Here is a 111,998-nt window from a genome sequence, read left to right on the forward strand (position 1 = left end):
GGTTTTTTGTTTTTTTTTTTTTTATTTGGGTCTTGGGGGGGGGGGGGGGGGGGCCCCCGGGGGGGGGGGGGGGGGGGGGGGGGGCCCCCCCCCCCCCCCCCCCCCCCCCCCACGGCCCGGAGTGACCTATCTCATGTCGGATATAACCGTCAAGCGCTACCAGGACTGACCCCTCGACCGTAACGCGATTGTGACTTTCTGGCCGACTCGGGTTACGGTCGGTCCCGCTCGCGGGGAATTCCGTGGGCACTCGTGGTGGACGCCGAGCCCTGTCACCGCCGCGAGATCTGCTCGAGAACAGATGACAGGGACGGGGGAACCACGAAGACGGGCACCGACGGTGCCCTTGGGGTGAAGCCGCACCAGCACGACGCGGCCGGGTCATTCTCCGATCCGAATCCGACAGCTCACCTCGCAGGCGCCGGGAGAAATCGTTGTGAACACACGCACGCCCGGGCGGCATCGTGCTGCCCACCCGCCCATCACACCGCTGACACCGTTCTCACGCGCCGCCGCACGCGGCCTGTCCGCGACCGCCCGCCGTGGCGCGGTCGTCGCCGCCGGCTCGGGACTCCTCGTCTCCCTGCTCGGCGCGCCCGCCCACGCCGCCCCCGCGAGCGACCCGGGCACCAGCACGGCCGAGCTCAAGACCGTGAAGGACGCCGTCAAGGACGCCGCCCGCAAGGACGCCGCCCGCACGGAGGCGGCCGCCGCCGAGGTGACCACCGCCGCGCTCACGACGGCGCAGGCCGACACCGCTCCCGCGGTCCGGGTCGCCGCCGACAGCGAGTTCACGCTCGAGACCGGCACCATCAAGGTCACCCCGGCCCCCGAGCCGGAGCCCGAGCCCGAGCCCGTCGTCGAGCCCGAGCCGGAGCCCGTCGTGGAGCAGGCCGTCGCCGAGGCGGAGCCGGTCGCGGAGACCGTCCAGGAGCCCGTCGAGGAGGCCGCCCCGGCGTCCGCCTCGGGGTCCGCCATCGTCGACATCGCCATGCAGTACCTCGGCGTGCCGTACCTGTGGGCGGGCTCCACCCCTGCCGGGTTCGACTGCTCCGGCTTCACCTCGTACGTGTACGCGCAGGTCGGCATCGACCTGCCGCGCACGTCCTCGGAGCAGCGCTACGCCGGCACCGTGGTCTCCGCGGACGCCGCACAGCCCGGTGACCTGATCTGGTCCCCTGGCCACATCGCCATCTACGCGGGCGACGGCATGCAGATCGAGGCCCCGGTGCCCGGCGAGACCGTCCGCTACACGTCGATCTGGCAGGACGCCCCGGTCTTCATCCACGTCGGCTGACCGCCGTCGTCCGACCGAGGTACCCCGAAGGGCCCGCACCACCCGGTGCGGGCCTTTCGCGTCCCAGGGGTGGCCGCACGCTCGCCGCAGGGGCGGTGGCGGTGGCAGGATCACCGGCATGAGCTCACCCACGAGCGTCGAGACCAACGCCCTGAACACCATCGACGAGTCCGAGCGGCGCGGCTCGCCGCGGAACCTGTTCTGGCCGTGGTTCGGCGCCAACGTCTCCGTGCTGGGCCTCGGCTACGGCTCCTACCTGCTCGGGTTCGCCGTGTCGTTCTGGCAGGCCGTGGTGGTGGGCGTGGTCGGCATCGTGGTGTCGTTCCTGTTCTGCGGGTTCATCTCGCTGGCCGGACGGCGCGGGTCGGCGCCCACCATGGTGCTGTCCCGGGCCGCGTTCGGTGTCCGTGGCAACGCGCTGCCGTCGCTCCTGTCCTGGATCCTCACCGTCGGCTGGGAGACCGTCCTGGTCGCCCTGGCCACGCTCGCGACCTCCACCGTGCTCGGCGCTCTGGGCTGGGGCGGCGGCACGGTCACCAAGGTCGTGGCCCTCGTGGTGGTGGCGGGCATCGTCGTGGTCGCCGGCGTCTTCGGCTTCGACCTGGTCATGCGGCTGCAGGTCGTGATCACCGTGCTGACCGCCGTGCTCACCGTCGTCTACGTGGTCCTGGTGCTCGACCACGTCGACTGGGCCACGGTCGCCGCGATCCCCGCGGGCGGCAGCCCGCAGGTGATCGGCGGGCTCGTGTTCATGATGACGGGCTTCGGCCTGGGCTGGGTCAACATGGCCGCCGACTACTCGCGCTACCTCCCGCGCTCCGCGTCCGGCCCGGGCATCGTCGGCTGGACCACGTTCGGCGCCTCGCTCGCCCCCGCCGCCCTGCTCGTGTTCGGCCTGCTGCTCGCCGGTTCCGACCCCGTGCTCAACGAGGCGATCGGCGCCGACCCCATCGGCGCCCTGTCGACCCTCCTGCCCACCTGGTTCCTCGTCCCGTTCGCCGTGGTGGCGCTGGCCGGGCTGATCGGCGGCGCCGCCCTGGACATCTACTCCTCCGGGCTGGCCCTGCTGTCCCTCGGGCTGCCCGCGCCGCGCTGGGTCGCCGCCGCCATCGACGGCGCCCTGATGGTGCTCGGCGCCGTCTACGTCGTGTTCGTCGCCGACTCCTTCATCGGCCCCTTCCAGGGCTTCCTCATCACGCTCGGCGTGCCCGTCGCCGCCTGGTGCGGCGTGCTGCTCGCCGACATCCTGCTGCGCCGCCGCGACTACGCCGACGCCGACCTGTACGACCCGGCCGGCCGCTACGGCTCCGTGAACTGGGCCGCCGTGCTGCTGGTCGTGGGCGGCACCGCCGTCGGCTGGGGCCTGGTGACCAACACCTACGCGCCGTGGCTCGCATGGCAGGGCTACCTCCTGGGCCCCCTCGGCGGCATCGAGGGGAGCTGGGCGTTCGCCAACCTGGGCGTGCTCGTCGCCCTGGTGGTCGGGTTCGCCGGGACGCTCGTGCTGAGCGCCCGCCGGGTGCGCCGTCAGGAGGGGCGATGACGAGCGGGGGCGGTGCCGGCGGGGCGCTCGACGTCGGGCCCGGTGGTGCCGGGGCCGGTGCGGGCGGTGCGGGCGGGCCGGATGCCGCGCTGGTCGTGATCGACATGCAGGACGTGTTCGCCCGGCCGCCCAGCCCGTGGGCCTCCCCCGACTACCCGCGCGCGCTCGCCGGCACCCGCCGCCTGCTCCCCGCGTTCGCGGGCCGCACGGTGCTCACGCGGTACGTCGCACCCGCCGTGCCCGACGGCGCCTGGCGCGCCTACTTCGACCAGTGGCCGTTCGCGCTGGTCGCACCCGACGACCCGCTGTACGAGATCACCGACCTGGGCGACGTCGCGGCAGCGGGTGCGCCCGTGGTCACCGCCACCACGTTCGGCAAGTGGGGCCCCGACCTGGCGGCCGCCACCCGCGACGCCGGCGAGCTGGTGCTGGCGGGCGTGGCCACCGACTGCTGCGTGATCTCGACGGCGCTCGCCGCCGCCGACGCCGGCCGCCACGTGCTCGTCGTCGAGGACGCCTGCGCGGGCTCGACGCCGGAGAACCACGAGCGCGCCCTGGCGATCATGCGCCTGTACGCCCCGCTGATCGAGGTGACGACCACCGAGGCCGTCCTGGCGACAACCCACACTTGACCATGCGGTTGCTGCCAGGAACGGGTCCGTACCGGCAGCAACCGCATGGTCACCATGCACGAAGGAGGTAGGTGTGACCGGCAACAGGATCCGTGCCCGGTGGGAACGTCACGACGAGCGGTTCGCGCCCGTCCACGGCGACACGTACGCGACGGTGCACTACGACGAGGGCAGCTGGCTGGAGGGCCCCGCCTGGTCGGCCGCCTGGCGGACGGTGCTGTTCAGCGACATCCCGAACGACCAGGTGCTCTCCTGGGACGAGGCGACGGGCGCCGTCGGCGTCTGGCGGAGCCCGGGTGGGTACGCGAACGGCCGCACCGTCGACCGGGCCGGCCGCATGCTCCAGTGCGAGCACGGCAGCCGCTCCGTCACGCGCACCGAGCCGGACGGGACGGTGACCACGCTCGCCGACCGGTGGCAGGGCAGGCGGTTCAACAGCCCCAACGACCTGGTCGAACGCAGTGACGGGAGCATCTGGTTCACCGACCCGTCCTACGGCATCCAGAGCGACTACGAGGGTTTCGCAGCGACACCCGAGATCGACGGCTGCCACGTCTACCGCCGCGACCCCGATGGGACCGTCGCCCGGGTCGCCGACGACTTCACGGGGCCCAACGGCCTCGCCTTCTCCGCCGACGAACGCACCCTCTACGTCACCGACAGCGAGCGCAAGCACCTGCGGCGCTTCGACGTCGCCCCCGACCTCACGCTCTCCGGCGGCGACGTGCTGGCCACGTGCGACGCGGGCACGTTCGACGGCATCCGGGTGGACGACGCCGGGCGGATCTGGGCGGCCGCGCACGACGGCCTGCACTGCATCGACCCGGACGGCACCCTGCTCGGCAAGCTGCTGCTGCCCGAGGTCTGCTCGAACCTGACCTTCGGCGGCGCCAAGCGCAACGTGCTGTTCGTGACGGCGACGAACCTGCTGCTGTCGATCCGGGTGACGGCGACCGGGATCCGCTGAGGCGCTCGGCCGGACGACCGCGCGTCCACGCGAGCGCGCCGAGGCCATGCCGGACGCCGCCGGATGTCGATCGGCCCCACGCCGAACGACGGGCCGAACGACGGGCCGGGCGACGGCAGGCGAGGGCCGAGCGACGGGCCGGGCGAGGGCCGGGCGACGGGCCAGGCGCGGGCCAGGCGACGGACCGGGCGACGGACCGGGCGACGGGCCAGGCGCGGGCCGGGCGCGGGCCGAGCGACCGGCCGGGCGAGGGCCGAGCGACGGGCCGGGCGACGGGCCAGGCGAGGGCCGGGCGAGGGCCGAGCGACGGGCCGGGCGACGGGCCAGGCGAGGGCCGGGTGAAGGCCGAGAGACCAGCCCGAGCGACCGGACATGAAGCGACCGGACGTCGAGCACCATTGCCGAGCGGCCGGGGAAGGTGCCCCGCGCAGGTCGGTCACTCTGCGTCGACATTGTCTACACGGAGTGACCGACCTGCGCGGGGCACCTTCCCCGGGCGGCAGCGGCACACACCACGGACACCGCACGGCTACGGGCCAGGTCCGTTTGCCCGCTCCACCCTCCGGCACGCCCAGACCCGATGCTCGAGCACTCTCAGACCGCCTCCACGCTCGACGCTCCGACACACCAAGCCCGCCTCCACACCCAATGCTCCGGCACACCATGCGCGCCTCCACACTCAAGGCTCCGGCACGCTCCGCCGGCTTCCACACTCGACCGTTCGGAGGCTCAGTTCTCGGGTGTGACCGGTGTCGGCGTGCCGCCCGTGATGCGGACGAGCTCGGCGAACGTCGTCGGGAAGACGGTCTTGGCGTGGCCCGCGGCAGCCCACACCTCGACGTGCTCGGCGAGCGCCGTGTCGACGTAGGTCGGCACCGGTGCCGGGTGGCCCACCGGCGCGACGCCGCCGATGACCTGGCCCGTTGCTTCCTTGACCTGGTCCTTCGAGGCGCGGGTGATGGTCGCCCCGACCTGCTCACCCAACCACGCCGTGTCCACGCGGTGGGCGCCGGAGGTGAGCACGAGCGTCGGCGTCCCGTCGAACAGGAAGACCAGAGAGTTCGCGATCTGCCCCACCGCGATACCGAGGTGCGCGGCGGCGAGCGCGGCGGTGGTCGCGGCGTCGTCGAGCCAACGGACCTCGCCGGTGGCGCCGGCCTCCGCGAGCGCAGCAGTGACCTTCTCGACGGCGGGATGACGGGGCGACGGGTTCGACATGCGCCAGATGGTAGACACCGCCCACCACGACGAGCCCGCTGTTTTGGTCCCCCAGTCCACAAGGTGCGCTTCTACCCAGCGATTGTGCCCAGATTCGAGGGGCCATCCGGGCGCAATCGCTGGGTAGAAGCGCACTTTCTGGGTGGGCGGACGCTCCCGGGGAACGGTGCCGCGGCGGGGAGCAGGCGGGTGCGGGGAGTGCGCGGCACGGCCGCCGGGAGCTCGGTCACGGGTTGTCGAAGCTCGAACCACCGCGGAAGGTCGGGGTCGGCGGGGCCGAGAACTCGGTCGTGTAGTAGTCGTCGGGCGCCTCGAAGTCCTTGGCCCGGCACTGGGGCGCCGGCGACGTCGTCTGCTTGTTGCCGTCCACGTCGGTCACCTCGAAGGACGACTCCGAGAGGGTGCGGTTCTCGTCGACCGAGGTGAAGTCGACCTTGAACAGGTCCAGGCCCTCCCACTTGAGGCCGTACCCGCCGCCCTCGGTCACCTTGTCCATGTCGTACTTGAGCTCGCGCACGTTGGCGTAGTCCTGGGCGGCGTCGTACAGCTCGCCGCCCTCGGAGTCCTCGCCGTTGATCTCGACGTCACCCTTCTTCAGGGTGCCGTCGTCGTTGCGGGGGAAGATCTCGTCGATCTTCGGGCCGAGCTTCTCGCGCAGCTCCGGGTACTGGTTGAAGTCGATGATCAGCTCGGTCTTCGAGAGCGTGCCCTCCTCCTCCTGCTTGCTGTAGCCACCGGTCGCCTTGAAGCCGTAGGGCAGCACCACGTCGATGTCGATGCCGGCCTTGTAGAGCGTCTTCATCACCTGGTCGTCCATCGCGATCGTGAGCTTGGACAGCTTGCCGTCCTTGTCCCAGATCACCGACGTGCTCGTGGTGCCCTTCCACTCCATGCCGACCTGGCCCTTGCCCTTGCCCTTCCCGGAGCTCGTCTCCTTGTCGTTCTTCTTGGTGAAGGGCTGCTTGCCGGACAGCTCCGCCCCGATGAGGAAGCCGCCGATGTCGGAGGACGTGTACGTGGCGGTCATCGAGCCGTCCGACCACTGCCGGTCCTCGACCTGGATCTCGCCCTCGTAGCCGCCGTCGACCATGCCCTTGAGCTCGACGGGGCCCACGCCCTTGCCCCACTTGAGCCCACCCTTGAGCTTGACCTTCTTGATGTCGCTCGTGGACGTCGCGACGAGGTGGTGGTCGGGCTCCTCGTCCTGCAGGTCCATCACGTCGCCGACGTCGGGCATGTGGTCCGGCGGCGGCGGGCAGTAGGTGCTCAGGTGGGGTGGCGGGCAGTGCGTCGGCGGAGAGCTCACGATCTCCGCCGACAGGGAGTACTTCTTGTACCAGTCGATCCAGTCCTGGGCCTTGCGCATGTCCGTGAACTCGTAGGTGTAGTCCTCGGCGTATCCGGTGATGCCCGCGATGTCGAAGGCGATGGGCGTACCGCCCACGTCGCTGCCGCTGGCGCCCACGCCGAACTCCACGCCCTTGAGGATGTGGATGCGGATGCGCCCGTCGCCGAGCTTCTCGATGAGCGTGCCGTTGCTGTCACCCCAGCGGAAGAACAGGAACTGGATGTTCGTGCTGTCCACGTGCCCCGTAGCCTCCACCACGCACGGCAGCTCCATCGACGCGTACTTCTCGGAGATGCAGTTGGCGAGGTCCCCCGACCGGGCGGCGCGCTCCTTGCCGGCCACGGCGTCCTCGTAAGCGGCCCACTCGGCCTCGCAGCCCTTGGGCACCGGCAGCTCGCGGCAGCTCACCTGCACCTTCGGGGGTGCGTCCTCGTCGATGTCGCCGCTGGTGGGCATCGCGTTCGCGCAGCTCTTGTCGTTGGGGTCGTCCTTCGGGCCGCCCCTGCCGTCGAGCACGCAGTCCACGAAGTCCTGGATCTCGCCCTCCTGGTACACCCGGTCCTCGCGCGCCCGGTCCAGGTGCCCCTCGGGCATGTTCGCCGAGAAGCAGATGGTCGGCCCCGGGTACCAGACGCAGTCGATCTGGACCACCGCCGTGTCCCACTGCGACTCGGGCTTGTCCACGAAGTCGAAGGTGACGTCGTCCTCGCACCGCCCCGTCGGCGGGCTGTAGTCGTCGCCCGGGGCGTCGTCGCCGTCGCCGTCCTCGTCGCCGGTGCCGGCCGCGACGTCGGTGCACGCCTCGGCCCCGGTTGCGTCGCCCACGGAGCTGACCGCGCACAGCAGCTTCTCCTGCACGGTCGCCCCGACCGGCGTGGCCGCGCCGATCACCAGCGCGACCACGAGCAGGACCACGCCGGTCACGGCGACGTACTCCGTCAGGGCCTGGCCCGCCTCGCGGTGTCGACTGGTCACACGCGGAAACTAGGTCCGGGCGGTGAACCGGAGGCGACGGGCGGATGTCTTTTGTACCTTTGGTACCATTTTTGGGCCCTGGGACCCAGGCTCACGCGCCGGGAGCCGCCTCCGCAAGCTCCAGCTCACTGCCCACCTCGAGGCCCCACCGGTCGAAGCTGCCGACCGGCGCCTCCAGCACCTGCGTGACGCCGCGGCGCGGCGCCGTCATGCCCCAGGGCCGCAGCACACGGACCCCGAGCACGCGCATGTCGCGCGAGACCAGAGCGACGTCCAGCGGTACGCGCATCCAGGCGCCGTGCACCGACGAGCAGGGCCGCAGCAGGAGCGCCTCGGGGAGCTCCCGCCGGAACAGCAGCCCCCTCGCCCTGGTCAGAGCGGTGTCGGCGACGACGGCCTGGGCGACGGCCCGCCCGTCGACCACGAGTCGAACTTGCGTCATGCCACGTTCCTCTCGACGAAACTTCGGCACGACATACTCCACCGGACGCATGCGAGACGCGCTCATCTGAGCGGCCACATACGGGGAAACGCTCAGAAGATTATGAAACGACCGGTAACTATGTACGTTCTGTGCCGGGATCTGTACAGTCCGTGAAGCGTACGGCCGCCAACCTGCACATGGCGGCCGGCGCAGGTGGGCAGGCATCTGCGGTGGTGTCGGAGCGTGGACAGGGGAGGGCGACATGCTGGTCGTCGCGATCGGTGCGCCGGACGGTGTCCACGCGGCAGTCCGCCGGGCAGATGCAACGTTGGACGCCGTGGTCGCCGCCGTGGCCGGTCTGCCCGACGGCGACGTCGTGCTCGCCACCCGTGACGACGCCGGGCGCAAGGTCGCCCGGTCGGCCCGCCTGGTGCTCGGTCCCGAGCGGCTCGGTCTCCTCCACGTCGATACGCCGGTCACGGCCTGGGCGGTGATGCTCGCGGGTCTCGTCACCGGGGGCCTGACGGCCTCGTCCGCCCGCGCCGTGGCCGACGTCGTCCTGGCCCGCGTCACCACCAGAGCGATCGTGTCCAGCGTGGCCTCGCTCGAGAGCCCCGCGCCGACGTTCCGGCAGCACGCGGGCAGCCTGCTGCCCCGCACGGCGTTCGTGGTGGACCCCGGCCGGGGCACCGTCGGACGGTTCCGGGAGAGCCTGGGCGTCCCGAGCGGGGGCGACCTGCTCGTCGTCGCCCGCTCCCCCCGGCCCGTGGTCCCCGACGCCATGGACCTGCTCCCCCGCCCCGCCGACGCCGAGCTGGTGAACGCGAGCGCCGGGTGGCCGGCGGCGCGCTGGTTCGAGGCGTCGACCATCGACGGGCCGCTGAGCTGGGCCGTCGCGAGCGCGGCCTCCGCGTCCCACCGCTGGTCGGCCTGCGAGGTCTGCGGTCGGGCCGCGACCGAGACCTGCATCTTCTGCGACATCGCCGCACGTCCCGCCCGCACCGGTCGCACCCCACGTGCGGAGCTCCCCGACCACCCCGAGCACCAGCACCCAGAGCACCAGCACCCAGAGCACCAGCACCCAGAGCACCAGCACCCAGAGCACCAGGGAGTCATCAGTTGAACCCACGTCAGCGCCGAGGAGTCTTCCTGCTCGTCGTCACCTCGGTCCTCGCCGTCGCCGTCTTCGTCGGGGTCCTCTACTACGTGCGCACGGTGAGCACCCAGGTCGGTCCCATGACCACCGTGCTCCAGCTCAACCGCTCGGTCACCGCCCTGGAGCCGATCGAGCCGGAGATGCTGGACGAGGTGCAGGTCCCGGAGCGATGGGCGTCGGCCACCGCCGTGCACGACGCGCGATCCGTGCGGAACCTGGTCGCCGCCACCGACTACGACGAGGGCACGGTGCTGCAGTCCGGGATGCTGATCGGGCGGCCGGGCGTGCAGCCCGGGTTCCGCGAGGTCGCCATCCTCGTGGACTCCGAGACCGGCGTGGCGGGCAAGGTGGAGCCGGGTGACCACGTGGACATCATCGCGACCATGGCCGGCACCGAGACCACGAAGCCCGTGTCGCGGGTGTGGGTCTCCAACGCCCTGGTCCTGGAGGTCGGCCTCCCCCGGACGCTGGAGAACCCCGACGACCTCTCCGAGACCACCCAGGGCCTCCCGGTGACGTTCGCGCTGACCACGGACGACGCGCTGACGCTCGCGTACGTCGAGTCGTTCTCGGTCAAGATGCGCCTCGCCCTGCGCGGCGCGGGCGACGAGGAGAACCTCTCCCCCGAGGAGCGCGTCTACGACGGCACGGCTCCGAAGCCTCCGGCGAAGGCGCAGGGCTGACGATGGTGACCAAGGTTCTGCTCGCGACGGCGTCCCCCGAGGTCCGGGACCACCTGGGGCACGTGTTCGCCGAGTCCGACCAGTTCGAGCTGGCCGCGTCCGTGCCCGACGGCGCCGGGACGCTCACCGCCCTCGACCGGCACCCCGACGTCGGCATCGTGGTCATCGACGAGGCCGCCGACGACGGCCACGGCCACGCGCTGGCCCGCTCCGTCGGCCTGGCCGCTCCGCTCATCGGCATCGTGATGGTCGTGGACGCGCGCAACCCCTCCGAGATGAACACGGCGATGGCCGCGGCGATGGAGGTCGGCGCCCGCTCGGTGATCGCCCGGAACGCCGGGCTCGAGGAGGTGCTGACGCGCTTCGAGGCCGTGGCCTCGTGGTCGACGGTGGCACGGGCCGCGATCGCCGCGGAACGCAACGGAGGCCGTGGCGGGCAGGTGGTGGCGGTGGCCGGCGCGAAGGGTGGCGTGGGCACCTCCGTGCTCGCCCTGCTGCTCGCGCGCGCGGACCGCAGCGGTGACACCACCCTCGTGGACTTCGACCTGGGGGCCGGCGACCTGGCCGCGTACACGGGCGTGCGCACGCGGCGATCGGTGGTCGACCTCGCGGGTGTCGAGGGCGAGGTCACGGCACGCATGCTCCGCGAGACCACGTACGAGGTGGGCGGCGGCCTGCGGCTGCTGCCCGCGCCCCACGACGGCGAGCGCGGCGAGGACATGACGCCCGCGGCCGCCCGGTCCATCGTGAGCGCCCTGCGCTTCGAGTCGAACCTCGCGGTGCTCGACGTGGGCGCCCACCTGGACGAGCAGCGGGCCACCGTCATCGAGTTCGCCGACCGGGTGCTGCTCGTCACCACGCCGGACCTGCCCGCCCTGCGCGGCGCCCGCCGGGTGATCGCGCAGTGGGACCGGCTGGCGATCCGGCGTCCGGCGGCGGTGGAGCTCGTGCTCAACCGGCGCAGCTCACGGGACGAGGTGACGCCCCAGCTCGCCGAGCGCATCGTCGAACGGCCGATCGCGTTCACGGTGCCCGACGGTGGCACGGCGTTCGCCGGGGCCGTCAACACCGCGACCCTGCTGGAGACGCCCACGCCCGTGCACACCGCCGTGGCCGAGGTCGGGATCGCCGCGATCAGCGCAGCCGCCGCCCCCGCGCAGGCGGACGACGAACAGGCCGAGGTCGCCGCTCTGGTCGCCGGGACCGCCCACCGCAACGGGCGGCCCGCCCGCCGGTCCCCACGTGCGAGGCGGTCCGACCCGGAGTCCGGTCAGTCCACCGTCGAGCTGCCGGTCGTCATCCTGATCACGCTGCTGGTGCTCCTGCTGTGCGTCCAGGGCATCGGGTGGGCCACGAGCCTGCTGGCAGCCCGGGCCGCAGCCCAGGAGGGTGCGCGGACGGTGGGCGTGGCGGGCTACTACGACCGGTTCGGCAACCCGCGGGACGACGTCATCGAGCAGGCCCGGGAGGACGTCCGCGACCGGCTGCCGGACGGGTGGGGCCAGGTCGACGACGCGGACATCGAGGTGCTGGCCGACGAGGTGAGCGTCCGGGTCACCGTGTCCACGCTCGTGCCCGGCCTGGACCTGTCCGCGTCGTCGTCGGCACCGGTCTACACGGAGCGCTGAGATGCGTCGGCAGCAGGATCCGGGCGAGCGGGGCCAGGCGGCCGTCGAGCTCGTCGGCGTGGTGTTCGTCGTCGTGCTGGTGGCCCTCCTGGCGGTCCAGGGCATCGCCGTGGCCCAGACGGCGTCGATCACGCAGGAGGCCGCGCGGAACGGGGCCCGCGCGCTGAGCCAGGGCCGGGACTGGGAGGCCGTGGTGCGTCGGCAGGTGCCGGACGGGCTCGACCTGCGGACCGTTCGAGGGGAGGTCGACCGCGGCAGCGCGAGCGTGCGGGTGACCGTCTCGGCGCCGCTCGGGCTGGCCGGCCTGGAGCTCACCCACGTCTCGGTCACCCGGACGGCCGCGTTTCCCGTACAGCAACCACGACGGACTGGGGACTGACATGGGCCTGCGTGACCGGCTCGCCGTCGACGAACGGCACGACGACGACAGCGACCTTGCCCGGACCTACCGCGAGCGGCTGCTCGAGGAGGTCGACGTCGACGAGCTCGCCCGGCTCTCACCGTCCCAGCGGCGGATCCGGCTGGAACGGGTGCTGTCCCGGATCCTGTCCAGCGACGGCCCCGTCCTGTCGGCGCGCGAGCGCAGCGCGCTGGTCCAGCGGATCGCCGACGAGGCCCTCGGGCTGGGCGTGCTGGAGCCGCTGCTGGCGGACGAGTCCGTCACCGAGATCATGGTGAACGGGCCGAGGGACGTGTTCGTGGAGCGGTACGGCAGGGTGGAGCGGGTACCGACCCGGTTCGCGTCGACGGAACAGCTCTACCAGACGATCGACCGCATCGTCTCGCAGGTCAACCGCCGGGTGGACGAGTCGTCGCCCATGGTCGACGCACGGCTGCCCAGCGGCGAGCGCGTGAACGTCATCATCCCGCCCCTGGCGCTGGACGGTCCGACGCTGACCATCCGTCGGTTCCCCACGCCGTTCCGGATGGGTGAGCTCGTGGCGCGGGGGACGCTCGACCCGGGCACGGCGAGCCTGCTGGGCGCCTGCGTGCGGGCGCGGCTGAACATCGTGGTGTCAGGGGGCACCGGCTCGGGCAAGACCACGTTCCTGAACGCGCTGTCCGGCATGATCCCGGAGCACGAGCGGATCGTCACCATCGAGGACGCCGCGGAGCTCTCGCTCCAGCAGGGCCACGTGGTGCGGCTGGAGTCCCGCCCGGCGAACGTGGAGGGGCGGGGCGCCGTGGCGATCCGCGACCTGGTGCGCAACGCGCTCCGGATGCGGCCCGACCGGATCATCGTCGGTGAGGTGCGTGGCGGCGAGACCCTGGACATGCTCCAGGCGATGAACACCGGTCACGACGGGTCGATCGCCACCGTGCACGCCAACACGGCACGGGACGCGCTGGGCCGGCTGGAGACCCTGGCCTCGATGAGCGAGATCGAGCTGCCGGCCGCGACCCTGCGGGACCAGATCAACTCGGCCATCGACCTGGTGGTGCACCTGGAACGGGCGGAGGACGGGTCGCGCCGGGTCGTCGAGGTGCAGGCGGTGACCTCGCACCGCCGCGAGGAGTTCGCGCTGACACCGCTGGTGCACTTCGCCAAGGACCCGACCGGGCCGGACCGGACGGTGACCGGGCGGTTCGTCCCCTCGCCCGTCCCGGCCGTGCTGCGGGAACGGCTGCAGCGCGCCGGGGAGACGGTGCCGGTGCTCGAACCCGCCGAGGCGCGGGGCGGTGAGGGCGCATGATCGTCCTGCTCATCGCCGCCGGCCTGTTCGTGACCCTGCTGCTGGCCGCCGCCACGGTGGCGACGCTGGCGGACAACGCCGAGATCGAGCGACGGATGGTGGAGTCCGCGGACCTCGACTCGTCGTCCGGCAGCCGCCTGTTCGACCGCCTCGACGAGCGGCTGCAGAACACCCGCCGGGGGCAGCGCCTGACCGCCCTGCTCGCCGGGTCCGGTCTGCCCACCTGGTCGCCGTCGATGCTCCTGGCCGGGTCGGCGGCCGGGGCGCTCGCCATGGGCGTGATCGTCCTGCCGCTCTACGGCTGGGCCACCGCGGTGCTCGCGACCGTGCTCGTCGTCGTCGGGGTGCGCAGCTGGCTGGACCGGCGGCGCAAGCAACGGGTGGAACGGTTCGTGGCGCAGCTCCCGGAGCTGGCCCGGCTCCTGGCGAACGGTGCGTCGGCCGGGCTCGCGGTGCACCGGTCGCTGGAGCTCGCGGCCGACGAGATCGCGGAGCCGGCGGCGTCGGAGATGGCACAGGTCACCGCCGAGATGGCACTCGGCAGGTCGCTGCGCGACGCCCTGTCGGCGCTGAGCGAGCGGCTCCCGTCGCGCGAGCTCTCGGTGCTGGTGCAGACGCTGACCATCCAGGGCCGGACCGGCGGGGCCCTCGTCACCGCGCTGTCCGGGATCGGAGCCACGCTGGAGGAGCGGCGCAGGCTGCGGCGCGAGGTGGTGACCGCGACGGTCGGGGCGCAGTTCTCCGGGTACACGGTGATCTTTCTCGGGTTCGCCGCGGTGCTCCTGATGAACGCGTTCAGCCCCGGCGTGCTGGACGTGATGATCACGAACCTCGCCGGCCAGGCGGTGCTCGTGGTGGCGACCGGCCTGTTCGCCGTCGGGTACGTGGTGGTGCGCCGCGTCGCGAAGGTGGAGGTGTGACGTGCTCGACCTGTTGATCGCAGCCTGCGCGGCCGGGCTCGTCGTGCTGGGCATGGCCGGGTACCGGCTCGTGACCAGCACCGGCCTGGAGGACGTCGAGGCCGAGTACCTGCCGAGCGCGGAGCCCCGGCCCCGCGGGTTCGTCGCCCTGCTGGACCTCATCGGGGCGCCGCTGCTGCCCCTCGCGGTCCGGCTGCACGGGCGGGCCCGGCTGCAGCGGCTGGACACGATGATCCGCCGGGCCGGCCGGCCGGACGGCGTGACGCTGACGATGTTCGTGCGCCGGGAGGCCGCCTTCCTGCTGATCGCGGTGCTGTTCGGGCTCCTGCTCACGCTCCAGGGACTGTGGATGTTCGGCGTGCCGCTGGCGCTGGTGCTGATCGCCTGGATGCGGCTGTGGCTCTTCCTCGCGGGGAACGCGCGACAGCAGCAGGTCGACAGCGAGCTGCCCGACTTCCTCGACGTGCTCAGCGTGACGGTGACGGCCGGCCTGGGCTTCCGTCAGGCCCTGGAGCGCGTGTGCGAGCTGCACGACGGCGCGCTGGCCGCCGAGATGCGTACCGCGCTGCAGGAGATGAACGTGGGCACGTCCCGGCGTCAGGCGTTCGTGGCCCTGCGCGAGCGCAACCGGTCCGCGGCCGTGGGCACCTTCGTGACCGCCCTGCTCCAGGCCGAGGAGCTGGGCGTGCCGCTGGCGCAGGCACTCACGGACATCGCGTCGGACGTGCGCCGCGAGCACGCCGAGAACGTGCGCCGGAACGCGTCGCGCGCGGCACCGCTGGTGTCGCTCGTCGTGACCCTGACGATCCTGCCCGGGGCCCTGATCCTGATCGTGTCCTCGGTGCTCATCGCGAACGCGGGGGTGCTCGGTGGGATTTTCTGAGCGACTGGCTCCCGGGCACGCCATGGACCCGACGACCCAGCGGGCGATCGGCTCCACGGTCCGCGTGCTGTGCCAGGTGCGGCTGGTGGTCCTGGCGTTCGCGCTCGTGCTCGACCTGCTCGACGGCGAGGGCTGGCTCGGCCTGATCCTCGTGATGCTGGCCGCCCCGTTCTCCTTCGTGCCCGCGCTGAACTGGGACACCCGCGGCCGGGTCTACGCGCGCAACGGGATCCTGCTGGCCGGGGACGTCGTGGTCACCGTCGTGACGCTCCTGCCGGTCGCCGGGTCCCCGCTGATGGCCATCTACGCCGCGGCCACCGCGGCGCTGTGGGGCCTCCTCGCCGGCGCGCGGCTCGGCCTGATCATGGCGGTGCCGCTGGCCCTCCACCAGCTCACGGTCTACGGCGAGGACGTGCGTGGCGTGGTCACCGGGACCGCCGGCTCGGCCCTCGTCGTGGTGATGACGTGGACGGGGACGGTGCTGGGCCGGCGGCTGCGCCGGCAGGCGCTCACGTCGATGGAGCTGGTGACCACGCGCGAGCACGAGGCCGCGCTCGCGGAACGGCTGCGCCTCGCCCGGGACCTGCACGACACCGTGGCGGGCGATCTCGCGGGCCTCGCGCTGGCGTCCCGCGGGCTGGCCGACCGCCTGGAGCGGGAGGGGTCGCCGCCCGGCACCGTGCGGCTCGCGCGGGAGCTCAGCGATGCCGTGGGCACGGCGCACCAGCACACCAGGACGACGCTGGGCGAGCTGCGGGACGACGCCTCCGGCGTGGCCGGGCCGGTGGCGGACCTCGCCCGGCGCTGGACGGAACGCACCGGGATCCCCGTCCAGGTGTCCGCGAGCCCGCACGTCGACGACGTGGCGGGCCCCGGACGCGCCCACCACGTCCGCGCCCTGGTGGCCGAGCTGCTGGAGAACGTCCGCAAGCATGCGCACGCGTCCCGGGTCGAGCTTGCCGTGTCCGTGCCGGGCGGGACGGTCCAGGTGCTGCTGTCCGACGACGGCACCGGGTTCCCGGCCGGCCTGACCGGCGGATACGGGGTGCGCGGGGTACAGGAGCGGGCCGCGCTGTGCGGCGGCGACGCCTCGTGGACCGCGGGGCGCCAGGGCGGGACCACCGTGCGGGTGGTGCTGCCGCACGAGCCCGCCGACCGACCGGCGGCGGAGCCGGAGACCCGACGGGACGACACGAGCGGCGCCGGCCCGGACCGCGCCGTGGCCTCCCGCACAGCGACCCCGAAGGTGGCCTGATGCGAATTCTCACCGTGGACGACAACCCGATCATCCGGCTGGGCCTGCGCAGCCTGCTGGAGGGGACCGACGGCGTGACGTCGGTGCACGACACCGGCGACCCCGAGGAGGCGGTGGCCCGCGTGGCCGCCGGGCAGGTCGACGTCGTGCTGCTGGACGTGCGGATGCCCCGGGTGAGCGGGCTGGAGCTCCTGCCCCGGCTGTCCGGAGCGACGGTGGTGATGCTCACGCACACCGACGACCCGGCCTCGGTCGCCGAGGCGATCGCGGCCGGCGCTGCGGGCTATCTCGTGCACGGCGCGCTGGAGCCGGCCGCGATGCTGGACGCGATCCGGCTGTGCCGGAACGGGAGCCAGGTGGTCTCCGGGGTCTCGACGGCACCGGCACCTGCCGCCGCTCCCGTGGCGCCGCCGGCCGTACGGGGCCTGCTGTCCCCGCGGGAGGCCGAGGTGATGGACCTGGTGGCCGACGGCCTCTCGAACCGTGAGGTGGCAGCGCGTCTGTTCGTCTCCGAGAAGACGGTGAAGAACCACGTGAACAGCCTGTTCGCGAAGCTGGGTGTCACCACGCGGAGCCAGGCCATCGTGCGCTGGATCCAGCGGGACCCGGCCCGCGATAGGGCCAGGGGCCCAGCGGAAATGGGTCCGCCGGTGGGACCGGACGCCCTGGGCGGCCGGAGCAGCCGTCCCTAGGTTGACCGGTATGGCCACGGAGCCCTGGAGCCCGTTGCCGGCAACCGGACGACAACTGGTGGAGGACCTCATGAACGCACTGATCGAGAAGGCAGTGGCCGCGCAGGTGGCACTGAAGCACTACGCGGGGCGCGCGACGAGCCGGTTCCACGACGACGAGCGCGGGCAGGGCTCGGTCGAGTACGTCGGCATCATCCTGGTGGTCGTGGCGATCGTCGCCGCCGTCGTCGCGGGCGCCACGCCCGTCGGCACCGCGATCCTGACCGAGCTCAAGGAAGCCGTCGGCAAGGTCGGCAACCCGGCCGGCGGCGGTAACGGCTGATCCATCCGAGAACAACGACGGAGGTGCCGATGCGTCGGGCCGTGCTCACCGCTCTCGCAGTCGGTCTGGTGACCGTGTCGGCAGGCTGCGGTCTCGTCCGACCCGACGCGCCCGGCCCGACGGCCGAGCCCTCGGCCGGCGCGTCGGCGTCGCCCACCTCGCCCGGAGGCTCACCGCCTCCGGGCGAGGTCGTGTCCGTGGACCGGGCCTGGCACGGTGCACAGGTGGGCTTCGACGTGCATCCCGTCGAGGTGGACGGTGACCTGGCCGTCCTGCGGTACGAGTTCGACGCGACCTCGGCCGACCCGACGGAGCTCTCGACCGTCGTCCTGACCCTCGGCGGGCTCGGTGACACGGTCACCGACGGCCGGGGCGTCCGGCTGTTCGACACCGAGCAGGGTGTCGTCCATCCCGTGGCGCAGACCTCGGGCGAGCAGCCCGCCGCGGCGATCGACTGGACCGCGGACGACGTGCTGCGGGGCTCGGCCGTCGCCGTCTTCGCCGCACCCGCGAACGACGCGGTGGATGTGCTGTTCCCCGGCTTCGGCACCGTGACGGTGCCGGTCGTGGCGGCGGGTGCCGACTTCGAGGACGCCGTCGCCCGGGTCGGCGGCGTCGACCACGCCGGGACGAGGAAGCTGCGCGCCTTCACCCGCGGCTACGACGCCGGCTCCGCGACGTCCGCCGAGGACGACGACGTCACGGTCACCCTGGCCTCCGACGTCCTCTTCGCCTCCGACGAGCACACGCTGTCGAGGAAGGCGCGGGGCGTGGTGGACAGGGCGGCGGCGTCGATCCGGAAGCAGGCGGACTCCGGCGAGGTACAGGTGGTGGGGCACACCGACGACGTCGACACCGACTCCTACAACCAGGCGCTGTCCGAGCGCCGCGCCCGGTCCGTCGCCGTGCGGCTGCGCGCCGGCCTCGGCGACGACTTCACCGTGTCCGAGGAGGGCCGCGGCGAGAGCGAACCGATCGCCGAGGGCACGAGCCCGGAGGCACGGGCAGCGAACCGGCGCGTCGAGATCCACTTCCAGGGCAGCCTGGTCGTCGAGGCCGACGTGGAGAGCGACCTCCCCGGCACCGACGCCCCGACCGCCGAGGACGGCCCCGTGACCATCACCACCGAGGGCGGCAGCTACAGGATCGCCGTGGAGTCGATGGTGCGCCGCCCGGGAGCGATCGTGGGCACGCTGGAGGCCGAACGGACCAGCGGTGACTCGATCGATCCCGCCTGGTTCCTGCCCGCCTTCCTGGAGCAGGTCGGCGACCGCCGGTTCGGGGCGCTGGGCGAGCTGGCCGGCGCGCACAACCTCTCGCTCCTCGGCGCGCAGGAGCGGGTCCTGCCGTTCGACTACGTGGCGGGGAAGAACTCGACCGGGTTCGTCGTACGGCGGATGCTCGGCGACGAGGAGGTCGAGCCCCTGGGCCAGGGGCAGACGACGCTGATCACCGTCGTGTGGCCCGACACCGGGCAGGACACCGTGACCGTGGACGCCCCGGACCGGTTCCGGATCACCGGCGTACCCGTGACCGACGCCCCGGCAGGAGACTGAACCATGGCTGGCATGCGGCCGCGCCGAGGGGCGTGGCGGGCGCTCCTCGCCCGGAGACAGCGCGACGACGACCGCGAGCGCGGGTCGATGCACGTCATGGCCCTCCCGATCACCGTCGGTCTGCTGAGCGCCGCGATCCTGGTGATCGCGATGGTGGGCTCGGCGACGGACGACCGGCGAGAGGCCGGCACGGCGGCCGACGCCGCGGCGCTGGCCGCCGCCCAGACGTGGGACGAGCGCCTGGGCGCGCTGCACGGGCTGCACCTGCTGCCCGGCGGCTTCGCGGACTTCTGGGGAATCATCGAGGAGGTGCTGCTCGACGCCGTCGTCGCGGACGAGATGCGGACGGCCGCCGAGGCGTACGCCGAGGCCAACGGCGCGGACCTGGTCCGCTTCGACTACGACGCCGAGCATCTCGAGGTGTTCGTCGAGGTGCGCCACCAGGACCAGGTTCCCGTCGCGAGGATCCGTTCGACGGCGCAGGCCACCGCGCAGATCAGGCTCGACGGCGGGCTGTGCCGGGACGGCACGAGCCTGGGCTGGATGATCGACGGCGAGTGCGTCACCGAACCCGACGAGGACGAGGGTTCTGACGAGGGCCCTGGTGGGCCGGACGGTGACGACGAGCAGGGCGACGAGGAACCCGGCGACGACGCGGGCGACGACGAGGAACCGGCCTGGGAGGCGCCCGAGGTGGACGCCTACTCCAGCCGCATCGTGCTGGTCGACTAGCCGGGCCGAGGCGGCAGCACCTCGCAGGTCATTCCCGATCCGGACGGCGGTAGCATCCCATAATGGCTGAAATGTCCCTCTCGTCCCACCGGCTGTCCAGGGCGCTCGCCAGGGCACGGGACACCGCCGTGCGCGACCAGCGCGGCCAGGGCACCGTCGAGTACGTCGGCGTGGTCGCCGTGGTCGTGCTGGTCGTGGCGGTCCTGGTCGCGACGGTGACACCGGTGGGCGACACGATCCAGGACAGCATGGCGTGCGCGGTCCAGGACGTCGGGACCACCCAGGACGGCGACCCGGCCTGCGACCCTGCCGAGGCCGGTGCCGGCGACGGCGAGGACACCGGCGGCCTGGTCGACGACGAGGACGAGCCGGTGATCGACCTGCCCGGCGGCGGCGTCCCCTACACCGGCCTGCGGTGCCTCCCCGAGTGGGACTTCTGCCAGCCCGAGGAGCCCGCGGACGGCACGGTGCCCGTCTGCGTGTTCCCCCTGGGGACGCTGGGCTGCGGCGTGCAGGAGATCAGCGAGGACGATCTTCCCCCCTACGACCCCGAGGACGACTGCACCACGGACGACAGCTGCGAGGACGTGTGGGAGGGCGCCCTGGAGCCCGACGAGGCCGAGGGCGACATCGAGCAGGTCCCGTGGCTCGAGTGCAACTTCAACATTCTCGGCTGGTACCCGAACGACCACGTCAGGTTCTCCTGGGAGGCCAACTCCCTCAGCGGCGCGGGGGCGGCCAACCCCAGCGTGTGCGTCGACGGGACCGGCACGATCAACATCGACCAGGAGGGGGTCGAGCGGTTCGACGCCGGCGGACACACGGGGTGGTTCATCTACAAGGGCGACGACGGGTACGAGTACAAGCACTACTTCGAGGAGAACGAGACGTCGTACTTCGACCCGTCGAGCACCATCTACGAGGTCCACATCGACTGAGGCCCTCACCGGCGCGGGCCGCACCTCAGCAGTGTCCGTTCTTGGACCCGCCGCCCTTGCTACCACCGGAGGAGGAGGTGGCCGCCATGACCAGTGGCGGATCGCCCACCCGGTCGCCGTCGAACAGCCCGACCTGGGCGTTGTCGACGGTGCAGAGGCCACCACCGCCCGGCTGCGGGCTGAAGTGCACCGTCTTGTCGCCCTCGCGCTCGTACTCGCCGGTGAACCCCCAGTTCGTCCAGCCGCCGTCACCCTTGTTCTTGACCGTGCCCTTGTCGATGGCGATCACGTCCACCCCGTCGACGGTGGCCAGGTGCTCGAGGCCCTCGACGTGCTCGAACGAGAAGTTCTCGAAGTCCTTGACCACGAGGATGTTCGTGTCGGGGAACGCCTCGGAGTACTCGTCGACCAGGGAGTGCACCAGGTCGTCCTTGTCGCCCGGTACGTCGCCGTCGTAGTCGGTACCCGGGTAGGGACCGTCCTCGGTGTACCGGGGCGACTCGTTGTCGAAGTACTCCGCGCCCAGGTCGTGCTCAGGGTTCTTGTTCCTCGTCGGCGGGTCCGAGAAGTCGTCGGCGTAGTAGCCCTCGTCCGGCTCGAAGTCGACCGCCTTGCACGCGGGTGCGGGCGAGACCTTCTGCTTCTTGCCGTTCACGTCGGTCACCTCGAACGTGGAGTCCTTGAGGTCACGCTTCTCGTCGACCGACGTCCACTCGGCCTCGAACAGGTTCAGGCCCATGAGGTCCACGCCCAGGTGCCCGTCGTCGGAGCTCCGCTCGACGTCGTACCTCAGCTCGCGCACGTTGGCGTGGTCGTCGATCTCCTCGTAGAGAGACCCGCCCTCGGCGTAGTCGCCGGCGTCGATCTCGACGTCGTCCTTCTTGAGGCGGCCCTCGTCATCCAGGGGGAACAGCTCGTCGATCTTCGGGCCGAGCGTGTCCTCCAGCTCAGGGAACTGGCCGAAGTCGAGGATCATCTCCCGCACGGAGGCCTTGCCGTCCTGGTTGGTCCGCTCCCAGCCGCCGCCCACGGAGAAGCCACGGGGAAGCGTCGCCTCGATGTCGATCCCGGCGTTGGCGAGGGTGGTCAGCACCTGGTCGTCCATGCGCAGGATGACGTTGAGCAGCGACCCGTCCGGGTTCCGGTTGACCTCGACCTGCGTGGTGCCCGTCCACTCCATCCCGCCCGAGCCGGCGCCGGCCCCGCCGAGGCCGCACTTCGACTCGTCGGAGTCCTTCTTCTTGCACTCCTTCTTGTCACCGGCGAACGGCTTGCCGCCGCCGATCGACGCGCCGATCAGGAAGCCGCCGATGTCCGTCGAGGTGTAGGAGACGGTGGTCGCCCCGTCCGAGTAGAGCGTCTCGTCGACCGACACCTCGCCCTCGTAGCCGCCCTCGACGCTGCCCTCGATCTCGGCGGGCCCGAACTCGGTGGACGCGCTCAGCCCGCCCGAGAACCGGACCTTCTTGGAGGAGCCTTCACCCTCGCTGAGCTCATGGTGCTCGGGCTCCTCCAGCGCGAGCTCGTCACCCTCGCCGCTCGGGGTGCACATCTTGCCCCAGTGCTCGCTGGACGGTGTGCAGTCGTTGTTCATCTTGCCGGCGACCTTGTCGTACTCCTTGTACCAGTCGATCCACTCCTGGGCCTTCTTCATGTCGGTGAACTCGTAGGTCTTGTCCATCGAGTACCCGGTCATGCCCGCCACGTCGAAGCTGATGGCCGAGTCGAACGTGACCCCGCCGCCCTGCTCACCGCCCTTGAGGATGTGGACCCGGATCCGGCCGTCGCCGAGCTGCTCGATCAGCATGCCGTTGCTGGAGCCCCAGCGGACGAAGAGGAACGAGATGTTCTCGCTGTCGACGTGGGAGCTGGACGAGACGACGCACTCCGGCTCGATCGCTCCGTACACCTTCGAGATGCAGTTGGCCAGGTCTCCTGACTTCCCGGCGCGCTCCTTGCCCGCCGGCGCGTCCTTGTACGCCTCCCACTGGGCCTCGCACCCCTTGGGCACCGGAAGCTCCTTGCACCCCACCTGCACCTTCGGCGGGCCGTCCTCGTCGAACTCCTCGCTCGTCGGCAGGGAGTTGACGCAGCTCTCGTCCTCCGGGTCGTCCTTGGGATCGCCGTGGCCGTCGGTCACGCAGTCGACGAACTCGACGATCTCGTCCTCGAGGTAGACGCGATCGTCCTCGTCCCGGTCGAACCAGCCGTCCGGCAGCTCCGACGAGGCGCAGATGGTCTTGACGGGATACCAGACGCAGTCGATCTGGACCACGTGGCTCTGGTACTCCTCGTCGAGGTTGACCTTGCCGAACGTGACGTCGTCCTCGCAGTCGCCCGTCGGCGGGCTGTACCTGTCGTCACCGCCCTCGTCGTCGGACCCGGTGCCCTCGACCTCGGTCACGCACTCCTCGGGGGCGCCCGGCTCACCGACCTGCTCGACCGCGCAGACCAGCTCCGCCCCGATGTCCGTCCCCACCGGCCTGACCGCCACGATCACGACGGCGATCACCAGCAGGAGCAGGCCGACCACCGCCACGTACTCGGCCAGCGCCTGGCCGGACTCCGCTCCCGCACCGCGCCGGCCGCCCCGCCACGTCGCGGAACGATCGCTGGGGACTCGGGGGCGGGGTCTGGTCATCCGGTCAACGTAGGTCGCGACGGCGCGGACCACGACGGCCCTACGGCCCAACCGTGCACCCAGGCCCGCCTGGGCCCCCGGGCCCAGACCGGGGACACCGCGGCGCACGATCGGGACGCCTCGCTCCTGCCATTACCGGTGAACGGCACACACGTCGAGATGACCACCGACAATAGGCCGCACACACGATGCGACAATTCGGTTCGCATCGTTCATTGCGGCACAAGACGCCCCGGCGACCAGTCATGGGAGCGGCACAGCGCCGCGGGTACCAGCACCCCCGTCGCGGCGCGCGCACTTCACCCTCGACCGGCCCGCCCGGACCAATTCCGTATGCTGTGTCATCGAAACCCCTGGCATTTCGGGGTGCCCATTTTGGACATAAATCCTATCTGGCTTTAAAGGGTCGTCAATCGGCGTGGCGGGGAGGAGGAGGCGTGAGCGTGCTGGAGCCGGGCGTGCACGACTGGGTCGTGCATCGTCGTAACGTCGTGCGTTCGGTAGCAGCCCGGGTACCCGGGATCGATGCCGAGGAGGCCACCAGCCGCGCCCTGGAGAAGATGATCCGCATCGTCTCGACCGGCGGCACCATCACCGACCCCGCCCCCTACTGGCGACGCGCCGCGGTCAACGAAGCCATCTCCATGACCCGCGAGCAGGGCCGCACCACCCTCGTGGAGGACGACACCCTCGACGGCCTGACCCCACCCGCCGAAGGCGCCGAGCTCGACGCCGAACGCCAGGCCGACGCCGGCATGCTCCGCACCGCCCTGGCCGACCTGGCCGACGACGACCGCCAGATCCTGTTCGACCGCCACGTGCACGACAAAGCCGTCACCGACATCGCCACCGGCCTGGGCGTACGCCCCCACGCGGTGACCATGCGGCTACGCCGCGCCGAGGAACGCCTCGCCGGAGCGTTCGCCGCCGCCCACGCCCAGGCCGTGACCGAACCCGAGTGCCGCACCACCCGCGCCGGCATGCACGACTACCTCAAAGGCCGCATGCTGCCCCGCCGCCAGCACCGCCTCGAGGTCCACATGGACGGCTGCGCCGACTGCACCCGCGCCTTCATCGACGTCCGCGAAGTCTCCTGGATGCTCCGCGACCTCGGACAACACCTGGTCGCGGGCGCGGTGGCCACGGGCACGCTGGGCGCCGCGCTCGCCACCGCAGGGGTCGGCACCGTGGGCGGCGCCGCGACCCGACCGCGCCTGCCCCGGGCACAGCAGGGTGCGGTGGCGGCAGGTGTCGCGGCCGTGCTCGTCCTGGGCGGGATCGCCTGGGCCTCGCTCGGCGGCCAGGGTGACCAGCCACCCGCCCAGACCATCGCGGGGCCGGACACCGGCACCGCACCGGCCCGCCCGACGGCGCCGGAGGCTCCGCCGCCCGGCCGCTCCGCGCCGGACACCCCCGCGCCGGACGGCGCGGAGCCGACCTCCGCGGCGGCCCCACGCTCCGAGGACGTCCCCGAGCCGGCCGAACCGGTGATCGAGCAGGTCGCGGCGCCCGAGCCGCCGGCCGGACCCGAGCCCGAGCCGGAGGCGGCGGAGCCGCTGTCCGACCCGCCGCCCGCCGACGCCGCGCCGGACGCCGGTAGCGACGCGCCCGGGTCCGCCGCTCCCCCGGTCGAGCCCGCCCCGGAGGAGCCCGCGGCACCCGCACCGGAACCCGAGGCACCGCCCGCACCCGAGCCACCCACCGCGCCGGAACCTCCGCCCGCACCCGAGCCGCCGACCGAGCCCGAGCCGCCGGCGGGCGGGCCTCCCGGCAACCCCGGCAACCCGAACGGCAAGGGCCCGACCCAGGACAACGACCAGGGACCGGGCAACGGCAACGGTGCCGGTCCGAGCAACGGGCCCGGCAAGGGGCCCGGCACCGGACCGGGCAAGGGACCCGGGCACGGCAACGGTGGCGGTCAGGGCAACGGCAACGGCCGGGGCAACGGTTCCGCGCGCACCCTCGACGGGACCGCGGTGCCCGCCACGTTCGTCGTCGACCTCCTGCCGGTGCACGCGCGGCAGGCCCACGTCACGGACTGAGCACGACCCCGGCGGTGCGCTCCCCGCTCCCCCGGTCGACGGGTCGGACGCAGACAGCGGCCGGGCCGCCAGGTGATGGTTCTTATCATCCGGTTGACCGGGTCACCGCCCTGGCCCGACATTCGACACCTAGTGGCCCGGCGTGATCCGCCGTCGCGCACCGGAGCGCGGCAGCCGCACGGGCCGGAGCGGAGTCGCCATGACGTTCGACGACAGGTTCGACCCGGGATCCACCGACGGCGCACCGGGCGCCGGTCCCGACGCCGCCGGCACACCACCGCTGCTCGGCCGGCGGAGCCTGCTGGTCGGCGCCGCGGTGCTCGGTTCGGCCGCCGCCCTCGGCGTCGGCGTGACGGCCGGTGCCCCGCCGGCCGCCGCCGCGGTGCCGGGCTTTCCCACCTTCACCCGGCTGGGCGCCGCCATGGACAGGTCCCAGCTCGCCTACGCCCCGGCGCGCAAGGAGATCATCTTCCCCTCGGTGCGCCACGTGGCGGGGAAGGTCCGCAACCCCCTGGGCGCCTGGTACATGTACTACGCGCCGCACGACGCCCCGGGCGGGATCTGCCTGGCGTACGCCGACTCGCTGGCCGGCCCGTGGCGCGAGTACCCGAACAACCCGATCATCTCCCGCACCTGGTCGCCGCACTACTCGGTGAGCCACGTCTCCAGCCCGCACGCGGTCTGGAACGCCGACGACGGCCGCATCTACCTGTTCTTCCACGGGGAGAACACGACCACCCGGGTCGCGACGTCGGACGACGGCGTGAACTTCACCTACGGCGCCACCGTGCTGCACACGGGGATGCTGCCCTCGGACGTCACCGAGACGTCGTACGCCCGGGTGTTCCCGCACCCGACGCAGTCCGGCACGCACATCATGCTCTTCATGGGCGCCCAGGCCGGGACGCGCAAGATCTTCATCGGCTGGTCCGACCGGCTCGCCTCGGGCTGGCAGTTCAAGCACCAGCCCCTGATCTCGCCGCGCTCGGGCGAGGGCGGCCAGCTCTCGGGAGCGCACTACTGGTCCCGCAACGGCGGTGGCCACGTGGTCTACCACAGCGGGTCCGGCACCATCCACGTGGCCGACGTCGGCACGAGCTTCGACCGGGAGAACCACCTGGGCGTGCTCTACACGGAGCCGGTCGCGACCCGGGCCGCGGCACCGAGCTTCGCCGAGGAGGGCGGGCGGCTGTACATGTTCTACGAGGCCGGGGCGCGCAGCAACACCAACATCGCGATCGCGCGGACGGCCTGACCACCGGCGGCCGTCGTCCGGTCCCCCGGACGGCGGCCGCCGCCGGCACGATCGCCCGGGACGGCGCCGCCCCCGACCCCTGCCGGTGGAACCCGGAGCACCCCCTGCGAGAGGATGGCCTGGGACGACGCCGGCCCGCGCGCCGGCGACAGGGCGACGACGGGGGCCGTATGACCGACGAACCACGCACCGGACCGGTGAGCCTCGCGGGCCGGGGGCGCCTGCTGCGGCTCGGGGCACCACGGGACACCTCCGCGGTCCGGCACCTGGTGACGTTCCTCGTCGCGAGCGTGGTGACGGTGCTCGCCACCCGGGCCTACCTCGCCGCGACGGGCTACCCGCAGATCGGCGGCGGTGGCCTGCACGTCGCCCACGTGCTGTGGGGAGGCCTCCTCATGGCCCTGGCGATCATGCTGCTGCTCTCGTACGTGGGCCCGGTGCCCCGCTCGCTCGGCGCGATCCTCGGCGGTGTCGGCTTCGGGCTGTTCATCGACGAGGTGGGCAAGTTCGTCACCTCCGACAACGACTACTTCTACGCGCCCACCGCCGCGATCATCTACGTCGTCACGGTGCTGCTCGTGCTCGTCGTCGAGGGACTGCACGGCCGCCGGCCGCACCACCCGGCGGAGTACCTGGCGGTCGCCGCCGACCGGCTCGCCACCGGCCTGGCCGGTGGGTTCACGCCGGACGCCCGCGAGGAGGCGCGCACCCTCGCGAGGCGCGGCGCCGGCGAGCCGGGCGCCGACCTCGTCACCCGCCTCGTCGAGGCCGTCCCCGACGACGACGCCGACGTGCCCGACCTGGTCCGTTCCGGCGTGGACCGGGTGGTGCGCGGGCTGGACGCGCTCGTGGACCGCGCCTGGGTGGCGTGGCTGGTGATCTCGCTGCTCCTGGCCACGAGCGCCGCGGAGGCCACGGTCGGCGTGCGCATCGTCCAGGGTCTGGTGCCCGGGCTGCCCACGTGGACCGGTGTCGCGATCCTCGTGGCGGTCACGGCGTCGGTGGTGCTCCTCGCCGTGGGCGTCGTGGTCGGCCGCCGGGACCGCCTGCACGGTGCCGCCTGGGTGCGCCGGGCCGTGCTGGTCAGCCTGCTGTTCACGCAGGTCCTGGTGTTCCGTGCGGTGCGGTGGACGGCGGCCTTCGGACTGCTGCTGGACGTGCTGGCGTTCCTGGCGCTGGAGGTCGCGCTCCGCGAGGAGCGGACGGCGGGCCGGTCGCGCCGTCCCGTGTGACGCGCACCCCAGGACGCACCCGTTGACCCTGTTCCTGGGACACGGTTTCTACTGGCTTACGCCGGCGGACAGCCGGCCGTAGAAACCCGGCGCCCGTCTCGGGCGCCCCGTCGGAAGAGACGCCCATGGCAGGCTTCAACCCCTACGAGGACCTTCAGGACCTGGTGGCGCAGGTGCCTGAGCTGGTGCAGCCCCTGATCGTCGCGTTCGCCGGCGCGATCCCGTACATCGAGGGCGAGGGATCGGCGGCGCTGGGCGTCCTCGCGGGCATCAACCCGGTGGTCGCCGGCGTCTCCGGCGCGGCGGGCAACATCATCGCCGTCGTGCTGGTGGTGCTGCTCAGCTCGCGGGCCCGAGGCGCGGTCCAGGCCCGCCGCGCCCGGAAGGTCGCGGCTGACGCCGGTGCACCCGTGGCGGCCCGGGCGGTCCCGGCAGGCGCCGGCACCACCGTCGCGGCCGGCCCTGGTACGGGCGCGGGGCCACGCCCCGAGGCGGAGCCGGACGCCACGGCAGGCCCGGGGGCCGAGCCGCAGCCCGACGGCGACGGCGACGGCGAGCCCACCACCCGCAAGGCCAAGGGCCAGAAGCGTCTGCGCTGCTGGCTGGTGCGGTTCGGCGTCCCCGGGGCGAGCCTGCTCGGCCCGCTGGCGCTGCCCACCCACCTGACGGCCGCGACCCTGGTCGCCTCCGGCGTGAGCAAGAACTGGGTCATCCTCTGGCAGGTCATCGCCATCGTCGCCTGGACCACCGTCCTGACCCTGGCAGCTGCCGGCTTCATCACGGCGATCACGGCCGCCTGACCTCCGTTCAGCAGACCGCTGGGGACCGTCATGCATGGCATGACGGTCCCCAGCGGCCTGGCGGACAACCGTCCACCTCCGGGGACACCCGGAGACGTCGTGGCGTCAGGCGTGCGACGCCGCCGTCGTGGTCGAGCGGGCCGGCCACAGGGCGATGGCCAGGCCGGCCAGCGCGCTCAGGACGTGCAGCACGTTGTCCGCAGCGTTGATGTTGATGATGTTGATGCCGGGGTTGTTCACCGCGAACAGGCCGAACACGAACGTCACGCCGTACCCGACGGCGAGCAGCCAGCCGAAGGTCCGGGCCCGGCCCGGCGTGGACCACAGTGCGAGGCCGAGCAGGCCGATCACGATGTGCACGATGTTGTGCAGCGGGTTCACGGCGAAACCGAGCAGCGTCTGGCCGTGGTCGTGCTCGGCGAAACCGCTGAAGCCGGTCACGAAGAACCCCGCGATGCCGACCACGAGGTAGACCGCGCCGATCGTCACGGCGAGCCACTGGTGCGGTGCCCTGGTACGTGTCGAGGGCGTGTACTGCGTCATCGCTGATCTCCATCCTGGGTGGGTGTCCGTGCGCACCCCTGGGCCGTCGTACCGGACGGCCGGCGGGGCTCGACAAGGGTTCGGAACCACGCCCGGATCGGATGGGTCAGTGCGCGGCGGGATCTCCGGTGAGCGACCAGCTCGCCAGCAGGTCCAGCGCCCGGGCCGACGGCGAGCCCGGCTCCGTCGAGTAGACGTACAGCGTGGTGTCGGCGTCGCCGGGCAGGGTGAGCGTCTCGTACCCGACCGTGAGGTCCCCGACCACCGGGTGCCGCAGCCGCTTGGCGCCGTGCGTGCGCCGGTTGACGCGGTGCTCGTCCCACCACCTGCCGAACTCGGGCGCGGACTGGCGCAGCTCCGCGACCAGCTCGGCCGTCGCCCGGTCCTCGGGATCGTTGCCCGCCTCCAGCCGGAGGCTCTCGACGGCCACGCGCGCCTGCTCCTCCCAGTCGACGAACAGCGACCGCGCCTCGTCGTCGAGCAGCATCCACCGCGCGTAGTTGCGCCGCGGGGCGGGGAACCGCTCGAAGTCGGTGAACAGCGCCCGGCCCATGCGGTTCTGCGCCAGCACGTCCGACCGGCGGCCGAGCACCAGCACCGGCACGTCGTCCAGCGCGTCGAGGAGCTGGTACAGGCCGGGGCGCACGCGCTGGACGGGACGGGACCGCTGCTGCGGCCTCGCGGTGCCCAGGCCGATCAGGTCGGCGAGGTGGGCTCGCCCCGCCGCATCGAGGTCGAGCGCGCGGCCGATGGCGTCCACGACCGACGGCGACGGCACGATCCGCCGCCCCTGCTCCAGACGCGCGTAGTAGTCGGTGGACACGCCCGCCAGGAAGGCGACCTCCTCCCGGCGCAGGCCGGGCACGCGGCGCACCCGGCCGTCGGCCGGCAGCCCGGCCCGCGAGGCGTCGCACTGGCTGCGGGCGCGCCGCAGGAAGTCGGCCAGCTCGGTGTTCTTCTCGGGCATGTCCTCATTCTGCGCGGCCGGGTCCGTGCGGCGCAGCCGCCTGGGTGGACCTCCGCGTCCTGGTCAGGCGCGACCGAGGTTCCGCCGGGCCCGGTATGCGCCCCCGGAGCGCCCTTTCCGGCGGAAGGCTGGTGGACGTCGGCAGGCAGTGCCGGCACCCACCGCACCACGAAGGAGAACTCCCATGGCCTACCCCACCGACCGCCCCGCCACCTGGTTCGTCACCGGCGCCTCGCGCGGCCTCGGCCTCGAGCTGGTCCGTCAGCTCCTCGACCGCGGCGACCAGGTCGCCGCCACCACCCGCTCGACCGAACGCCTCACGGCGGCCCTGGCCGGGAGCGACACCACGCGCCTGCTGCCCCTGACCGTCGACCTGGCCGACCAGGAGCAGGTCACCCGGGCCGTCACGGAGACGATCGACCGCTTCGGCACCCTCGACGTCGTGGTCAACAACGCGGGCTACGGCTACCTCGCCGCGGTCGAGGAGGTCTCGGACGCCGACGCGCGCGCCATGTTCGACGTGCAGGTCTTCGGCGTCTGGAACGTGCTGCGCGCCGTGCTGCCCCACTTCCGGGCGCACCGCAGCGGCCACGTCATCAACGTCTCCTCCGTGCTCGGGCTGCTCTCCTTCCCGGGCTGGAGCCTCTACACCGCCGGCAAGTTCGCGCTGGAGGCGGTCACCGAGTCCCTGGCCGCCGAGGTCGCCGACCACGGCATCCGGGTCAACAGCGTCGAGCCCGGCTACATGCGCACCGACTTCCTGCGCCCGGTCTCGGTCGGCCTGCCCGCCGCCACCAGCGACGCGTACCCCGCGATCCGCGAGATGGTCGACCAGCACCTGCACCAGATCCCCGGCACCCAGCCGGGCGACCCCGCCCGGGCCGCCGCGGCGATCATCACCGTGGCGACCGGCGGGGACGCGCCGCTCCACCAGCTCCTGGGCTCGGACTCCCTCGCCCTCGCGGGCGGCCGCGTCCAGGCCCTGGCCGACGACGTCGCGGCGTCGCGGGCGCTCGCCGTCACGACCGACTACCCCGCCGAGAGCTGAGCACCTCCAGCGCCGCGCCCACGCGCTCGCGGGCTGCCGGGGCCAGCCGTGTCAGCTCCTCCTCCAGGGTGCGCTGGTCGGTCCACTCCCGCAGCGAGCGCAGGGCGCTGGTCCGCCGGCCCGCGAGCTCCTCGACGGTGGCCTGGACCAGCGCGTAGGCCTCGGCGTCGTCGGCGACCTCGCCGAGCGTCGAGCCCAGGGTGACGGGGGCGGGCGCAGGGCGCGTGCGGGGATCGGGGACGGTCCACTCGTGCGGGCCGGCTCCCACCTCCAGCCGCTCTCCCCCGGGCAGCAGCACCTCCGCACGGGTGTTCGGCGGCACCACCGCGTGGACCACGACCTGCCCGTCGCGGGCCGCCCACCCGGCCTCCGCCGTCCCGTAGGGGCTCTCGAACCGGGTCGTGGCGTGGTCGAGCCCGACGATCGGCACGGGGGCGACCCGCAGCCGCCGGTACCCGGGCGTGCCGGGCGCCAGCCCGGCGACGGTGCGGTGCAGCCAGTCCGCGACGGCGCCGAACGCGTAGTGGTTGAACGACGTCATCTCGCCGGGGTTGATGCTGCCGTCGGGCAGCATGCTGTCCCAGCGCTCCCAGACCGTGGTGGCGCCCATGGTCACGGCGTACAGCCAGGAGGGGACGCCGGTCTGCAGGAGCAGACGGGCGGCGACGTCGGCGTGACCCGTCGAGGTCAGGGCGTCCTGGACGATCGGGGTGCCCACGAAGCCGGTGCCGATCCGGTAGCCGGCGCGGCGCACGAGCCACGCGAGCCGGTCGCCCATGCGGGCGCGCGTCGCGTCGTCGACCAGGTCGAAGGCGATGGCGAGCGCGTAGGCGGTCTGGGCGTCCGACACGACGCGGCCCGACGGCGTCGTGTACTCGCGGACCCAGGCCTGCCGGGCCCGCTCGGTGAGGTCGCCGTACCGGGCGGCCGCCTCGTCGTCACCCACCTCGCGCGCCGCCGCGGTGACGAGCTGCAGCGACCGCACCACGTACGCGCTCGCGACGATGTCGGGGTCGGTCTTGGCACCGGCGGGGTCGTCCGGCGGCGCGTCGGGGTCGAGCCAGTCGCCGAACTGGAACATCCCCTCCCACAGCAGCCGCTCGCCCGACAGGCCGACCAGCACGTCGGCCCAGGCCCGCATGCTCGGGTACTGCTCCGCGAGCGCCCGCCGGTCGGCGAAGCGCTCCAGGAGCGTGGTGGGTACCACGGTCGCGGCGTCGCCCCAGGCGGCCGCGGGCTGGGAGCCGAAAGGCAGCACGAACGGCACCACGACGGGGCAGACGCCGTCGCGTGCGGCCTGCTCGGCGGCGACGTCGCGCAGCCAGGAGGCCAGGAAGGCGTCGCTGTCGTAGAGGTAGCTCGCGGTGGGGCCGAAGACCTGGATGTCGCCGGTCCAGCCGAGGCGCTCGTCGCGCTGGGGGCAGTCGGTGGGCAGGGAGACGAAGTTGCCGCGCATGCCCCACACGACGTTCTCGTGCAGCCGGTCGACGCGCTCGTCGGAGCACTCGAACCACCCGGTGCGGCGCATGTCGCTGCTGATCACCACGGCCGTGACGGCCTCCCGGGCCGTCGCGAGGTCGAGCCGTCCGGGCCAGCCGTCCACCTCGGCGTACCGGAACCCGTGGAACGTGAACTCGGGCTCGAACACGTCCTGCCCGCCGGACAGCACGAGGCGGTCGGTGGCCTCGGCGTGCCGCAGCGGGCGGACGCCGAGCTCGCCGTGCTCCAGCACCTCGGCGTGCCGCAGGGTGATCACCTGGCCGGCCTCGCCCGACACGCGCACCCGGAGCCGGCCGACGAGGTTCTGGCCGAAGTCGAGCACGGTGCGCCCCGACGGCGTGGTGATGACGTCCTGGACGCCGAGCTCGTCGATGCGGCGCACGGGTTCGGCCAGGGCGGGCTCGGGCACGACGGCGTCGTCGTCGGCCCGGACGGGCGACCAGGCCGAGTCGTCGAACCCGGGCAGGCTCCAGCCGGGCAGCGCGCGGCGGGCGTCGATCCGTTCGCCGGCGTAGATGCCGCTCGCCGTGACCGGGCCCGCGACCGCGCCGCGCCAGTCCGGGCCCGTGGTCAGCACGCGGGTGGTGCCGTCGGTGAGCACGACGTGGAGCTGCACGGCCACGGCCGGCTGCTCGCCGTAGAAGGGCCGGGCCTCGCCGTGGAACCCGTAGCTCTCGGTCCACCAGCCGCCGGCCAGCCGCACGCCGACGGCGTTCGCGCCGGGACGCAGCAGGGCCGTCACGTCGGTCGCCTCGTGCACCAGGCGGTGCTGGTAGGCGGTCCAGCCGGGCTTGAGCACGGCGTCGTCGACGTCCTGCCCGTTGATCTCCACCTGGTAGACGCCGTGGGCCGACGCGTACAGGGTCGCGCTCGCCACCTCGCCGCCCAGGTCGAGCTCGGTGCGCAGCAGGCCCGGGGTCGCGGGCGCGGGTGGTTCGGCGAGCCCCACGAACGGGGCGGTCCACTCGCCGTCGGCCAGGAAGGTGCTGCGCAGGGCGACGGGGGCGCTCCAGGGCGAGGTGCCACCGTCGGTGCCCGTGACGCGCACCTCCAGGGTGTGCCGGGCGTGCGGGGCCAGGGCGTCGAACGGCCAGGGCACGAAGTGCGACTCGTCGGTGTCGAGTCGGGCGACGTGCTCGCCGTCGAGCCGTACCTCGGCGCCGGCCTGCCACCAGCCGGGCACGTCGCTCTCGACGGTCCAGCTCAGCCGGGGCGTGGGGGTGTCGGCGTACGCGCCGTCGGTGCGGCGCTCGACGCGCAGCTCGCGGACTCGGGTGTTGTTGCTCATGCGATGCGAACCTCTCAGCCCTTGACGGCGCCGGACGTCATGCCGGCCACGATCTGGCGGTTGAAGAAGATGTACATGACCAGCGGCGGCACCGTGATCAGCAGGATGTCCATGAACAGCAGGTTGAACTGGCTGACCATCTGGCTCTGGAAGTTGTAGAGCGTGAGCTGGACGGTCGCGTTCTCGTCGCCGGGCAGGAAGTACAGCGGGTTCGTGAAGTCGTTGAACACGTTGACCGCCTGCACCACGACGATCGTGATGATCACGGGCCGCAGCAGCGGCAGCACCACGGTGAAGAAGAGCCGCAGCGGCCCGGCGCCGTCGATGATCGCCGCCTCGTCCAGCTCGCGCGGGATGGTGGCCACGAACGCACGGAACAGCAGGATGCAGAACGACAGACCGAACGTGGCCTCGACGAGGATGAGGCCGGGCATGGTCTTGAACAGGCCGGTCTGCTGCAGCACCCAGATGGTCGGCACCACGGCCGGCGGCACGATGAGGCCCGCCAGCACGAGGAAGTTGACGACCGGGTTGAGCCGGGTGCGGCGCCGTTGCAGCAGGTAGCCGACCATCGCCGCGAGCACCACCATGATCGCGACGCTCACCACGGTCAGCACCGTGCTGTTGACGAACGCCCGCACCACGATGCCGTCCCGCGTGGTGAGCACCTCGGTGAGGTTGTCGAAGAACGCCCACTCCTGCGGCCAGGAGAACTCCAGCCGCGACGCCGACGACGCGTCCTTCGACGCCGTGAGGAAGATGAACGCGAACGGCACGAGGAAGACCACCACGGAGAGCGCGATGGCCACGATGCCGACCACCCAGGAACCGGTGCGCCTCATCGCTCGACCTCCTTGCGGTTGAGCAGCATCGAGACCGGCACCATCACCGCGGTGACCACCAGGAAGAGGATCACGTTGCCCGCGGTGGACAGCCCGTAGAAGCCGGCCTGGTACTGCTTGTAGATGACGGACCCGATCACGTCGCTGGTGAATCCCGGCCCCCCGCCCGTGGTGGCCCAGATCAGGTCGAACGACCGCAGGCCACCGATGAGCGACAGGATGATCACCGTGGCGGTGGCGGGCTGGACCAGCGGCAGCGTGATGGAGCGGAACTGCTGCCACCGGCCGGCGCCGTCGACCCGGGCGGCCTCGTAGTACTCCTGCGGGATGGCGACGATCCCCGCGATGTAGATGAGCGTCGCGATGCCGAGCCCCTTCCAGACGTCGACCGCCGCGATGGTCAGCAACGCCTGGTTCGGGTCGGTGAACCACCCCGGCCCGTCGATCCCGAACGCGGCGAGCATGGTGTTCACGACGCCGTCGAACGGGTCGAGCAACGCCTTGAACGTGATGCCGACGCCGATGGTGGAGACCAGCACCGGGAAGAACACCACAGACCGCAGGTAGCCGCGGCCCACGAGCTGGGAGGTGAGCAGCACCGCGAGCGCCAGCCCGAGCACCACCTTGGCGCCCGAGGTCACGAACCCGTAGACCAGCGTGTTCACGAAGCCGCGGGAGAGCTGCGGCTCGCTGAAGAACTGGACGAAGTTCTCCAGGCCGATGAACTCGGTGTCGAACAGGGTCCAGCGGGTGAGGCTGAACCAGAACGACGCGAACGTCGGCACCGCGAAGAACACGAGGTAGAGCGCCGCGGCCGGCAGGTAGAACCACGACGGGTAGATGCTGCGCTGGGTGGCCGAGGTGGACCCCGCCGTCCGGCGGCGCCTGCCGGTCCGCACCTCGGCGGCCGCCGCTACCATCCCTCGAGGCCGAGCTGGCGGGCCTGGTTCTCGACGTCCTGGTCGTAGAACTCGGCGGCCTCCTGCGCGGTCTTGATGCCGGATCCCACCTCGACGGTCACCTTCTCCAGGTTGGGGCCCTTGACCGGGGAGCTGAACTCCAGGGCGTTGGCGGCCTTGCCGGCGTCGAAGTAGGCCTGGATGTCGTCCAGGAGCGGCGGGGCGGAGTCGAGCACCTCGCACGTGCCCGCGTACGGGCCGGCGGGCGGGAGCAGCTCGTTCTGCACCTCGCACCCGGCCTCGCTGTTCGCGAACGCCACGAACTCCTTGGCGGCCTCCAGCTCGGGGCCCTCGGTGGACCGCGGGATGTAGAGCGCGTTCGGCTGCCAGATGGTCGCCTGCGTGTTCTCCGCGTCCTCGGCAGGCAGCGCGAAGAAGCCGATGTCGTCCACGGCGTCCGGGGTGTTCTGGAGGATCGTCTGGATCACGTTCGAGAGCATCGGGTAGTGCGCGCCCTCGCCCTCGGCGACCATGCGGGCGCCGTCGGGGAACGTGGCGGACGGGAAGTCCTCGTTGAAGAAGCCGGCCTCGGCCACCTCCTGCTGGTGCTCGAAGCCCAGCAGCGCGGGCTCGTCCGCGTAGAACCGCTGGTGGGCCGTGTACTGGTCGGCCCACTCGGGATCCACGGCGAGCACGTTGGCGAAGTCGCCCAGCACGAAGAGCTGGCTGGTCCAGGTCTCGCCGTAGGTCTGGATGACCGGTGCCGCGCCGTCGCCCTCCGCGGCGATGGTCTCGTTGTTCGCCATGAACTCGTCCCAGGTCTGCGGCACCTCCAGGCCGAGCTGCTCGTAGAGCGGCTTGTTGTAGACGATGCCGCCCGCGAACGCGGCGCCCAGCGGCGCGCCGTAGGTGCCGGCGTCGGTGCTCACCGTCGGGAGGAACTCCTCGGTGAGCGAGCCCACCCACTCCTGGTCGCTCAGGTCCACGAGCGTGGAGTCCGGGTTGAGCGCCTGGAGCAGGGAGCCGGAGTTGTAGAAGAACACGTCGGTCATCTCGCCGGTCGACAGCCGGGTCTTGATGAGGTTGTCGCCCTCGGTGCCGCCGGGGCGGATCTCGACGGTGACGTCGACGTCGGGGTGCTCCGCCTCGAACGCCTCGACCAGGGCGTCGGCGGTCTCGGGGTTGGGGGCGTCGTTGGTGGTGAGGAAGGTGATCTCGGTGGTGCCGCCGTCGCCCGAGCCGGACGACGAGCAGCCCGCGAGGACCGCCAGCGGGAGCGCCGCGACGGCCACGGCCGCACGACGACGAAGTGCACGGGGCATCTCTCTACCTCCTTGTAGAGCGAAAGGATCGTAGAGCGATCTACACTCCGACGAATGAATCCTTTCAGTCCGCTCACGCTAGCGAGGGGCCTGTAGGGTGTCAACCGATCTACAGAATCGGGAACAGAGCCGTGACCTCGCAGCCCCGGGCCGCACGGGAACCCGCCTCCGGGGCGGGTCCGCGCCCCTCCACCATCCAGGACGTCGCCCGCGAGGCGGGCGTCTCCCGGGCGGCCGTCTCCAAGGTGATCCGCAACGCCTACGGCGTCAGCGAGCACATGCGCACGCAGGTCGAGGCGGCGATCGACCGCCTCGGGTACCGGCCGCGGGTCGCCGCGCGGGCGATGCGCGGGGCCAGCTTCACGCTCGGCTTCGAGGTACCCCAGGTCGGCAACGACTTCCTGACGATGATCGTCGACGGCGCCACCGAGGCACTGTCCGCCACCCCGTACCAGATGATCATCGCCCCGCTCGGCCGGGACCAGAAGAGCGACGTGGCGATCAACAGCCTTGCGGACCGCCAGGTGGACGGCATCGTGGCCATCTCCCCCCGCGTCGACCCGGCCTGGCTCGACCGGATCGCCGAGCACACGCCCCTGGTGATGATCGGCCGGCACGACCGGTCCGACCGCTACGACACGATCACCGGCGACGACCGCTCGGGCGCCGACCAGGTGATGACGCACCTGCTGGAGCTCGGCCACCGCCGGATCACCCACCTGACCATCCACCCGTCCCGGCCGGAGCCGCCGTGGGCGGGTCAGGCGGGCGACGAGCCCCACGTCGCGCGCACCACCGTCTACCGGGAGCGGATGCTCGCCGCAGGCCTCGGACCGTCGGTGGTGCACACCCTGTTCGACGGCTCCGAGGCGCACGCCGCGACCCGTGCGCTGCTCGCCTCCCCCGAGCCGCCCACCGCGATCTTCGCGGGCAACGACACCCTGGCGATCGGTGTGCTCAGCGCCGTCGCGGAGGCGGGCCTCGACGCGCGCGACGTGTCGGTGGTGGGCTACGACGACGTCCCGATCGCCCGGCACCCCCTCGTCTCGCTGACCAGCGTGGACCAGAGCGGCACCACCCTGGGCCGCGAGGCGGTGCGGCTGCTGCTAGAACGGCTGGCGGGGCGCACCGAACCCGTGCGGTACGAGGCACCCGCCGTGCTGCACGTGCGACGTTCGAGCGCGGCGCCGCGCGAGCCCTGAACGGTGCCGGGCCGACCGCGGGACCGTGGCATTCGGTCACCTGCCCGGACCTCGCGTGAGAACTCGGTCGCTTGCCTCGAGATCGGTCGGTTGAGCGACCGATCTCGAGGCAGCGGACCGATCACGCACCAGCCCGGCGGGCAGGGGACCGACCACACACCAGCCCGGCAGGACAACCGACCGACCACACACCAGCCCGGCAGGACAACCGACCGACCACACACCGCGAACGCGGCCCGTGGCACGCCCAGGGCTCAGGCCGGGGCGTGCTCCGCCGACCAGGACGCGAGCAGGCGCAGCCCCTCCGCCGACGGCGAGCCTGGCTCGGCCGTGTAGACGAGCATGACCTGGCCCGGCTCGGCGGTCAGCGCGAACTCCTCGAAGACGAGGGTCAGCTCGCCCACCACCGGGTGCCGGAACCGCTTGGTGCCGCTGCCGTGGGTGCGGACGTCGTGCGCGGCCCAGAGCCTGCGGAACAGCTCGCTGCGCGTCGACAGCTCGCCCACGAGGTCCTGGATGCCCTTGTCGTGCGGGTCGCGCCCGGCCTCGGCCCGGATGATGGCCACGCACATCTGGGCGAACCGGTCCCACTCCGGGTAGAACTCGCGGGCCGCGGGGTCCAGGAACTGGAAGCGGGCGAAGTTCGGCGTGCGGCCGCCGTCACCGATCAGCGGTGAGTAGAAGGCGCGCCCCAGCGCGTTGGCCGCCACGAGGTCCTGGCGCTGGTCGCGTACCACGGCCACGGAGTCCGTCATGGAGTCGAGCGCCCACTGCAGGCTGGACCGCGGCGGTCCCGGACGGGCAGCCCGGCGGCGGCTGCGCCCCGACGACGGGATGCCGTCGGCGGCGCGCGCCAGGTCGAGCAGGTGGGCGTGCTCGGCGTCGTCGAGGTGCAGGGCGCGGGACAGCGCGTCCAGGACGGCCGCCGAGGCACCGCCGAGTGCGCCACGTTCCAGCTTCGCGTAGTACTCCACGCTGACGCCGGCGAGCGCGGCCACCTCGCTGCGGCGCAGGCCCGCGACCCGGCGGTGCGTGCCCGCGGGCAGCCCTGCCGCCTCCGGCGTGAGCCGGGCGCGGCGGGTCATGAGGAACTCGCGCACCTCTGCTCGGTTGTCCATGCCCCCAGGCTAGGTCGGATGCCCCGGCCCGGGGGTGCCCTGTCGGTACACCCCACGCCAGGGACTCCCTGTCCCGGCGACCGGGACGAACACTGAGGAGGTGCCGCCCACCAGGCGGCCTGGCGTCCCGGTGCGATCACCGGAGCAGATCATCGGAGCAGGTCTCCGGAGCAAGGAGCACCACCATGCGTGGAGTAGTCATGCACGCCCCCGGCGACGTCCGCGTCGAGGACCGCGCGGACGCGACGATCGTCGAGCCCACCGACGCGGTCATCCGGGTCACCGCGGCCTGCATCTGCGGGTCGGACCTGTGGCCCTACCGCGGGGTCGAGGCCCTGGACGGTCCGACGCCGATGGGCCACGAGTACGTCGGCGTGGTCGAGCAGATCGGGGACGAGGTGCGGGACATCAAGGTCGGCGACTTCGTCGTCGGCTCGTTCGTCGCCTCCGACAACACCTGTGAGATCTGCCAGGCGGGCTACCAGTCCCGCTGCATCCACCACGTGATGATGGGCTCGGTGGGCACCCAGGCCCAGCTCGCGCGCATCCCGCTGGCCGACGGCACCCTCGTGCCCACGCCAGGTGCGCCCGACGCCGACCTGGTTCCGTCGCTGCTCGCCGCCTCCGACGTGCTCGGCACCGGCTGGTTCGCGGCCGTGGCCGCCGAGGCGGGGCCGGGCAGGACCATCGCGGTGGTCGGCGACGGCGCCGTCGGCCTCTCCGCCGTGCTGGCCGCGAAGCAGCTCGGCGCGGAGCGGATCATCGTGTTCAGCCGCCACCCCGACCGGCAGGCGCTGGCCCGCGAGTTCGGGGCCACCGACGTCGTCGAGGAGCGCGGCCGCGAGGGCGCCGCGCGGGTCAAGGAGCTCACCGGCGGGTACGGCGCGCACGGCGTCGTCGAGGCCGTCGGCACCGAGGAGTCGATGTGGCAGGCCATCTGGTCGGCCCGGCCCGGCGGGTACGTCGGGTACGTCGGCGTCACGCACGGCGTCACGCTCGACGGCCTGAAGCTCTTCTTCACCGGCGTGCACCTGCACGGCGGCCCCGCGCCCGTGCGCCGGTTCCTGCCCGAGCTGATCCAGCTCATCTGGGACCGGAAGATCGACCCGGGCAAGGTCTTCGACCTCACCGTCCCCCTGGAGGACGCCGCCAAGGGCTACCAGGCCATGGACGAGCGGCGCGCCACCAAGGTGCTGCTCACCCTCTGACCTTCTCATCCTTCTGGAGGACCATCATGACCACCATCGCCATCGTCGGCGCGGGCCCGGGCCTGGGCGCCGCCGTCGCGCGGAAGTTCGGCGCCGAGGGCTTCGACATCGCGCTCGTCGCCCGGAACCAGGAGCGGCTCGACGCCCTGGCCGCCGGCCTGCGGGACGGCGGCGCCACCGCCCGCGGGTACGCGGCCGACGTCCGCGACCCGCGGTCCCTGGCCGCGGCCCTCGACCGGTCCGCGCAGGACCTGAGCCCGATCGAGGTGCTGGAGTACAGCCCGATCCCGCAGCGGGAGTTCCTGCGGCCCGTCCTGGAGACGACCGCCGACGACCTGACGGCCGCGGTGGAGTTCTCCGTGCTCGGCCCGGTCACCGCCGTCCGGCAGGTGCTGCCGGGCATGCGTGCGCTCGGGCGGGGCACCGTGCTGTTCGTCAACGGCGGCTCGGGAGCCCGCCCGAACCCGCGGGTCGCCGGGACCTCGATCGCCTTCGCCGGCGAGAGCGCCTACGCCTCGATGCTGCACGACGTGCTGGCGCCCGAGGGCATCCACGTCGCCCAGCTCATCATCCCGGGCGCGATCACGCCGGGGCACGCGACCAACGACCCGGCCACACTGGCGGGCACCCTGTGGGGCATGCACACCGGGCGGAGCGACTTCCGGGTGTTCTCGGAGGAGCTGCCGGCCTGAGTCCGGGCGTCCTGGGATCACCCGGCGGACCCGGCCGACTCCCGGCCCGCCCCTCGCCCGGCTTCGTCCAGGTGCTCGGCGACAGCGGCTCCGTGGAGCCGGGCCCAGTCCGTCAGTGCCCCGATCGGCTCCACGAGGGTCCGGCCGAGGTCGGTCAGCGTGTACTCGACCCGTGGTGGTGCCTCGCGGTAGGCCTCCCGCTCGACCAGGCCGTACCGCGCCAGCCGCCGGAGCGTCTGGGTGAGCACCTTGCGGGAGATCCCGCCGATCTGCTCGACCAGCTCGCCGTGCCGGTAGGTGCGCCGGCTGAGCGCGAAGAGCACGACGACCGACCACTTGTCGGCGATGATCTCGATCGCCAGCCGCGTCGGACAGTCTGCGAGGAAGACGTCGGCTTCGGGAGCACGCATGGTCGAGACGCTAGACCAGCCCCGTCAGGAGGTCGGTGAGCTCCGCGGGAACGGTGACCATGCAGTCGTGCCCGCTGCGGAGCTCCAGGACCCGCGCCGGCTCGCCGTTGGGCTGCACCGCGGGCACGGGGCGCCGTTCGATGCCCTCCACCTCGGACCCCACGCAGTGGATGTGCGCACGAGGGACGCGGGCCAGCGCCGGGTTGCTCTGGTCCACGCGCTCGACGAAGCAGGACACCGACTCGTCACCCAGGATGCCTCGGAGCCAGGCCACGTCCTGCGGGTCGGTCACACCGAACAGCCCGGCCGGCGCGGGGAGCTCCGGGAGCGGCGGGATGCGCCACGGCGTGGCGCTCCGGGCCGCCGCGTCGATCATCTGCTGGGCGGCCGGCATGACGTCGACGGCGCTCTCGCCGTGCTCGGGCACCATGGCGTCGACGTACACCAACCGCGCGATGCGCTCCGGGATGCGGTTGGCGACCGCCGAGATCACCATGCCCGCGTAGCTGTGGCCGACGAGCACGACCCGGGACAGGTCCTTGCCCAGGACGAGCCCGACGACGTCGTCCGCGTGCGTGGTGAGGTTCACCTCGGGCCCGAGCCGGTCGGCGGTCTCACCGTGCCCGGTGAGGGTGGGCGCGTGGACGACATGCCCACGCGCCTCCAGCAGCGGCACCACCCGGTCCCAGCAGGTGCCGTCGTGCCAGGCCCCGTGGACCAGGACGAAGGTGGTCGAGGACGCGTTGTTCTCCATGGCCAGGACCCTACGGACCCGACGGTTACCTGCCGGTACCCGTCGGGTGCGCTCGGCGCTTCGCGGGCCCGACGACGGCGGTGGCCCCACCTGCGATGCGGCCGGCCGATCAGGCTTCCAGCGGGTCCCCGCCCGGCGGCGTGTTCGCGCGGTTCGTCGCGCGGTCCAGGGTGCGGTCCGGGAGCCAGATGGTGAACGTGCTGCCCCCGGGTCCGTGGTCGCTGTGCCGCAGGTGGCCGTCGTGGCTCTCGGCGACCTGGCGCGCGATGGCCAGGCCGAGCCCGGAGCCGTCCGGCCGCTCCCCCGAGGCGTCGTCGGAACCGTTCGCGCCCCGGTAGAACCGGTCGAAGATCCGGTCCCGGGCCTCGGGCGGGACGCCCGGGCCCTCGTCGGCGACGGCGACCCACGCCCAGCCCTGGCGGCTGCCCACGCCGACCGTGATCACGCTCTCGCCGGGGGCCAGCCGCACCGCGTTGGACAGGAGGTTGTCCACGGCCCGGGCCAGGGCGTTCGCGTCGCCGTAGGCGACCGGCCCGGGATGGGTGCGCTCCGCGATGGTCACCCCGCGCCGGCCGGCCACCGCGCGGTTCTCGCGGACGGCGCCCACGGCGAGCGCCGCCAGGTCCACCTCCTGGTCGGTGAAGGCCTCCGACCGCAGCCGTGCGGTCGCGAGCAGGTCCTCCAGCAGCCGGGACATCCGGCCGGTCGCCGCGAGCACGACGGCGGACGCCTCGGCCCGCTGCGCCCGGTCGGCCTGGTCGTCGGCGAGCACGGCCTCGACGTTGGCCTGCACCACCGTCACGGGGTTGCGCAGCTCGTGGGAGACGTCCTCGATCAGCCGGCGTTCCGCGCTGAAGGCCCGGTCGAGGCGGTCGAGCATCCCGTCGATGGTGTCGGCCAGGGTGCGCAGCTCGTCGTGCGGCCCGGTCGCGCCGATCCGGCGGGACAGGTCGGTGGCGCCGATCTCCTGCGCGGTGCGCGTGATCGCCTCCACCGGCCGCAGCGCACGACCGGCCACCCACCAGCCCACGACGACGCTGAGCAGGAACATCACCGCGAGCGCCACGGCCGAGTAGTCGCGCAGGGTCTGCAGCGCCGTGTAGTTGACGGCGTGCTGCACGGTATCGAGGTCGGCGGCCTGGAACTGCTCGCCGGGCCGGTAGGCGATGCTGCCGTCGGGCTTCTTCTCGAACCGCTTGACGGTGACCGGGTCCAGCGGCGCGGCCACCATGGTCCGGGACAGGGCGAGGTAGACGCCCGCGAGGATGAGCGCGGTGATGCCGAAGAGCGTCGCGGAGTAGGTCACGGCGAGCCGCATCCGCACGGTCCGCGCCCATCCGGGCAGCCGCGGCCGTACGCGGCGGGCGGACGGCGCCGTGCCGGGCCCGGCCCCGCAGTCGTCGTCGTCGTGCCTCATGCCGGGACGCCCTCGACGGACGCGGGCAGCTCGCGCAGCCGGTACCCGCGTCCGATGAGGGTCTCCAGCGCGGGCTCCTCGCCGTCGAGGGTCAGCTTGCGGCGCAGCGTGCCGACGGTGACGCGCACCGTCTGGGTGAACGGGTCGGCGTTCTCGTCCCAGACGTGCTCCAGCAGCTCCTCGGCCGGCACCACGTACGCGGGGCGGCTCATCAGGTAGCGCAGCACCGCGAACTCCTTGCGGGTGAGCGCGAGCTCGCGGGTGCCGCGCCAGGCGAGCTGCCGGGCGGCGTCGAGCCGGATGGGGCCGTGCGTGAGCACCGCGGCGACCTCGCGTGCCTCGCGGCGCAGCAGCGCGCGGATCCGGGCGGAGAGCTCGATGATCGCGAAGGGCTTGACCAGGTAGTCGTCGGCGCCGACGTCGAGCCCCGTGACGCGGTCGGTCAGCCGACCGCGGGCGGTGAGCATGAGGATGCGCGGCGGGTCGCCCTCGGCGAGCGGCACCTGGCCGGCGCGGACGGCGCGGGTCAGGTCGAAGCCGGTGCCGTCGGGCAGCGTGACGTCCAGGAGCACGAGGTCGTACGGGTTGAGGGCGAGCTTGTCCCGCGCCTCCGCGACCGTCCGCGCGTGGTCGACGGCGTAGCCCTCCCGGCGCAGCGCCACCTCCAGGGCGCTCACCAGGCCCGCCTCGTCCTCCACGATCAGCAGCCGCACAGCAGCACCGTAACCGCCCGGCGCCGCGTCTGACAGGCCCTGCCGGTCCACCCTTTCGGTCGGCTTTCGCTCGGGTTTCCCGCAGTTTTCCCCGGCCTCGGGTGGAGTCGGTGCCATGGACGACCACAGACCCGCCACCCAGGACATCCCCGCCGTCGCCAAGCATCCGCCGCTGCGCCCGCCCGCCGCTCTGCTCGAACGCGCGCTGTTCGAGGTCAAACGGGTGATCGTGGGCCAGGACCACATGGTCGAGCGGATCATGATCGGCCTGCTCTCGCGCGGGCACGTGCTGCTGGAGGGCGTGCCCGGCGTCGCCAAGACGCTCGCGGTGCGCACCCTGGCGACCGTGGTCGGCGGATCGTTCGCCCGACTCCAGTTCACCCCCGACCTCATGCCGTCGGACATCGTCGGCACCCGGGTCTGGAAGCCGTCGCGGGAGGACTTCGACGTCGAGCTCGGCCCCGTGTTCGCCAACCTGGTACTCGCCGACGAGATCAACCGCGCGCCGGCGAAGGTGCAGTCGGCCCTGCTGGAGGCCATGGCCGAGCGACAGGTCAGCATCGGCGGCCGCACGTATGCCCTGCCCGACCCGTTCCTGGTGCTGGCCACGCAGAACCCGATCGAGAGCGACGGCGTCTACGCCCTGCCGGAGGCGCAGCGCGACCGGTTCCTCCTCAAGGTCGACGTCGACCACGCCGACGAGCTGGAGGAGCTCACGATCGTGCAGCGCATGAGCACGGCTCCCCCGCGCCCGGAACCGCTCCTCGACGCTCCCACGGTGCGCCAGCTCCAGCAGGAGGCCGACCAGGTCTTCGTGCACCACGCGGTCGCGCAGTACGCCGTGACGGTCGTGCTCGCCACCCGTCACCCGCACCGGTACGGCCTGCACCACCTCGACGGGGTGCTGGAGTACGGGGTCAGCGCGCGCGGCACCCTCGGCCTGATCGCGGCGGGCCGGGCGCTGGCCCTCGTCCGCGGGCGGGACTACGTGCTGCCGTCCGACCTGGCCGACCTGGCGCGCGACGTGCTGGCCCACCGGCTGGTGCTGACGTTCGACGCCGCGGCCGACGGCGTGGACCCGCGCACGGTGGTGGACGCCGTCCTGGCGGCCGTGGCCCAGCCGCGCGTGGCGCCCGCCGAGGAGGAGGTGATCGTGCGATGACCGACGCCGCGCGCCGGTTCCGCCGCCTGGACCTGACCGTACGGCGCCGGGTCGACGGCCTGCTGCAGGGCGACGTCGACGGCGACGCCCTGGGGCCCGGCACCGACCCCGAGGAGCTCACGCTCTACCGGCCCGGCGGGGACGTGCGGCGGATCGACTGGAACGTCACGGCCCGTACCGGTGCACCGCACCTGTGGCGGACCCGTGCCCAGCACGAGCTGGAGACGTGGCTGCTGCTGGACCGCAGCCCCAGCATGGCGTTCGGCACCGCGCTCACCGAGAAGGCCGACGTGGCCGAGGAGGTGGCGGCCGCCGTCGGCCTCCTCACCGCGGGCGCCGGCAACCGCGTCGGCGTCGGCCTGCTCGACGCCGCCGGGCTGCACTGGCTGGCGCCGCGGCCCGGGCACGCCGCCGCGGCCGCGCTGACCCGGCTCGCCGCCGCCCCGCGCGAGGGCGGCGTCCCGGTGCCGCTCGCGGACGCCCTGCGCGGGCTCGGGGCGCGGGCCCGGCGCCGCGGGCTGTGCGTCGTGGTCACCGACCTGGTGGTGCCGGACGGGCGCATCGAGCGCCCGTTCGAGTGGGAGGGGCCGCTGCGCCGGCTGACCGCGCGGCACGACGTCCTCGTGGTCGAGGTCGACGACCCGCGCGAGCGGGAGCTGCCGGACGTGGGCGAGGCCGTCCTCGTGGACCCCGAGACCGGCGCGCAGCGCGAGGTCTCCACCTCCGACCCGGAGCTGCGGCTCGCCTACGCCATGGTCGCGGCCCGGCACCGGGACCAGACCGCCGCGGCCGTGCGCGCCTGCCGGGCCGAGCACGTGCGGGTTGCCACCGACCAGGACTGGACGGTGGCGCTGGCCCGGTTCGTCCGGGACCGCGGCCGCACCCACCGACGACGCACCCGGAGGACCCGATGACCTTCACCAGCCCCCTGTTCCTGCTGGCCCTCGTGCCGGTGGCCGCCCTGGCCGTCGCGTACATGGTGCTGCGCCGACGGCGCACGCGCTACGCGGTGCGGTTCGCGACGCTGCCGATGCTCGACCGGGTCGCGCCCGTCCGGCCCCGCTGGCGCCGTCACCTGGCCACCGCCCTGGTGCTGCTCGCGCTGGCCGCCTTCGCCACGGCGGCCGCCGGACCGCAGATGCGCCTGCGGGTGCCGTACGAGCAGGCGACGGTGATCGTGGCCCTCGACGTGTCCGGGTCCATGGAGGCGCAGGACGTGCCGCCCGACCGGCTGACCGCGGCGAAGGCGGCCGCCGTCGAGTTCGTCCGCGACCTTCCGGAGACCGTCCAGGTGGGTGCCGTCGCGTTCGCCGGCGACGCCACCCTGGTCGCCCCCGTCACGGACGACCGCGCCCTGGTGGAGAACGCCATCGGCTCCCTGGAGGCCGACGGCGCCACGGCCATCGGCGAGGCGGTGTTCACCGCAGCCGGCGAGGTGCTCCGGCAGGCGGCGGCCAGCGCCCCGGCCGACCCGGCGGGCGGCACCCCTGGCGACACGACGCGCGGCGCGACGGGCGGCGCGACGGGCGGCGACCCGGCCGACGACGTCGGCGCGGTGCCGGCCGACCCGATCCCGGCCCGGCTCGTCCTGCTCTCCGACGGGTTCAACACCGCCGGCCGCAGCCCTGCCGACTCCGTGCGGGCGGCCCTGGAGGCGCAGATGCCCGTCTCCACGATCGCGTACGGCACGCCCGGCGGGGTGATCGGGAACGGGGTGCGCACCCAGTCGGCGCCCGCCGACGCCGACTCGCTGCGCCGCCTCGCAGAGGAGACCGGCGGGCACTTCTACAGCGCCGAGAGCGGGGCCGAGCTGGACCAGGTCTACGAGGACATCGGCTCGTCGATCGGCTGGCGCACCGAGACCACGCTCGTCACCACACCGCTGATCCTGCTCGGCCTCGGCCTCGCGGTCGTCGCCACGGCGCTGTCCCTGCGCTGGTTCTCCCGGCTGGTCTGAGCCGTTTTCTCCCGGCTGGTCTGACCCGTTCGACCTGGTCCCGTTCGAAGGAGCGCTCCCGTGCCGCACCCCGATTCCCCCGCCCCCGTCCCGCCCGCCGGCCTGGGCCGCCCGGCCGGACCACGCCACTTCGTGCTCGGCGCCCCGGCGGCACCACGTCCGGCGCCGGACGACGTCCCGGCCCGGCGGTCGCCCACGGCGTCCGCACCGTCCGCACCCGCCGCGCCCGCCGTGACCACCGGCCCGCCGCCGGACCGGCCGGCCTCGAACGCGCCCCGCCGTCAGCGTCCCCTGCTGGCACTGGCCACGGCCCTGGCCCTGGGCGCCCTGTTCGGGTCCGCGACGACCGGCGTGGTGACGGGCCTCGCCGTCGGCCCGGACGAGGCGCCGCCGCCCGCCGCGGACCAGGGCACCGGCCTGACCACGACAAGCGCCGCCCAGCGCGTGCTGCCCAGCGTGGTGCAGGTCCGGGCAGGGTCGCGTGGCGGTTCCGGCGTGGTCGTCGACGACAGCCACGTGGTGACCAACGGCCACGTGGTGGTCGGCAGCACCAGCGTCGAGCTGATGCTCGACGACGGCCGCACGGTCGCCGGGCGGGTGCTCGGGGCCGACGAACGCAACGACATCGCCGTCGTCGAGGCCGACCTCGGGCCCACGCCCGCCGCGGCGCTCGGCAGCAGCGCGGCGCTGCGCATCGGCGACCCGGTGATCGCCGTCGGCTCCCCGCTCGGGCTGACGGGCAGCGTGACGGCGGGCGTGGTGAGCGCCGTCGACCGTAGTGCGGGCGGCTTCCCCGGGCCGATGGTGCAGACCGACGCCTCCATCAACCAGGGCAACTCCGGCGGCCCGCTGGTCGACCTGCGCGGTCGTGTGGTGGGCATCAACACGGCCATCGCCACGATGGGCGGCTCGGGCAGCATCGGCATCGGGTTCGCCGTGCCCATCGACCGCGCGGCCGACGTCGCCGACCGCATCATCCGCGGGTCGTGACGCCTCCGGCCACGGGCTCGGACCCCGGCGCGGGCACAGGCAACCCCTGCGCCCGTGCCGACAGGTCCTGCCAGTCCGCCCACGTCCGGAGCCGGTCCGCGTAGACCTTCTGCAGCAGCCCGTGGAAGCCCTGGCCGAACAGCACCCGCAGGGGCGGGTGCTCGGCGTCGACGAGGGTGAGGAGTGCCTGCGCGGCGGCGGCCGGGTCGCCCGCCGGCTGGTCCCGGGTGAACTCGGCCAGGCGACGGCGCAGCCCGTCGTAGGCCGGGTCCGGCGCGGAGACGTGCCCGTTGTCGAGCGGGTCCGGGTTCTTGCCGCCCCGTGTGGCGTACCCACCGGGCTCGACGATGGTCACCTTGATCCCGAACTCGGCGACCTCCTGCGCGAGCGACTCGTTCAGGGCCTCCAGCGACCACTTGGACACGTGGTAGGCGGCCCCCAGCGGCATGGCCAGGAGACCGGCCGCCGACGACATCTGGACGATGTGCCCGCCGCGCTGCTCCCGCAGGTACGGCAGCGCGGCCTGGACCACCCAGAGCGCCCCGAACACGTTGGTCTCGAGCTGGTCGCGCACCTCCTGCTCCGTCAGCTCCTCGACGGCGCCGACCTGCGCGTACCCCGCGTTGTTCACCACGACGTCGAGGCGGCCGAAGCGCTCGTGCGCCCGCCGTACGCCGGCGTGGACGGCGTCCCGGTCGGTCACGTCGAGCCCGAGCGGCAGCAGCGCGTCGCCGTGGGCCGCGACCAGGTCGTCCAGGGTCGACGTGTCCCGGGCTGCGGCGGCCACCCTGTCGCCCCGGGCGAGCGCGGCCTCCACGAAGGCGCGGCCCAGGCCGCGCGACGTACCGGTGACGAACCAGGTCCTGGTCATGATGTGCTCCCGTCCTGCGGTGGATGCTCCGTACACCCAGACGACGGCGGGGCGGGCGAGAAGGTAACAGCGGGCGTCACGCGGGCGTGGCCGGGAGGTCGACGGCCAGCCCGTGCGGGTCGAGCACCGACACCATCTCCACGATGCGCCCGTGCTCGACGGTGCACGACATCACGGCCTGCGCCGTGCCGTTCGGGCCCCAGACCACGATGCCCGGCTCGCCGTTGACCAGGACGCGGCGTGCGGTCGCCCGCGCGTGCACGGCCTGCTGCGCCTTGGCGGCCACCTCGGTCGCCCCGATCCGGATCACCACACCGTGCGGCGTGTGCGCACGCCAGACCACGTCGGGGTCGAGCACGCGCAGCAGCCCGGCGAAGTCGCCGTCGCGCGCTGCGGCCAGGAACGCGTCGACCGCGGCGCGCTGCCGTTCGCGTGCGCCGCGGGACCGCTCGACACCGCGCACCTTGCGGCGCGCACGGCTCGCGGTCATCTTCGCCGCGTCCGTGGACTTGCCCAGGATCGAGCCGACCTCGTCGAACGGCAGCCCGAAGACGTCGTGCAGCACGAAGGCCAGCCGCTCGTCGGGGCCGAGGCTGTCGAGCACCACGAGCAGCGCCAGGCCGACCGAGTCGGCCAGCAGGGCGTCCTGCTCGGGTGTGCCGGCGTCGTCCTCGGTCACCACGAGCTCCGACAGCGGCTCGTCGTGCGGCACGGCGGGCCGGGCCCGGCGCGCACGGAGCATGTCGAGGCACACCCGGCTCACCACCGTGGTCAGCCATGCGGCCAGGTTGTCGATCGTGGCCGGGTCCTGGCCGGACAGACGCAGCCACGCCTCCTGCACCGCGTCCTCGGCGTCGGTGGGCGAGCCCAGGATGCGGCGCGCCGCAGCGACGAGCCGTCCTCTCTCCTCCTGGAACGCCGCGGCCACGGCGTCCTGGGCACGGGATCCGGTCATGCGAGCACCTCTCTCGGGTGGGTGACGTCACCCCGTACGACGGTCGGCACCCGGCGAAGGTAACGACGGGCACCGACCGGTCACAGCGGCACCACGAAGAACCTCCCCCAGGCGACGAACGCCGCGAGCGCCAGGTAACCCGCCGTCAGAAGCACGAGCCGGGGCTGACCGAGCCGACCGTGGGTGATCATCGCACCGACCATGAGCACCACCCAGCACACGGCGGTCACCGGCACCAGGACGGGCGCGACGTCGAGCACCGCGGGCAGGACCAGGCCCACGGCAGCCAGCAGCTCGAGCACCCCGAGCGCCTTGACGAAGCCGGTGCTCGCGCGGGACGTCCAGCTCGCGGGGTGCGCGTCCAGCCTCGCCTTGGGGAAGAACGTCTTGCTGGTGCCGCCCAGCAGCGCCACCGCCGCCAGCAGCCCGGTGGCGATCCAGAGGGTCAGGTTCACGAGGCTTCTCTCCTTGGTCGGACGGGGCGCCGGCCGTGTCCGGCGCCGTCGACCCCCTCGACGAGACGGACCCTGCCCGACGTGACGACCAGCGGGAACGCGCGCTGCCCACCGCGACAGGCCGACCCGCAGCACCGGGCACCACCCCGGCCGCAGCGCCTCAGCGCACCCGCTCGCCGACCCCCTCGAGGCTCCGGACGGCCGTGGCGACGCCGTCCTCCTCGCGCATCGCCGCCGCCACGCGCCCGGCCTCCGCCCGGGCCCGGTCGTTCAGGGCGTGCTCCAGCGCGGCGGCGAGCCGGTCGGCCGTGAGCCGCTTCTGGGGCACCGGGGCCGGGCCGACCCCGAGCCGCTCGACCCGCCCGCCCCAGAACGGCTGGTCCGCGACGAACGGGCACACGACCTGCGGGGTCCCCGCCGCGAACGCGACGCCCGTGGTGCCCGCCCCGCCGTGGTGGACGACGGCGGCGACCCGGGGAAGCAGTGCCCGGTAGTCCACGTCCGTGACGGCGTGGACGTGCTCCGGCAGGTCCGTGGTGTCCAGGCCGCCCCAGCCTGCACCGACCACCAGACGGCGGCCGGTGCGCCGCACCGCCTCCAGGACGGTGGCCGTGGTGGCCGCCGGGTCGGCACCCGCCATCGACCCGAAGCCCACGAACACGGGCTTCTCCCCCGCAGCCAGGAACGCCTCGGTGCCGGCGGGCAGCGGAGCCGGCGGCCCGGCCAGGGTCCAGTACCCGGTGAGCTCCGCCTCGCCGGGCCAGTCGGCCGGCCGCGGCAGCACCGCCGGGCTGATCGCGTGCAGCACGCGGGCGCGGCCGCCGTCGGCCGCCCGGGTGGGGTCGTGCCGGCCGGGCCGGCGCGACAGGTGCAGCTCGTCCCGACGCCAACGGTCCACGACGTAGCCGAACATGCTGGTGGTGCTGCGCATGCCGAGGAACGTGGCCCGGTTCAGCGCCCGGGGCAGGCGCCCCGCGACCTCGACCCCCGGCCAGGCGAACTCCCGGGTCGGCACGTACATCGGGATCGGCAGACCCAGCACGGCCGGGACGCCGAGGGCCTCGGCGACGTGCTGCCCGGCCACGATCTGCCCGTTGTGCACCACGAGGTCCGCGCCGGATGCCCGCGCCACCGCCCAGGAGTCCTCCAGCACCCGGGTGAACATCGCCGCCATCCGCGGCATGAGCGCCAGCCGCGCACGGATCCCGCCCTCCAGCACCGCCCCGGCCCCGGCCCCGTCGAGCAGACGCATCGGACCGTCGTCGATGCCGGCGAACGGCACGCCGTGGTCGCTGACGAACTGCTCGAACCGGTGGGGCGCCACCACGAGCGGCTCGTGCCCCGCCGCCGCCAGACCCTGGGCCAGGGCGACGAACGGCTGCACGTCGCCCCGGGTACCCAGGGTCATCACCAGGACCTTCATCGGGTCGCCTCCCCGTTCAGCACGCATGAAAACGCGTGACCATGTTTGTTTTCACGAAGCTAGTGCCCCGGGCACGGCGCGTCAACGCGCCGCCCGTCCGGCCGGTAGAGTCTGGAAACAGGAATCACACGCGTTTTCAAGGGGTGACGACGATGCCGGTGGCGTTCAGCGAGGCCGAGCGCGCGCGGATCACCGCCTCGCTCCGGGAGTCCGGCCGGCGGCTGTTCGCCACCGAGGGCCTGCGCAAGACGTCCCTGGCGGCACTGGTGGCCGACGCCGGGATCGTGAAGTCCACGTTCTACACGTTCTTCGACTCCAAGGAGGCCCTCTACCTCGACCTCCTGCTCGAACAGGCGGGGCAGACCCGCCGCCGCACCATCGAGGAGGGCCTGCACCGCGGCACCGACGCGCGTGACGCCCTGCGCCGCTTCCTTCGTGCCTCGGTCACGATCCTGGAGGACGACCCGCTCTACCGCAGGCTCGTGACCCACCCCGACGAGATGGCGCTGGTCGTCGGCAGGGTCCGGCCCGAGGACGCACGGATGCCGGGCGACGAGCCCGCCCCGGTGGAGTTCGTCAACGAGCTCGCCGACTACGTCGCGGAGCAGCAGGCGGCGGGCGTGATCCGGGGCACCGACCCGGCCGTCGTCGTCGGCGCGCTGCGCGCGGTGCTGCTGCTGCCCCTGCACGCGGCCGAGTTCGGCGACCGGTACGCCGACGTCCTGGACCTCACCATCGAGTCGCTCACCGCGGGGCTCACCGCCGGGCCGCGCTGAGGCCGGTGGCGGGCGTCACTGACCCCGCGTGCGCCGACCAGGTAGGGTCTTACCCAGGGTGTGCCGGGAAGTCTGGTCGGCGTGGACCGGTCGACGGCTGGTCCGCTGCGCCGACCCTCGAGGAGCTCCGTGCCCCGCACCACCACCCTGCCCCAGCGCGTACGCACCTGGGTCTCCCGCGAGACCACCGGAGGCGCGCTGCTCATCGGAGCCGCGCTGCTGGCCCTGCTGTGGGCCAACTCGCCCTGGCGCGAGGCGTACACCGCGCTCTCCGAGACCGTCGTGGGCCCCGCCTGGATCGGTCCCCTGCACGTCCACCTCGACCTCTCGCTCGCGGCGTGGGGCACCGACGGCCTGCTGGCGATCTTCTTCTTCGTGGTGGGCGTGGAGCTCAAGCACGAGTTCGTCGCCGGGAGCCTGCGCAACCCCAAGGAGGCCGGGGTGCCCATGGTGGCCGCGGTGGGCGGCATGGCGGTACCCGCCGCGATCTACGTGGCGGTACTGCTCGCCTTCGGCGACACCGGCGCCCTGCACGGCTGGGCCATCCCGACGGCGACCGACATCGCCTTCGCCGTCGGCGTGCTCGCGATCTTCGGCCGGGGCCTGCCCGTGGCCATCCGCACCTTCCTGCTGACCCTGGCCGTGGTGGACGACCTGCTGGCCATCGTCGTGATCGCCGTCTTCTACACCGAGCAGATCCACTGGTGGGCCCTGGCCGGCGCGCTGGTCTGCGTGGCGCTGTTCGCCTGGCACGTGCGCTCGCGCACGCCGCGCTGGTTCGTGCTGCTGCCCCTGGCGCTGGTCGCCTGGACGCTCATGCACTCCTCCGGCGTGCACGCGACGATCGCGGGCGTGCTGCTCGGCTTCACCGTGCCCGCGATCGCCCGCCACGGCGAGACGACGTCGCGCACGCACTCGTTCGAGCACACGGTCCGGCCGTTCTCCCAGGGTCTCGCGCTGCCGCTGTTCGCGTTCTTCGCGGCGGGCGTCACCCTGGTGGACGGCGACGGTGCGGGTGCTCTGATCGGCCAGCCGGTGGTGCTGGCCATCACGGCCGGGCTCGTGCTGGGCAAGCTGGCCGGGATCCTCGGCGCCACCGCCGCGATCACGCGGCTCACCCCGCTGCGCCTGCCCGACGGCATCGGGGTGCGCGACCTGCTGCCCGTCGGCTTACTGGCCGGCATCGGCTTCACCGTGTCGCTGCTGATCAGCGAGCTGTCCTTCACCGACTCGGAGCACGCCGACGGCGCGAAGATCGCCGTGCTGTGCGGTTCGGTGGTCGCGGCCCTGCTCGGCGCCGTCGCCCTGCGCTGGGACGCGCGGCGGGCCCGCTCGTCGGACATGAACCTCGACGGCCGGCCCGACCCCGTGGGCGGTTACATCGGCGACGCCGAGGACCGCGAGAACCACTGAGCGGACCGTTGCCACGCCACAATGTTAGTGACTAACATTGTGGCGTGGTCACCCCTCGGTCCCTGCGCACCCGGGCTCGCATCCTCGACGCGGCGCTCGACCTCTTCGAGCGCCAGGGCTACGCCGCCACCACGGTGAACCAGATCGCCGACGCCGCCGGGGTCACCCCCATGACCTTCTTCCGGCACTTCCCCACCAAGGACGCGGTGCTGGTCACCGACCCCTACGACCCGCTCATCGCCGAGGCAGTGGGCGCCCAGCCGGTACACCTGCCCCCTCTGGAACGCACCCGGCTCGGCCTGCTCGCCGCGCTCGGCGACATCACCCCTACCGAGGACGCGACCGCACGCCGGCGCGTGGCCCTGGTCGCGGCGTCGCCCGCCCTGCGCGCCGCCGTCGTCATCGGCACCGAGGCCACGCAGGAGGCGATCGTCGAACGCCTCGTGGCCGACGGCGCCCCGCGGCTGGACGCCGCCATCGCGGCCTCCGCGTGCCTGGCCGCCACCACCGCCGCCCTGCTGGCCTGGGCCACCGAGCCCGACGACGTCACGCTCGCCCACCTGGTCCGGCGCGCACTGGCCCAGCTCGCCCCGGCGGGAGCCGAGCGATGACCGCGCCGGCCCTCGTGCTCGACGGCGTCTCGCGCACCTTCGGCGGCCGGGTCGCCCTCGACGACCTCACCCTGCGGGTCGACGGCGGCCGGGTCGCCGCCCTGATCGGCCTCAACGGCGCGGGCAAGACGACGGCGCTGCGCACGTTGGTCGGCCGCCTGCCCCCAGGCCACGGCACGGCCCGGGTGCTGGGCCACGACCCGGCCACGCTGCCCGCGGACGCCGCGGCGCGGTTCGGGCACGTCGTCGGCGCACCCCTGGTGTACCCGGAGCTGACCGTCACCGAGAACCTGCGCTGCGCTGCGCGCCTGCACGGGCTGGGCCGCACCGACGCCGCCGGCACGGCACGCGAGGCGGTCGACCGGCTGGGGCTCGCGCCCTGGCGGGACGCACGGGCCCGCGCGCTCTCGGCCGGAAACCTCCAGCGGCTCGGCATCGGGTGCGCGACGCTGCACCGCCCGGCCGCCCTCGTGCTCGACGAGCCGACCAGCGCGCTGGACCCGCAGGGCGTCGTCCTGGTGCGCGGCCTGATCCGGGACCTGGCCCGCGACGGCGCGGCCGTGCTGGTGTCGAGCCATCACCTGGACGAGGTGTCGCGCGTCGCGGACGAGATCGTCGTGCTGCACGCCGGGCGGGACCAGGGCCGGCTGGAGCCGGGCGGTTCCGACCTGGAGCAGCGCTTCTTCGCCATGGTGCTCGACGCGGACACGCGCGCCGGGACCAGCCACGACACCGGGGCCCCGGCCGGCGGGACCGACCACGCGACCAGGACCGGGAGTCCCGCATGACCACACCAACCGTGCCGACGTCTGCCAGGCCCGCGCCGGCCGGGCGCGCGTCCCCGCTGCCCGCGGCCCTCGCCGTCGAAACCCTCAAGCTCGGCCGCTCGCTCGTGGCCCGGCTGGCCACCGCGCTGCTGGCGGCGCTCGTCCCGGCGGCCGCCGTCGGCATGGTCGCGCTGGCCAGGTCGCCGCAGGCGGGCGGCCCCACGGCGGCCAAGCTCGCCGACTACGCCACCGGCGACCTGGCCACGACCCACCTGACGGTCGGCGCCCAGGTGCTGTCCGTCGCGGCGCTGGCCGCGGGCGGGTTCTTCGTCGCGTCGTCCTTCGGGCGCGAGCTCGAGAGCGGCACGGCCGGCGCGCTGTTCGGGCTCGCCGTCCCGCGCGGCACGATCGCCCTGGCGAAGTGCCTGGTCACGCTCGCCTGGACCACGGCGTCCGTGGTGCTGACCGTGGGCCTGTCAGTGGCCGCGTCGGCGGTGGTGACGGCGGCCTCGGGCGCCTCGTTCGGCGCCTGGCGGGAGGCCGGCGTCGCAGTGGTCGCCGGACTGCTGGGCGGCGGCCTGGCCCTGCCGTTCGCGTGGGTCGCCACCGTGACGCGCAGCCAGCTCGCGACGGTCGGGGCGCTGGTCGGCGTCGTCGCCCTCACCCAGATCGTGGTGCTGCTGGGCGGCGGCTCCTGGTTCCCGTATGCCGCGCCGTCCCTCTGGACCGGGATGGGCGGGCCCGACGCCGCGGCCGCCGTCGGCCTGCCGCACCTGCTCGTGGCGGCCGCCGTGGTGCCGCTCGCGGTGGGCGCCGTGGTGCGCACGTGGCGGCGGCTGACGAACGTGTGAGGCGGGTGGGCGTGTGCGCGCGGCGGCCCTGCCTGCGCTCAGGCGACCACGGCCATGCCCCGCCAGGCCACCCGGATGCCCTCCCGGCAGCGCTCCAGCGCCTCGGGGTCGTCCAGGGTCACGCCGCGCACCACGAACTGGTAGTAGAAGACGCCGTTGACCAGGTCGATGCACGCGTCGACGTCGAGGTCGGGGCGCAGCTCGCCCCGCTCGACCCCCGCCCGCAGCACCGCGACCATGCCCGCCCGGCGCCGCGACACGTGCGACCGCCAGTACGCCCGGGCGAGCTTGCGGTCCGTCATCGCCAGCCGCATGCGCAGCCGGAACCGCTCCTCCGAGTACGTCTCACGCGTCGTGGCCGACTGCGTCGTGTACGCGTCCAGCACGTTCTGGAGCAGGTCGCCCTCCAGCGGGATCGTGTGCGGCGCGCGGCCCCGGTCGAGCGCCGTGGCGACCAGGTCCGTCATGCTCGGCCATCGCCGGTAGATCGCGGCGCGGCTCACACCGCTGCGCTCCACCACCCTGCTGACGGTGATCTCCTCGCCGCGCTCCAGGAGCTCCACGGCGGCGTCGACGATCCGCTCGTCGTGCCCCTGCGAGCGCGGTCGGCCAGGACCGCGCACCGGGCCGCCGGTCACTCGGACGGGCGCAGGGCGCGGGAGCGGAGCTGCGCGACCAGCCCGTCCGTGAGCCCCGCCACGCGCAGCGGTGCCAGCGGGTCGCCGTGCCGCTCGGTCAGCATCGCGAACAGCTCGCGCATCGGGGCGTCCGAGAACCCCGTGCTGACGGCGGCCAGCGCCGCCGCGTCGAGCTCGATCCCGAACCGGCTCATCAACGGGCGCAGGACGGGCGAGATGCGCGCCATGATGGCCGCGGAGTTCTCGCCGGTGCGCACGTAGTCGGCCACGATGTCCTCCTGGTCGGCGCCGAGCGCCAGCAGCAGCGACGCGGCGAGCACGCCGGTGCGGTCCTGGCCGGCGGCACAGTGGAACGCGACGGCGCCCGGCGCATGGGCGATGATCGCGAGCGCCGTCACGATCTGCGGCGCGGCACCCTCGTACATGCGCAGGTACATCCGGCCGAACCGGGTCTGGTCCATCATCTCGGCGCTCGCCGGCCGGGTGCCGCTGCCGTCGGTGGCCTGCCCGATGTCGGCGAGCAGCGGCACGTGGTGGTAGCTGACGTTCGAGTGCGTGCCGAGCGGTCCGCGGCCGGTCACGCCGAGCTCGTCGGTGGACCGCAGGTCGATGATCGCCCGCACGCCGTCGTCGACCAGCGCGCGGGCGACGTCGTCGGTCACGAGGGCGAGGTCGTCGGCACGCAGGGCGAAGCCCGGGCGGACGACGCCGCCGTCGACGGCGATGCCGCCCAGGTCCCGGAGGTTGACGGGGGCGCTGAGGGGCAGGGCAGGGTCGGTCACGTGATCTTCCTTCGGATGACGGCGCTGGCCTGGTCGATGACCGTGACCAGCACGATGATGCAGATGACGATGGCGGACAGGTGCCCGTAGTCGTACATCTTCATGGCTGTGGTGAGTTCCAGGCCGATGCCGCCCGCCCCGACCATGCCGAGGATGGTGGCTCCGCGCACGTTGCCCTCGAAGAGCAGGAGCGTGTAGGAGACGAGCAGGGGTCCGGCCTGGGGCAGCACCCCGTACTGGACCACCTGGCGCCGGGACGCCCCGACGGCCTGCATCGCGGTGACGGGGCCGGTGTCGACCGCCTCCATCGCCTCCGCGAAGACCTTGCCGATGGAGCCGACGGAGCCCACCGTCATCGCGAGGATGCCGGCGAACGGGCCCAGGCCCACGGCCGAGACGAACATGAGCGCGAACACCAGGTCGGGCAGCGACCGGATCACGTTCATGACCCACCGCGTGGGGTAGTAGAGCCAGCGCGGGGCGATGTTCGACGCCGCACCGAACGCGACGACGAGGGACAGGACCGCGCCGAGCGCGGTGCCGACGATCGCCATCTGCAGCGTCTCGACGAGCAGCTCCACGATGACGCCGAGCTTGTCCCACGTGGGCGGGAACAGCCGCAGCAGGAAGTCGCCCATGTTGGTGGCGCCCTCGCCGAGCTTGGCGACGTCGAACTCCGCGCCGACGAAGGACCACACCATCAGGACCCCGACGACGGGGATGCCGAGCAGGAACCGCGCCCGGGGCACGTTGACCGCGCGCTCGAGGCGGGCGCGGGTACGTGGGTCGAGCTGCGGCTCCGGCGCGCCCGGTCCGGCGTCCGGCGCGGACTCAGACAAGGTCGCGGACACGAGCCGCCCCCTGGTCGTCGTGGGAGTAGAGAGCGTCGAGCGCCGCGGCGTCGAGCTGCGCGGTCGGCGCGGACACGAGCACCTGGCCGTGCCGCAGACCCACCACGCGGTCGGAGTGCTCCAGCGCGAGGGAGAGCACGTGCAGGCTGACGAGCACCGGGATGCCGTCGTCGTGCGCGATCTCGCGGAGCAGGCCGAGCACCGCGTGCGACATCTTCGGGTCGAGCGACGCGACCGGCTCGTCGGCGAGGACGAGGCGCGGGCGCTGCATCAGCGCCCGTGCGATCGCGACCCGCTGCTGCTGCCCGCCCGAGAGGGACCGCGCCTGCTCGGCGGCCTTGTGGGCGATGCCGACGCGGTCCAGCAGCTCCATCGCACGGCGGCGGTGGGCGCCGGAGAACCCACCGGCCAGGTTGACCGGGCCGGCGTCGTGCAGGGCTCCGGTCAGCACGTTGGTCAGCACGCTGAGCCGGCCCACCAGGTTGAACTGCTGGAACACCTGCCCCACGGAGGCGCGCACGTGGCGCAGGCCGCCCCGCGGCAGATGCGTCATGTCCTGGCCGACGACGTGCACCAAGCCCTCGCTGATCGGCGCGAACCCGGTGAGGCTGCGCATCAGCGTCGACTTGCCGGAACCGGACGAGCCCAGGAGGGCGACCATCTCGCCGGCGGACAGGTCGAGGTCCACGCCGTCGAGCACGAGGGGACCGTCACCGTAGGCGACCCGCAGGCCGCGCACCGAGACAAGTGCGGGAGTGGACATGCTCAGCCCAGGTCCGAGATGTCGACGTCAGCGACGGCCGCGATGTCCACGAAGGGCTGGAAGATCGACGGGTCGGGGTCGACGACCGGCTCGGTACCCTGCATGGCCTCGAACATCGCACCGAGGGCGTCGGCGTTCTCCTCGACGAACACCTTCGGCAGCGCCTGCTTCAGCAGGTCGCGCTTGTCGTCGGAGAGGTCCTGGTCGGCCAGCACGGTGACGGCGACCGGCATGGAGTCGCTCTCGCCGATCGAGCGGGTCTCGCCCTTCTCGAACGGGAACATCGGGTCACCGAGGCCGGCCATGGTGGGGAAGATCGTCGAGGTGCACGCGACGTCGGCCTGGCCCTCCTTCAGAGCCGTGAAGCTCATGTCGTGCCCGCCGCTGAACAGTGCGGCGTAGTCGGTGTCCTTCTCCAGGCCGGCGTCGTGCAGCATCGCGACGGGCATGAAGTAGCCGGAGCTGGACGCCGGGTCGGCGAACGCGACCACGGTGTCGGGCGTGATGTCGTCCAGCGCGGTGAGCGGCGAGTCGTCGAGCACGAGGCACGTGGAGACCGGGTCGTCGTTGCCCGGCCAGGCCACCAGGGAGTCGACCTCGCCGGTGTTGACCGCCAGCGCGGACGGGAAGCCGCTCATGAAGCCGATGTCGACGTGGTGGTTGCGCAGGGCCTCGACGACGGCCGTGTAGTCGGGCACGTCGACGATCTCGACCTCGCGGCCGGTCTCGGCCTCCACCAGGCCGGCGAAGGCCTCGATGGGGTTCTCGGCGCCGGGGTCGTCACCGAGCGGGGTCGTGGCGAAGGTGATCGGGGCGTTCGGGTCGGCGGCCGCATCGTCGGCGGAGGCCGAGGAGCAGCCGGCGAGCAGGACCGTGGTACCGAGGGCGAGCAGGCCCAGGGCCGGGAGTGCGCGGGGGCGCATGGGCATTCCTTTCTGGCGGGAGCCGGCGGTGCGGGATATCGCGACCGGCGATATCGATATGGAACCCCGCGCAGATGGCCGCGAATTACGAGACCGCCGTCCTGGAAAGGAAGCCCGGATGAAGATCGGGTGCCCTGGGCAGGCACGCCGGACTGGCGGCACCGTCTTTGCCATGGTCCTATGAGAACGGTTATCGTTCGCAACTGTGAGGGTCGAGGATCGGCGGCAAGCCAGGGGGACACACAGGGATCCCGCCGGGTTCCGGAGGACGGGCGACCACGCCGCCCTCGTGACCGTGGGGTCTGACGCATGATGGGCTCGCTCCCGCGCCCGGCGGCGTCGAGGCCCGCCCTGTCAGCGCCCGGTCGTGTCCGACGGCGCCTCGTCCGCAGGACCTGGCTGCTGTGCGCCGCACTGGGGCTCTCCGCCTGCCTGCTTGTCGTGGTCTCGGGCACGGTGGGTTCGGTGGCCGTCAGCCCGGTCCAGGCAGCCCAGCTCGTGCTCGGGCACCTGCTGCCGGGCATGCCGTGGATGTCGGACGGGTCGCTGACGCCGTTGCAGGACCAGGCTGTCTGGCAGTTCCGCCTGCCGCGCGCACTGCTCGCCGGCCTGGCCGGAGCCGGTCTCGCACTGGCCGGGGCCCTGATGCAGGTCACGGTCCGCAACCCGCTGGCGGAACCGTACGTCCTGGGCGTGTCGTCGGGCGCGAGCGTGGGCGCGGTGCTGGTGATCGTGCTCGGCTCGGCGGCGCTGGGCGGTCTGTCGTTGAACATCGCGGCGTTCGCCGGCGCCCTGGGGGCCTGCGTCTGCGTGGCGGTGCTGGCCCGCAAGGACGGCGCACTGTCCCCTACCCGGATGATCCTGGCGGGAGTGGCCCTGGGCACGCTGTTCAGCGCCGTCACGAGCTACCTGACCATCTCCACGAGCGCCCAGAACGTGGTCAGCGTGCTGTTCTTCCTGCTGGGCAGCGTCTCGGCGGCGACCATGTCCAGCCTGGTCGGCCCCGCCGTCGCCCTCCTCGTCGCCGGCGTGACCGCACTCGTCCTGGCCCGGTCGCTGAATGCGCTCATGACCGGGGACGAGTCGGCCGTGTCGCTGGGCGTGGACGCCGGCCGGCTACGCGGTGTGCTGCTGGTGGTGGCGTCCCTCCTGACCGGCACCGTGGTCTCGGTGGCGGGCGGCATCGGCTTCGTCGGCCTGGTGGTGCCGCACGTCGCACGGATCGCGGTGGGTGCCGACCACCGGCGCATGCTGCCCGTGACGGTCATGGGCGGCGCGGTCTTCCTGATGGCCGCCGACCTCCTGGCACGCACGGTCGCGGCCCCGACCGAGGTTCCGCTCGGGATCCTCACGGCATTCGTGGGCGCACCGTTCTTCCTGTGGCTGATGCGCCGCGGCGGCGCCGAACGGGCGGGGTTCGGACGATGAGGGTGGAGTTCGACGACGTCACCGTCCGGCTCGGCGGCCGCGACGTCGTCCAGCGGGCGTCGCTGACCATCGAGCCCGGGACGGTGGTCGGCCTGGTCGGGCCCAACGGCAGCGGCAAGTCGTCCCTGCTGCGCACGCTCTACCGGGCGGTGCGCCCACGGGTGGGCGGCGTGCGTGTCGACGGGCAGGACGTCCTGCGCCTGAGCGGCCGCCAGGCGGCCCGGGCGGTCGCCGTCATGCTGCAGGACGCGCCGACCGACTTCGACCTGAACGTCGAGGAGACGGTGCTGCTCGGCCGCGCCCCGCACCACGCCGCCTTCGGCAGGGACACCCCGGCCGACCTCGACGTGGTCGCCGACGCCATGCGGCGCACCGGCGTCTCCGACCTGGCCGACCGGATGGTCGCCACCCTGTCCGGCGGCCAGCGCCAGCGGGTCATGCTCGCACGGGCCCTCGCCCAGCAGAGCCCCGTCCTCGTCCTGGACGAGCCCAGCAACCATCTCGACATCAGCCACCAGCACGAGCTCATGACCACGGTGCGTGGCCTGGGCCGCACCGTGATCGCCGCCCTGCACGACCTCAACCTCGCGATCCGGTACTGCGACGAGGTGGTCGTGCTCGACGCCGGCCGGATCATCGCCGCCGGGCCGCCCGCCACGGTGCTCGTGCCCGAGCTGATCCGCGGCATCTTCGGCGTCGACGTCCGCGTGCACGGGGACGCCGAACAGCCCGTCCTCTCGTTCCGCCCGCTCTCCGCGGCCGACGGCCACCCCACCACCGGCTCCCCCGAAGCCCGAGCAGAAAGCAGCATCCCGACATGATCCCCACCGCACACGCCCGCTACCGCTCCGCCGCCACGCTCACCGCAGGCGCCCTGCTCCTGGCCGGGTGCGGGTCGTCGGTCACGGCCACCCCCGGGCCGTCCGGCTCCGCGGAACCGGTCGCCGTGGAGAACTGCGGCCGCCAGGTCGTCGTCGACGGCGCCCCGGCGGCCGCCGTCGGCATGCACCCGGCGCAGACCGAGCTGCTGCTGCGCCTGGGCCTCGCCGACCGGCTGGCCGGGCAGGCCCAGGCCACCGCGCAGGAGCTGCCCGACGACGTCGCGCCGCTCGCCGGCGACGTCCCCGTCATCGGCGAGGCGATGCCCCCCAGCCGCGAGGACCTGCTCGCCGTCGAGCCCGACTTCGTGTACTCGCCCACCACCTACGAGTTCACCGCGGAGCAGGGCTTCGCCAGCATCGAGCAGCTCGAGCAGGCCGGGGCGGCGGTCTACGTGGCCACCGGAGGCTGCGCGGACCGGCGCATGTCCGGCGAGGTGACCGACCTGTTCACGGACCTGGAGAACGTCGGAGAGATCTTCGGCGTCCAGGACGAGGCGGCGGACCTCGTGGACGTCAGCCAGGCGGAGCTGGACGAGGTGGCCGCCGCCGTCGCCGACGTCGACAAGCTGCGCGTCGCACAGGTCTACGTCGAGGGCAGCACGCTGCAGGCCATCGGCGCGGGCGTCGAGCACGACATCCTGCGCCGCGCCGGGGCCGACAACGTCTACGGGCCCGACGACCCGGCGTTCGCGGAGTTCTTCGCCGCGACGATCACCCCGGAGGCACTGGCCGCGCAGGAGCCGGAGGCACTGGTGTTCTCGGCCTACGACGAGCAGCACGAGGCCGCGACGCGCGAGTACCTGACCACCACGTTCCCCGACATGCCCGCCGTGCGCGAGGACCGGCTGATCGCCGTGTCCAGCGCCGACGTGTTCCCGGGCACCCTGGGCAACGTCTCGATCGTGCGGGACATCGCCGAGCAGCTCTACCCGGACGCGTTCTGACCGGTGGTCCACCGCCGCCTGCTCCAGCTCGCCGGGGCCGTGTCAGGGGCGATCCTCGCCCTGGCCGGCCTCGGCGTCGTCCTGTCCGTTCTGCACATCGCGTTCGCGCTCGCCGCGGGGTCGGTCGTCACCGCGGTGGTGCACGGCGACGGCGACCTCGTACCCGGCCTGGCGGCGCTGACCGGCATCGCGCTGCTCCGCGGCGTGCTGATCGGGGCCCGGGAGCCCACCGCCACACGCGTCGGGGCGGAGGTGCGGATCCGGTTGCGGCGCCGGCTGCTGCTCCAGCTCGCGACCGTACCGGTCGCGGAGCGTGACTCCGGGCGTACCGCCGCCACGGTGCTCGACGGGGTCGACGGCCTGGACGCCTACTACACGCGCTACCTGCCGCAGCTGATCGTCGTGCTGGTCGTCCCCGCCGTCGTCGTCGCGCTCGTCTGGACGCGCTCGGCGGGAGCCGGTGCCGTGCTCGCCGTCGCCACCGCGGTAGCGGTACTCGCCCCGCGGGTCTGGGACGCCCGGCTCCTGCGCACCGGGCGGCGGCGCTGGGACCGGTTCACCCGGTTGTCGTCGGACTATGTCGAGGCGCTGCAGCAGATCCCGCTGCTGCGGTCCTTCGGTGCGACCGACCGGATCGCCGCCCGGATCGCGGCGGACGCGGACGGACTGCGGGTGTCCACCATGGCCCAGCTCCGGCTCTCGCTCGTCGAGACGCTCGTCAGCGGCGTGGCCCTGCACCTCGGCACCGTCCTGGTCGTCTTCGCCGCCGTGGCCGCCGTCGTCTCCGGCGGCGCTGGCGCCACGGCGGCCATGACGGTGCTGCTGCTGGCCCGGGAGTGCTTCCGGCCGGTCCAGGACCTGGGGACGACCTGGCACGCCGGCTATCTCGGCCTGACCGCCGTGGACGGGCTGGAACGGCTCCTGTCCGGACGACCGGCCGTGATCGAGAACGGTGCCCACGCCGCTCCCGCCCCCACCGGGTCCGTGATGGTCGACGACGTCACCTATCGCTACCCGGGTACCACCACCGGCGTGCGGGGTCTGAGCCTGCGGGTGGCGCCTGGTGAGACCGTCGCGGTCGTCGGCCCGTCCGGGTCGGGCAAGAGCACGCTCGCGCGGCTGCTCGAACGCGACATCGACCCGGACGCCGGCCAGGTCCGCGTCGACGGCGTCGACCTGCGCGCCTACACCCGCGGTGCGCGCAGCCGCAGTGTCGTCGTGGTGCCGCAGGATCCCGTGCTGTTCGCCTGGAGCGTGCGCGACAACCTGCGCCTGTACCGCCCGGCGGCGACGGACGCCGAGATCGAGCACGCGTGCGGCCTCGCCGACGTCCACGACGTGGTCGCCGCCCTGCCCGACGGGTACGGCACCGTGCTGGCCGAGAACGGCGAGCAGCTCTCCGGCGGCCAGCGACAGCGACTCGCCATCGCCCGCGCACTCCTCTCACCGGCTCCGGTCCTCGTGCTCGACGAGGTCACCTCGGCGCTGGACCCCGACACGGAGAAGCGTGTCATGGACGCCGTCGCCCGGGACTCGTCGGCCCGGACCGTCCTCGTCATCGCCCACCGGGCCGGCGCCTGCCTGCACGCGGACCGCTGGATCGCTCTGCGCGACGGGCGCCTGACCGCCAGCGGCGACGGACCACCCCCGGCACGGGTCCTCATGGCGGGGAGTGCGTCGTGAGAGCGGTCCTCCGGCTGCTCCCGGTCATCACCACGCACCGGGGCCTGTTCGTCGAGACGGTGGTGTGGAGCGTCGTCACCCAGAGCGCCGTGCTCGCGATCGCGCTCGGCCTCGCCGTCGCCGTCGGGCGGGTCGTGGCGGGCGAGCCTGTCGACCTGAGGGCGCTGACCGCAGGGCTGGGCGCCCTCGGGGTGCTGGCCGCCACCACCGCGTGGCGGGAGTCATGGGTCTCGCACGACCTGGCCTACCGGCTGATCGCCCTGCTGCGCGGCAGGGTCTTCGACGCCCTGCACGGTGCGCTGCCGACGCGTACCCGCCGGCAGCGCACCGGCGACATGGTGACCACCGTCGTCGCTGACATCGAGACCCTCGAATGGCTCTACGCCCACACCGTGGCGCAGACCTTGAGCGCCGTGCTGGTCCTCTCGGTCAGCACAGCCGTGTCCGTCTCGCTCAGCCCGCTGCTGCTGCTCGTGTGGGTGCCGCTGCTGCTCGTCGGTGTCACGGCCCCTCTGGCTACCGCACGCCGCGCCCGCCGCGACGGCGCCGCACTGGCCGCCGGGGCCGCCGGGCTGCGGTCCGAGCTGCTCGACACCGTCAGCGGGCTCCGGGAGCTGACCGGGGCGGACGCCCTCGGCAGCCGGCTCGACCGGATCACCGAGGACACCCGGAGGCACGCACGCACCCAGGTGCGCGAGGCCCGGCGCCTCGGTCTGGAGCGTGGCATCGCCGACGTCTCCCTCGCGGGTGCCGCACTCGGTGCGATCGGCATCGTGCTGCTCGACCGCGGCGCCGTGGCCCCGGCCGACGTCCCGCTCGCGGTGATCGTGGCCGTGGCAGGCCTCGGCCCCGCCGCGCAGATCGCCGACCTGCTGCGCAACGCCGGCACCCTGCGGGCCGCCGCCCAGCGGGTCGGCGATGTGCTCGCCACCCCGCCGGCGGTCGACCGCCGTCCCGCAGGTCGCTCCCCCTCGGTCCAGGACGAGCAGGGTCTCGTCCTGGACCACGTCACCTTCGCCTACGGCGCGGGGCGTCCGGTGCTCGACAAGTTCAGCCTGCACGTGCGCCCCGGGCAGGTCGTCGCCCTCACCGGGCCGTCCGGTGCGGGCAAGACCACGGCCGCGCGGCTCGCGCTGCGCCTGTGGGACCCGGACGGAGGCGCCGTCCGCGTCGACGGGACCGACCTGCGCGACCTTCCGGACACCGGCCTGCGCCACCTGGTCGCCGTCGTACCGCAGGGATCACCTCTGCTGCGCGGAACCGTGCGGAGCAACATCACGCTCGGCGACCCCGGCGCCACGGCGACGATGATCGACCGCGCGGCGCGGGCGGCCGGTCTGCTCGACCCGTCTGGCGGGCTCCCGCTCGGCCTGGCCACCCCCGTGGGCGAGCACGGGACCGGCCTCTCCGGAGGGCAGCGCGCACGCGTCGCCATCGCCCGCGCCCTGCTCCGCGACCCCCGCGTGCTCGTGCTGGACGAACCGACCGCGTCCCTGGACCCCGACGCCGACGCGGCCATCATGCAGTTCCTGACGCGGGCCACCGATCGCGCCACCCTGCTCATCGCGCACCGGCCGGCCACGATCGCCGCCGCGCACACCCGCGTCGAGCTGCCCGGTCCGCTCCCGGAGACCGGCCCGCGCGTCGTCACGTCGTAGGCGTCCGTCGACGACGAACGGCCTGAACCTACGATCCGTAGGTTCAGGCCGTTCCGATGCCGTGTCGCATCACGGGGTCGGGCTGACTGGATTCGAACCAGCGACCCTCTGATCCCGGGCCGACGCGCAATCAAGCCGCACGCCGGGGCCCCTGGATCCGTGGTCGCCTACCTGCTCCGCCGCTCCACTGGATAGCGTTTCTGCAGGTGACGGCCACATACGCCTGTCACTGATGACTCTGGCCCGCAGTGAATGCGGGGCGGGAAGTCACCCTCGTGAGTGCGAGTTTAGTCCAGTGGTGACGGTCAGTGACGGCTGAATCTGTCGGGTTTCTGTCGGGGGTCGAGTGGCGTTGGGCGTAGGAGCGCGGTGCCAGGACTGAAGCGGGGCGTGCCCGGCACCACGTAGAACGACGTCGTCCATCCCGACGCCTTCACGGTGTAAACCGTGGAAGTTGCCCTGACCTGCACAGACACTCCTCGAAGACCTGCTGGCACGCCTGGACGCCGGGCGACAGTTCGACCAGTCACCCGTCGACCTGGCAGCCCTCGCCGTCGGGGCCGTCATGGACGCGCACGCCGCCGGCCCGGACCACGCCTGGGCCCTCCACCTGCCCGACGAACCGGACGACGACGCGCACCCCGGCAGCACCGACCCCGCGGGCGACCTCCTCGTGACCGGCGACGAGGCACGCCTCCAGCAGGTTCTCGCGAACCTGCTGGCCAACGCACGTACCCACACCCCGCCTGGCACCCACGTGGACGTGCGCGTCGGGCGCACCGGTGACACCGTCCAGCTCACCATCTCCGACGACGGCCCCGGCATCCCCGCAGACCTGCGCACCACGCTCTTCCACCGCTTCACCCGCGGCGACACCGCCCGCAACCGCGCTGGCGGGTCGACGGGCCTCGGCCTGGCCATCGCCGAGTCGATCGTCACCGCCCACGGCGGGACGATCGACGTGCGCTCCGCCACGGCCGCCGAGCCTGGACCGACCGGGACGAGGTGCGCAGCCTCGGCGACGACCCTGAGCTGCCGATCAGCCATGCCGCGTCCGCGCGCGATGAGGTAGACGAGCGAGGTGAGCACCGGAAGGAAGGATGCACGATGCGAGCTCGGTGATCTCACCGATCCTCGACTACCGGCTCTGCCGGTGGTGACCGAGAACCGCCTCACACAAGAAGCAGCCAGATTCCGAGATCCCCCAGTCAGTCGAAACGACACCAGACCCGAGAGCCTCCTATCTGTCACCAGGTCACGTGTCACCGTGCTGCGGGCGATCGCCGACGTCCTGGCGCCAACGGACACGGCGACCAAGCCCGGACCCGCAGAACCGACGCCGCCGGTCGCCTCCGCAAGCACTGAGCGGGCGAGGTCACAGGTGCCGAACTCGCGGGCGTATGATGAAATCATGGATGACGGCCAGAAAGGCCAGTCTGAGGCTGATCGAGTGTCTTCGTCGACGAGGCGGCCCGCTCCCGTCGAGGACACCGGACGAGCACGGTGGGACGACGACGGTGGGTTCGAGCCGGATGTTCCTCGCGCTGCCGGCGCACCTGACGCCGAGCCTGTCGCCCGAGGTGGGCTCTTCCTGCGCGGTGTGCTGGATTCCGCTCTCCCGCACGAGCTCGGTACGGAGGACGAGCCGGAGCGGTACCTGGTCTCAGCCGTCTTCTCCCGGCGGGTCTCTCCCGAGGAACGCGCTCTGATCGAGGCTTCGAGCGTCTCAGCGATGCTCGCCGAGCGCGGCTACCGAGGGGTGTCCTTGAAGGTCGCGGACCGCCGTCTGGAGATCGCAGGGACAAACCTGGCGATGCTGGCCGGTGGACTGGCCTCCGAGATCGCCAGGGTGCTGCGTGAGGTGGAGCAGCAAGTGCTCGCCGAGCGCGCGCGACGCGACGACGAACGCCTTCGGTGGAGCGAAGCGGAAGCGGCGCGCGCGGCCGGGGTGAGAGCCGAGGCAGAAGATGTCCGATTCGAGTGAGCGGCCGGCCTCGGGCAGGACGACAGGGGCCCGCCGTCAAGTCCGGACGGTGACCAGGGACTACTCGGTCCTGGCGAAGGTGGTGCGCGAGTCGGGGCTCCTCCGACGCCGGTACGGGTACTACTGGACGCGTCTGATCGGTACCGTCGTCGCCTTCGGTCTGGTCTGGACCGCGGTCGTGCTCGTCGGCGACTCGTGGTGGCAGCTTCTGGTCGCCGCGGCACTGGCCGTCGTGCTGGCCCAGCTCGCGTTCCTCGGCCACGACAGCTCCCACCGCCAGGTCTTCCGGTCACGGGCGTGGAACGACTGGACCGGCCGTGTGCTGGCGAACGTGTTCGTCGGACTGAGCCACGCGTGGTGGACCACGAAGCACAACGCTCACCATTCCGCTCCGAACCAGGAGGAGCGCGACCCGGACATCTCGCCCGGGGTCATCGCCTTCACGCCGGCGATCGTGGCCGGCCGCCGCGGCTGGCGGCGCTGGTTCGCCCGCCGGCAGGGCTGGTTCTTCTTCCCGCTGCTGACGCTCGAAGGGCTGAACCTGCACGTGGCGAGCGTGCGTACCGTGCTCGGCCGCGGACCCGTGGTGCATCGTGGGGTGGAGGCTCCCGTGCTGCTGACCCGCCTGACCCTGAACGTCGCCGTGCTCCTGATCCTGCTGCCGCCGGCGATCGCCGCCGCCTTCCTCGCCGTGCAGCTCGGCCTGTTCGGTGTGCTGCTGGGCGGCGCGTTCGCCCCCAACCACAAGGGCATGCCCATCGTCCCCGCCGGTGCCGAGCTCGACTTCCTGCGCCGGCAGGTGCTCATGTCGCGCAACATCCGCGGCAACGCGCTGGTCGACTTCTTCATGGGCGGGCTCAACCGGCAGATCGAGCACCACCTCTTCCCGAGCATGCCCCGACCCAACCTGCGGCGCGTCCAGCCGCTCGTCCGCGAGTTCTGCTCGACCCTCGGCGTGACGTACACCGAGGTGAGCTTCTTCCGCTCCTACCTGATCGTCGTGGGATACCTGAACGACGTCGAGCACCGCGCGCGCGACCCCTTCGCCTGCCCTCTGGCAGCCCAGCTCGGACGCTGAGGCACCGCGCCCACGGCGACGAGGGGCGTAGAGTGGGATGGATCCGGGCGAACATGCCCCACCCGAGGTGCGCGGGCCCGGAATCGCAGGGAGGCCGTCATGGCCACCGTTCCTACCCCCACCCCACCACTGCCGTCCGCGGTCAACGGCAACCCCAGCAGACCAGACGCCGACGTGCGCGGGTCGGGCCACATACGTCGTACAAGCACCCATCCCACCGGGGCTCGCCGGAGCCGTGCGGGCGCGGCCTGGGTCGGCATCTGCATCGCGGCGCTCCTGCTGGTCGCTCTGATCATCTTCATGCTGCAGAACACTCAGCCGGTGCTGGTCTCGTTCCTGGGGATGCAGGGGTCGGTCCCGCTCGCCGTCGCCCTGCTCATCGCGGGAGTCGGGGTGGGCATCATCGCCCTGGTGATCGGCACCATCCGGATCGCCCAGCTTCGACGCCACCAGCACGGCGGCAGCAGCCGAACGCCCTGACCGGGCCCAACGCGTCCTGGGGCTTCGAGGCCCTAGGGCGCCGGGCCGTCGCCCGGCGTCTCTCCGTTTCTCCCGACGGACGGGTGTTCCGGTACGCGGACCGTCAGCGCCCTGGGACGGACCTGGATCCTGGCGGCGGTCACTTCACCGAAGCTGTCCCCGTCGAGCTCGACGTGCTGTCGCGACTCGAACCGCGCGGACAGGCTCCGGCCTTGCACGTACTCCATGGCACGCAGCCGTGGTGCGGACCGCAGCACCACACGGCCCGCCCGCGACCGGTTGAGGACCCCGCCGACCATGAGGCGCCACCCGACACGCACCCACTGCCAGAAACCCTTGGGACGCAGGAGGACGACGTCGAGCAGACCGTCGTCCACCTCCGCGTCAGGCAGCAGCAGGATGCCGGCGGTCAGGGTGCCACAGTTGCCGACGATCACGGTGTGCGCACCCACAGACCGCTCCCGCGCACGGTCGACGCGGTAGTGCATCGGGAACCGCTCGTTGCCCACCACCGACCGGCTGATGGGGTCCGCGTAGGCGAGCCAGCCGATGCGCTGCTTCAGAGCGGCGTTGGTGCCTGTCGCCATGCGTGCGTCCAGGCCGATGCCCGCCATCACCAGGAACACGTGCGTGGACGCGGGGCCGTTCTCGCGCTCGAGCTCGGCCACGCCCACATCGATCGTGCGGTCCGAGCCGCTGAACGCCACGCGGACCGCCTCCTCCAGGCCGACCCGCAGCCCGAGCTCACGCGCCAGGAGGTTCCCGGTCCCTGCCGCCACGACCGCCACCGGTATCCCGCTCGAAACCAGCTCTTCGGCAACGGCGCGCACCGTGCCGTCGCCACCGACCACGATGACGAGCGCCGGATCATGACCCAGCGCACTTCTCGCCGCCTGCCCGCCCGGGTCCTCGGGTGTCGTCTCGAACCACACGTGCGGTCGCCACCCCTGGCGCCGCTCCTCGGCGACAAGTGCCGCGCGAAGGCGGGCCGCATCCACCCGGACCGGGTTCACGATCACTACGGCCCGACTCCTCGACGAGGAACGCGCACCGTGCGACGTCCGCCCCATCATCACTCCTCGCATGAGGCCATGATGGACTCTCCCTTACCACACGGCCCACAGGCCCTGCCTCCATGGTTCAGTGCTCCTCGGCGGTGCTGGTGGTGAAGACGTGCTGGGCGACCGTCATGGCGCTCATCCCGTTGGGCCAGCGGGACTGCTGCACGGATAGGTGACAGGGGGACCTATCCGTGCAGCAGTCCCGAGATCCGACGCCCCGTCCGGTGTGCCACCACCTCTCGGAGCGCCGCGCTGCTGCCTGAACCCCGGCCCCAGAAGCGGGACGCCGATGAGGGTCTGCTGCGCCTGGACGTGGCCGTGGACGCGATCGTCGTCGGGGAGCGGCACCGGCACGACCTCGGCGACATCGACGCGCTGGCCGCGTCGATACAACGGGTCGGGTTGCTGCAGCCGATCACGGTCACCCCGGACATGGTCCTGGTGTGCGGGTGCCGGCGCCTGGTCGCGATCCAGCGCCTGGGCTGGACCACCACCCGCCCCTGGGTGAGGAGCGGGATCTCCGACCGCCTCCAAGAGGTCCTGGCCGAGCGCGACGAAGAACAGCTGCGCAAGCCTCTCGATGACGTCGAGGCGGCACAGCTGTACCGGGAGATCAAGCAGCTGACCGCCGAGGACGCCGCGCGCCGCAAGCAGGTCACCCAGTTCGGCGGACCTGGCATGCCGGCCGACCGCCCGGGGACCACCCCGTCCGCGCAAGACGCGACCGGCCAGGTGACCGTTGGGGACAAAACGGAAAATTATTGTCCCGCCAATTTGGCGGGACCGTCTGACCTGCGCAATTCCCGACGACAGGCCGCGCAGATGGTCACCGGGAAGGCGTCCTACTCCCGCCTGGACCGCATCGCGACCCTGACCGACATCGCAAACGACCCCGAGCGTCCCGACCGCATCCGGACCATGGCCGCCGACGCCCTCGAGCAGATCCGGGGCGGAGCGTCGGTCTTCCCGCTGTACGACCGCGTCAAGGCCGAACTGGCCGCGACCGACCCGACGGCCCAAGCAGTCGAGCCGATCAGCCAGGACGACGTCGACGAGGTCGTCGCGGCCGCGATCCAACGGCTGAACCAGCCCGAGACCGTCCGCGACGCTCGCGGCAAGGGACGACGTTCCCTGCGGTCCTGGGCACTGCTGTGGCAGGGTCTGGAAGGGTGGTGGGAGCACTACGACCCCACCGACGTCGGCACCGGCACCCACGAGAACGCCCCACCGCCACACCGCGCGACTTCGGTGGAGTCCACTCGTCGCGATCGATGAGCCGCTTCTCTTCGACGAGCCAGGCCTCTGCGGCGAGCTTGTCCCCGAACGAACGCGGGTGGATCTGACCATCCGGCCCTGTGTACCGCGCGCGGTAGCCCGAGACCTTCTTGGTCCGCGTGTTGCGGCGCGTCTCGATGTTGCCGAACGCCCGGTGACCTGACTTACCTGCCATAGAGACCGACCCCCTCACTGAGTGAGGTGGGCGACGGGCGCCAGCAGCCGTGGGCATTAGGTGGGCATTCGAATGCCCACAGGAGTCCAGAAGTGTCTACTGCTGTCCAGGAGAGGAGGAAGCGTCGACGCAGGTCAGGCTGCGTTTCTGCAGCCAGTGGGCCCGGAGGGATTCGAACCCCCGACATCCACGGTGTAAACGTGGCGCTCTAACCAGCTGAGCTACGAGCCCCGGCAGCGGTCCACAATACCTGGCCCACGCCGCAGAACGGTCCTGCTTTTCCACCCCACCGCACGAAGCTGGCGAGACCGGCCGTCTCAGACCTCCGCGACGGCCCTGCGGTACTCCTCCAGGTCCCGCGCCTGCCCGCGCGGGTTGACCACGCTCCACCGGACGATCCCGTCACCGTCGATCAGGAACGACCCCCGCAGCGCGTGCCCGGCGTCCTCGTCGAGCACGCCGTAGGCACGGGCCACCTCACCGTGCGGCCAGAAGTCCGACAGCAGGTCGAACTGGTACCCCTCGGCCGCCTGCCACGCCTTGAGCGTGAACACGGCGTCCGTGGAGACGACGAGCAGCCGCACGCCCGCCGTCTCGAAGTCCTCGATGTTGTCCCGCAGCTCGCACAGCTCCCCCGTGCACGTCCCGGAGAACGCGAACGGCACGAAGACGACGAGCACCGGCGTCCCGCGCAGGTCCGACAGCGTGGTCGGGGTGCCGTGCGTGTCCGGGAGCGTGAAGTCGGGTGCGGGGTCTCCCGGTGCGAGGACGGTCACTTGCCGCGGCCGCGGTAGCCCAGACGCGTCGCCGACCAGTCCTCCGCGATCGCGAACGTGCTGGTGGTCTGCAGGCCGGCCGTGGTCGCGGCCTCCTGGATGTCACCGTGGCCCACCTCGCCGTCGCGACCGGGCTTGGGGGTGAGGATCCAGATCAGCCCGCCGTCGTCGAGGACCGTCAGGACGTCGACCAGGGCGTCGGTGAGGTCGCCGTCGCCCTCCCGCCACCAGAGGATGACGCCGTCGGTGACGTCGCCGTAGTCCTCGTCCTCCAGCTCGCCACCGATGATCTCCTCGATGTCGGCCCGCAGTGCTTCGTCGACGTCGTCGCCCCAGCCGAACTCCTGCACCACCTGGCCGGCCTCGAAACCGAGGCGCCCCGCGCCCTGGGTGTCCGTGCTCACTTGGTTGATCGTCCCTCTCTCTGTCCGGCCTGGAGCCGGGTCGTCCTGGTGCTCTCTGGCCCGTCGTCGGGCTCTCCGTCGCCAAAGGTAGTGCACGCACCCCGGCCATGCCTCGCAACCAGGTCGCGTGGTGTCCAATTGATGAATCGATGAGCCCTCGGCAACGAGGAGGTCATGCACTCAGTCTCATCATTGCGATACCGCGTATCAATACGGACGTGATCCAGCACCGACGTAACGCAGATCACGCACTCTTGACCGCCCTATGGTGTGAGCGCACGCTGGAAGGGGACAGAATGGCTCTGACCACCTGTGCGTGGGCGTGCACAGCCGCAACCCCAGCTGTGGTGACGCTGCCGCCGACGCGACGGGGCCTGACGAGGCGGCGGGGAGCGCGAACCGCGACCACGCCGCGCGACACCGAGAGAGGTAGCTGGTGGCTTCGTTTGACGAGACCGGACCGCTGATCAACGGTCTGCTCAGCGCCGTACCTGACATCGACCCGGCCGAGACCGAGGAGTGGGTCGAGTCCTTCGACGGGCTGATCGACGAGAAGGGCGGACCCCGCGCCCGGTACGTCATGCTCAACCTGCTGCGCCGTGCGCGAGAGCGGAACGTGAGCATCCCCGCGTCGATGGCGACCCCCTACGTGAACACCATCGGTGTGCACGAGGAGCCGTACTTCCCCGGCGACGAGGCCATGGAGCGCCGCTACCGCTCGTGGATCCGCTGGAACGCGGCGGTCATGGTGACCCGCGCCCAGCGCGAGGGCCTGAGCGTCGGCGGGCACATCTCCTCCTACGCGTCCGTCGCGACGCTGTACGAGGTGGGCCTGAACCACTTCTTCCGGGGCAAGGACCACCCGGGCGGCGGCGACCAGATCTACTTCCAGGGCCACGCCTCCCCCGGCGTCTACGCCCGCGGGTACCTCGAGGGCCGCCTGTCCGCGGACCAGCTCGACGGGTTCCGCCAGGAGCTGTCGCACCCGGGCGGCGGCCTGCCGTCCTACCCGCACCCGCGCCTCATGCAGGACTTCTGGGAGTTCCCGACGGTCAGCATGGGCCTGGGCCCGGCGTCCGCGATCTACCAGGCCTGGACCAACCAGTACCTGCACAACCGCGGGATCAAGGACACCAGCCAGCAGGACGTCTGGGCGTTCCTCGGCGACGGCGAGATGGACGAGCCGGAGAGCCGCGGCATGCTGCAGCTCGCCGCGCAGCAGCAGCTCGACAACCTGACGTTCGTGGTGAACTGCAACCTGCAGCGCCTCGACGGCCCCGTGCGCGGAAACGGCAAGATCATCCAGGAGCTGGAGGCCCAGTTCAAGGGCGCCGGCTGGAACGTCATCAAGGTCGTCTGGGGCCGCGAGTGGGACGCCCTGCTCAACGCCGACAAGGACCGCGCGCTGGTCAACCTGATGAACGTCACCCCGGACGGTGACTACCAGACCTACCGCGCCGAGTCGGGCGCGTTCATCCGTGAGCACTTCTTCGGGCGCGACCCGCGCACCAAGGCCCTCGTCGAGAACATGACCGACGACGACATCTGGAACATGAAGCGCGGCGGCCACGACTACCGCAAGCTCTACGCGGCCTACTCCGCGGCGCGCGCGCACACCGGCCAGCCGACCGTCATCCTGGCGCACACCGTCAAGGGCTACGGCCTGGGTGCCGGCTTCGCGGGACGCAACGCCACGCACCAGATGAAGAAGCTCAAGGGCGACGACCTCAAGACGCTGCGCGACTCGCTCCGGATCCCGATCTCGGACGCCGAGCTCGAGAAGGACCCGTACCTGCCGCCGTACTACCACCCGGGTGCCGACGCGCCGGAGATCCAGTACATGCTGGAGCGCCGCCGTCAGCTCGGCGGGTTCGTCCCGGAGCGCCGCACGACGGCGAAGAGCACCCTGACGCTGCCGGAGGACAAGTCCTACGAGCTGCTGAAGAAGGGCTCCGGCACGCAGCAGGTCGCCTCGACCATGGCGTTCGTCCGCCTGCTCAAGGACCTCTTCAAGGCCAAGGACTTCGGCCACCGCATCGTGCCGATCATCCCGGACGAGGCCCGCACCTTCGGCCTCGACTCGATCTTCCCGAGCGCCAAGATCTTCAACACGCTCGGCCAGAACTACCTCGCCGTGGACCGCGAGCTCATGCTGAGCTACAAGGAGTCCGAGTCGGGGCAGATCATGCACACCGGCATCAACGAGGCCGGCTCCGCCGCCGCGTTCCAGGCGGTCGGCACGTCGTACGCGACGCACGGCGAGCCGATGATCCCGGTCTACATCTTCTACTCGATGTTCGGCTTCCAGCGCACGGGCGACCAGTTCTGGGCGGCCGGCGACCAGATGACGCGCGGCTTCATCATCGGTGCCACCGCGGGCCGCACCACGCTGACCGGCGAGGGCCTGCAGCACGCGGACGGCCACTCGCCGCTCATCGCCGGGACCAACACCGCCGTCGTGCAGTACGACCCGGCCTACGGCTACGAGATCCGGCACATCGTGCGCGACGGCATCGAGCGCATGTACGGCGACGGCTCCGACGGCCGGGACCAGGACGTCATGTACTACCTCACGGTGTACAACGAGCCGATGGTCCAGCCGGCCGAGCCGGAGGACGTCGACGTCGAGGGCATCAAGCGCGGCATCCACCGCATCTCGGTGTCCGACGCGGACGGCCCCAAGGCCCAGCTCCTCGCCTCCGGCGTGGGCGTGCCGTGGGCGCTGGAGGCGCAGCAGCTCCTCAAGGAGGACTGGGGCGTCTCGGCCGACGTGTGGTCGGTGACCAGCTGGAACGAGCTGCGCCGCGACGCGCTCGCCTCCGAGCACGACGCGCTCGTGGACCCAGCCGCGCCCGTGCGCACGCCGTACGTGACCGAGAAGCTGTCCGGCGCCCAGGGCCCGTTCGTCGCCACCAGCGACTACGACCACCTGGTGCCCGACCAGATCCGTGCGTGGGTGCCCGGCGACTACGCGGTGCTCGGTGCGGACGGCTTCGGCTTCTCCGACACCCGCGCCGCCGCGCGCCGGCACTTCCTCATCGACGGTCCGTCGATGGTGGTCAAGACGCTGCAGTCGCTCGCCCGCCGCGGCGAGGTGCCGAACGACGTCGTGGCCAAGGCCGTGGAGAAGTACCGCCTCCTGGACGTCAACGCCGGCACGTCGGGCGTGGCAGGCGGCGACAGCTGACCCCAGGTCACGCTCTACCCAGTCATCGGGCCCGGAACTCACGTGAGTTCCGGGCCCGATGACTGGGTAGAGCGTGACTTTGCGTCGCGCGGCGTCAGACGGCTTCCGCGATCGCCTTCGCCAGCTCCGCGCGGAGCGGCGCCGTCGCCTTCGCGTCCGGGTGGGTCTCCAGCGAGCGCAGGTGCTGCCTGGCCTCGTGCGGCCGGTCCGCCTCCAACGCCGCCAGCACGAGATGCCGGCCGACCTCCGGCGGGTGCTCCCGCACCCGCCACTGCCCCACGCCCAGCCCCAGCGCCTCCACGGGCATGCCCGCGTCCCGCAGGATCGCGAGCCCCTCGACCAGCGCGTGGCCGTCCGGGTCCCGCTCGGCGGCGGTCGTGAACCGGCGGACGGCGCCCTCCGGGTCGTCGGCCAGCGACAGCCGACCCAGCTCGATCAGCGGGTACCACCCGCGGGGGTGGCCGGCCAGCTCCTCGGCCAGGGCCCACACCGCCAGGTCCGCCTCGCGCTGCTTCGACTCGGGGATCTCGTCGGAGTCCCGCAGCGGGTCCTCCAGCGTCGGGTCCTCGGCGGCCCGACGGCGGACGATCTCCGCCAGCGCGCGGAACGCCTCCTCGTTGTTGGGATCGTCGGTCAGCTGGGCGCGCAGGGCGTCCTCGTGCCCGTCGTCCCCCCGCCGGGGCGCCGACGGCGACAGGCGGCGCGTGCCGACCGTGGACGCGGACGGGGGCCGACGGATGAGGCGGCGGAGCCGTTGCATCAGGGCCATACCTCGACCCTACAGTTTTCCGCACCCGCACACTGGACCGACGCTGCCGGAGAAGTCCGTTTGTGGACTCCCCACAACCCGGGCTCGTATGCTGCCGGGGTGCCAGCAACACGACGGGCCGCGCGGAACGACGCCCCCCAGGACGACCAGGGGGCGGAGCCGTCCGTGGACCGGCCCACGGACGAGACGCAGGAGACCGGCACCGACCCTGCCGGATTCCCGATGAATCTCCAGCGGGTCCGCGAGGCCACCGGCCTGCTCACCGCCGCCGCCATGCGCCGGCTCGACGAGGACCTGAACTGGTACCGCGACCTGCCGGCGGAGGACCGCTCGTACGTCGGCCTCGTGGCCCAGGCCGGCATCAACGCGTTCACCTCGTGGTTCACCGACCCGGACCGGCCGCCCCACGGCGTCAGCGAGATCTTCGCCGCGGCGCCCACGGAGCTGACCCGGTCCATCTCGCTCCAGCACACCCTGCAGCTCGTCCGCGTCGTGGTCGACGTCGTCGAGACCCACTCCGACCGCATCGCCGCCCCCGGCGGCGAGCGCGACCTGCGCGAGGCCGTGCTGCGCTACTCCCGCGAGGTCGCGTTCTCCGCGGCCGAGGTCTACGCGCGCGCCGCCGAGTGGCGCGGCGCCTGGGACGCCCGGCTCGAGGCCCTCGTGGTCGACGCCCTGGTGCGCGGCGACGGCGACGACTCGCTGCGCTCGCGGATCTCCGCCCTCGGCTGGAGCGGCCGCGGTAACGCACTCGTGGTCGTGGGCCTGGCGACCGAGGAGCTGGACGAGATCCGCACCGCCGAGATCCGCCGGGTGGCCCGCCGCGCCGCCGGAGACGCCCTCGTCGGCATCCACGGCGACCGTCTCGTGCTCGTGCTCGGCGGCGAGGGCGACCTCGTCGCCGCCGCGACGTCGCTGCTGAGCCGGTTCGGCGCCGGCCCGGTGGTGATCGGCACCCAGGTGCCGAGCCTGACCGAGGCCCCGCGGTCGGCCCGGTCGGCCCTCGCGGGCCTGACGGCGGCCCCGGCCTGGCCGCAGGCGCCGCGCCCCGTGATGGCCGACGACCTGCTGCCGGAACGCGTGCTGACCGGCGACTACACGGCGCGCGCGACCCTGATCGCCCAGGCCTTCACCCCGCTGCAGGACGCCGGGGGTGCGGTGCTGGAGACGCTCTCCGCCTACCTCGGCACCGGCCGGTCCCTGGAGGCCGCCGCACGCCATCTGTACGTTCACCCCAACACCGTGCGCTACCGGCTGCGCAAGGTCTCCGAGATCACCGGGTGGGACCCGCTGGACGCCCGGGAGTCGTTCGTGCTGCAGGTGGCGCTGGCGCTCGGCCAGCTCGGCCGCGGCTGACCCGTTCGCCCTAACCCGTCGCCCCGGGCGGCGCCTTGTAGATTCCGCACAAGGCCCCCCGACCAGGTTGGTACGGGTCGCGACGTCAGATCCGCCGCCCGGGTTGGCAGAGTGGAGGCGTGCTCGCCGTCGTCTGCCCTGGACAGGGCTCTCAGACCCCCGGGATGCTCAGCGACTGGCTCGAGCTGCCCGGAACCGACCAACGCCTCGCGGCGGCGTCCGAGGCCGCGGGCCTGGACCTCGTGGCACACGGCACGACGTCGGACGCGGACACGATCCGCGACACCGCCGTGGCCCAGCCGCTGATCGTCGCGACCTCCCTGCTCGCGCTGCGCGCCGTCCTGGACGGGCGCGAGGCGCCGGAGGTCATCGACGTCACCGCCGGCCACTCCGTCGGCGAGCTGTCGGCGGCCGCCGTCGCCGGCGCGCTGTCCGACGACGGCGCCGCCGGCCTGGTCGCACGCCGCGCCCGGGCCATGGCCACCGCCGCGGCCGCAGCGCCGTCGGGCATGAGCGCCGTGGTGGGCGGTGACCCGGACGAGGTGCTGGCCGCCATCGAGGCCGCCGGGCTGTGGCCCGCGAACGTGAACGGTGCCGGCCAGACCGTCGCCGCCGGCGCGCTGGAGAATCTCGCCAAGCTCGCGGAGAACCCGCCCACCCGGGCCCGTGTGATCCCGCTGCAGGTCGCGGGCGCCTTCCACACGCCGTTCATGGACGCGGCCCGCGCCGAGTTCGAGCCCGTGGCCCTCGGATGGGACGCCGCCGACCCGACGCTGCCGTTCCTGGCGGACCTCGACGGGACGGCCTACACGGGCGGCGCCCACGGGCACGGCACCGGCGCCGACGTGCTGCGCAACCTCGCGGGCCAGGTCACGGCCCCGGTGCGCTGGGACCTGATCATGACGAGCCTCGCCGAGCGCGGCGTCACCGGCCTGCTGGAGCTCGCCCCGGGCGGCGTCCTGACCGGTCTGGCCAAGCGCGGACTCAAGGGTGTCGAGACGGTGGCCGTGAAGTCGCCCGCCGACCTCGACGCGGCCCGCGAGCTGATCGCGGCCCACAGCACGAGCACATCCGGAGCAGACCAGTGACCATCCTGCAGCAGGCCCAGCCCACCCAGTTCTCGCGGATCCTGGCGATCGGCGCGGAGCGCGGTGAGCTCGTCGTCACGAACGACGACATCGCGGGCCCGATCGACTCCTCCGACGAGTGGATCCGCCAGCGCACCGGCATCATCACGCGGCGCCGGGCCGGCGCCGACCGGGACATGCTCGACCTGGCCGAGGCCGCGTCGCGCAAGGCCCTGGACGCCGCCGGCCTGACCGGCGCGGACATCGACGCGATCATCGTCTCGACGATCACCCACATGCACATGACGCCGTCGGCCGCCGCGGTCCTGGCCGACCGCATCGGCGCGACGCCCGCTGCCGCCTACGACGTCTCGGCCGCCTGCGCGGGCTACGCGTACGGCATCGGGCAGGCGGACGCCCTGGTGCGCGCGGGCCTGGCGCGCAACGTGCTGGTGATCGGCGCCGAGAAGCTCAGCGAGATCATCGACCCGACCGACCGCTCCATCTCGTTCCTGCTGGGCGACGGCGCGGGTGCCGCGATCGTCGGCCCCTCGGACACGCCGGGCATCGGCCCGACGGTGTGGGGCTCGGACGGTTCCAAGGCGACCGCCATCCGGCAGACGCACTCCTGGACCGAGCTGCGCGAGGACCCCTCGCTCGGCTGGCCCACGCTGCGCCAGGACGGCCAGACGGTCTTCAAGTGGGCGAGCTTCCAGATGGCCCCCGTCGCCGAGAAGGCGATGGCCGAGGCCGGCGTCACCGCCCAGGACATCCAGGTCTTCATCCCGCACCAGGCCAACATGCGCATCATCGACCAGATGAAGAAGCAGCTCGGTCTGCCGGATACGGTGGTGGTCGCGCGGGACATCGCCGAGACCGGCAACACGTCCGCCGCGTCGATCCCCCTGGCCGCCGAGCGGCTCCTGGCCGAGGGGCAGGCGAGGTCCGGCGACCTCGCCCTCCAGATCGGGTTCGGCGCGGGCCTCGTCTACGCCGCGCAGGTCGTGGTGCTGCCGTAGCGGGCGCCGGCAGGCCCGCAGGACGGCCTGTTGTGCATTCCGGTCACGGGATGCGCCAAGATCTGACCAGCAAGACTCCGGTGCCCGACGGCGCCGGTGACCGTTACGAAAGATAAGGAAGTCCCATGGCCAACACGGACCAGGAGATCCTCACGGGCCTCGCCGAGATCGTCGCCGAGGAGACGGGCCTCGACACGGCCGACGTCCTGCTCGAGAAGTCCTTCACCGACGACCTCGACATCGACTCCCTGTCGATGATGACGATCGTCACGCACGCCGAGGACAAGTTCGGGGTTCGCATCCCGGACGAGGAGGTCAAGAACCTCGCCACCGTCGGCGACGCCGTGAGCTTCATCAAGAGCGCCCAGGCCTGATCCGCCCCCGGCGGCGGCCGCGGGCCGGTCCCGCGCCGCCGCCGGGCACTCCAGTCATTCGTTCCACCACCCCCGGGAGCATCATCATGACCTCCGCACGCGACGTCGTCGTCACCGGCCTCGGCGCCACCACCCCGCTCGGCGGAGACGTGGCATCCACGTGGGAGGCCGCCCTCGCCGGCACCTCGGGGGCGCGCACCCTCGAGAACGACTGGGCCGAGAAGTACGGGATCCCCGTGAACTTCGCCGCCACCATCAAGGTGGACCCGGCGGAGGTCCTGTCCCGCCCCGAGACCAAGCGCATGGACCCGTCCGCGCAGTACGCGATCGTCGCGACCCGCGAGGCCTGGGCCGACGCGGGCAGCCCCGAGGTCCCGGGCGAGCGGCTCGGCGCCGTGGTCTCCTCCGGCATCGGCGGCATCCAGACCATCCTGGACGGCTGGGACACGCTGCGTGAGCGCGGCGCCCGGCGCATGCTGCCGATGACGGTCCCCATGCTCATGCCGAACTCGCCGTCCGCCTACGTGTCGCTGGAGCTCGGTGCGCGCGCCGGCACCCACGCGCTGGTTTCCGCCTGCGCGTCGGGCGCCGAGGCCGTGGGCTACGCCGTCGAGATGATCCGGTCCGGCCGCGCCGACGTCGTGGTCGCGGGCGGCACCGAGGCGTCGATCCACCCGATGCCGCTCGCCGCGTTCGCGGCGTCGCGCACGCTGTCGCTGCGCAACGACGACCCGCAGCACGCCTCGCGGCCGTACGACGTCGACCGCGACGGCTTCGTGCTGGGCGAGGGCGCGGCGGTCCTGGTGCTGGAGAGCGCCGAGCACGCCGCCGCCCGCGGCGCCCGGGTCTACGCGAAGATCGGCGGCGTCGGCCTGTCGTCCGACGCGTACCACATCACCTCCCCCGACCCCGAGGGCACCGGCCAGGTCGCGGCCATGCGCTTCGCGATCCAGGACGCCGGGGTCACCGCGGCCGACGTGGTGCACGTCAACGCGCACGCCACCTCCACCAAGGTGGGCGACCTCACGGAGACCGCCTCGATCCGCAAGCTCTTCGGGTCGGACGCCGACCACGTGCAGCTCTCGGCCACCAAGTCGATGACCGGCCACCTGCTGGGCGGCGCCGGGGCCATCGAGTCGGTGTTCGCGGTCAAGGCCGTGTCCGAGCGGCTCGCCCCGCCCACCATCAACGTGGAGAACCCGGACCCGGAGCTCCAGGTGCCCCTGGTGCGCGACGAGCCGGCGAAGCTGCCGGGCGGCGACGTCGCCGCGATCAACAACTCGTTCGGCTTCGGCGGGCACAACGTGGCGCTGCTGATCCAGAACGCCTGAGCCACAGGCCTCGTCGGACGCTCAGGTCACGCGCGTGACCTGAGCGTCTGGCATGTCCGGGGTGTGCCGACGGCGCCCCCGGGTCGTGACATGGGAGAATGTACGCATGGCAATGCGTGAGATCCGAGTGGTTCCCGACCCCGTGCTGCGCACCCCGTGCGACACCGTGGCGACGATCGACGACCGCGTGCGCGGTCTCGTCGCCGACCTGGTCGAGACGGTCGACGACGAAGGTCGCGCCGGGCTGGCCGCCAACCAGATCGGGGTCTCGCTGCGGGCCTTCTCGTGGAACATCGACGGCGAGATCGGGTACGTGATCAACCCGCGCATCGTCGAGCTGGGCGAGGAACTGCAGGACGGTGGCGAGGGCTGCCTGTCCGTGCCCGGGCTCTGGTACCCGACGGTGCGCGCCAACTACGCGCGGGTCGAGGGCATCGACCTGGACGGCAAGCCCGTCACCGTGGAGGGCACCGGCATCATGGCCCGCTGCCTGCAGCACGAGTGCGACCACCTCGACGGCATGGTCTACCTGGACCGCCTCCAGAAGGAGACGCGCCGGGCCGCGATGCGGGAGCTGCGCGCACGCCTCTGAGGGAGCAGCGCTCCCTTTCGTACATATCGCCCATGTGGGATGAATCATCAGGAGATTCGTTCCAGCACTAGTGGCGGTACGTCCCTTTAGGCAAGAATGTGCCGCACGAACTCGTCGTACGAAGTGATTCTTTCGGCGACATGCGCGCCGGTTCGCCTCGCATGTCGCCGCAGGATCGGGCAGGATGTGGTCCGGAGCACCGCTGTGCAGCCGGCCACAGCGTCACCGCCCTGGTGAGGACGTAGGGGAAGACGTACCTCGACCCAGGGAGGAAGACATGGCCGGTGTCATCACGCGGGGTGTACTTTTCGTGCATTCCGCGCCACGTGCCCTGTGTCCCCACATCGAGTGGGCCGCGGGGAACGTTCTTGGCGTGCGCGTTTCCATGGACTGGACCGCGCAGCCCGCTGGGCGCGGTCTGTACCGCGCCGAGTACTCGTGGCAGGGATCGCAGGGAACGGGCGCCAAGCTGGCGTCCGCCCTGCGCGGCTGGTCGCACCTGCGGTACGAGGTCACCGAGGACCCGAGCAACGGGGCCGACGGCGCCCGCTGGTCGCACACCCCGGACCTCGGCATCTTCCACGCCATGACGGATGTCCACGGCAACGTGGTGGTGCCGGAGGACCGGGTCCGTGCCGCCCTGGAGCTCGCCGACCCGCGCGCCATGCGCGAGGCCCTCGACCTGGCGCTGGGCGCCGCGTGGGACGACGAGCTGGAGCCGTTCCGCTACGCGGGCCTGGGCGCCCCGGTCCGCTGGCTCCACCAGGTGGGCTGACCCACCCGGTCCCCTGGCCGTCGGCCGCGCCCGGAGCTCACCCCGGCTCCGGGCGCGGCCGCGCACCCGGCCCGGCGCGCCGGAGCGCCGCGACGTCGAGGAAGACGCAGTCGGCGGCCAGCATGAAGAGCGAGAAGAACGGCAGCCCCATGACGACGCCGATGCCCGCGTGCAGCAGCAACGCGCCGGTGACGGCGGCCATCCGCAGGCGCGGGTGGAGCAGCAGGAGCGGGAAGGCGAGCTGCAGCGCGACGGTTCCCCACGTCACCGCTGCGACGAGCCAGCCGCTGCCCGCGATCAAATCGGCCAGCGGCGGCCAGGGCCGGAACTGCGGCAGCATCAGCGGGTAGTACACGGCCGAGCCGTCACGCCACTGCTCCCCCTCCAGCTTGAACAGCCCCGACAGCACGTACACCAGGCAGGCCTGCGCGCCCACCGCGACCACGGCGGCGTTGTGCAGGAGGGTGCGCACCGGGGCACCGCCCGCCGGCGGTCTCGCCGCCCTCCGCCGGCGCCGGGCGTCGAGCGACCACCGCGCCGAGGTGTCCGCGAAGCAGAGGTACACCAGCAGGATCCGGGCGAGGTTCAGCCCTTGGTCCGCGACGAGCGGGTTCACGGCGGTCAGGCCGGACCAGCCGATCAGGAGCAGCGGCACGGTCCAGCGGGCGTGCCAGCCCAGGGCCACCAGCGCGGACACCAGGATCACGAGCACGCAGCCCACCGTGAGGACGGGGCCGGTGGCGAGCACCTGCCCGCCGATCGGCGTCGTCCAGCGGGCGCCGGCGCCCCACAGGGCGTGGCGCGCCGGGACGTTCACCGCGACGTAGGCGCCGACGGCGAGGCCCAGCACGATGCGGGTCAGCGCGATGCCGTGGGTGGCACGGGCGGACCGGGTGCTCCAGCGGACGACGGCGTCCAGGAGCCGGGTCACCGCCCTGCCCCGTGACCCAGCTCCTGGAGCCGCGCCCACACGGCACCGAACGCGGCGTCGTCCTGCCCGGGCAGCCGCAGGAGCGGGCGGGCGCCGAAGGTGAGCACCGTGGGGCGGGCTCGCTCGGCGGAGCCGTACGGCGGGACCGGGCGGCGCACGACCTCCGCCTGGACGGACACCGGCCGGTCGTGCCTCCGGTCAGAGCCCGACGCCCGTACCACCTGCGTCGCATAGGCAGCCAGGGCCCGGTCCGCCGCGAGGTACCGGTCGACGACGTCGGCTGCCACGCCGGTGCCGAGCAGCGCCGCGCGCAGCTCCGCCCAGGCGACCGGGTGGCCGGGAACGTCCGGCGCGGCAGCCGTCGGTCGGAGAACGACGTCACGACCTGCCTCGGGCAGTGCGAGGTACGCGTCGCGCGCCTCGGCGGCGACACGGCGGGCGGGCCGCTCGGTCGCGGCCGGGAGCGCGTGACCGGTCAGCGCGCGGAGCTCGACCGCCGTCGCGTCGATCCAGGGGCCGGGCACCGGGGCACCGCCACCGCCCCGGTACACACCCCGCACCCGCAGGGTGTAGTCCACGTGCAGCGGTTCAGGTGCGAAGAGCGACCACCCCTGGTCGAAGACCGGCGTCATCCAGGCCTCCAGCGCACCGTACCCAGCCGTACCGGACGGCTCGGCGGAGAGCGGACCCTCCTGGGGCCGTCCCGTCACCCAGCCGGGCGCCGTCCACAGCAGCGTGGCGGTGAGATGGGCGAGCAGCAGCCCCCAGACGGCGAGCACGAGGCCCCGCAGCCGTCGCGAGACCGCGGGAGCCGTGTCGCCGGTCCCGTCTCGCGCGTCGCTCACCGCGCACAGGGTGCCAGAGGTCGGGCCGCCTGATCCAGCCGAGCGGTCAGCCCGTCGTCCGGCCCCGGCGCACCGCCTCGAGGATGACGCGCACCCCGAGCCCGAGGATCACGAGGTCGAGCAGCACCTGGCCGGACACGAGCAGGCGGACCCCCTCCGCCCGCGGCACGACGTCGCCGAACCCGACCGTGGCGAACGTGACGACGGTGAAGTAGAGCGCGTCGGACCGGCTGAGGGTCTCGCTGAAGGCCCCGGGCACCTGGACGCCGAGCATGTAGTACGTGGAGGCGAACAGGAGCAGGAAGAACGGGACCAGCCAGGCCAGGGCCTGGATCGCGCGAACGGCGGGCGCCCGCGACCGGACGATCGCCCGCACCTCCCGGTACACCGCCACGGCGAACACGACCAGGCCGACGCCGAGCCCGACGGCCGACCCGAGGACCGAGTCCCGGTCGAGGGGCAGCACGTAGTAGAGCACCACCAGGACCGCCGAGGTGGCGGCGGCCCGCAGGAGGCCGAGCACGACCCCGGCCGGACGCGGCCCGGTACCGCCGTCGTGCCGCGGCGCAGCTACCGTCACGCGGACCACCTCCCCGAGCGGACCTCTCCACTCTGGCCCGGGCGGCACCCGCCGGCCACCCCACGCGCGGCCGGCCACCGTGATCCTCCTGCCGGACCACGGTGGCCGGCCGCGCTCAGCCCTTGACGCAGAGCACCGTCCGCAGCCGGGCCACGACCTCGACGAGGTCGGACTGCGCGGCGATCACCGCGTCGAGGTCCTTGTACGCGCCCGGGATCTCGTCGAGCACGCCGGAGTCCTTGCGGCACTCGACGCCCGCGGTCTGCGCCGCGAGGTCCTCGACCGTGAACTCCTTCTTGGCCCGGGTGCGCGACATCCGCCGGCCCGCGCCGTGCGACGCCGACCAGTACGACTCCGGGTTGCCCAGGCCGCGCACCACGTACGAGCCGGTGCCCATCGAGCCCGGGATCAGGCCCAGGTCGCCCCGGCCGGCCCGGATCGCGCCCTTGCGGGTGACGATCAGCTCCGCGCCGTCGACCTGCTCGCGCGCCACGTAGTTGTGGTGCACGTTCACACCCTCGTCGAAGGTGATGTCCCGGCCGCTGAACTCGTCCCGGACCACCTGGACGGCGAGCGCCATCATGACCGCGCGCGAGCGCGCCGCGTACTCCTGGGCCCACCACAGGTCGTTGAGGTACGCGTCCATCTGGGGCGTGCCGGCGACGAACACGGCCAGCTCCCGGTCGACGAGACCCTTGTTGTGCTCCAGGTCCTTGGCGACGCGGACGTGGTGCTCGGCGAGCTCCTTGCCGATGTTGCGGGAGCCGGAGTGGAGCTGGAGCCAGACCTGGTCGTCCTGGTCCAGGCAGACCTCGACGAAGTGGTTGCCGCCGCCGAGCGAGCCGAGCTGCTTGCGCGCCCGGGTCTCGAGCTGCCGCACCTTCGGGTGGAGCGTCTCGAACCGGTCCCAGAACCCCTGCTCGCCGCGCAGCCGCTCCTGGCCGCCGGAGCCCTTGACGGGCCGCAGCCGGCGCAGGTCGACCTGCTCGTCGTGCGCGTGGAACCCCACCGGGATCGCAGCCTCGATCCGCGTCCGCAGACGGGAGAGGTCGTCGGGCAGGTCGCTCGCGGTGAGCGAGGTGCGCACGCCGATCATGCCGCAGCCGATGTCGACGCCGACGGCGTTGGGCGACACGGCGTCACGCATGGCGATGACCGAGCCGACGGTCGCGCCCTTGCCGAGGTGGACGTCGGGCATCACGCGGACGCCCTCGACCCACGGCAGGGCGGAGATGTTGCGCAGCTGGTTCAGGGCCGCGTGGTCGACGTCGTGCTCGTGCGCCCACATGAGGGTCCGGGCCCGGGCACCCGAGAGGGCGACCGGGAAGTTCGAGGACATGGGAGTGCTCCTGTTCTCCGTGCGGATGGTGTGGTGCGCCTCCGGTGGAGGGCTCGCAGAACCTACGGGCCGACGGCGAACGCGCGCCAGGGCATTTCGGCGTCGTGCCGCGGGCGGGGCCAGGTGTGCCGCAGCAGGATCGGCGGGCCCAGGCAGTAAGATCCTCCCGCGGCGTGCTGCCGTAGGCCCCGTTAGCTCAGCTGGTCAGAGCAGGAGACTCATAATCTCTCGGTCGCGGGTTCAAGTCCTGCACGGGGCACGGCCGAGGCCCGGGATCCGCCGGATCCCGGGCCTCGTCGCGTATCGGGTCAGAGGTCGACCACGTCACCCCCGATGGTCACCACGAGGCTCCCGTCGGACGCGAAGGACCAGTCCAGCGCCCCCGAGTACTGCGCGCACCGCGACCCGTTCGAGCCGGACCACCACTGGTTGCCACCGGCGTCGGTGCCGATGATGCGGTCGTTCGACCCGCTGTCGCAGGACGTGTTGTCGCGGAACGTCGACGAGCCGCCGTCGAAGTTGAAGTTCCGTTCCGCGCTGCCGATGCTCAGGTTGTTCGACACCGTGAGCGAGCCCAGGTTCCGGTTGTAGCCGAACCCGTGCTTGCCGTTGTCGAACGCGATGTTGCGCCGCACCACGTGGTTCACGCCGATGTCTTCGCCGCCGAGCTTGTAGCCGTTGCGGTCGCCGTTGCCGGCCTGCGAGCCGTCGGACAAGGTGCCGTTCTCGTAGGAGAGCGAGTCCTCGATGGTGACGGCGCCGATGGGGCCGGTGTCGTCCTTGGTGTACAGGTCCCAGCCGTCGTCGATGTTGTTGTGGGACACGGTGTACCGGAACACGTTGCCGGTACCGACGGTGAGCTTGGGTGCGAATCCGTCGGCGTCCTCCCCGTCGGAGTCGGCGTTGTCGTGCGACTCCGTGGAGACCACGAGGTTGTTCGAGGGCCACTCGCTGCTCGGCGCCCCGGCGGTGTACCGGGAGATCTGCAGGCCGGAGTCGTGGTTGAACCGGGTCACGACCCGTTCGATGACGTTGTTGTCGCCGCCCAGCAGGATGCCGTTGTCGCCGGCGTGCTCGACGACGAGACCGCGCAGGTGCCACCAGTCGCCGCCGATCGCGATGCCGCGGTTGGCCGGGTCCTCGCTCTGCGCCGAGAAGTTGAGCACCGGGGTCTCGCCCGGGTAGGCGAACAGCTCGGTCCGGTCGCCGGAGGTGCCGCTGTTGCCCGGCGCGATGTCGAGCGTCTGCGACAGGTTGTACGTGCCGCCCCGCACGGAGATGCTGCCGCCGGGCTCGATCCGGTCGATCGCCGAGGCCAGCGTGGTCGGGTCGGACTCGGTCCCCGAGGCGCCGTCGGTACCGCCCGGCGCCACGAAGAGCGCGTCGGCGCTCGGCTGCTCGGCGGGCCCCTCGCCCGGGTCCTCACCGCCAGGTTCCTCCCCACCGGGCGCGGCGCCCGCGTACGTCTCGAGCTCCGCGACCCGCGGCGTGCCCGACGACGACGTGATCTCGAGGTTGACCTTGCTCAGCGAGGTGGCCGCGAAGCTGATGACACCGGCCCCGCTCCCCGTGGCCAGCACGGTGCCGTTGTCGTTGTTCACCAGCCGCCACGACCCGATGTTCCCGACGGCCCCGGCCGCCTCGACCACGTCGACCGACGAGATCGTCGTGGCACTGCCCCACTTGATCGAGATCCGGCCCGTCGTGCTCGCCGGGGACCAGTAGGTGCCGGCGTCGCCGTCGAGCACGTTGCCGTAGCTCGTGCCGCTCGCCTTGCTGGAACCGTCGGCACCGGCGCCGAGGCTCAGGTTGGCCCCGGTGGGCGGGTCCGTCGGGTCCGTGGGATCGGTCGGATCCGTGGGGTCCGTTGGGTCCGTCGGTGCGCAGCTCCCGTCCGAGACCCGCAGCCCCGTGTCCGCGCCCGCCGTCTCGGCCACGACGCCCGGCACGCAGCTCGCGGCGTCCAGCGGGTACGAGTACGGGATGCTCACCGAGGTGTTCGACGTCGGGTTGGGTCCCGCGGGGTTGTTGTCCTCCCCCGGGCTCGACCACGTCACGTTGTCGAAGACGTTCCCCGCGACCTGCCAGTACCCGGCCTGGTCGGTGTAGAACGTGCCGAGCACGTCCTTGGAGTCCTCGAAGTAGTTGCTGTCCACCTTCGCGCGGGCGCCGGCCCGCGAGTTGATCCCCGACTCGACCAGCCCCACGTAGTGGTTGTTGTACATGTGCGCCACGCCGCCGCGCAGCAGGGGCGTGCGCGAGTTGAGGTTCTGGTACAGGTTGTGGTGGAAGGTGACGAAGCCGTTCGAGAGGTCGCTCTCGCTGGACCCGATCAGCCCGCCGCGCTCCGAGTTGCGCAGGACGCTGTACGACAACGTCACGTACTTCGTGTCGTTCTTCATGTCGAACAGGCCGTCGTAGCCCTCCGACTCGCCGCCCGAGGCCAGCAGGGTCAGATGGTCGGCCCACACGTTGCGGACGCCGCTCTCCATACCGATCGCGTCGCCGCCGTTCGACGTCGGCGAGCCCGACTTCTTGACGTTCTGCACGGTCACGTTCTGGATGATGATGTTGCTGGCCTCGCGGATGTGGATGCCGATCTGGTCGAACACCGCACCACCGCCGACGCCGACGATCGTCACGTTGCTGATCTGCTTGAGCTCGATGACGTCGTCGGCGGTGCTGCAGCTGTCCCCGGAGACCTGGCTGGTGTTGCCGTGGTTGATGGTGCCCTCGACCTCGATGACGATCGGGGTGTCGCTGCTGGCGCGGCCGCACAGCGCCGCGTGGATCGCGGTGCCGGTCGTGGCCCGGACGGTCTGACCGCCGGCGCCGCCGGTGGTGCCGCCGTTCTGGGTGGCGAAACCCGTGGCCGCACCGGTGGCGGCCGCCGCCTCCGGCACGGCCTGGGCCATCAGCCCCGTCGTGACCGCCAGGGTCACCGCCGCTGCCGCCGAGAGGATCTGAGCTGGTCGTGGTCGTCTCATCGTCTGTGCCTCACGTTCGTCGTTGAATGCGGGACATTGCGTGGTTCGTACGCGCGGGGAACCGGTTTCCCGGATCCTAGTAACCGGTTTCTCGGATGGCAACCCTTTCGGGCATCCAGGGTGAAATCGCCTCAGGCGTCCTCGCGGGCGAGCACCGACTCCCAGTGCCACGGCTCGGGCACGCGACCGTCGGGCTCGGCGAAGGCCGGGTGCATCCAGCCGAACGCCCGGGCGTTCTCCTTGAGCCACGTGTACTGCTCGGTGTCGAACGTCTCCACGCCCCCGCCGATGTCGACGGCGAGACCGAGACCGTGGTTCGAGCAGCCGGGCGCCGCGGCGATCGGCGACGACGGGTCGTACAGCGACGCCTGCGCCTCGTACGACCGGTAGGACGAGTTGATGGTCAGGTGCTCACCGAACGCCTCGCGGTACGCGGCGTCCAGCTCGATCAGGCCGTCCAGCACGTCGGCCCGGACCATGTGGTCGGACGCCCACGGGATCGGGGCCAGGTCCTCGGCCGGCACCCTGCCGCTGTCCGGGTGCCAGACCTGGTCCACCTCCGGGCAGGTGATCGCGTCCTGCGCCTCGGCCAGCGTGTCCGTCGCCAGGGTGACCACCGACCGGTTGGCGCTCAGGTCGTACGCGGCCTTCTCCAGCTCCGCGAGGTCCGTGCCGGCCAGGCTGCGGTCCGCGGCCTCGTCGGCGCTCGCCGTCGTGTCCAGGGCGCCCCGCAGCTGCGCGCGGACGCCGGCGTCGACGCCCAGGCCCTCGCTCGCGTCGTAGTACTTCTGCGCCCGGGCCTCGGCCGTCTCCAGACCCGCCCGGGCCTGGACCACCTGGGCGCGCGCGAGCTCGACCATCGAGGCACGCACCCCGTCCGACGCCGCCGCCAGGGCGTCCCGCCGGCCCGACGTCCCCCTGACGAGGCGGGTGAGGAACGGCTCGTCCAGCAGGGCCTCGGTCGCCTCGATCTGCGCCGAGAGCGCGTCCCGCGGGGACTGCTCCGCCACCTTGCCGTCGGACTCCGTCAGCAACGCCTTCGCGGCGGCGTTCTGGTCGGCGAGGTCTTCCGTGGTCGACGTCGCGTACCAGGCGAGCCCGCCTCCGCCCAGGGTGACGGCCACCACGACCGTGACCGCGACCGTCGTCCGCGTGGCGCGACGACGGCGGGCCTTCGCCTCGCGCCGCTCACGCGCCGTGCCGCCGGTCCGCTGGCCGGAGGGGTCCGCGATCGGCGCGATGTCTGTCGAGGTCACGTGGCCAGAACCTACGGCACCGCACGGCCCGCCGCCGACCTGGCAGCGGGTGAACTGTGGTGACTCGCGCGACACCGGTCGGGCTGCGCGCCCGGTGCCGGCGACTACCGTGGGGCCATGGGTTTCTTCTCACCGCGGCCGACGACGGCGGTCCGGCGCGCCGCGCGCTCGCACCGCACCGACACGGTGCTGGCCCAGGCACCCCTGGTCACCTCCTCGGGCGAGGCGTGGGCGTTCGCCACGCGCGCCGAGCTGCTGATGATCTCCGCGCCCGGGACGCCCGCGGGCCAGGGCGAGGCGGAGTCCCGCGGCGCGCCGGCCGTCGTGGTGCACCGCGAGTGGGCCGACGTCGACCGCGCCACCTACGACACAGAGTCCAACGTCATCCGGGTGCACTGGGTCGACGGCGACGAGCCGACGCCGCTGACGCTCGACGGCCGCCGCTCCGTGCTGCCCCAGGTGCTGCGCGAGCGGGTGCAGTGGTCGGTGGTGCTCGCCGAACCGGTCCGGCTGCCCGGCGGGGGCTCTGCCCGCGTCGCCGTCCGGCGCCGGGTGGACGGCGAGCTGTTCTCGCAGGTGATCGGCGGCGACGACGTCGACCTGACGGACCCCGAGGTGGCGGGCGCGATCGACGCGGCCGAGGCGCGGGTGCGCAACGCGGCGGGCCTGCCGGCCTGAGCCGCCCGGCTCAGGCCGGCACCACCCGCAGCGTCGCGCCGGTCAGCGCCGGGCCGGCGACCGTGTCGACCATCCGCCGGCCGTACCTGCCGTACTTGGCACGGTAGACGTCGTCCAGGGACGGGTGGACGTCGTCGGCCGGGACCTCGAAGCGGACGTCGCGCTCCACGTCACCCACCCGGACGCGTCCCGTACCCGACGCCTTGGCCCGCCGGAACCAGCCGTTCCCAGGACCGTACGCGGAGCGCACGTACACGGCGTCGCCGAGCCGCACGGCCCAGATCGCGACGTACGGGCGCAGGGTGCCGTCCTGCCGGTAGGACGAGACGTGCAGCTCGTCGCTGACCTCGGCCTGCTCCAGCTCGTGCTCGGCCCAGCTGCTCATGGTGCTCCCTCCGGGCGCCCGGCGCCCTTGATCGCTCCCACGGTGCAACGCCACGCGGGCGCCTGCCAGTCCCTGCCGTGAGGTGTACCGGCAGAACACCTCTGGTGCGTTCCCGCGGCGCTAGCGTGGGGTGGGACGCCCCCGCGACGAAGGAGATCACGATGCACACCCGCACGCTCGGTCAGGGCCTCGAGGTCTCCGCCGTGGGGCTCGGCGCCATGGGCATGTCGCAGGGCTACGGCCCCAACCCCGGCACCCGCGAGGAGATGATCGGCGTGCTGCGCGGCGCCGTCGAACGGGGTGTCACGCTCGTGGACACCGCGGAGGTCTACGGGCCGTACGTCAACGAGGAGCTGGTGGGCGAGGCCCTGGCGCCGGTGCGCGACCAGGTGGTGATCGCCACGAAGTTCGGCTGGCGCATCGAGGGCGGCACCTCGGTGGGCCTGGACAGCCGGCCCGAGCACATCCGGGAGGTCGCGGACGCCGCCCTGCGCCGTCTGCGCACCGACGTGATCGACCTGTTCTACCAGCACCGTGTGGACCCGGACGTGCCGGTCGAGGACGTCGCAGGCACGGTCAAGGAGCTGGTGGAGGCCGGGAAGGTGCGCCACTTCGGGCTGTCGGAGGCGGGCCCGGACACCATCCGGCGCGCCCACGCCGTGCACCCGGTCACGGCCGTGCAGAGCGAGTACTCGCTGTGGACCCGCGACCCGGAGCCCGAGGTGCTGCCGACGCTCGCGGAGCTCGGCATCGGGTTCGTCCCGTTCAGCCCGCTCGGCCGGGGGTTCCTGACCGGGGCGGTGGACGCGTCGACGTCGTTCACCGCCGACGACATGCGCGCCACCATCCCGCGGTTCACGGCGTCGAACCGCACGGCCAACCAGGCGCTGGTGGACCACGTGCGTGCCCTCGCCGAGGCCCAGGGCGCGACGCCGGGCCAGGTGGCACTCGCCTGGCTGCTGGCCCAGCAGCCCTGGATCGTGCCGATCCCGGGCACGCGCCGGCTGGAGCGCGTGGAGGAGAACGTGGGCGCGACGGCTGTGGCCCTGTCCGCCGACGACGTGGCCGACCTGAACGGCTTGGCCGCGCGGGTCGGGGTGCGGGGCGACCGCTACAACGAGGCGGGTCTGGGGTTGGTGGGGCGGTAGCCCCACGCTGTTACGTTCTACCCAGCGATTGTGCCCGTCTGAGGCGGTGTTTCTGGGCGCAATCGCTGGGTAGAGCGTGACATCCGGGTGCGGGAGGGTGGGTGTGATCGATGCCCCTGTCCGGTGGATCGCAAATGCGTCAGGACAACCCGCCGGAACCTGTTAGAGTTTTCACCGGTCGCCCACCCGGTGCACGGGACGGGGCGAACGCGATCCCGCGTAGCTCAGCTGGCAGAGCATCCGACTGTTAATCGGACGGTCGTTGGTTCAAGTCCAACCGCGGGAGCAACCAGGCCCGGAACCTCAACGGTTCCGGGCCTTGCTGTTTCCGGCTCACGGCGTCACCCGCACCGCGGACAGCGCCCCCAGCAACGGCGCCGGATCCTGACCGGCCGGCAGGTCGCTGACCTGCCCGTCCCCGACCTCGATCACACGCCACGCGCCGTCCGTGCGGAGCGCGACGTCGGTTGTCACGAACGGTGCCCCGAGCGCCTGCACGCTCGCGCCGACGGCGTCGTACACCTCTCCCGGCACCGGTTCCGCATCGGCCGAGACCGCGTCAGGATGCGCCGTGGTCAGCACCGCCGCACCCTCGACCCACCAGACACGCACCTCCCGGCTGCGACCACCGGCGTCGGCCTCGAACTGCTCGAAGGCCCGCACGACGATCCCTCCGGCGAGCGCGTCCTCCTGCAGCTCGACCATCCGCGCGACCACCCGGGTGGCACCCGCCACGTCCGTGAGCTCCGGTATGTAGCACGCCTCGTACCACTCGTGCTTGCGGGACTTCACGTAGTCCTTCACCACACCGGGTCCCCCGTCGAGTGCCTCGACCAGCGGGCCGACGTCGGCCGCCGTCGGCAGGCGACCCGGACCCCAGGGCGACCAGACGCTCGCCGGGGTGAGGCTCGTGAACCTGTCGTACCAGCCGGGCAGCTCGTGCGCGGTCCGGTACGCGTCCGAGTCGGTGAGCAGCCGGACTCCCCTGGCCTCCAGCGCGGTGGCGAGCAGGGCGTACGCCGCCGCCGGAAGCATCCAGCCGCGGTACCACGCGGGCCGTGGGGCATCGGACCTCGGGACCCGGCGCACGGCGGCCGGGACGTCGCCCGCGAGGATCGCGTCGTGGTCGATCACCGCGACATCCAGGCCCGCGCCGTCTGCGGCGTCGGCCTCGCGCCTGAAGTGCGGGTCAGGGAGGCGCGGGGTGAGCGGGTCGGACGGGACCAGGAGCAGCGGCAGGGCCATGCCCGGACCGTACCGGCCCATCGGCCGGGAAGAAATGGTTGGGGGGTGCGGGCGCCAGCCGGAGAGGATGCAGGCATACCGAGCGCCGGACAGCTGATCCGCGCCTCTGACCTCTCCGACGTCGCCGAGTACGCGTACGCCGCGACCGCGCCGAAGGACGCCCGCCTCGTCGGACCGCGCCGATCTGGTGGCGGCGTGGCAGGTGGTGCGGCGGCTACCACCGCCGCCGCACCGTCCCCTTCGGCCCGGTGACCAGGCTCGCCTCCGGCACGTCGTCCGCCACGACCGCCCCGGCCGCGACGACGGCGTCGCGCCCGATGCTCACGCCCGGCAGGATCGTGGCGCCCGCGCCGATCCACACGTTCTCGGCGACGTCGATGGGCGCGCCCGTCAGCCAGGCACGCCGCTCGTCCGGGTCCACAGGATGGCCCATCGTGATGAACGTGGCCTTCGGGCCGACCATCACTCCCCTGCCCAGCCGGATGCCCGCGTAGTCCAGGAACGTGCAGCCCTGGTTGACGAACACGCGCTCGGCCAGGTCCAGGCGCAGGCCGTGGTCGGTGAAGAAGGGCGGGTAGATGGTCACCCCGGCGGGGAGCGGGCGGCCCAGGATCTGCTCGAACAGCGCCGCCTTGCCGTCCTCGTCGTCGAACGGGAGCACGTTGAGCCGTGACGTCAGGGCCGTGACCTCCATGACCCGCTGATGCATCGCGCGGAACTCGGGTCCGAGCACCCGTTCGCCCCTGGCCAGGAGCTCCTCGTCGTGGATACGCATGAATCGGTCGCTGGTCACCCCGCGATTGTCGCGCAGCGCCGGACGACCCCGCGCCCGAATCCCCTCGCCCCCGCCCGCCGCGCTCGGTAACGTCCTGACCATGGCCAGCCGTATCAGCGAGCTCATCCTCAAGTGCCGTGACCCCGAGCTTCTCGCGCGGTTCTGGTGCGGGGTGCTGGACTTCGTCGAGCTCGACCGGGAGGGCGACGACATCGAGATCGGGCCGCGCGAGGGGTTCGGCGGCGCGCAGCCGACGATCATCCTGGCCCGCGACGACCAGCCGCGCACCGGGCTGCTGCGCCTCCACATCGACATCAACGCCGTGGACCGCGACCAGGACGCCGAGCTGGAGCGGCTGCTGGCCCTCGGGGCGCGCCCGGCCGACGTGGGGCAGACCGGCGAGGAGTCCTGGCACGTGCTGGCCGACCCGGAGGGCAACGAGTTCTGCCTGCTCCGCCGCCGCCTGGACCCGCTCTGACCCCGAGCACCACCGGCGAACGCAGAGTTGGTCGCACTCTGACACTTCATAGAGCGACCAGGTCTGCGTTCGACCGCCGCCCGGTGCGGGCGGCCGGCGCGCAGGCCCTCGTCCGCGTGGGCTGACGGCCGGTCAGGGCGGCGGTTCGCCCAGGTCGGCGAGCTCGTGCAGGAACCGGGCCACCACCTCCCTCTCCGCGGGCGCAAGGCGCGCGGCCACCTCGAACCGCCGCGCCTGACCACGGCCGACGACCTCCAGCGCGGCCCGGCGGGTCTCCTCGGTGACCTCGATGGCGAGGCTGCGCCGGTCCGTGTGGTGCGGCAGGCGCCGCACGTGTCCCGCGGCGGCCAGCCGGTCCAGCATCTTGGTGGTCGAGGCGGACGAGATGCCCAGGTGCGCGGCGATGGCGCCCGGTGTCGCGACCTCGCCGCGGTGGGTGAGCGCGATGACGTACCGCAGCGCGCGCATGTCGGTGGAGCTGAGCCGCATGTGACGGCGGGCGGCCTCGCCGAGCCGGCGTTCGGTCTCCCGCCAGCGCCGGAGCCCGTCCATGACCCGGACGACCTGGTCGATGTCGTGGTCGTCGAGGCCGTCACGCCGGACGATCTCCTGGTGCGGGTCGAGGAACCGGGGGTCGAGCATCGACGGGTCGGGCGCGTCCTGGGGACCGGGCTCAGGATTCATGACACAATATCCCTCCCTAGATAGATAGTTACTGTGCTTGAATATAGCCTGGCTAGTAAATCGACGGAGGAGGACACGTGGTGACCGAGAGAGTCGTCCTGCTGGACGACGACGGCAGGCCCGTCGGCACGGAGCTCAAACGCCTCGTGCACTCCACGAGCACACCCCTGCACCTGGCGTTCTCCTGCCACGTGCTCGACGCCGCCGGGCAGGTGCTGGTCACCCGGCGCGCGCTCGGCAAGCTCACCTGGCCCGGTGTCTGGACCAACTCGTTCTGCGGCCACCCGCAGCCGGACGAGCCCCACGAGGACGCGATCGCCCGGCGCGCGCAGGACGAGCTCGGCCTCACCGTCCGCGACGTCCACGTGGTGCTACCGCACTTCCGGTACCGCGCCACGGACGCGTCCGGGATCGTCGAGAACGAGGTGTGCCCCGTCTACCTCGCGGTCACCGACCAGGAGCCCCGCCCTCACCCGGACGAGGTCATGGAGACCCGCTGGACGGACCCCGCCGGCCTCGGCGACGCGCTGCGGGCGGCGCCCTGGGCCTTCTCGCCGTGGTTCGTGCTCCAGGCCGGGCAGATGCCGCTGTACACGCCGTCCGCCCCGGAGGCACCACGATGACCGGCACCCTCGCCCGCGACGCCGTCGACGCCGTCGACGTGGTGCTGGCGGAGCTGTTCGAGGACCGCGTGCGCCGCGCCGCCCGGCACGGCGAGCAGTACGCCCTGCTGTGGCGGCGGCTCGCCCGGTCCGCCGAGGGCGGCAAGCGACTGCGCCCCCGGCTGCTGCTCGACACCCACCGCGCCTTCGGCGACCCGCACCCGCAGGACGCCGCCGTCGCGGGCGCCGCCTTCGAGCTGCTCCACACCGCCCTGCTGCTGCACGACGACGTGCTGGACCAGGACCGGAGCCGGCGCGGCCGCCTCAACCTGACCGGCGAGTTCACGCAGGACGCGCAGGCCGCCGACCTCCCGCCGCGCACCGCGGACGCCTGGGGCGAGGCCTCGGGCATCCTCGGCGGCGACCTGCTGCTCAGCGCCGCCCACGCCCTCCTGGCCCGCGTGCGCCCCGCGGCGTACGAGGCACTGAGCGCCCTCGTCGACGAGTGCCTGTTCCGCGCCGCGGCCGGCGAGCACGCCGACGTCGCGTTCGCGCTGGGCACCGTCCCGGCCACGCCCGAGGGCCTGGTGCGCATGATGGAGGACAAGACCGGTGGCTACTCGTTCGCCGCCCCGCTGCGCGCGGGAGCGGCGCTCGCCGATGCCGGTGGGCGGGTGGACGCGGACCTGGAACGCGTGGGCACCGCCCTGGGCGTGCTCTACCAGCTCCGGGACGACCTGCTCGGTGTCTTCGGCGACGCCCACCGCACCGGCAAGAGCACCACGGGCGACCTGCGCGAGGGCAAGCGGACGCTGCTCGTGACGTTCGCCGAGGGACACCCGGCCTGGACCGCGGTGCGCCACCGCTGGGGCGCCCCGGACCTCGACGCGGACGACGCCGACGCCCTGCGGGCCGCGCTGGTCGCCAGCGGTGCCCGGGACGCCACCGAGCGGCTGGTCGAGAGCCGGCGCCGGGAGGTCGTCGACCTGATCGGCGGCACGGCGCTGCCGACCGCGCTGCGGCACCACCTGACCGACCTCGCCGACCGGATCGTGGACCGCGACTCATGAGACCGTCCTCCTCGCTCGCCCTCTACTCCGACACCGCGCACGCGGCCGCGGCTCACGTGCTGCCCGCCTACTCGACGTCGTTCAGCCTGGCCACGCGGCTGCTGCCGCCCACCACGCGCGCCATGATCGAGGACGTCTACGCGCTGGTGCGCGTGGCCGACGAGATCGTGGACGGCCCCGCGCACGAGGCGGGGCTCGCGCCGGCCCAGTGCCGGGCCACGCTGGACGCCCTGGAGGCCGAGACCTGCACGGCCCTGCACACCGGGTTCAGCGCGAACGTGGTGGTGCACGCCTTCGCGGCGACCGCCCGCACCGTCGGCATCGACGAGACGCTGCTGCGGCCCTTCTTCGCCTCGATGCGCCGCGACCTGGACCCCGTGGCCGCCCTCAGCGAGCACGAGTACCGCGCCTACGTGCACGGCTCGGCCGAGGTGGTCGGCCTCATGTGCCTGCGCGCCTTCCTGCACGGCTCACCGGTCACCCCCGCGGTGCGCGCACGGCTGGAGGAGGGGGCCCGCCGGCTCGGCGCGGCCTTCCAGAAGATCAACTTCCTGCGCGACCTCGGCGACGACCAGGACCGCCTGGGCCGGACCTACTTTCCCGGGGTACCCGAGGTGTTCGACGATGCGAGCAAGGCCGCCGTCGTGGCCGACATCGACGCGGACCTGGCCGCCGCCCGCGCCGTCATCCCGTTGCTACCGGCCGGGCCGCGGCGGGCGACGGCACTGGCGGCGGGCCTGTTCGGCGAGCTCAACGAACGCCTGCGGAACACGCCCGCCGCCCGGCTGCGGACCCGCCGGGTCTCGGTGCCGCCCGCGGTGAAGCTGCGCATCGTGGCGACCGTCCTGGCCGGCGCGCAGGCGGGGGCCCGCGCATGAACGGCGCGGACGGCCGGCGCGTCGTGGTGGTCGGTGGCGGAATCTCCGGACTGGCCACCGCGGCCCTGCTGGCCCGCGAGGGCGCGTCGGTCACGCTGCTGGAGGCGCGCGACGAGCTCGGCGGCCGTGCCGGGCGGTGGGAGCGCGACGGCTTCCGGTTCGACACCGGGCCGTCCTGGTACCTGATGCCGGAGGTCTTCGACCACTTCTTCCGCCTCATGGGCACCACCGCCCGCGACGAGCTCGACCTCGTGCGGCTCGACCCGTCCTACCGGGTCTGGTTCGAGGGCGAGGCCGAACCCTTCGACCTGCCCGCGGACGGCGCCCGCGAGGCGCTGCTGGCCCTCGACCCGGCGTCCGCGCCGCGACTCGGGGCCTACCTCGACTCCGCGGGCGAGACCTACCGGATCGCCACCGAACGGTTCCTCTACGCGACGTACGCCTCGCTGCGGCCGCTGCTGGACCAGGACCTCGTCCAGCGCTCCCCGCGGCTGATGCGCCTGCTCGCCGAACCGCTGGACCACTTCATCGGCCGGCACACCACCGACCACCGCGTGCGCCGCGTGCTCGGCTACCCCGCGGTCTTCCTCGGCACGTCGCCCACGGCGGCGCCGAGCATGTACCACCTGATGAGCCACCTCGACGTGACCCAGGGCGTGCTGTACCCGCGGGGCGGGTTCGGCGCGGTGATCGACGCCGTCGCCCGGCTGGCCGAGCGCGCGGGCGCCAAGCTGCTCACCGGGCGCCGCGTCGAGCGGATCACGGTGGCCGACGGGGCCGCGTCCGGCGTCGAGGTCGCCGACGGCACGGGCGGCACCTACCACCTGGCCGCCGACGTCGTGGTGTCGACGGCGGACCTGCACGTCACCGAGCGCCGCCTGCTCGACCCGGCGCACCGCAGCCGCAGCGACCGCTGGTGGCGGCACCGCGACCCGGGGCCCGGCGCGGTGCTGGCGCTGCTCGGCGTGCGCGGCGAGCTGCCCCGCCTGGCCCACCATACGCTCCTGTTCGCCCGCGACTGGCAGCAGGGCTTCGAGGCGATCTTCGGGGACTCGCCGCGGGTGCCCTCGCCGGCGTCGCTGTACGTGTGCCGCCCGAGTGCCACCGACGACGTGGCCCCGCCGGGGCACGAGAACCTGTTCGTGCTGGTGCCCGCACCGGCGGACACCACGATCGGCGCCGGCGGCGTGGACGGGGCCGGGGACGTGGGCGTGGAACGCGTCGTGGACCAGGCGATCGCCCAGATCGCGTCGTGGACGGGCACGCCCGACCTCGCCGAGCGCGTGGTGCTGCGGCGCACCATCGGGCCCGCCGACTTCGAGCGGGACTTCGGCGCCTGGCGCGGCGGCGCGCTCGGCCCCGGCCACACGTTGCGCCAGAGCGCGGTGTTCCGGGGCCCGAACGCGTCCCCGCGGGTGGCCAACCTGCTGTACGCGGGCGCCACCACCATCCCCGGCATCGGCCTGCCCATGTGCCTGATCAGTGCGGAGCTCGTGGTCAAGCGCCTGCGCGGGGACACCAGCGCGGGACCGCTGGAGGTGCCGTGAGCCTCGCCTACCTCGTCGCCCTGCTCGTGTCCGCGGCCGGCGTGCTGGCGGTCGACCGGCGGTTCGGCCTCTTCCTCTGGCGGGACCCGCTGCGCGCCGCCGCCGTCCTCGTCCTGGGCACGGCGTTCTTCCTGGCCTGGGACCTGACGGGCATCGCCCTGGGCGTGTTCCTCCACGGTCCGGGGCCCTACCAGACCGGCATCCTGCTCGCCCCGCAGCTGCCCCTGGAGGAGCTCGTGTTCCTCGCGTTCCTGTGCGAGCTGACCATGGTGCTCGTGCTCGGCGCCCAGCGGCTCCTGACCCGGACGGAGCGCACCCCATGACCTACGTGCTGCTCGCCGCCGGCTTCCTGGTCCTGGCCGCCGCGGTCGCCGTCGTGGCCCGCCGCGCGGGTGCCCCCGCCGCCGGATGGCGTGCGCTCGCCCTCGCCGCGGGCGCGCTGCTGGTGCTCACCGCCGTGTTCGACGCCGCGATGATCGCCGCCGGACTGTTCACCTACGCGGGCGAGCACGTCTCCGGCCTGCGGCTGGGGCTCGTGCCGGTCGAGGACTTCTCCTACCCGCTGGCCGCCGTGGTGCTGCTGCCCGCCCTGTGGTCGCTGCTGGGAGGTGGCCGTGCTCGCTGACCTGGTGCGCGCCTCGCGCCCCCTGAGCTGGATCAACACCGCCTACCCCTTCGCCGCGGCCTACCTGCTGACCGCCGGCCGGGTGGACGCCGCCCTGGTCGTGGGCACCGTGTTCTTCCTCGTGCCGTACAACCTGGCGCTGTACGGGATCAACGACGTGTTCGACTACGCCTCCGACCTCACCAACCCGCGCAAGGGCGGCGTCGAGGGAGCGCTCCTGACCCCGCGCCGGCACCGGCCCGTGCTGGTGGCCTCCGTCGTGAGCTGCGCGCCGTTCGTCGTGGCCCTGGTGCTGCTCGGCCCGCCGGCCTCCTGGGCGGCGCTCGCCGTCAGCCTCTTCGCCCTGGTGGCCTACTCCGCCCCGCCGTTCCGGTTCAAGGAGGTGCCCGTGCTGGACTCGCTCACCTCCAGCGTGCACTTCGTGAGCCCGGCGGTCTACGGCCTCGCGCTGGCCGGCGCAGCCCCCACCGCCGGGACGCTCGCGGTGCTCGGCGCGTTCCTGCTGTGGGGCATGGCGAGCCACGCCTTCGGGGCGGTGCAGGACGTCGTCCCCGACCGCGCGGCCGGCATCGCCTCCGTGGCGACGGCGCTGGGCGCGGCCCGCACGGTGCGCCTGGCCCTGCTGGCCTGGTGCGCTGCGGGCGTGCTGGTCGCGACGATCGGCATGCCCGGCGCCCTGGCCGGCCTGCTGGTGCTCCCCTACCTCGCCCTGGCGCTCCCCTACGCGCGGGTGGGCGACGAGGACTCCGCCCGGGCGAACGGCGGCTGGCGGCACTTCCTGTGGGTCAACTACGCCGTCGGCACCGCCGTGACCATGATCCTCGTCGGCTACGCCCTCCGGGACGGAGTGTTCTCGTGACCAAGGAACCGCACACCTTCTCCGGCGTCGTGGGGCACCCACGACCCGCGGTCTTCGCCTGGCACCAGCGACCGGGGGCCATCGAGCGCCTCACGCCCCCGTGGCAGCCCGTGCGCGTCCTGCGGGAGGCGACGTCCCTGGCCGACGGCGAGGCCGTGCTCGGCCTGCCGCTCGGCCTGCGCTGGGTGGCCCGGCACTCGGCGTACGACCCCCCGCGGCGGTTCGTGGACGAGCTGGTCTCGCCGCCCCTGAGCTGGGCCGTGCGGTGGCGCCACACGCACGACTTCCGTGACGCGGGTGCGCGCACCCGCGTCACGGACACCGTGGACACCGACGTACCCGAGGCTCTGCTGCGCCCGATGTTCGCCTACCGGCACCGGCAGCTCGGGCTGGACCTGGCGGCGCAGGCCACGGCCCGGGAGGCGGGCGACCGGCCGCTGGTCGTCGCGATGACGGGTAGCCACGGCCTCGTGGGCAGCGCCCTCACCCCGTTCCTCACCACCGCGGGCCACCGGGTGGTCCGGCTCGTGCGCGGCACCCCGCACGGCCCGGACGAACGGCACTGGGACCCGCACACCCCCGCCGAGGACCTGCTGCGTGGCGTGGACGCCGTGGTCCACCTGGCCGGCGCGTCGATCGCCGGCCGGTTCACGGCCGAGCACCGCGCCGCCGTCCGCGACTCCCGGATCGGCCCCACGCGCGCCCTGGCGGAGCTGGCGGCGCGCACCACGTACGGGCCGTCCGTGCTGGTGATCGCCTCCGCGATCGGGTACTACGGTCCCGACCGCGGCGACGAGGAGCTCACCGAGGGCAGCCCGCGCGGCGACGGCTTTCTCGCCGACGTGGTCGCCGACTGGGAGCAGGCCGCCGCGAGCGCCGCCGGCGCCGGCCTGCGGGTGGTCAGCGTGCGCACGGGGCTGGTGCAGTCCCCGCGCGGCGGCACGCTGCGCCTGTACCGCCCGCTGTTCACGTCCGGGCTGGGCGGCCGGCTGGGTGACGGGCGGGCCTGGCGGTCCTGGATCGGCATCGACGACCTGGTGGACGTCTACCACCGTGCCCTGTACGACGTCGCGCTGTCCGGGCCGGTCAACGCCGTCGCGCCGCACCCGGTGCGCGACGACGCCTACGCCGCCACGCTCGCGCGGGTGCTGCGGCGGCCCGCCCTGGTGCCCGTGCCCGGCGCGGGACCCCGCCTGCTGCTGGGCCGGCAGGGCGCGGCCGAGCTCGCGGAGGCGAGCCAGCAGGTCTACCCCGCCGCCCTGCTCGCGGCGGGCCACCGGTTCCGGCACCCGCTGCTGGAGCCTGCCCTGCGGCACCTGCTGGGCCGGGTCGAGCAGGGCTGACGGCTCAGCGGGCCGTGACGGCCGCGGCGGGTTCCGGGGACCGCGCGTCCACGAGCCGGTAGGGCGCCACCCGCCCGGAGAGCCCGCGCCGTCCGGCACTGAACAAGACCGCGACCACCAGCACGGTGGCGACCAGCGAGCTGAGGCCGTCCGCCCAGGTGAGCCCGCCGACGTCGAGCATGGTGGCGGCGTCGGCGAGGGTCTGCAGCAGGCCCCAGAGCGCTCCCCCGGCGAGCCCGCGCCGCAGGCGGGCCCCGGCCCCGAGCCGTGCGCCGCCGTCGGGCCCGGGTGGGACGACGGCGAGCCAGACGGTGCGCTGGCCCAGCGACTCGCCCCCGCCGGTGACCAGCGGCAGGCCGAAGACGAGCACCCAGGCCAGCACGCTGGTGCCCAGCCACAGCAGGGGCGTGTCCGCCGGGACGGTGCCCACCGTGAGGTAGGACGCCAGGCCCCAGCCCATGGCCAGGACGCCGCCCAGCACGCCGAACGCGGCGGCGTCGACCAGCATGCCGAGCCAGCGCCGCCAGACCGTCACGGGTCGCGGTTCGCCGCGGGTGGCGGCCAGGGCACGCGCCCCGGGCATCCAGCGCAGCACCCAGGGCGCCACGAGCGCCCCGAGCACGCCGCCGAGGGTGTTGGTGAGCAGGTCGTCGACGTCGGCCAGGCGGTAGGAGCAGGGGACGACGCCGAAGATGCCGGTGTACTGCACCGTCTCGATGAGCAGGGACGCCGCCAGCGCCGATGCCGCGGAGGCGAGCAGTCCCCGGCCCAGGTAGCGGCGCACCAGGATGCCCCAGGGCACGAACAGGACGACGTTGAGGACGCCCTGCAGCACCGAGATGTCGCGGACCGCCGCACCGAGGGACATGCCGGCCGTGCGCTCGCGGACGTCGGCGACGATCTGGAGCGGGCGGAGCTGGGCGCCGTCGTACCCGTACTGGGCGCACCATGCGGCCAGGTCGCCACTGGGCAGGGGGAGCAGGGTGTAGGCCAGCAGCGCGGTGCCGTAGACCGCGAGCGCCGCGGCGCCGACGAGCCGGACCAGGTTGATGGCCCCGTACCGCCGTACCTGGAGCACGAGGATCGGCACGAGGAGGGCGACGAAGAGGCCGGTCCCGAGGGGTACGCCCACTCGGGCCGGCCAGGTCCACACGTCGGTCACCCGGTCACGCTACGGGCCGGGACTTGCTCGCGCTCGCGCAGTGGCGTAACTTCGTCCGTACTTTCTTGTCCTAACAATTACGCCGCCATCGCGGGCGGCGTACGAACGAGAGGTTCGCCATGGATGCCGGGCACTCACCGAAGTCACCCGTCCCCCTCTACGACTGGATGAACAGGATCCCGGGCGGGCTGATGCTCGTGCCGCTCGTGCTCGGCTCGGTCGTGGGCACCTTCTTCCCGGGCTTCCTGGAGCTCGGCTCCTTCACGACCGCCCTGTTCAAGGACTCGGCGCTGCCGCTCATCGCGGTGCTCATCTTCGCCACGGGCATGCAGATCACGGCCCGCACGTCGGGCCCCGTGCTGGCCGCGACGGGCACGCTGCTGCTGACCAAGTCCCTGATCCCGGCGGCGCTGGTGGCGCTGGCCGGTCACTTCTTCGGGATCGAGGGCTTCCTCGGGGTGTCGATCCTGGCGCTCATGGCCACGGTCGACAACAGCAACGGCGGCCTCTGGCTCGCGTTCACCGGCAAGTACGGTGACGAGCGGGACCGCGGCGCCTACATGGCCTCGGCCCTGAACGACGGCCCGTTCATCTCGATGCTGTTCCTCGGTGCCTCCGGCCTGGCGGACATCCCCCTGACGGCGTTCCTCGCCGCGATCATCCCGCTGCTGCTCGGCTTCGTGGTCGGCAACCTTGACCCGCGCTGGACCGAGATCATGCGGCCGGTGCCGAACATCGTGATCCCGTTCTTCGCGTTCGCCCTGGGCACCGGGATCGACCTGCGCGACGTGGTGACCGGCGGCGCGAGCGGCATCCTCGTGGGCGTCTTCGCGGTGCTGCTGACCGCCGCCCTGACCTATGCGGGCTACCGGTTCATCCTGCGGCGCGGGGTGCGGTCCGGCATCGCCATCGCCTCCGCGACCACGGCCGGCAACGCCGTCGCCACGCCCGCGATCATCGGTGGCGTGGACCCGTCGTTCGAGCCGTACGTGGCGGTCGCCACGGCGCAGGTCGCCTCGGCCGTCCTGGTCAGCGCGATCCTCGCCCCGCTCCTGGCCACCATCGTGCTCAAGCGCCAGGGCGGCCTGGCCCCGGCGGACGACGCCGAGCCCGTGGCGGTCCCGGCCGGCGACGGGCACGGCGAGGGACGGGGCACCGCATGAGCCAGGACACCGTCGGGGTCGTCGCCGACGACCTCACCGGAGCGGGCGACTGCGTGGTGCAGTTCGCCCGCGCCGGGTGGCGCAGCCACCTCGTGCTGGGCACCCGGCCGCCCGCGGACGAGCGGACGGCGGTCGCCGTCGTCACCGACGCCCGCCCCCTCGACGACGACGCCGCCGCCCGCGCGACCGCCGGTGCCGTGCGCGGGCTGATGTCCGCCGGGGCCGGCCGGCTCTACGTGAAGATCGACTCGACGATGCGCGGCAGTGTGACCGGGCAGGTCGCCGGCGCGCTGACCGCGTGGCGCGCCCAGCACCCGGCGGCGTTCGCCGTCGTCTGCCCGAGCTATCCCGCGCTGGGGCGCACCGTGCGTGAGGGCGTGCTGCTCGTGGACGGCACGCCCGTCGCCGGGACGGCGGCCGGGCGCGACCCGGTCACGCCGGTGCGTGAGAGCGACCTGACCAGGCTCCTGCCCGGTGCCGTCCGGGTGCCGTCCGGCGGCGACGCGAAGGACCTCGCCGTCCGCCTGGCCGACGCCGGCCGGGACGGGGGCACCGTGGTCGTGGACGCCACCGAGGACGCGGACCTGGGCGCGCTGGCCGAGGCGGTCGCGCTGCTCGGGCCGGTGGCGGTGCCCGTCGGCTCGGCGGGCCTCGCGGCGGCGCTCGCCCCGCGCTGGGGCGACGGCACCGCGGCACCCGAACCGCCCCGGACCGGCGCGGAGCGGGTGCTGGTGGTGCTCAGCTCGCTGCACGAGGTGTCCCTGCGGCAGGCGGACGAGCTGGTCCGCGCCGAACCGGGGACGCAGGTGCACACCGCGGACGCCGAACCGCGCACAGCGGCGCCCGAGGTCGGCCGGCCCCGCACGGTCCTGGTCCGGACCCCGGAACCCACCGGCACCGGACGCGAGCACGCCGCCCGGGCGGCGGACGCCCTGGCCGAGCTCACCGCCGCCGTCGCGACCAGCTCCCGCCCCGACGCCCTCGTCCTCATGGGCGGCGACGGCGCCCGCGCCGTCCTCGCCCGGCTCGGTGCCCGCAGCGTGCGGGTCGTCGGCTCGGTGGCCGAGGGCGTACCGCTCGGGCACATCGAGGGCGGACCCCTCGACGGCACCGCCGTCGTGACCAAGGCCGGTGGTTTCGGCACCGCCCGGACCGTCGTCGACGTCCTCGAGAACCTGAGATCGTACTCTTCCCACCAGGAGGTAAACCCTTGAGCATCCCCACCCTCGCCGTCACCCTGGGCGACGTCGCCGGCATCGGCCCGGAGATCACCGCCAAGGCCCTGCTCGGCCACGACGACCTGCGCGCGCGCTGCGTCCCGGTGGTCGTGGGCGACGCCGACGCGATGCACCGTGCCGTCTCGGCCATCGGCGGCGACCCGGCCGCGGTGCACGTCATCGCCACCCCGGCCGAGGCCACCAACGCGCCGGGCACCATCGAGCTGCTCCAGACCGGCCCGTCGCTCGGCGACGTGCCCCTCGGGGAGCTCAGCCCCGCGGCCGGCGACGGCGCCTACCGGTTCGTCGTCGAGGCGTGCCGCCTGGCCCGCGAGGGCCTGGTCGACGGCATCGTCACCCCGCCGCTGAACAAGGCCGCGATGCACGCCGGCGGGCACAGGTGGCCGGGACACACCGAGCTGCTCGCGCACGAGTTCGGCGTCAAGAACTTCAGCCTGGTGCTCTCCGCGGGCGACCTCTACTTCTTCCATCTGACCACGCACGTGTCGCTGCGGCAGGCGATCGACGACGTGACGCCCGAGCGCACCCGCGACGTGCTCGACCTGGCCGGCGCGTTCACCGCCGCCCTGGGCCGCCCCGACGAGCCCATCGGGCTGGCCGGCCTGAACCCGCACGCCGGCGAGAACCGGCTGTTCGGCGACGAGGACGCCGACGTGCTGGCGCCCGCGGTCGAGGCTGCCCGGGCCCGGGGCATCAACGCCCACGGCCCGCTCCCGGCCGACGCGCTCATCCCCGCCGCCGTCAAGGGGAAGTGGAACATGGTGGTCGCCTGCTACCACGACCAGGGCCACGCCCCGTTCAAGGCCGTGTACGGCGACGACGGCGTGAACATCACCGTGGGCCTGCCCGTCGTGCGCGTCTCGGTGGACCACGGCACGGCGTTCGACATCGCCGGCCAGGGCATCGCCCGCGAGGCCAGCCTCGTGCTGGCGATCGAGCGGGCCGCCGAGCTCGCGCCCGGCTGGGACCACGTCTGGCAGACGGCGCAGAAGAGCGCGAGCTGACCATGACCCTCCCCGGCCCCGACGGCACGCCCCTGCACCGGCGGCTCGCGGGCGAGCTGCGCGCCCAGATCCTGGGCCGCGCGCTCGCACCCGGCGCCCACGTGCCCACCGAGGCCGAGCTCCAGGAACGCTACGGCGTCTCGCGCTCCGTGGTGCGCCAGGCGCTGGCCTCGCTGGAGCAGGAGGGTCTGGTGGAGCGCCGCCGCGGACGCGGCACCACCGTCCGGGAGCGCGGGGAGCTGCACCGCCTGGTGCAGCGCGTCCCGGGTCTCTCCACCCAGGTGGAGGACGGCGGGGTGCACGTCAGCACCCAGGTCCTGGAGCTCGGCCCCGAACCGGCCTCCGAGGCCACCGGCGTGCTCGGCTCTCCCACCGTGCTGCGGATGCGCCGCCTGCGCAGCACCGACGGCGAGCCGCTGGCCGTCATCGAGACCTGGCTGCCCGCCGAGTTCGGCGACCTGAGCGCCCAGGAGCTGACCGACGCCTCCCTGCACGCGACCATCCAGCGCCGGTTCGGCACGCGCGTCGTGGCCGGTCAGCGCCAGGTCCGCGCCGTCGGGGCCGACACCGACACCGCCGAGGCCCTCCGGGTCCCGGTCGGCGCGCCGGTGCTCCTCCTGGAGGGCACCAGCACCGACGGGTCCGCCCGGGCCGTCGAGGTGTTCCGCACCTGGCACCGCGCCGACCGGGTGGTCTTCGACATCGCGGTGATCAGCGAGCCCGACACCTCGGGGCCCGGCACCCTGCCCGCCCCGGCCGGCCCGCCGGCGCCGGCGGGCGGCACGCCGGACCTCCGCGCCCGGCTCGATGCCCTCGGCCGCGAGATGCTGGACCTCGCGCGGGAGCTGGCGCTCGACGATCAGGCGACGCGGGACTGACCGCGCGGCCCCACGAGCCTCCGGGTCTCCTGCGCCACCGTCGTCCAGCACGCGGGCGGCAGGTCGTGCCCGATCCCGTCGAGCAGCACCAGCTTGGCGCCCGGGACCGCCCGCGCCACGGCACGTGCGGCGGACGTCCGGATCAGCGGGTCGTCCTCGCCGTGCAGGACGAGCGTCGGCACGGCGACGTCACGCAGCGCAGGCCCGCGCCACCGCGCCCGGAGCTGGCGACCCAGCGCGCGCGTGTCCCGCGGGCCCCGGTCCAGACCCCGCTCGATCCGGTCCCGGGCCGCGGTCTCGTCGCACGGGTTGGCGGGTGAGGCCATGCTCTTCGCGACCGCGAGCGACGCGGCGACGTCGCCCTCCCGCCCCGGCGGGAACCGCCGGGTCACCATCCGGGCGAGCAGCCCGGGACGCACGTACCGCAGCGCGGCGTACCCCTCGGCGTCGCTGGGCGGGGCGTCGCACGACACCAGGGCGAGGACCCGCCCGGGATGACGCAGCGCGAACCGCTGCGCCGCGATGCCGCCCAGCGAGTGCCCGAGCACGACCGCCCGGTCCATGCCGACGGCGTCGAGCACGGCGGCGGCGTCGTCCACGACGTCCTCCGCGGTGTACGGCGCGGGCTCGCCGGCGAACAGCCCGCTCCACGGGCCCCTCTGGCGGGGGGTGCCGAACCGGGTGGACTCCCCCGCGTCCCGCTGGTCGTAGCGGACCACGTCGAACCCCTGGTCGGCGAACGCCCGGCAGAGCCCGTCCGGCCACCAGAACCGGGAGATGGCCAGGCCCATCATGAGCAGGAGGGGCACGTCGCCACCCTGGCCGAACCGGTCGTAGGCGAGCTCGACCTCGCCGTTGCGGGCGAAGGTCGTCGGTGTCCAGGTGTCGAGGTCGGTCACCTCAGCCATTGTCGCGCCGGTCGGGACGGACCGCCCGCGGTCAGTGCGTCAGCTTGAGCCCGATGACGCAGCCGATGAGCCCGGCGATGAGCAGCACCCGGACCACGGAGACGGGTTCGGCGCCGGTGACCATCGCCCAGACGACGGTGGTGGCGGCG

The 111,998-nt window shown here is 73.1% G+C and carries 108 protein-coding genes, 3 tRNA genes and 1 riboswitch (1 of these 112 running past the window's edge); of the genes, 69 read left to right on the plus strand and 42 right to left on the minus strand.

Annotated features, from left to right (window positions below):
- Positions 1-250 precede the first annotated feature (250 nt).
- A riboswitch (cyclic di-AMP (ydaO/yuaA leader) is annotated at positions 251-435 on the plus strand.
- Between the two features lies 1 nt (position 436).
- From ACIBBF_RS03825 to ACIBBF_RS03840, 4 genes are all read left to right on the plus strand, one after another.
- Positions 437-1,297 carry a C40 family peptidase gene (locus tag ACIBBF_RS03825; RefSeq protein ID WP_397410681.1) on the plus strand — a complete coding sequence of 287 codons (861 nt, stop codon included), beginning with the start codon at positions 437-439 and terminating at the stop codon, positions 1,295-1,297.
- Between the two features lie 118 nt (positions 1,298-1,415).
- Positions 1,416-2,840 carry a purine-cytosine permease family protein gene (locus tag ACIBBF_RS03830; protein ID WP_397410683.1) on the plus strand — a complete coding sequence of 475 codons (1,425 nt, stop codon included), beginning with the start codon at positions 1,416-1,418 and terminating at the stop codon, positions 2,838-2,840.
- Positions 2,837-3,472 carry a cysteine hydrolase family protein gene (locus ACIBBF_RS03835; RefSeq protein WP_397410685.1) on the plus strand — a complete coding sequence of 212 codons (636 nt, stop codon included), beginning with the start codon at positions 2,837-2,839 and terminating at the stop codon, positions 3,470-3,472. The genes ACIBBF_RS03830 and ACIBBF_RS03835 overlap by 4 nt, the downstream gene beginning before the upstream one ends.
- Positions 3,473-3,545: 73 nt before the next feature.
- On the plus strand, positions 3,546-4,439 hold the full coding sequence (locus ACIBBF_RS03840) for an SMP-30/gluconolactonase/LRE family protein (RefSeq protein ID WP_397410687.1): 894 nt from the start codon (positions 3,546-3,548) through the stop codon (positions 4,437-4,439).
- Between the two features lie 729 nt (positions 4,440-5,168).
- Here ACIBBF_RS03840 and ACIBBF_RS03845 read toward each other — a convergent pair.
- From ACIBBF_RS03845 to ACIBBF_RS03855, 3 genes are all read right to left on the minus strand, one after another.
- Positions 5,169-5,657, minus strand: coding sequence for a YbaK/EbsC family protein (locus ACIBBF_RS03845; RefSeq protein ID WP_397410689.1), 489 nt, complete (start codon positions 5,655-5,657; stop codon positions 5,169-5,171).
- Positions 5,658-5,883: 226 nt separating this feature from the next.
- The gene (locus ACIBBF_RS03850) at positions 5,884-7,980 is read right to left on the minus strand and encodes a hypothetical protein (protein WP_397410691.1); all 2,097 of its coding nucleotides are present in this window, start codon (positions 7,978-7,980) and stop codon (positions 5,884-5,886) included.
- A 91-nt stretch (positions 7,981-8,071) separates the two neighbouring features.
- On the minus strand, positions 8,072-8,422 hold the full coding sequence (locus ACIBBF_RS03855) for a DUF192 domain-containing protein (RefSeq protein ID WP_397410693.1): 351 nt from the start codon (positions 8,420-8,422) through the stop codon (positions 8,072-8,074).
- A 244-nt stretch (positions 8,423-8,666) separates the two neighbouring features.
- Between ACIBBF_RS03855 and ACIBBF_RS03860 the strand changes: the two genes are divergently transcribed.
- The 13 genes from ACIBBF_RS03860 to ACIBBF_RS03920 all read left to right on the plus strand — a co-directional run bounded on the left by ACIBBF_RS03860 (position 8,667) and on the right by ACIBBF_RS03920 (position 20,863).
- Positions 8,667-9,527: a hypothetical protein gene (locus ACIBBF_RS03860; RefSeq protein ID WP_397410695.1), complete on the plus strand. Its 861-nt coding sequence runs from the start codon at positions 8,667-8,669 to the stop codon at positions 9,525-9,527.
- On the plus strand, positions 9,524-10,243 hold the full coding sequence (gene cpaB, locus ACIBBF_RS03865; protein ID WP_397410697.1) for a Flp pilus assembly protein CpaB: 720 nt from the start codon (positions 9,524-9,526) through the stop codon (positions 10,241-10,243). Before ACIBBF_RS03860 ends, cpaB begins: the two co-directional genes overlap by 4 nt.
- Positions 10,244-10,245: 2 nt before the next feature.
- Positions 10,246-11,871, plus strand: coding sequence for a hypothetical protein (locus ACIBBF_RS03870; protein ID WP_397410699.1), 1,626 nt, complete (start codon positions 10,246-10,248; stop codon positions 11,869-11,871).
- 1 nt (position 11,872) lies between these two features.
- Positions 11,873-12,250, plus strand: coding sequence for a TadE/TadG family type IV pilus assembly protein (locus ACIBBF_RS03875; RefSeq protein WP_397410701.1), 378 nt, complete (start codon positions 11,873-11,875; stop codon positions 12,248-12,250).
- A gap of 1 nt (position 12,251) precedes the next feature.
- Positions 12,252-13,565 (plus strand): CpaF family protein, encoded by a 1,314-nt coding sequence (locus ACIBBF_RS03880; RefSeq protein WP_397410703.1) that lies wholly within the window; start codon positions 12,252-12,254, stop codon positions 13,563-13,565.
- The gene (locus ACIBBF_RS03885) at positions 13,562-14,485 is read left to right on the plus strand and encodes a type II secretion system F family protein (protein ID WP_397410705.1); all 924 of its coding nucleotides are present in this window, start codon (positions 13,562-13,564) and stop codon (positions 14,483-14,485) included. Before ACIBBF_RS03880 ends, ACIBBF_RS03885 begins: the two co-directional genes overlap by 4 nt.
- Before the next feature lies 1 nt (position 14,486).
- Complete coding sequence (locus ACIBBF_RS03890; protein ID WP_397410707.1) at positions 14,487-15,368, plus strand: type II secretion system F family protein; 882 nt, start codon at positions 14,487-14,489, stop codon at positions 15,366-15,368.
- Between the two features lie 22 nt (positions 15,369-15,390).
- Positions 15,391-16,623: a sensor histidine kinase gene (locus tag ACIBBF_RS03895; protein WP_397410709.1), complete on the plus strand. Its 1,233-nt coding sequence runs from the start codon at positions 15,391-15,393 to the stop codon at positions 16,621-16,623.
- A complete protein-coding gene (locus ACIBBF_RS03900) occupies positions 16,623-17,315 on the plus strand; it encodes a response regulator transcription factor (protein WP_397410711.1) in 693 nt (230 codons plus the stop codon). The genes ACIBBF_RS03895 and ACIBBF_RS03900 overlap by 1 nt, the downstream gene beginning before the upstream one ends.
- Positions 17,316-17,385: 70 nt before the next feature.
- Positions 17,386-17,637, plus strand: coding sequence for a hypothetical protein (locus ACIBBF_RS03905; RefSeq protein WP_397410713.1), 252 nt, complete (start codon positions 17,386-17,388; stop codon positions 17,635-17,637).
- Between the two features lie 29 nt (positions 17,638-17,666).
- Complete coding sequence (locus ACIBBF_RS03910; RefSeq protein WP_397410715.1) at positions 17,667-19,193, plus strand: OmpA family protein; 1,527 nt, start codon at positions 17,667-17,669, stop codon at positions 19,191-19,193.
- A gap of 3 nt (positions 19,194-19,196) precedes the next feature.
- Positions 19,197-19,925: a pilus assembly protein TadG-related protein gene (locus ACIBBF_RS03915; RefSeq protein WP_397410717.1), complete on the plus strand. Its 729-nt coding sequence runs from the start codon at positions 19,197-19,199 to the stop codon at positions 19,923-19,925.
- Between the two features lie 62 nt (positions 19,926-19,987).
- The gene (locus ACIBBF_RS03920; RefSeq protein WP_397410719.1) at positions 19,988-20,863 is read left to right on the plus strand and encodes a hypothetical protein; all 876 of its coding nucleotides are present in this window, start codon (positions 19,988-19,990) and stop codon (positions 20,861-20,863) included.
- Positions 20,864-20,888: 25 nt separating this feature from the next.
- Here the strand turns inward: ACIBBF_RS03920 and ACIBBF_RS03925 are convergent, their stop codons facing one another.
- A complete protein-coding gene (locus ACIBBF_RS03925; RefSeq protein ID WP_397410721.1) occupies positions 20,889-23,504 on the minus strand; it encodes a hypothetical protein in 2,616 nt (871 codons plus the stop codon).
- A gap of 437 nt (positions 23,505-23,941) precedes the next feature.
- Between ACIBBF_RS03925 and ACIBBF_RS03930 the strand changes: the two genes are divergently transcribed.
- The 4 genes from ACIBBF_RS03930 (at position 23,942) to ACIBBF_RS03945 (ending at position 28,833) form a co-directional block, all read left to right on the plus strand.
- Positions 23,942-25,546 (plus strand): hypothetical protein, encoded by a 1,605-nt coding sequence (locus ACIBBF_RS03930; protein WP_397410723.1) that lies wholly within the window; start codon positions 23,942-23,944, stop codon positions 25,544-25,546.
- A gap of 199 nt (positions 25,547-25,745) precedes the next feature.
- Positions 25,746-26,801 carry a hypothetical protein gene (locus ACIBBF_RS03935; RefSeq protein WP_397410725.1) on the plus strand — a complete coding sequence of 352 codons (1,056 nt, stop codon included), beginning with the start codon at positions 25,746-25,748 and terminating at the stop codon, positions 26,799-26,801.
- Between the two features lie 170 nt (positions 26,802-26,971).
- Entirely contained in the window at positions 26,972-28,033 is a 1,062-nt protein-coding gene (locus tag ACIBBF_RS03940) for a hypothetical protein (RefSeq protein WP_397410727.1), read from the plus strand.
- A gap of 125 nt (positions 28,034-28,158) precedes the next feature.
- Entirely contained in the window at positions 28,159-28,833 is a 675-nt protein-coding gene (locus ACIBBF_RS03945) for a small multidrug efflux protein (RefSeq protein ID WP_397410729.1), read from the plus strand.
- A 105-nt stretch (positions 28,834-28,938) separates the two neighbouring features.
- Here the strand turns inward: ACIBBF_RS03945 and ACIBBF_RS03950 are convergent, their stop codons facing one another.
- Together ACIBBF_RS03950 and ACIBBF_RS03955 are read right to left on the minus strand one after the other, a co-directional pair.
- Positions 28,939-29,376, minus strand: coding sequence for a DUF4383 domain-containing protein (locus tag ACIBBF_RS03950; RefSeq protein WP_397410731.1), 438 nt, complete (start codon positions 29,374-29,376; stop codon positions 28,939-28,941).
- Between the two features lie 106 nt (positions 29,377-29,482).
- Positions 29,483-30,343, minus strand: a complete 861-nt coding sequence (locus ACIBBF_RS03955; protein ID WP_397410733.1) for a helix-turn-helix transcriptional regulator — start codon at positions 30,341-30,343, stop codon at positions 29,483-29,485.
- Between the two features lie 184 nt (positions 30,344-30,527).
- On the opposite strand from ACIBBF_RS03955, the gene ACIBBF_RS03960 reads away from it, so the two are divergent.
- Positions 30,528-31,391, plus strand: coding sequence for an SDR family NAD(P)-dependent oxidoreductase (locus tag ACIBBF_RS03960; protein WP_397410735.1), 864 nt, complete (start codon positions 30,528-30,530; stop codon positions 31,389-31,391).
- Here the strand turns inward: ACIBBF_RS03960 and ACIBBF_RS03965 are convergent.
- Genes ACIBBF_RS03965 through ACIBBF_RS03980 form a run of 4 tightly spaced genes read right to left on the minus strand, consistent with a single transcriptional unit; the run spans position 31,363 to position 37,242 of the window.
- Positions 31,363-34,179 carry a family 78 glycoside hydrolase catalytic domain gene (locus tag ACIBBF_RS03965; RefSeq protein WP_397410737.1) on the minus strand — a complete coding sequence of 939 codons (2,817 nt, stop codon included), beginning with the start codon at positions 34,177-34,179 and terminating at the stop codon, positions 31,363-31,365. The two genes, ACIBBF_RS03960 and ACIBBF_RS03965, sit on opposite strands and share 29 nt — an antisense overlap.
- Positions 34,180-34,193: 14 nt before the next feature.
- Positions 34,194-35,021 (minus strand): carbohydrate ABC transporter permease, encoded by an 828-nt coding sequence (locus ACIBBF_RS03970; protein ID WP_397410739.1) that lies wholly within the window; start codon positions 35,019-35,021, stop codon positions 34,194-34,196.
- On the minus strand, positions 35,018-35,941 hold the full coding sequence (locus tag ACIBBF_RS03975) for a carbohydrate ABC transporter permease (protein ID WP_397410741.1): 924 nt from the start codon (positions 35,939-35,941) through the stop codon (positions 35,018-35,020). Before ACIBBF_RS03975 ends, ACIBBF_RS03970 begins: the two co-directional genes overlap by 4 nt.
- Positions 35,935-37,242, minus strand: coding sequence for an ABC transporter substrate-binding protein (locus ACIBBF_RS03980; RefSeq protein WP_397410743.1), 1,308 nt, complete (start codon positions 37,240-37,242; stop codon positions 35,935-35,937). The genes ACIBBF_RS03975 and ACIBBF_RS03980 overlap by 7 nt, the downstream gene beginning before the upstream one ends.
- Before the next feature lie 131 nt (positions 37,243-37,373).
- Between ACIBBF_RS03980 and ACIBBF_RS03985 the strand changes: the two genes are divergently transcribed.
- Positions 37,374-38,444, plus strand: coding sequence for a LacI family DNA-binding transcriptional regulator (locus ACIBBF_RS03985; RefSeq protein ID WP_397410744.1), 1,071 nt, complete (start codon positions 37,374-37,376; stop codon positions 38,442-38,444).
- A gap of 254 nt (positions 38,445-38,698) precedes the next feature.
- Here the strand turns inward: ACIBBF_RS03985 and ACIBBF_RS03990 are convergent, their stop codons facing one another.
- Complete coding sequence (locus ACIBBF_RS03990; RefSeq protein ID WP_397410746.1) at positions 38,699-39,562, minus strand: helix-turn-helix transcriptional regulator; 864 nt, start codon at positions 39,560-39,562, stop codon at positions 38,699-38,701.
- A 185-nt stretch (positions 39,563-39,747) separates the two neighbouring features.
- Here ACIBBF_RS03990 and ACIBBF_RS03995 point away from each other — a divergent pair, with 185 nt between their 5' ends.
- Both ACIBBF_RS03995 and ACIBBF_RS04000 read left to right on the plus strand, forming a co-directional pair.
- A complete protein-coding gene (locus ACIBBF_RS03995; protein ID WP_397410748.1) occupies positions 39,748-40,770 on the plus strand; it encodes a zinc-dependent alcohol dehydrogenase family protein in 1,023 nt (340 codons plus the stop codon).
- Between the two features lie 26 nt (positions 40,771-40,796).
- Positions 40,797-41,462 carry an SDR family NAD(P)-dependent oxidoreductase gene (locus tag ACIBBF_RS04000; protein ID WP_397410750.1) on the plus strand — a complete coding sequence of 222 codons (666 nt, stop codon included), beginning with the start codon at positions 40,797-40,799 and terminating at the stop codon, positions 41,460-41,462.
- Between the two features lie 17 nt (positions 41,463-41,479).
- On the opposite strand, the gene ACIBBF_RS04005 is transcribed toward ACIBBF_RS04000, so the two are convergent.
- The 4 genes from ACIBBF_RS04005 to ACIBBF_RS04020 all read right to left on the minus strand — a co-directional run bounded on the left by ACIBBF_RS04005 (position 41,480) and on the right by ACIBBF_RS04020 (position 44,756).
- The gene (locus tag ACIBBF_RS04005; protein ID WP_397410752.1) at positions 41,480-41,872 is read right to left on the minus strand and encodes a winged helix-turn-helix transcriptional regulator; all 393 of its coding nucleotides are present in this window, start codon (positions 41,870-41,872) and stop codon (positions 41,480-41,482) included.
- 10 nt (positions 41,873-41,882) lie between these two features.
- Positions 41,883-42,626, minus strand: a complete 744-nt coding sequence (locus tag ACIBBF_RS04010; RefSeq protein ID WP_397410754.1) for an alpha/beta fold hydrolase — start codon at positions 42,624-42,626, stop codon at positions 41,883-41,885.
- Between the two features lie 109 nt (positions 42,627-42,735).
- Positions 42,736-44,043: a sensor histidine kinase gene (locus tag ACIBBF_RS04015; RefSeq protein WP_397410756.1), complete on the minus strand. Its 1,308-nt coding sequence runs from the start codon at positions 44,041-44,043 to the stop codon at positions 42,736-42,738.
- Positions 44,040-44,756: a response regulator transcription factor gene (locus ACIBBF_RS04020; protein ID WP_397410758.1), complete on the minus strand. Its 717-nt coding sequence runs from the start codon at positions 44,754-44,756 to the stop codon at positions 44,040-44,042. Before ACIBBF_RS04020 ends, ACIBBF_RS04015 begins: the two co-directional genes overlap by 4 nt.
- Before the next feature lie 115 nt (positions 44,757-44,871).
- On the opposite strand from ACIBBF_RS04020, the gene ACIBBF_RS04025 reads away from it, so the two are divergent.
- From ACIBBF_RS04025 to ACIBBF_RS04040, 4 genes are read left to right on the plus strand one after another with little or no spacing between them, the layout of a single operon-like run.
- Positions 44,872-45,918: an AAA family ATPase gene (locus tag ACIBBF_RS04025; RefSeq protein ID WP_397410760.1), complete on the plus strand. Its 1,047-nt coding sequence runs from the start codon at positions 44,872-44,874 to the stop codon at positions 45,916-45,918.
- A complete protein-coding gene (locus tag ACIBBF_RS04030) occupies positions 45,915-46,832 on the plus strand; it encodes a DUF58 domain-containing protein (protein WP_397410762.1) in 918 nt (305 codons plus the stop codon). Before ACIBBF_RS04025 ends, ACIBBF_RS04030 begins: the two co-directional genes overlap by 4 nt.
- Positions 46,829-47,875: a VWA domain-containing protein gene (locus ACIBBF_RS04035; protein ID WP_397410763.1), complete on the plus strand. Its 1,047-nt coding sequence runs from the start codon at positions 46,829-46,831 to the stop codon at positions 47,873-47,875. The genes ACIBBF_RS04030 and ACIBBF_RS04035 overlap by 4 nt, the downstream gene beginning before the upstream one ends.
- Before the next feature lie 60 nt (positions 47,876-47,935).
- Positions 47,936-48,865: a S1C family serine protease gene (locus ACIBBF_RS04040; RefSeq protein ID WP_397410765.1), complete on the plus strand. Its 930-nt coding sequence runs from the start codon at positions 47,936-47,938 to the stop codon at positions 48,863-48,865.
- Here the strand turns inward: ACIBBF_RS04040 and ACIBBF_RS04045 are convergent.
- From ACIBBF_RS04045 to ACIBBF_RS04060, 4 genes are all read right to left on the minus strand, one after another.
- Entirely contained in the window at positions 48,849-49,736 is an 888-nt protein-coding gene (locus ACIBBF_RS04045) for an SDR family NAD(P)-dependent oxidoreductase (RefSeq protein ID WP_397410767.1), read from the minus strand. The two genes, ACIBBF_RS04040 and ACIBBF_RS04045, sit on opposite strands and share 17 nt — an antisense overlap.
- 76 nt (positions 49,737-49,812) lie before the next feature.
- Positions 49,813-50,691, minus strand: a complete 879-nt coding sequence (locus tag ACIBBF_RS04050) for a sigma-70 family RNA polymerase sigma factor (protein WP_397410769.1) — start codon at positions 50,689-50,691, stop codon at positions 49,813-49,815.
- A gap of 80 nt (positions 50,692-50,771) precedes the next feature.
- Positions 50,772-51,146 carry a DoxX family protein gene (locus ACIBBF_RS04055; RefSeq protein ID WP_397410771.1) on the minus strand — a complete coding sequence of 125 codons (375 nt, stop codon included), beginning with the start codon at positions 51,144-51,146 and terminating at the stop codon, positions 50,772-50,774.
- A gap of 160 nt (positions 51,147-51,306) precedes the next feature.
- Positions 51,307-52,569, minus strand: a complete 1,263-nt coding sequence (locus tag ACIBBF_RS04060; protein ID WP_397410773.1) for a glycosyltransferase — start codon at positions 52,567-52,569, stop codon at positions 51,307-51,309.
- A gap of 152 nt (positions 52,570-52,721) precedes the next feature.
- Between ACIBBF_RS04060 and ACIBBF_RS04065 the strand changes: the two genes are divergently transcribed.
- The 5 genes from ACIBBF_RS04065 to ACIBBF_RS04085 all read left to right on the plus strand — a co-directional run bounded on the left by ACIBBF_RS04065 (position 52,722) and on the right by ACIBBF_RS04085 (position 56,987).
- Positions 52,722-53,345: a TetR/AcrR family transcriptional regulator gene (locus ACIBBF_RS04065; RefSeq protein ID WP_397410775.1), complete on the plus strand. Its 624-nt coding sequence runs from the start codon at positions 52,722-52,724 to the stop codon at positions 53,343-53,345.
- Between the two features lie 129 nt (positions 53,346-53,474).
- Entirely contained in the window at positions 53,475-54,758 is a 1,284-nt protein-coding gene (nhaA, locus tag ACIBBF_RS04070) for a Na+/H+ antiporter NhaA (RefSeq protein WP_397410777.1), read from the plus strand.
- 44 nt (positions 54,759-54,802) lie between these two features.
- Positions 54,803-55,369, plus strand: a complete 567-nt coding sequence (locus ACIBBF_RS04075; protein ID WP_397410779.1) for a TetR/AcrR family transcriptional regulator — start codon at positions 54,803-54,805, stop codon at positions 55,367-55,369.
- Entirely contained in the window at positions 55,366-56,157 is a 792-nt protein-coding gene (locus tag ACIBBF_RS04080; protein WP_397410781.1) for an ABC transporter ATP-binding protein, read from the plus strand. The genes ACIBBF_RS04075 and ACIBBF_RS04080 overlap by 4 nt, the downstream gene beginning before the upstream one ends.
- A complete protein-coding gene (locus ACIBBF_RS04085) occupies positions 56,154-56,987 on the plus strand; it encodes an ABC transporter permease (protein WP_397410783.1) in 834 nt (277 codons plus the stop codon). Before ACIBBF_RS04080 ends, ACIBBF_RS04085 begins: the two co-directional genes overlap by 4 nt.
- A 38-nt stretch (positions 56,988-57,025) precedes the next feature.
- Here the strand turns inward: ACIBBF_RS04085 and ACIBBF_RS04090 are convergent, their stop codons facing one another.
- Genes ACIBBF_RS04090 through phnD form a run of 5 tightly spaced genes read right to left on the minus strand, consistent with a single transcriptional unit; the run spans position 57,026 to position 60,944 of the window.
- Complete coding sequence (locus ACIBBF_RS04090) at positions 57,026-57,610, minus strand: TetR/AcrR family transcriptional regulator (protein WP_397410785.1); 585 nt, start codon at positions 57,608-57,610, stop codon at positions 57,026-57,028.
- A gap of 11 nt (positions 57,611-57,621) precedes the next feature.
- On the minus strand, positions 57,622-58,407 hold the full coding sequence (locus ACIBBF_RS04095; RefSeq protein WP_397410787.1) for a tyrosine-protein phosphatase: 786 nt from the start codon (positions 58,405-58,407) through the stop codon (positions 57,622-57,624).
- Positions 58,404-59,258, minus strand: coding sequence for a phosphonate ABC transporter, permease protein PhnE (gene phnE / locus ACIBBF_RS04100; RefSeq protein WP_397410789.1), 855 nt, complete (start codon positions 59,256-59,258; stop codon positions 58,404-58,406). The genes ACIBBF_RS04095 and phnE overlap by 4 nt, the downstream gene beginning before the upstream one ends.
- Positions 59,239-60,021 (minus strand): phosphonate ABC transporter ATP-binding protein, encoded by a 783-nt coding sequence (locus tag ACIBBF_RS04105; RefSeq protein ID WP_397410791.1) that lies wholly within the window; start codon positions 60,019-60,021, stop codon positions 59,239-59,241. The genes phnE and ACIBBF_RS04105 overlap by 20 nt, the downstream gene beginning before the upstream one ends.
- Before the next feature lie 2 nt (positions 60,022-60,023).
- Complete coding sequence (phnD, locus tag ACIBBF_RS04110) at positions 60,024-60,944, minus strand: phosphate/phosphite/phosphonate ABC transporter substrate-binding protein (protein WP_397410793.1); 921 nt, start codon at positions 60,942-60,944, stop codon at positions 60,024-60,026.
- A 414-nt stretch (positions 60,945-61,358) separates the two neighbouring features.
- Here phnD and ACIBBF_RS04115 point away from each other — a divergent pair, with 414 nt between their 5' ends.
- From ACIBBF_RS04115 to ACIBBF_RS04155, 9 genes are all read left to right on the plus strand, one after another.
- Positions 61,359-62,372, plus strand: a complete 1,014-nt coding sequence (locus tag ACIBBF_RS04115) for a FecCD family ABC transporter permease (protein ID WP_397411750.1) — start codon at positions 61,359-61,361, stop codon at positions 62,370-62,372.
- Positions 62,369-63,193: an ABC transporter ATP-binding protein gene (locus tag ACIBBF_RS04120; RefSeq protein ID WP_397410795.1), complete on the plus strand. Its 825-nt coding sequence runs from the start codon at positions 62,369-62,371 to the stop codon at positions 63,191-63,193. The genes ACIBBF_RS04115 and ACIBBF_RS04120 overlap by 4 nt, the downstream gene beginning before the upstream one ends.
- Positions 63,190-64,197 (plus strand): ABC transporter substrate-binding protein, encoded by a 1,008-nt coding sequence (locus tag ACIBBF_RS04125; protein WP_397410797.1) that lies wholly within the window; start codon positions 63,190-63,192, stop codon positions 64,195-64,197. Before ACIBBF_RS04120 ends, ACIBBF_RS04125 begins: the two co-directional genes overlap by 4 nt.
- A 3-nt stretch (positions 64,198-64,200) precedes the next feature.
- The gene (locus ACIBBF_RS04130; RefSeq protein ID WP_397410799.1) at positions 64,201-65,880 is read left to right on the plus strand and encodes an ABC transporter ATP-binding protein/permease; all 1,680 of its coding nucleotides are present in this window, start codon (positions 64,201-64,203) and stop codon (positions 65,878-65,880) included.
- Positions 65,877-67,538 (plus strand): ABC transporter ATP-binding protein, encoded by a 1,662-nt coding sequence (locus tag ACIBBF_RS04135; protein WP_397410801.1) that lies wholly within the window; start codon positions 65,877-65,879, stop codon positions 67,536-67,538. Before ACIBBF_RS04130 ends, ACIBBF_RS04135 begins: the two co-directional genes overlap by 4 nt.
- Before the next feature lie 565 nt (positions 67,539-68,103).
- Entirely contained in the window at positions 68,104-68,610 is a 507-nt protein-coding gene (locus ACIBBF_RS04140) for a sensor histidine kinase (protein WP_397410803.1), read from the plus strand.
- 339 nt (positions 68,611-68,949) lie between these two features.
- Positions 68,950-69,522 (plus strand): hypothetical protein, encoded by a 573-nt coding sequence (locus ACIBBF_RS04145; protein ID WP_397410805.1) that lies wholly within the window; start codon positions 68,950-68,952, stop codon positions 69,520-69,522.
- 49 nt (positions 69,523-69,571) lie between these two features.
- The gene (locus ACIBBF_RS04150; RefSeq protein WP_397410807.1) at positions 69,572-70,600 is read left to right on the plus strand and encodes a fatty acid desaturase family protein; all 1,029 of its coding nucleotides are present in this window, start codon (positions 69,572-69,574) and stop codon (positions 70,598-70,600) included.
- Positions 70,601-70,699: 99 nt separating this feature from the next.
- Positions 70,700-71,080, plus strand: coding sequence for a lipopolysaccharide assembly LapA domain-containing protein (locus ACIBBF_RS04155; protein WP_397410809.1), 381 nt, complete (start codon positions 70,700-70,702; stop codon positions 71,078-71,080).
- A gap of 32 nt (positions 71,081-71,112) precedes the next feature.
- Here the strand turns inward: ACIBBF_RS04155 and ACIBBF_RS04160 are convergent, their stop codons facing one another.
- Entirely contained in the window at positions 71,113-72,099 is a 987-nt protein-coding gene (locus ACIBBF_RS04160) for a diacylglycerol/lipid kinase family protein (RefSeq protein WP_397410811.1), read from the minus strand.
- A 360-nt stretch (positions 72,100-72,459) separates the two neighbouring features.
- On the opposite strand from ACIBBF_RS04160, the gene ACIBBF_RS04165 reads away from it, so the two are divergent.
- On the plus strand, positions 72,460-73,416 hold the full coding sequence (locus ACIBBF_RS04165; protein WP_397410813.1) for a ParB N-terminal domain-containing protein: 957 nt from the start codon (positions 72,460-72,462) through the stop codon (positions 73,414-73,416).
- A 332-nt stretch (positions 73,417-73,748) separates the two neighbouring features.
- Here the strand turns inward: ACIBBF_RS04165 and ACIBBF_RS04170 are convergent.
- The 3 genes from ACIBBF_RS04170 to ACIBBF_RS04180 form a co-directional block, all read right to left on the minus strand.
- Positions 73,749-73,822: transfer RNA gene (locus tag ACIBBF_RS04170), tRNA-Val, on the minus strand.
- Between the two features lie 86 nt (positions 73,823-73,908).
- Positions 73,909-74,367, minus strand: a complete 459-nt coding sequence (locus tag ACIBBF_RS04175; RefSeq protein WP_397410815.1) for a peroxiredoxin — start codon at positions 74,365-74,367, stop codon at positions 73,909-73,911.
- Entirely contained in the window at positions 74,364-74,771 is a 408-nt protein-coding gene (locus ACIBBF_RS04180) for a DUF3052 domain-containing protein (RefSeq protein ID WP_397410817.1), read from the minus strand. Before ACIBBF_RS04180 ends, ACIBBF_RS04175 begins: the two co-directional genes overlap by 4 nt.
- Positions 74,772-75,207: 436 nt before the next feature.
- On the opposite strand from ACIBBF_RS04180, the gene aceE reads away from it, so the two are divergent.
- Complete coding sequence (gene aceE, locus ACIBBF_RS04185) at positions 75,208-77,958, plus strand: pyruvate dehydrogenase (acetyl-transferring), homodimeric type (protein WP_397410819.1); 2,751 nt, start codon at positions 75,208-75,210, stop codon at positions 77,956-77,958.
- Positions 77,959-78,052: 94 nt separating this feature from the next.
- Here the strand turns inward: aceE and ACIBBF_RS04190 are convergent, their stop codons facing one another.
- Entirely contained in the window at positions 78,053-78,727 is a 675-nt protein-coding gene (locus tag ACIBBF_RS04190; protein ID WP_397410821.1) for a hypothetical protein, read from the minus strand.
- Between the two features lie 99 nt (positions 78,728-78,826).
- Between ACIBBF_RS04190 and ACIBBF_RS04195 the strand changes: the two genes are divergently transcribed.
- The 7 genes from ACIBBF_RS04195 to ACIBBF_RS04225 all read left to right on the plus strand — a co-directional run bounded on the left by ACIBBF_RS04195 (position 78,827) and on the right by ACIBBF_RS04225 (position 85,241).
- Positions 78,827-80,083, plus strand: coding sequence for a PucR family transcriptional regulator (locus ACIBBF_RS04195; protein WP_397410823.1), 1,257 nt, complete (start codon positions 78,827-78,829; stop codon positions 80,081-80,083).
- 119 nt (positions 80,084-80,202) lie between these two features.
- A complete protein-coding gene (locus ACIBBF_RS04200; RefSeq protein WP_397410825.1) occupies positions 80,203-81,171 on the plus strand; it encodes an ACP S-malonyltransferase in 969 nt (322 codons plus the stop codon).
- The gene (locus ACIBBF_RS04205) at positions 81,168-82,169 is read left to right on the plus strand and encodes a beta-ketoacyl-ACP synthase III (RefSeq protein WP_397410826.1); all 1,002 of its coding nucleotides are present in this window, start codon (positions 81,168-81,170) and stop codon (positions 82,167-82,169) included. The genes ACIBBF_RS04200 and ACIBBF_RS04205 overlap by 4 nt, the downstream gene beginning before the upstream one ends.
- Before the next feature lie 125 nt (positions 82,170-82,294).
- Positions 82,295-82,543 (plus strand): acyl carrier protein, encoded by a 249-nt coding sequence (locus tag ACIBBF_RS04210; RefSeq protein ID WP_119143615.1) that lies wholly within the window; start codon positions 82,295-82,297, stop codon positions 82,541-82,543.
- A gap of 86 nt (positions 82,544-82,629) precedes the next feature.
- A complete protein-coding gene (fabF, locus tag ACIBBF_RS04215; RefSeq protein WP_397410828.1) occupies positions 82,630-83,874 on the plus strand; it encodes a beta-ketoacyl-ACP synthase II in 1,245 nt (414 codons plus the stop codon).
- Positions 83,875-83,980: 106 nt separating this feature from the next.
- Positions 83,981-84,466, plus strand: coding sequence for a peptide deformylase (def, locus tag ACIBBF_RS04220; RefSeq protein ID WP_397410830.1), 486 nt, complete (start codon positions 83,981-83,983; stop codon positions 84,464-84,466).
- 277 nt (positions 84,467-84,743) lie between these two features.
- Positions 84,744-85,241: a DUF3145 domain-containing protein gene (locus ACIBBF_RS04225; RefSeq protein WP_397410832.1), complete on the plus strand. Its 498-nt coding sequence runs from the start codon at positions 84,744-84,746 to the stop codon at positions 85,239-85,241.
- 37 nt (positions 85,242-85,278) lie between these two features.
- On the opposite strand, the gene ACIBBF_RS04230 is transcribed toward ACIBBF_RS04225, so the two are convergent.
- From ACIBBF_RS04230 to ACIBBF_RS04245, 4 genes are all read right to left on the minus strand, one after another.
- Positions 85,279-86,172: an HTTM domain-containing protein gene (locus ACIBBF_RS04230; RefSeq protein WP_397410834.1), complete on the minus strand. Its 894-nt coding sequence runs from the start codon at positions 86,170-86,172 to the stop codon at positions 85,279-85,281.
- On the minus strand, positions 86,169-87,017 hold the full coding sequence (locus tag ACIBBF_RS04235; RefSeq protein WP_397410836.1) for a DUF5819 family protein: 849 nt from the start codon (positions 87,015-87,017) through the stop codon (positions 86,169-86,171). Before ACIBBF_RS04235 ends, ACIBBF_RS04230 begins: the two co-directional genes overlap by 4 nt.
- A 46-nt stretch (positions 87,018-87,063) precedes the next feature.
- Complete coding sequence (locus ACIBBF_RS04240; RefSeq protein ID WP_397410838.1) at positions 87,064-87,597, minus strand: potassium channel family protein; 534 nt, start codon at positions 87,595-87,597, stop codon at positions 87,064-87,066.
- 115 nt (positions 87,598-87,712) lie between these two features.
- Positions 87,713-88,936: an RtcB family protein gene (locus ACIBBF_RS04245; protein WP_397410840.1), complete on the minus strand. Its 1,224-nt coding sequence runs from the start codon at positions 88,934-88,936 to the stop codon at positions 87,713-87,715.
- Between the two features lie 185 nt (positions 88,937-89,121).
- On the opposite strand from ACIBBF_RS04245, the gene ACIBBF_RS04250 reads away from it, so the two are divergent.
- Positions 89,122-89,195, plus strand: a tRNA-Ile gene (locus ACIBBF_RS04250).
- 49 nt (positions 89,196-89,244) lie between these two features.
- Here the strand turns inward: ACIBBF_RS04250 and ACIBBF_RS04255 are convergent.
- Together ACIBBF_RS04255 and ACIBBF_RS04260 are read right to left on the minus strand one after the other, a co-directional pair.
- A complete protein-coding gene (locus ACIBBF_RS04255) occupies positions 89,245-91,923 on the minus strand; it encodes a polysaccharide lyase family 1 protein (RefSeq protein WP_397410842.1) in 2,679 nt (892 codons plus the stop codon).
- 131 nt (positions 91,924-92,054) lie between these two features.
- Positions 92,055-93,179, minus strand: coding sequence for a M15 family metallopeptidase (locus ACIBBF_RS04260; protein ID WP_397410844.1), 1,125 nt, complete (start codon positions 93,177-93,179; stop codon positions 92,055-92,057).
- 117 nt (positions 93,180-93,296) lie between these two features.
- Here ACIBBF_RS04260 and ACIBBF_RS04265 point away from each other — a divergent pair, with 117 nt between their 5' ends.
- Positions 93,297-93,857, plus strand: coding sequence for a hypothetical protein (locus ACIBBF_RS04265; RefSeq protein ID WP_397410846.1), 561 nt, complete (start codon positions 93,297-93,299; stop codon positions 93,855-93,857).
- Between the two features lie 10 nt (positions 93,858-93,867).
- Here the strand turns inward: ACIBBF_RS04265 and ACIBBF_RS04270 are convergent, their stop codons facing one another.
- Positions 93,868-94,242: a DUF2255 family protein gene (locus ACIBBF_RS04270; protein ID WP_397410848.1), complete on the minus strand. Its 375-nt coding sequence runs from the start codon at positions 94,240-94,242 to the stop codon at positions 93,868-93,870.
- Positions 94,243-94,403: 161 nt separating this feature from the next.
- Between ACIBBF_RS04270 and ACIBBF_RS04275 the strand changes: the two genes are divergently transcribed.
- Entirely contained in the window at positions 94,404-95,390 is a 987-nt protein-coding gene (locus ACIBBF_RS04275) for an aldo/keto reductase (RefSeq protein WP_397410849.1), read from the plus strand.
- A gap of 213 nt (positions 95,391-95,603) precedes the next feature.
- A tRNA-Asn gene (locus tag ACIBBF_RS04280) sits at positions 95,604-95,676 on the plus strand.
- 47 nt (positions 95,677-95,723) lie between these two features.
- On the opposite strand, the gene ACIBBF_RS04285 is transcribed toward ACIBBF_RS04280, so the two are convergent.
- A complete protein-coding gene (locus ACIBBF_RS04285; protein WP_397410851.1) occupies positions 95,724-96,635 on the minus strand; it encodes an ATP-grasp domain-containing protein in 912 nt (303 codons plus the stop codon).
- Between the two features lie 214 nt (positions 96,636-96,849).
- The gene (locus ACIBBF_RS04290) at positions 96,850-97,428 is read right to left on the minus strand and encodes a DapH/DapD/GlmU-related protein (protein WP_397410853.1); all 579 of its coding nucleotides are present in this window, start codon (positions 97,426-97,428) and stop codon (positions 96,850-96,852) included.
- 82 nt (positions 97,429-97,510) lie between these two features.
- On the opposite strand from ACIBBF_RS04290, the gene ACIBBF_RS04295 reads away from it, so the two are divergent.
- On the plus strand, positions 97,511-97,888 hold the full coding sequence (locus ACIBBF_RS04295) for a VOC family protein (protein WP_397410855.1): 378 nt from the start codon (positions 97,511-97,513) through the stop codon (positions 97,886-97,888).
- Between the two features lie 132 nt (positions 97,889-98,020).
- On the opposite strand, the gene ACIBBF_RS04300 is transcribed toward ACIBBF_RS04295, so the two are convergent.
- On the minus strand, positions 98,021-98,572 hold the full coding sequence (locus ACIBBF_RS04300; protein ID WP_397410857.1) for a MarR family winged helix-turn-helix transcriptional regulator: 552 nt from the start codon (positions 98,570-98,572) through the stop codon (positions 98,021-98,023).
- Positions 98,573-98,649: 77 nt separating this feature from the next.
- On the opposite strand from ACIBBF_RS04300, the gene idi reads away from it, so the two are divergent.
- Genes idi through ACIBBF_RS04340 form a run of 8 tightly spaced genes read left to right on the plus strand, consistent with a single transcriptional unit; the run spans position 98,650 to position 105,496 of the window.
- Positions 98,650-99,195, plus strand: a complete 546-nt coding sequence (gene idi / locus ACIBBF_RS04305) for an isopentenyl-diphosphate Delta-isomerase (protein ID WP_397410859.1) — start codon at positions 98,650-98,652, stop codon at positions 99,193-99,195.
- Complete coding sequence (locus ACIBBF_RS04310) at positions 99,192-100,244, plus strand: polyprenyl synthetase family protein (RefSeq protein ID WP_397410861.1); 1,053 nt, start codon at positions 99,192-99,194, stop codon at positions 100,242-100,244. Before idi ends, ACIBBF_RS04310 begins: the two co-directional genes overlap by 4 nt.
- Complete coding sequence (locus ACIBBF_RS04315; RefSeq protein WP_397410863.1) at positions 100,241-101,122, plus strand: phytoene/squalene synthase family protein; 882 nt, start codon at positions 100,241-100,243, stop codon at positions 101,120-101,122. The genes ACIBBF_RS04310 and ACIBBF_RS04315 overlap by 4 nt, the downstream gene beginning before the upstream one ends.
- Positions 101,119-102,669, plus strand: coding sequence for a phytoene desaturase family protein (crtI, locus tag ACIBBF_RS04320; protein ID WP_397410865.1), 1,551 nt, complete (start codon positions 101,119-101,121; stop codon positions 102,667-102,669). The genes ACIBBF_RS04315 and crtI overlap by 4 nt, the downstream gene beginning before the upstream one ends.
- Positions 102,666-102,992: a lycopene cyclase domain-containing protein gene (locus ACIBBF_RS04325; protein WP_397410867.1), complete on the plus strand. Its 327-nt coding sequence runs from the start codon at positions 102,666-102,668 to the stop codon at positions 102,990-102,992. Before crtI ends, ACIBBF_RS04325 begins: the two co-directional genes overlap by 4 nt.
- A complete protein-coding gene (locus ACIBBF_RS04330) occupies positions 102,989-103,294 on the plus strand; it encodes a lycopene cyclase domain-containing protein (RefSeq protein ID WP_397410869.1) in 306 nt (101 codons plus the stop codon). The genes ACIBBF_RS04325 and ACIBBF_RS04330 overlap by 4 nt, the downstream gene beginning before the upstream one ends.
- Entirely contained in the window at positions 103,284-104,153 is an 870-nt protein-coding gene (locus ACIBBF_RS04335; protein ID WP_397410871.1) for a prenyltransferase, read from the plus strand. The genes ACIBBF_RS04330 and ACIBBF_RS04335 overlap by 11 nt, the downstream gene beginning before the upstream one ends.
- On the plus strand, positions 104,150-105,496 hold the full coding sequence (locus ACIBBF_RS04340) for a TIGR01777 family oxidoreductase (RefSeq protein ID WP_397410873.1): 1,347 nt from the start codon (positions 104,150-104,152) through the stop codon (positions 105,494-105,496). The genes ACIBBF_RS04335 and ACIBBF_RS04340 overlap by 4 nt, the downstream gene beginning before the upstream one ends.
- A gap of 4 nt (positions 105,497-105,500) precedes the next feature.
- Here ACIBBF_RS04340 and ACIBBF_RS04345 read toward each other — a convergent pair whose 3' ends face one another.
- Entirely contained in the window at positions 105,501-106,658 is a 1,158-nt protein-coding gene (locus ACIBBF_RS04345) for a VanZ family protein (protein ID WP_397410875.1), read from the minus strand.
- Between the two features lie 167 nt (positions 106,659-106,825).
- On the opposite strand from ACIBBF_RS04345, the gene ACIBBF_RS04350 reads away from it, so the two are divergent.
- Genes ACIBBF_RS04350 through ACIBBF_RS04365 form a run of 4 tightly spaced genes read left to right on the plus strand, consistent with a single transcriptional unit; the run spans position 106,826 to position 110,941 of the window.
- Complete coding sequence (locus tag ACIBBF_RS04350; protein ID WP_397410877.1) at positions 106,826-107,821, plus strand: 2-keto-3-deoxygluconate permease; 996 nt, start codon at positions 106,826-106,828, stop codon at positions 107,819-107,821.
- Positions 107,818-109,035, plus strand: a complete 1,218-nt coding sequence (locus tag ACIBBF_RS04355; protein ID WP_397410879.1) for a four-carbon acid sugar kinase family protein — start codon at positions 107,818-107,820, stop codon at positions 109,033-109,035. The genes ACIBBF_RS04350 and ACIBBF_RS04355 overlap by 4 nt, the downstream gene beginning before the upstream one ends.
- Positions 109,032-110,063: a 4-hydroxythreonine-4-phosphate dehydrogenase PdxA gene (pdxA, locus tag ACIBBF_RS04360; RefSeq protein WP_397410881.1), complete on the plus strand. Its 1,032-nt coding sequence runs from the start codon at positions 109,032-109,034 to the stop codon at positions 110,061-110,063. The genes ACIBBF_RS04355 and pdxA overlap by 4 nt, the downstream gene beginning before the upstream one ends.
- 2 nt (positions 110,064-110,065) lie before the next feature.
- Positions 110,066-110,941, plus strand: a complete 876-nt coding sequence (locus ACIBBF_RS04365; protein ID WP_397410883.1) for a GntR family transcriptional regulator — start codon at positions 110,066-110,068, stop codon at positions 110,939-110,941.
- Here ACIBBF_RS04365 and ACIBBF_RS04370 read toward each other — a convergent pair.
- The gene (locus ACIBBF_RS04370; RefSeq protein ID WP_397410885.1) at positions 110,923-111,840 is read right to left on the minus strand and encodes an alpha/beta fold hydrolase; all 918 of its coding nucleotides are present in this window, start codon (positions 111,838-111,840) and stop codon (positions 110,923-110,925) included. The genes ACIBBF_RS04365 and ACIBBF_RS04370 overlap by 19 nt on opposite strands.
- A gap of 40 nt (positions 111,841-111,880) precedes the next feature.
- Positions 111,881-111,998 carry the 3' end of a DMT family transporter gene (locus ACIBBF_RS04375; protein WP_397410887.1) on the minus strand. The gene runs 197 nt beyond the window's last position, so the window shows 118 of its 315 coding nt (coding positions 198-315); its start codon lies off the right edge, out of view; it ends in the stop codon at positions 111,881-111,883.

The sequence above is a fragment of the Promicromonospora sp. NPDC050880 genome (assembly GCF_044456525.1).
Taxonomy (GTDB): domain Bacteria; phylum Actinomycetota; class Actinomycetes; order Actinomycetales; family Cellulomonadaceae; genus Promicromonospora.

Coding starts and splice junctions, on each gene's coding strand:
- ACIBBF_RS03830 (WP_397410683.1), top strand. CDS start 1,416: ATGAGCTCACCCACGAGCGTCGAGACCAACGCCCTGAACACCATCGAC.
- ACIBBF_RS03835 (WP_397410685.1), top strand. CDS start 2,837: ATGACGAGCGGGGGCGGTGCCGGCGGGGCGCTCGACGTCGGGCCCGGT.
- ACIBBF_RS03845 (WP_397410689.1), bottom strand. CDS start 5,657: ATGTCGAACCCGTCGCCCCGTCATCCCGCCGTCGAGAAGGTCACTGCT.
- ACIBBF_RS03855 (WP_397410693.1), bottom strand. CDS start 8,422: ATGACGCAAGTTCGACTCGTGGTCGACGGGCGGGCCGTCGCCCAGGCC.
- ACIBBF_RS03860 (WP_397410695.1), top strand. CDS start 8,667: ATGCTGGTCGTCGCGATCGGTGCGCCGGACGGTGTCCACGCGGCAGTC.
- ACIBBF_RS03870 (WP_397410699.1), top strand. CDS start 10,246: ATGGTGACCAAGGTTCTGCTCGCGACGGCGTCCCCCGAGGTCCGGGAC.
- ACIBBF_RS03875 (WP_397410701.1), top strand. CDS start 11,873: ATGCGTCGGCAGCAGGATCCGGGCGAGCGGGGCCAGGCGGCCGTCGAG.
- ACIBBF_RS03880 (WP_397410703.1), top strand. CDS start 12,252: ATGGGCCTGCGTGACCGGCTCGCCGTCGACGAACGGCACGACGACGAC.
- ACIBBF_RS03885 (WP_397410705.1), top strand. CDS start 13,562: ATGATCGTCCTGCTCATCGCCGCCGGCCTGTTCGTGACCCTGCTGCTG.
- ACIBBF_RS03895 (WP_397410709.1), top strand. CDS start 15,391: ATGGACCCGACGACCCAGCGGGCGATCGGCTCCACGGTCCGCGTGCTG.
- ACIBBF_RS03900 (WP_397410711.1), top strand. CDS start 16,623: ATGCGAATTCTCACCGTGGACGACAACCCGATCATCCGGCTGGGCCTG.
- ACIBBF_RS03905 (WP_397410713.1), top strand. CDS start 17,386: ATGAACGCACTGATCGAGAAGGCAGTGGCCGCGCAGGTGGCACTGAAG.
- ACIBBF_RS03910 (WP_397410715.1), top strand. CDS start 17,667: ATGCGTCGGGCCGTGCTCACCGCTCTCGCAGTCGGTCTGGTGACCGTG.
- ACIBBF_RS03915 (WP_397410717.1), top strand. CDS start 19,197: ATGGCTGGCATGCGGCCGCGCCGAGGGGCGTGGCGGGCGCTCCTCGCC.
- ACIBBF_RS03920 (WP_397410719.1), top strand. CDS start 19,988: ATGGCTGAAATGTCCCTCTCGTCCCACCGGCTGTCCAGGGCGCTCGCC.
- ACIBBF_RS03925 (WP_397410721.1), bottom strand. CDS start 23,504: ATGACCAGACCCCGCCCCCGAGTCCCCAGCGATCGTTCCGCGACGTGG.
- ACIBBF_RS03935 (WP_397410725.1), top strand. CDS start 25,746: ATGACGTTCGACGACAGGTTCGACCCGGGATCCACCGACGGCGCACCG.
- ACIBBF_RS03940 (WP_397410727.1), top strand. CDS start 26,972: ATGACCGACGAACCACGCACCGGACCGGTGAGCCTCGCGGGCCGGGGG.
- ACIBBF_RS03945 (WP_397410729.1), top strand. CDS start 28,159: ATGGCAGGCTTCAACCCCTACGAGGACCTTCAGGACCTGGTGGCGCAG.
- ACIBBF_RS03950 (WP_397410731.1), bottom strand. CDS start 29,376: ATGACGCAGTACACGCCCTCGACACGTACCAGGGCACCGCACCAGTGG.
- ACIBBF_RS03955 (WP_397410733.1), bottom strand. CDS start 30,343: ATGCCCGAGAAGAACACCGAGCTGGCCGACTTCCTGCGGCGCGCCCGC.
- ACIBBF_RS03960 (WP_397410735.1), top strand. CDS start 30,528: ATGGCCTACCCCACCGACCGCCCCGCCACCTGGTTCGTCACCGGCGCC.
- ACIBBF_RS03965 (WP_397410737.1), bottom strand. CDS start 34,179: ATGAGCAACAACACCCGAGTCCGCGAGCTGCGCGTCGAGCGCCGCACC.
- ACIBBF_RS03970 (WP_397410739.1), bottom strand. CDS start 35,021: ATGAGGCGCACCGGTTCCTGGGTGGTCGGCATCGTGGCCATCGCGCTC.
- ACIBBF_RS03975 (WP_397410741.1), bottom strand. CDS start 35,941: ATGGTAGCGGCGGCCGCCGAGGTGCGGACCGGCAGGCGCCGCCGGACG.
- ACIBBF_RS03980 (WP_397410743.1), bottom strand. CDS start 37,242: ATGCCCCGTGCACTTCGTCGTCGTGCGGCCGTGGCCGTCGCGGCGCTC.
- ACIBBF_RS03990 (WP_397410746.1), bottom strand. CDS start 39,562: ATGGACAACCGAGCAGAGGTGCGCGAGTTCCTCATGACCCGCCGCGCC.
- ACIBBF_RS03995 (WP_397410748.1), top strand. CDS start 39,748: ATGCGTGGAGTAGTCATGCACGCCCCCGGCGACGTCCGCGTCGAGGAC.
- ACIBBF_RS04000 (WP_397410750.1), top strand. CDS start 40,797: ATGACCACCATCGCCATCGTCGGCGCGGGCCCGGGCCTGGGCGCCGCC.
- ACIBBF_RS04005 (WP_397410752.1), bottom strand. CDS start 41,872: ATGCGTGCTCCCGAAGCCGACGTCTTCCTCGCAGACTGTCCGACGCGG.
- ACIBBF_RS04010 (WP_397410754.1), bottom strand. CDS start 42,626: ATGGAGAACAACGCGTCCTCGACCACCTTCGTCCTGGTCCACGGGGCC.
- ACIBBF_RS04015 (WP_397410756.1), bottom strand. CDS start 44,043: ATGAGGCACGACGACGACGACTGCGGGGCCGGGCCCGGCACGGCGCCG.
- ACIBBF_RS04025 (WP_397410760.1), top strand. CDS start 44,872: ATGGACGACCACAGACCCGCCACCCAGGACATCCCCGCCGTCGCCAAG.
- ACIBBF_RS04030 (WP_397410762.1), top strand. CDS start 45,915: ATGACCGACGCCGCGCGCCGGTTCCGCCGCCTGGACCTGACCGTACGG.
- ACIBBF_RS04035 (WP_397410763.1), top strand. CDS start 46,829: ATGACCTTCACCAGCCCCCTGTTCCTGCTGGCCCTCGTGCCGGTGGCC.
- ACIBBF_RS04045 (WP_397410767.1), bottom strand. CDS start 49,736: ATGACCAGGACCTGGTTCGTCACCGGTACGTCGCGCGGCCTGGGCCGC.
- ACIBBF_RS04050 (WP_397410769.1), bottom strand. CDS start 50,691: ATGACCGGATCCCGTGCCCAGGACGCCGTGGCCGCGGCGTTCCAGGAG.
- ACIBBF_RS04060 (WP_397410773.1), bottom strand. CDS start 52,569: ATGAAGGTCCTGGTGATGACCCTGGGTACCCGGGGCGACGTGCAGCCG.
- ACIBBF_RS04065 (WP_397410775.1), top strand. CDS start 52,722: ATGCCGGTGGCGTTCAGCGAGGCCGAGCGCGCGCGGATCACCGCCTCG.
- ACIBBF_RS04080 (WP_397410781.1), top strand. CDS start 55,366: ATGACCGCGCCGGCCCTCGTGCTCGACGGCGTCTCGCGCACCTTCGGC.
- ACIBBF_RS04085 (WP_397410783.1), top strand. CDS start 56,154: ATGACCACACCAACCGTGCCGACGTCTGCCAGGCCCGCGCCGGCCGGG.
- ACIBBF_RS04105 (WP_397410791.1), bottom strand. CDS start 60,021: ATGTCCACTCCCGCACTTGTCTCGGTGCGCGGCCTGCGGGTCGCCTAC.
- phnD (WP_397410793.1), bottom strand. CDS start 60,944: ATGCGCCCCCGCGCACTCCCGGCCCTGGGCCTGCTCGCCCTCGGTACC.
- ACIBBF_RS04120 (WP_397410795.1), top strand. CDS start 62,369: ATGAGGGTGGAGTTCGACGACGTCACCGTCCGGCTCGGCGGCCGCGAC.
- ACIBBF_RS04125 (WP_397410797.1), top strand. CDS start 63,190: ATGATCCCCACCGCACACGCCCGCTACCGCTCCGCCGCCACGCTCACC.
- ACIBBF_RS04140 (WP_397410803.1), top strand. CDS start 68,104: ATGGACGCGCACGCCGCCGGCCCGGACCACGCCTGGGCCCTCCACCTG.
- ACIBBF_RS04145 (WP_397410805.1), top strand. CDS start 68,950: ATGGATGACGGCCAGAAAGGCCAGTCTGAGGCTGATCGAGTGTCTTCG.
- ACIBBF_RS04155 (WP_397410809.1), top strand. CDS start 70,700: ATGGCCACCGTTCCTACCCCCACCCCACCACTGCCGTCCGCGGTCAAC.
- ACIBBF_RS04190 (WP_397410821.1), bottom strand. CDS start 78,727: ATGGCCCTGATGCAACGGCTCCGCCGCCTCATCCGTCGGCCCCCGTCC.
- ACIBBF_RS04210 (WP_119143615.1), top strand. CDS start 82,295: ATGGCCAACACGGACCAGGAGATCCTCACGGGCCTCGCCGAGATCGTC.
- fabF (WP_397410828.1), top strand. CDS start 82,630: ATGACCTCCGCACGCGACGTCGTCGTCACCGGCCTCGGCGCCACCACC.
- def (WP_397410830.1), top strand. CDS start 83,981: ATGGCAATGCGTGAGATCCGAGTGGTTCCCGACCCCGTGCTGCGCACC.
- ACIBBF_RS04225 (WP_397410832.1), top strand. CDS start 84,744: ATGGCCGGTGTCATCACGCGGGGTGTACTTTTCGTGCATTCCGCGCCA.
- ACIBBF_RS04245 (WP_397410840.1), bottom strand. CDS start 88,936: ATGTCCTCGAACTTCCCGGTCGCCCTCTCGGGTGCCCGGGCCCGGACC.
- ACIBBF_RS04255 (WP_397410842.1), bottom strand. CDS start 91,923: ATGAGACGACCACGACCAGCTCAGATCCTCTCGGCGGCAGCGGCGGTG.
- ACIBBF_RS04265 (WP_397410846.1), top strand. CDS start 93,297: ATGGGTTTCTTCTCACCGCGGCCGACGACGGCGGTCCGGCGCGCCGCG.
- ACIBBF_RS04270 (WP_397410848.1), bottom strand. CDS start 94,242: ATGAGCAGCTGGGCCGAGCACGAGCTGGAGCAGGCCGAGGTCAGCGAC.
- ACIBBF_RS04275 (WP_397410849.1), top strand. CDS start 94,404: ATGCACACCCGCACGCTCGGTCAGGGCCTCGAGGTCTCCGCCGTGGGG.
- ACIBBF_RS04285 (WP_397410851.1), bottom strand. CDS start 96,635: ATGGCCCTGCCGCTGCTCCTGGTCCCGTCCGACCCGCTCACCCCGCGC.
- ACIBBF_RS04295 (WP_397410855.1), top strand. CDS start 97,511: ATGGCCAGCCGTATCAGCGAGCTCATCCTCAAGTGCCGTGACCCCGAG.
- ACIBBF_RS04300 (WP_397410857.1), bottom strand. CDS start 98,572: ATGAATCCTGAGCCCGGTCCCCAGGACGCGCCCGACCCGTCGATGCTC.
- ACIBBF_RS04310 (WP_397410861.1), top strand. CDS start 99,192: ATGACCGGCACCCTCGCCCGCGACGCCGTCGACGCCGTCGACGTGGTG.
- ACIBBF_RS04315 (WP_397410863.1), top strand. CDS start 100,241: ATGAGACCGTCCTCCTCGCTCGCCCTCTACTCCGACACCGCGCACGCG.
- crtI (WP_397410865.1), top strand. CDS start 101,119: ATGAACGGCGCGGACGGCCGGCGCGTCGTGGTGGTCGGTGGCGGAATC.
- ACIBBF_RS04330 (WP_397410869.1), top strand. CDS start 102,989: ATGACCTACGTGCTGCTCGCCGCCGGCTTCCTGGTCCTGGCCGCCGCG.
- ACIBBF_RS04350 (WP_397410877.1), top strand. CDS start 106,826: ATGAACAGGATCCCGGGCGGGCTGATGCTCGTGCCGCTCGTGCTCGGC.
- ACIBBF_RS04355 (WP_397410879.1), top strand. CDS start 107,818: ATGAGCCAGGACACCGTCGGGGTCGTCGCCGACGACCTCACCGGAGCG.
- ACIBBF_RS04365 (WP_397410883.1), top strand. CDS start 110,066: ATGACCCTCCCCGGCCCCGACGGCACGCCCCTGCACCGGCGGCTCGCG.